The organism is Variovorax sp. UMC13 (assembly GCF_014170375.1).
GTDB lineage: Bacteria > Pseudomonadota > Gammaproteobacteria > Burkholderiales > Burkholderiaceae_C > Variovorax.
Genome location: NZ_LZZW01000019.1, coordinates 1 through 86,212, shown reverse-complemented (window position 1 = coordinate 86,212; position 86,212 = coordinate 1). Strand labels below are relative to the sequence as shown.

The following is an 86,212-nucleotide window of genomic DNA, read 5'->3' as shown; positions in this document are numbered from 1 at the left end:
GCGTGGGGGTTGGCGTCGGCGTCGGGGTGGGCGTCGGCGTCGTCGAGGTCTGCATGGCATAGCAGAGCTTGTTCAGGCCCGGGGCCGGATCACCGAAGAGCTGGTCGCCGCAGGTGTAGGTGCCGGGCGTCAGGGTCTTCTGGTTCAGGCTCGAGCCCGCGCCATAGGCCATGGTCGTGGTGGTGGTCAGCGTGAAGGTGCCGCTTTGCCCCGTCACCAGGGTCATTGGCGTCGTGGTGGCGCTGTCTTTCACGGCGCAGAGCTTGTTCTTTCCCGGCGCGGGGTCACCGAACAATTGGTCGCCGCACACATAGGTGCCGGGCGTCAGGGTTTTGGTGCTGTAGAGCCCGCTGGCGCCATACACCACCACGGTGGTGCTGGACAACGTGAACGAGCCGCTTTGACCGGTGAGAATTTGGCTTTGGGCAAAAACCGAGGTGGGAATACCGATGGCCATGGCCAGCAAGGCAACCATGGCTCCGAGTCTTGAGATGAATGCTTTCGACACTAAAAAATACCTTTTAAGGTAACGAACATTAACAAGAGGCGCAGGGCAAAGCCCAGGTCTGATGGAGACCATTCGTTGAACCGTGTGTGGGAATACCGGCGAGGAGAGAAACGAGCAGGGCCTGCAAACCTCTTCCGAGGGCGCAGTGAGGAGAGGAAGGCGCTCCCGCGATGGAGAACGTCTCCGCAGGAAGCTCGAGTCTGCACTCAAGCTCTTCTCCTACAGACCCCGCGTTTTTACGTGAGGTGAAAAGTTTGCGCAACGCTCAAAACACTAAGTTTCAAGTCGCCTCTTTTTCGGGCGCCGAATTTGTGGCTCCGTTTTGGCAAAAACCTGCAAAGCGCGCCGACGCGCAAGGGCGCAATTAGCGTCAAATTTCGTCACAAAAAAGAAATAGCGCTGACATCTTTAACATGCTGGAGATTAAAAATTCCAGAACAGTCAGCGACGAAATTGGCCTGCCCGGAGGGGATCGAACCCCCGACAACCTGCTTAGAAGGCAGGTGCTCTATCCAACTGAGCTACGGGCAGAAAAAGATGGGACGTCGGCGGGTGTGCATGCAGCGATGCACTGCGGCGTCAGCCCTGGATTCTGCCATGCGCCGAGGGGCGGATGCCCTCAGGCCGGCCTCACGCCCGCCACGCGAGACGCCGACCGTCCGCGTCGACGATCCATGCGCCCGAGGCAGCGAACTGCACCAGCTGGATCGAGGCGATGGCCTGTGCGAGGGTCGCGAATTCGCGCGGACTCCGCGCCAGCACATCGCCTTCATTCATGCGCAATTCCCAGACCCAGCGGGCCCCGGACGTTTTGAACACAAAGTACTTCATGCTGACGCATAGATTAGTACTTTAGGACACTTTATGCGACACCGGAAAGCAACACAGCGCCGGAATCCGCGACGAAAGGCACAGGCCTCAGGACCGGCGGCGGAAGGACGCCACCACCCGGGTGCGGGCCTCGGTCTGCAGCGTGAGCGCCTGCCCTGCCAGGTCCATGCCCTGCGCGGAGGCCACGGCGACCAGGCGCGCGTGCAGTTCGGGGTCGTCGAGCAACACGCTGCGGCCGCTGTGGCCGCACACCAGGCGCAGCGCGGCGCCCCCGCTCTCGCCGTCGCGCAGGCTGGGGCCATAGAAGGCCTTGCGGCCCGCGCCCCACTCCTTGCGCAGCAGGCCCACCGCCTCGAGCTGCTGCAGCGTGCGGTAGACGGTGCCGATGCTGGCGTGCGTGCCGCGCAGCATCATCCGGCGGAACACCTCCTCCGCGCACAGGCGCTCGGGTGCCGCGGCTTCGACGATCTGCAGCGCGCCGATGCGGGCCACGGTGGGCCGCAACCGCGCGACGCGCAAGCGCTGCACGATGCCGGCGGGCGCGGCGCTCACCGGGACACCTCCGCCACCTGCCAGCCACCGCCCAGGGCACGGTGCAGGGCCACGCCGGCCTGCAGCCGCGCCAGCCGGGCCTGCACCGCCTCGTCCTGCGCGGCATAGAGCGTGCGCTGCGCATCGAGCAGGGTCAGCAGCGTCTCGGCACCGGCGCGGTAGCGCGACTCGGCCAGGGCGGCGGCGCGGCCGGCCTGCAGCAGTTCCTCGGCCTGTGCCTCGGCCTGCGCCCGGCTGCCGTCGACGGCGTTGAGCGCCACCTCGACATCGCCGAAGGCCGCGACGATGGCCTGGTGGTAATTGGCCAGCAGCTCGGTGCGGCGGGCTGATGCCTGGCCCGCCTCGGCGGCGAGCCGGCCGGCGTCGAACACCGGCGCGGCCAGGCCGGCGGCCAGGCTGTAGAGCGGGTTGTCGAACAGCGTGCGCACGCGATCGCCCGCGTAGCCCAGGCTGCCGCCCAGCGTCACGCGCGGCAGCATCGCGGCGCGCGCCGCGGCCACGTCGGCATCGGCCGCGGCCAGCCGGGCTTCGGCGGCGGCGACATCGGGCCGACGCGCGAGCAGCTCGGAAGGCAGGCCGGCGCCGAGCGACGGCGGCGTCAATCCATCGAGCGAGGTGGTGCGCAGCGCGCGCGCGCCGGTCTCGCCCAGCAGCAGCGCCAGCGCGGTGCGCGCATCGACCGCCTGCTGGCGCAGCGCCGCCAGGCTGCGCGCCTGGGTGGCGACCAGGCCGCGCTGCTGCGCCAGTTCGAGCGGCGTGGCCGCGCCGGCACGGGCGCGCGCCTCGACCAGCGCCAGCACACGGGTGGCGCGCGCATGGTTGAGCGCGGCGATCTCGCTGCGCTCGGCCGCCGACACCGCCTGCAGCCAGTTCGTCGCGACCCCGGCCAGCAGCGTGAGCCGCACCGTGTCGCGGTCGAACACGCTGGCCTGCAGGCCGCGCAGCGCGCTGTCGTGGGCCGCGCGGTGGCGGCCCCAGAAGTCGATCTCGTATTGCGCGCCGAGGCTCGCGCCCAGGCTGCGGCCGGCGACGACGGCTTCGCCGCCCAGCCGGTCCTGCCGGCTCGCGTCGAGCTGCGCCGTGACCTTCGGCCGCAGCACGGCACCGGCGACGCGCGCGGCCGCATCGGCCTGCGCCACGCGCGCGGCGGCGGCCACCAGGTCGAGGTTCTGCGCCAGCGCCTGGGCCGTCAACGCATCGAGCTCGGCGCTGCCGAAGGCCTGCCAGCCGGTGCAGGCGGCGCAGTCGGCCGCGGGCGCCTGCCATTGCGTCGGCAGCGCGGGCGCGGCCCGGTCGGGTGGCTGTGGCGGCGCCGCACAGGCGGCAAGCAGCAGGCTCGCGCCGAGCGCGATGAGGCTTCTCTGCATGCGTTCTTTCATTCGCCCGCCAGCGCCACGACCGGGTCCAGCCGCGCGGCGGTCTTGGCCGGCATGTAGCCGAACACCAGGCCGGTGGCCACGGCGCACAGGAAGGCGCCGGCCATGGCCGACACCGAGAGCACCACCGGCACCGCGAGCGCGATCAGCACCGCGGCGACCAGCACGCCCAGCGCCACGCCCACGGCGCCGCCGGTGACCGTGACCAGCACGGCCTCGGTCAGGAACTGGCGCAGGATGTCGCGCTGGCGCGCGCCGGTCGCCATGCGGATGCCGATCTCGCGCGTGCGTTCGCGCACCGTCATCAGCATCACGTTCATCACGCCGATGCCGCCCACCACCAGCGACACCGCGGCGATCAGGCCCAGCATCACGGTCATGCTCTGGCGCGTGGCCGCCTCGGCCTGCAGCCGCGCGCCGGCGTTGCCGATGCCGAAATCCTCGCGGCCGTGGCGCGCCAGCAGCAGCGCCTTCATCGCGCGCTCGGCCGGCAGCACGTCGGCCGACGAGGCGGCCTCGACCACCACGTAGTCGGGCTGGGTCTGCACCTGGTAGACCCGCGCGCGGCCGGCGCGGTAGGGAATGAACACCATGTCGTCGTAGTCCTGGGCACCGGAATCGGCGCCGCGCTCGGCCATCACGCCGATCACCTCGAAGGGCGAGTGGCCGATCAGCAGCTGCTTGCCCAGCGGGTTGGGCGTGTCGGGGAAGAAGTGGCGGTGCGCCTTGTGGCCCAGCACCACCAGCGGCGCGAGGTCTTGGTCCTCGGCCTCGGTGTAGTAGCGGCCCAGCGCCACCGGCCAGTGGTGCACCAGCGGCATCTCCTCGCTGGCGGCGAAGACGTAGACCTGGCGGTCGGCGCTGCCGTAGCGCACCGTGATCGGGTCGCCGATCACAGGCAGCACGCGCCGGATCTCGGGCAGTTCGGCCAGCGCCTCGAGATCCTCCGGCGTGATCAACCCGGCCGGCCCGCCCGTGGGCGGCGGACGGCTGCCCAGGTAGAGGATGGCCGTGCCCATGGTGCCCATCTGCTGCACCACGCGCTGGCGCGCGCCCTCGCCGATGGCCAGCATCACGATCACCGAGGCCACGCCGATCACGATGCCCAGCAGCGTGAGGCCGGTGCGCGCGCGGTTCAGCCGCATGCCACGCCAGGCGGTGCGCGCGGCCTCGCGCACATCGGCGCCGAAGGAGGCGCCGCCGCCCTTGGCCGCATCGGCGATGTCCAGCGGCGGCAAGGTGTGGCCCGAGAGGACCGGCGCCGCGCCCCGCGCGCTGTCGCCCACGATCTCGCCGTCGCGGATCTCGATCACGCGGCGCGCCTGCGCCGCCACCTCGCGGTCGTGCGTGATGACGATCACCGTGTGGCCGGCGTCGGCCAGCTCGCGCAGCAATGTCATCACCTCGGCGCCGCTTTTCGAGTCGAGCGCGCCCGTGGGCTCGTCGGCCAGGATGATGCGCCCGCCGTTCATCAGCGCGCGCGCGATCGACACCCGCTGCTGCTGTCCGCCCGACAGCTGGTTGGGCCGGTTCTCGAGCTTGTCGGGCAGGCCCAGCCGGCCCAGCAGCGCGGCCGCGCGCTGCGCGCGTTCGGGCTCGGGCATGCCGGCGTAGATGGCCGGCACCTCGACGTTCTCGCGCGCCGATTCGCTCGCGATCAGGTGGTAGCCCTGGAACACGAAGCCGAAGGCCTCGCGCCGCAGCCAGGCCAGTTCGTCGGCGCCGAGCGACGCCACGTCGTGGCCGCCGAAGCGGTAGCTGCCTTCGCTCGGGCGGTCCAGGCAGCCCAGCAGGTTCATCAGCGTGGACTTGCCCGAGCCCGACGTGCCGACCACCGCGAGAAATTCTCCTTGGTGGATGTCGAGGTCGATGCCACGCAACACCTCGACCGGCGGCCGGCCGCTGCCGTTGCCGCCGTAGCGCTTGCGGATGCCGCGCAGCGCGATCAGCGGAGCACCGCTCACCACTGGATCCACCGCACGCCCTCGACCGGCTTCTCGCCGACCACCAGGCGCTCGCCCTCGGCCAGCCCCTGCTGCACCTCGGCCAGGTGGCGGCTGCGGACGCCCACGCGCAGCGTGCGCGCCACCGGCTGGCCGTCGGCGCCCAGCACGCGCGCGGTGTAGGCGCCCGGTTCGCCGTCGACGGCCGTGAGCGCGGCCAGCGGCACCGCCAGCACGCCCTGGGCCTGCGCGGTGACGAAGCCGACCTGGGCGGTCATCTGCGGCATCAGTTCGCCGTCGGCGTTGTCGACGTCGAACAGCACGGTGTAGACCACGGCCTTGGCGGCGCCGGGCACCGAACCGCCAGCGGTCTTGGCGCCGGCGGGGCCTTCAGGCACGGGCGGCGCGGGCAGCACCTGGCGCACGGTGGCGTTCCAGCGCCGCGGCGTGGCGCTGTCGAGGCCGCCCAGCGTGGTGAAGTAGACCGGCAGGCCGGCCTTCACGCGGCGCACGTCGGCCTCGCTGACCTCGGTCCAGACCGTCATGGCCGACAGGTCGGCGATGCGCAGGATGTTGGGCGTCTGGTAGGTGGCGTTGAGGGTCTGGCCGGCGCGCGCTTCCACCGACACCACCGTGCCCGCCATCGGCGCGTAGATGCGCGTGTAGCCCAGCCGCGCCTCCTCGGCGCGCTGGGTGGCCTGGGTCTGGGCGATCTGCGCGTCGAGGTGCGCGACCTTGGCGGCGGTCGAGGCCAGCGTGGCCTCGGCGGTCTGCAGATCTTCGTCGCGCGTGGCGCCCTCGGCCGCCATCTGCTTCTGGCGCGCCAACTGCTGCGCGGCCAGCCGATGCTGGGACTGCTGGTCGGTGCGCTGCGCCCGCAGGCCCGCCAGCGCCGCGCGGCCGGCATCGACCGTGGCCTGCTGCACGCTGGGGTCGATCTCGACCAGCAGCTGCCCCTTCGTCACCACGCTGCCCGGTTCTACCGGCAGGCGCTGGATCAGGCCCGACACCTGCGCACCCACGTCGACATAGCTGCGCGGCTGCAGCGTGCCGATGGCGGTGACGGTCGACGCGACCTCGCCGCGCGCCACGGCCTGGGTCTGGTACACGACCGAGGGCCGTGCCTTCCACCACCACGCCGCACCGCCGGCCACCACGGCCGCGGCCAGCACGATCGCGAGCGCGCGCCGGCCGCGCACGGGACGCGCCAGCACCGCCATCAGCGGGCCACCTCGAAGCTCAGCGTGGCGGTGTGGCGCACGTCCTCGTACTTCCTGCCGTCGACCGTGACCGCGCCGTTGACGCGGGCCGTGACCTCCAGCAGGTACAGGCCGGGGAACGGCGTGCCCAGCGTGACGGTGCCGTCCTTCGAGGGCTTGAGCACGCGGCGCCAGCCGTCGGAGGTGTCGACGTTGACCTGCGAGGCGGCCACGGTGTTGCCCTTCCAGACCAGCTTGAAGGTGTTGCCGTCGGGCTCGGTCGGCACCAGTTCCAGGTCGCTGACCGCCTTGGTCTCGGCGCGGCCGAGCTTGGCCTGGTAGTAATGCAGGACCGGCGTGGCAGCTGCGGCGTCGACACGGCTGGTGACCACGCGCAGGTCGGCGGGCGTGGCTGGCGCGGAGATGGCCAGGCGCTCGGCCTCGGCCGCGAGCGGCAGGTCCTTGCCGTCGGCCAGGAAGGCGCGCGGCGCGAGCAGGCCGGCCAGCGGCTGGCTGCCCTTGCCCAGGTCACCCATGCGCGCCTCGACCACCGGCCCTTCGCGCTGCAGCCACAGGTACTGCGCCTGCGAGGCACCGGCCAGCGAGAGGAGCGCGGCGGCCAGCGACAACGTGCGGGACAGCGGGCGAAGGCGGAACGAGGACAGGAACGTCATGGGTGAATGGACCTTGGAGGAATCGGATGAAGAAAGTTCGCGGGCGGCCTCGCAGGCCGCTCAGAAAGACAGGGAAGGCGATGCCAGCGACCAGCCCAGGCAGGCCACGCCGGCCACGGCCGACAGGGCCGCGCCCGTGGCCGCCGTGCGCGGCAGGTAGGGCAGCAGCAGCGCCACGCCCAGGGCGCCGGCACTCAGGAAACCCAGCCAGGCGACGATGCCCACGCTGCCGCCCCAGGCGATCAGGCAGGGCGCCAGCGCGAGCGCGACCAGCAGGCTGCCCAGGCCGCGCAACAGCCGGCGCTGCAGGGCCGGCGTCTCGCGGCGTCGCGTGAGCTGCTCATGGTGGCGGTCCATCGCGAAGCCCAGCGCGGCCATGCCGGCGAAGGCCAGCGCGAGCGCCAGCAGCGAGGCGGTGGTGGTGTTCATGGCGAGGCCTCGGCGGGGGTGGGGGTCGGCGTGGCATGCACGGCCTTCTTCGTCGCGTGCGCGACGCCGTGCCGCTCGCGCCGGCGCAGGAAGCGCAAGGCAGCGACGGCCGCCAGGCCGAAGGCGACCGACACGCCCTCGACGCCCGCGCTCTCCCAGTCGCCGCGCAGCCATTGGGCCAGCGGCCAGTCGCCGGTGGTGGCGAAGTTCAGCACCGGCAGCAGCAGGCACAGCGCGGCCAGCAGGCCCATCTGCTCGCGCCAGGCAGCGCCCGGCCTGCGCAGCAGCGCATGGAGCAGCGCCAGCAGCCACAGGCCGAAGAACACGCGCAGTTCCCAATCGGCGCGCTGCGTGAGGCCCAGCGGCACCAGGCGGTTGGCCCAGAGGTAGCCGATGCAGGCGATGCCCAGCCCCGCGATCGCGGCGACGTTGAGCCCTTCGATCAACCGGTAGACGCGCGCGGTGGCGCCGCCGAACTCGGTGCCGTGCTTGCCGCGGCGCTTGACGATGAACAGGATCGCGCCCGTGCCCATCATCGCGGTGCCCGCCAGGCCGCAGAGGAAGTAGAGCCACTTCACGGCCCAGCCGCCGAAGCTCGCCATGTGCAGGCCGCCCATCGCCGACTGCGCGAGCGCGGCCGTGCCGCCATCGGCCGCGCCGGGCAGCCGCACCTGCAGCACTTCGCCGGTGGCGGCCGAGAAGGAGGCCATGCCGGAGGTCGGGCTCAGCCGGTGCAGCGATTCGGCCTCGCCGTTCCAGCCATAGACGCCGATGCGCGCCGCGGCGTCGCCGGGGTGGTCGATCACCACCGCGCGCACCGGCTGCCCCATGAGCGCCTGGCCGCGCGCGGCAAAGGATTCGAGATCGGGCACGGGCATCGCGGTGCCGCTGCGCGCCGGCTTGCCGCCGTTGAGCTCGGCCATGAACTGCTGCTGCGCGGCCTTGTCGCTGCCGTCGTGCGCGAGCTTGGCCACGGGCATGAAGGTCATGCCCGAGATCACGATGCCGGTGTAGGCGATCATCAGCTGGAAGGGCAGCGTGAGCACCGCGACCGCGTTGTGCGCATCGAGCCAGCTGCGCTGCCCCTTCTTCGGCCTGAAGGTGAAGAAGTCCTTGAAGATGCGCTTGTGCGTGATCACGCCCGAGACCAGCGCCACCAGCATGGTCAGCGCGGCGATGCCCACGATCCACAGGCCGACCTGGCCTGCGTGCAGTTCGTAGTGGAAGTCGACGAAGTGGTGGCCGGCCAGGGTGCCGCGCACCGGCGTGGCGGTGTCGGCGGCCAGCGCGGCGCCGGTCGCGGGGTTCAATGCCGCGGCCACGTACTGGCCCTTGGCATCGAACCAGTACACCTTCAGTTCGCCGCCGCCCTGTGCATCGGAAGGCCAGAGCTCCCACATCTGCGCCTGGGGATGGTGCTCGGCCATGTAGGCCATGCCCCAGGCGAGGCGCTGCGCGCGTCCGACCGTCGCGACCTTCGGCGCTGCGGCGGCAGCCGCTTCCTCGGCATGGTGCTCGGGCGTCATCCAGTGCGAGATCGGCTCGTCGAACACCGCCAGCGTGCCGGTCAGGAACACCGCGAACAACAGCCACGAGAACCACAGGCCGCACCAGGTGTGCAGCCAGGCCTGCGCCTGGCGGAAGCCGCCCTCGCCGGCCCCGTTGCCTGCGGCCTTCTTGCGCAGCGCCTTGTGCGCCGCCTTGGTCTGTGAATTGCTCATCTCAGCCTCCCACGCGCGGCCACAGCCAGCCGACCAGCGCGAGCACCACGGCCGGCCCTAGCAACCCGAGCCAGACACGGGCCGGCCGCACCGGCGAGAAGGCCCAGACCACGGCGAGCGTGTGGACGACGAAGCTGAATTGCATGCCGGCGAGCACGGCGTCGGCACGCGCGGACGGCAGCACGGCCGCCAGGCACACCGCGGTGGCCGCCGCCAGCGCATAGCCGCCGAACACGGCGGCCGCGAGGCGGGACAGGACGAGCAGGCCCGCGGGCGCGGGGATGGAGGAAGAAGGCATCGGGGTGGTGGTCAGGTGGGGCGCATGAAAAAGCGCCTCTCCTGATACATGACCAACGAGATCGAAAAAGGGGTCATCGGGGAAGGCCTGTTCCCCCAAAAACCACAGTTTTTCTGCAGCGCGTGTGTCAAGCGCGGCCGGAGGCGCCGGGACTTCACCGCGCAACCAGCACGCCGCGGCCCGTCGACAACCCCGATCAGAACTTGTAGTTGAGCGTCGCCATCACGCTGCGCGGCGTGCCGAATTGCCCTTGCCCATCGATGTTGACGTAGTACTTCTTGTCCGCCAGGTTGTTCAGGTTGAGCTGCAGCGAAAGCTGCGGCGTGAACGCATAGCGCGCCATCAGGTTCAGCAGGCCGAAGGACTTCTGGCGGAACACCACGTCGGCGCTCGCGGTCGAGAAGCTCGACGAAGTGCTCGACTGCCAGGTGAAGCCGCCGCCCAGCGTGAGGGCCTGCCAGGCGCCCTGCAGCCGGTAGCTGCTGAACAGCTGCACCTGCGTGCGCGGCGCCCAGGCGTTGACGGCCGTGCCTTCGGCATCTTCGGCCACGGTGCGCGAGAGGCCGGCCGAGAGCTTCCAGTCGGGTGTGATCTCGCCCGAGACCTGCGCCTCGAAGCCGCGGCTGGTCACGCCCTTGGCACCGAAGTAGGCGAAGTCGGTGGTGCCGGGCACGACCTGGCTGCCGTCGAGCTGCGCCACGTTGTCCTGGCGGATGCGGAACACCGCCAACGAGGTGTTGAGTCGCCCGCCCAGGTGCGCGCCCTTCAGGCCCAGCTCGAAGCTCTTGCCGGTCACGGGGTCGAGGTAGGCGCCGCTGGTGTCGCGGTAGTTCTGCGGCTGGAAGATGTCGGTGTAGCTGGCGTAGGCCGAATAGGTGCGGTCGATCTCGTAGACCAGGCCGGCGTAGGGCGTGAACACGTCGTGCTTGCGCGCCTCGCTCAGGCCCTGCACCTCCCAGCTGCTCTGGCGGCCGCCGAGGATCAGCTTGAGCGGATCGGCCAACGACAGGCGCAGCGCGCCGTAGAGGCCGTCCTGACGCGTGCGGTCGAGCGAGCTGATGGTCAGCGGCCCCCAGCTCGGCTCGGCGAAGGACCCATCCCACTGGCGGAAGTCGCCGGTGCTGGCCAGTGCACCGGTGCGCGCATGGCCGGCCTTGACCTCGCGCGCGCGGCTGCTGGTGAGCCCGAGCACCGCCTCGTGCGTGCGGCCCAGCAGCGTGAAGGGGCCGGTGGCCTGCAGGTCGGCGCTGTTCTGCTGGAAGCTGTATTCCGAGTAGTTGGGCAGCGCGCGCAGGCCCTGGCCCGTCACCGGATCGGGCTGGCTGAACAGGTAGAGCAGCTTGGCGTCGTAGTCGCTCTCGCGGTGCGACAGGTTGGCCTTGAGCGACCAGCCACTGTCGAAGCGGTGTGCGAGGTTGGCGAACACGCTGCGGTTGGTGCTGTTCCAGTGGGTCCAGTTCGCGGCCGTGGTCTTGGAGGTCGGCCAGTCGGCGATCGAGCCGTCGCTGAACACCAGCGGCAGGCCACCCCAGGTCGAGCCCGTGGGCCGGTTCGACTGGTAGTCGGCGCCCACGCTGAGCGTGGTGGCGGGCGTGAGGTCGGCATCGACCACGGCGTAGAACGCGTTCTTGCGTGCGTGGTAGAGGTCGACGTGCGAGTCGCGTTCCTCGGTCATGGCGGCGAAGCGCCCGCGCACCCGGCCGTCTTCGGTGATCGGCGTCGACAGGTCGACCGCTGCGCGGTGCTGGTTCCACGAGCCGACGCCCAGCGAGGCGCTGCCGGTGAAGACCTTGCTGTCGGCGCGCTTGCGCACCAGGTTGATCGAGGCCGAAGGGTTGCCCGCGCCGGTCAGCAGGCCGGTGGCGCCGCGCACCACCTCGACCCGATCGTAGATCGTGGTGTCGCTGCCCGACTCGCCGTAGAACGAGAGGCCGAGCGAGGTCGGCACGCCGTCGTACTGGATGTTGTCGATGTAGAAGCCGCGCGAATAGAAGTCGAAGCGGTCGCTGTCGGAGCTGACCACATGGATGCCGGTGACGCTGCGCAGTGCCTCGTTGAGCGAGACCAGGTTCTGGTCCTCGATCTGCTGGCGCGTGAGCACGCTGACCGACTGCGGCGTGTCGCGCAGCGCCAGCGAGAGGCCGGTGGCCGCGGCGGTGGCGCGCGTGGTGTACGAGCCCGTGCCCTCGGTGGTGCCGCTGCGATCGGCATCGGCGCTGACCGTGACGGTGGGCAGCGACTCACCCGTCGTGGTGGCCGACGACAGCGCCGCCGCGCGCCGGCGCAGCACGTAGCTGCCGTCGTCGCGCGCCACCGCCTCGAGGCCGCTGCCGGCCAGCAGCGCGGCCATGGCCTCGCGGCCCGCATAGCGGCCCGAGAGCGCGGGCCCGGTGCGGCCGTCGGTCAGGGCCGGGTCGAAGGACAGTGCCACGCCGGCCTCGGCCGCGAAGGCCGACAGCGTGCGGCCCAGCGGGCCGGCCGGGAGGTCGTAGGCGCGCGGCGCGATCGACTCGAGCGCGACCGGACCGGCGGCGAAGGCCGAGGCGGCGCCGCCGAGCGCGAGCACCAGCAGGGCGCGATGAAGGGCCACAGGGAAAGCCGCGAAGCGGAAATGCGCCAAAGCGGCGCGGGAAGGACGGACGGACATGGGAAGCGGACCTTTGGCAAGCAGATCAAGAAAGGGGTTCACCCGCCTTGCCAGCCGAGATCGCAAAAAGTATCAGGCGCGCTGCAAAAAAAATCTTCTTCCTCAGCGCGCCACGAGCGTGACCCAGTGCCCGCGCAGGCGCGACACCGCCTCGACCTCGTAGGTCGAGACCAGCATGCGCAGCACGCGGTCGGTGTCGTCGATGGGGAAGGCGCCCGATACGCGCAGCCCGGCCACGGCCGCGTCGCAGGCCAGCAGGCCGGGCCGGTAGCGCGCCACTTCGGCGGCGAAGTCGGCCAGCCGCATGCGGTCGGCCACCAGCATGCCGCGCGTCCAGGCGCTGGCGTCGGGGTCGCGTGCGCTCGGCGTGTCGATGGCCTCGCGGCTGAACGCGGACTGCGCACCGGCCTCGACCACCACCGGCGTGGTGCCGCTGTCGGGCGTGATGCGCACCGCGCCCTCGAGCACCGCGAGCCGCGTGCGGCCCGCGTCCTGCCGCACCGTGAAGCGCGTGCCCAGCGCCTGCAGCAGGCCCTGGCGCGTGGCCACGCGCAAGGGCCGGTGCACGGCGGCGTTGTCAGGCGCGGTGGCGACGAAGATCTCGCCCGCGCGCAGCACCAGCAGGCGCTGATGGGCATCGAAGCGCACATCGAGCGCGCTCGCGGTGTTGAGCGTCACGCGCGTGCCGTCGGCCAGCGTGAGTTCGCTGCGCTCGCCGGTGGCGGTGCGGTGCGTGGCGGTCCAGCCCTGCGCGTCGGCCACCTGCCAGGCGAGCCAGCCCGCGGGCGCGGCCGCCAGCAGCGCGGCCAGCTTGACCATCGCGGCCCGTCGGCCCGCGTGCGCCGGCCGGCCCAATGCCGGCATCGCCAGCGCCGAGGGCAGCCCGCCCAGCTTGTGCATCAACAGCTCGGCCCGCGCCCAGGCCTGCGCATGCGCGGGATCGGCGCGCTGCCAGCGCTCGCAGGCCTGCCGGTCGGCGAGCGTGGCGCGGCTGTCGTGCAGGCGCATCAGCCAGTCGGCGGCCTCGTCGAGCACGCGTGCGTCGAGACCTGCGCTCATTCAAGAACCTCCGCGCTGCGCGCTGCGCGCTGCGGTGCGAGCTTGCTTGGGGCGGCCCGGCGCGGCGCTCATGCCATCAACGCCAGGCAGCCCCGGAAGCCCTGCTGCATGTAGCGCTTGACCGTGACCAACGACACGCCCAGCTCGCGCGCGATGTCCTCGTACTTCATGCCCTCGATCTGCGACAGCAGGAAGGCGCGCCGCGCCTGCGGCTTGAGCGCGTCGAGCATGGCGTCGATTTCGTGCAGTGTCTCGAGGATGACCAGCCGATGCTCGGCCGAGGGCGCCTGCGCCTCGGGCAGCACGGCCAGCGCCTCGAGATACGCCCGCTCCAGCGCCTGGCGCTGGTACCAGTTGACGAGGAGGTTCTGGGCGATGCGCGTCAGGTAGGCGCGCGGCTGGACGATGACCTCGGGCTGGCGCGCCACCAGCAGGCGCATGAAGGTGTCCTGCGCCAGGTCGGCCGCATCGCAGGCATTGCCCAGCTTCCTGCGCAGCCAGCCCTGCAGCCAGCCGTGGTGGTCGGCATAGAGCGCGGCGACTTCGCTGCGCTCGCTGCAGGGGTGGATCTCGGCGGCATGCATGGCGGCTTCCCAGGGCTTCACCGGGGCGCGGAGCCGACGGTCAATTAAGAATGGTTCTTATTTCATTGTAGCCAGCCTCCGCTCCGACATGCCCCCCTGCACCGCTCGCAGGTCCCGTCACAGCGCGACTCAGTACCTGTAGTTCACCGTGAGCAATGCGTTGCGGGGGGTGCCGAAGTGGTTGTTGTCCTGCGTGCTCCCGATGGTCTGGTAGTAGTACTTGTCCGTGACGTTGTAGAGATTCAGGCGGATGTCGAGGTGACGGTTCACCGCATAGGACGCCATCAGATCGATGAGCGTGTAGCCACCCTGACGCACGCCGAACGTGGTGCTCGTCTCGCTCCGGGTCCTCCACGCGCCCCCGACACGCCAGGCGCTCAGGACGCCCGGCAGGCGATAGCTGGTCGACAACTTCAGGAGGTGCCGCGGGGTCTGCGTGTCGTAGCGCGTACCGGCAACGCCAGCGTCCGAATCCCGAACGAACTGCGCCGAGTTGTAGGTGTAGCCAGCCATCACCTGCCAGTCGGGTGTCAGCGCTCCGGCGATCTCGAACTCCACGCCGCGGCTTCGAACTTCGCCGGCCTGCGCGTAGCAGGAAGCGGCGGCCGATTGGCATCGGTACTGCGCCAATTGAAGGGGCAGGTTCTTCTGGTCGATCTGGAACACAGCGGCACTGGCATTGATTTTTCCGCCCAGGTACTCGCCCTTGATCCCGATCTCCATGTTGGTTCCGGTCACCGGGGCCAGCACCGCGCCTTGCGGATTCTGGTTGTTCTGGGGCTGGAAGACGCTGGTCCCGCTGGCATAGATGGAATGGTTGGCACCGATGTCGTAGACGAGCCCTGCGTACGGCGTCAGCTTGTGGCTGACCTTGTAGGCACTGTCGTCGTTCCATGTGCCTGAGCTCAGATGCATCTGGTACCGATAGGCGTCCACCCGTGCGCCCAACATCAGGGTCAGCGGATCGCTGACGCTGAACCGGGCCGTGCCGTAGAGGCCCGCCTGCGTCTGGTAGCCCTTGCGCGACCAGAGATAGTCGATCACAGGCCTCGGTACCGCGCTGGCGTTCCAGTTCATCGGATCCACGGTCACGTCGTAGTCGCTCGGCCAGCCACCTGGGCCGTCGTCATCCCGGTTCTTCCGATAGCTGCCACCGAACACCAGCTCGTGCGTTCGACCGAGCCACTGGAATGGTCCCTGCGCATAGCCGTCGATGCTGTATTGGTTCTTCTTGTACGCATAGGCGCCCACGCCCTGTCCGAACAACGTGGCGTCATCGAGCGGATACAGATAGGTGCCGAGCATGTCCATCTTGGCCTGCAACGCGCGGGCCGTGACCTTGGTCTTCCAGCCACCGTCGAAACGGTGCTCCAACTCCGCGAAGACGCTGGCGTTCCTCTTGTTCCAGTAGGCCCAGTCCGGGGTCAGTCGCGTCGACCTCGCGAAGGGATAGAAACTGCCATCGCGTCGGGTCGGCAAGCCGTTCCAGTCGGCGCCGGGGTTGTCCTCCTTGTTGAAGTAGCCCCCCAGACTCAAGGTGGTGTCACGCCCCAGGTCGACCTCCAGGGTTCCGTAGAAGAGATCCCGCTGATGGCTATAGGCCTTCTTGAAGGTATCGGCACTTTGGGAAGCGATCACTGCGCGCCCGCGCAGGGTGCCCGCTTCGTTGAGCGGCCCGCCGGCATCGATCTCGCCACGGTAATTGTCCCAACTGCCGGCGCTGGCGGTCAGCGACACCTGCGGTGTCGCCGTAGGACGCTTGCGCACCAGGTTGATGGTTCCCGAAGGGTTGCCGGTTCCCGTCACGATCCCCGCCGCGCCGCGAATGATCTCGACCCGGTCGTACATGGCCAGGGTCGCAAGGCCCTGAGTGTCGTAGTCGAAGGCGAGCGGAACGCCGTCGGCGAGGAAGGAGTTCACCTCGAAGCCGCGGGAGAAGAACTGCGTGCGCTCACCGCCGCCGATCTGCCGCGTGCTGAGGCCGGTGGCGTCGAGCGCCACATCCTCCAGCGACTGGAAGCCGCGATCGTCGATCTGCTGGCGCGTCACGACACTCACCGATTGCGGCGTTTCGCACGCCGTCAGGGCCAGCCGGGTCGCCGCAGTGCTGGGCCCCGCTGCCGCATAGGAGCCCGATCCCTCCGTCACGGCGCTGCGCTCGGCCTGCGCACTGACCGTCACCGCTGGCAGCGTTGTCGCTGCGTCGGCCGGCCCTGCGGCAGACGCCGGCAGTGCGCTCAACGCATAGCCACCGCCCGCTGAACGCACCGCCCCCAGGCCCGTGCCCGCAAGCGCACGCGACAGCGCGTCCTGCACCGCCAGGCTGCCGCTGACACCGTTGCTGCGCAGCCCCTCGGTCACGGCCGAGCCGAAGCCGATCAGCACGCCCGCCTCGCGCCCCAGCCGGTTGAGCACGCCTTCGAGCGGGCCCGCGGGGATGTCGAAGCGCTGAACCACGGCCTGCTGCTGCGGTGCGCGCGCGGCCCCGGCCTGCGCCGAGGCGAGCTGCGGCGCGGCGGCGCCGGCCACGATCAGCGCCGCCAGCGCGATCGGCTGCAGGTGCATGGTGGAAGAAGCTGCGTTCGCGGCGCACACGCGCCGGCCGGTGGGTGAAAACATGGGATCGCCTTCGAGGAAATGGACAGTCGGAAAGAAGAAGAAGCAGGCCGCGTCATTCGCGCCCTCCCCTTGCTTGACAGCCATCCCCGTCGAATCAGCTCATCTTTTTTTTTCGAAGCGCGCTCAGCCCCGCGCGCGCCGCGGCTTCACGCTGATCCAGAAGCGCGTATAGGTGTGCACTTCGACCGGCAGCGCCGAGGTCAGCGCGGCCAGCACGCGGTCGGTGTCGGCCAGCGGATAGGCGCCCGAGACCTGCAGCCCGGCGATGGCCGGGTCGCAGCCCAGCCGGCCCCGGCGGTGCCGCCCGAGCTCGGCCAGGAAGTCGTCGAGGCGCATGTGCGAGACCACCAGCATGCCGTCGGCCCAGGCACTCGCATCGGCGTCGAGCGGTGTCGTGTCCCCGGTCCGTGTGCGCGTGAAGCGCCCGGCCTCGCCGGCCTGCAGCACGCGCAGCTCGGCCGTCGCATCGACGGGGCGCAGCTCGACCGCGCCCTGCAGCACACCGACATCGACGCCCGCGTCGTCGCGCAGCCGCACCGTGAAGCGGGTGCCGATCGCGCGCACCGAACCGGCGCCGGTCTGGACCAGGAAAGGCCTCTGCCGCGCGTCGGGCGCGGTCTGCACCAGGATCTCGCCGCGCACCAGCTGCAGCACGCGGCGTTCGGCATCGAAGCGCACGTTGATCGCGCTGCCGGAATTGAGCACCACGCGGCCGCCATCGGGCAGCGCCAGCGCGGGCCGCTCGCCGACGGCCGCCACATGGTCGGCGTTCCAGGCATGCCAGGCGGTCGACTGGCTCGCGACCAGTGCACCGCCGCCGCCCACCACCAGCGCCGTCAGCAGCTGCATGCCGCGGCGGCGCTGCATCGATTCCGGCGCGGCCGTCAGCGCGGCCCTGGCCAGCGGCGAGGGGATCTCCGCCAGCCGGCCGCCCACCGATTCGATGCGCTGCCAGGCCGCTTCGTGCGCGGGGTCGGCGGCGCGCCAGCGCTCCCACAGCGTTCGCCGTGCGCTGTCGAACTCGCTGGAGCGCAGCTCGATCCACCACTGCACCGCCTGGCGCGCGATGGCGGGGGCGACCGGGTCGGTGGCGCCGGGAAAATGAAGACTGCTCACGGCGCTACGCAGGGAAGAAGCAGCGCATCGCCGCCTTGGCCAGGTGGCGCTTGACCGTCGACACCGAGAGGCCCAGCGCGGCCGCGATCTCGGCCTGGCCCAGGCCCTCCAGCTGCGCGAGCAGGAAGGCCTTCTTGGCCTGCACCGGCAGGCCGCTCAGGCGGCGGTCGATCTCGACCAGCGTCTCGAGCACCATGAGCCGCTGCTCGGGCGGCGGCGCCACCGGTTCGGGCAGCAGCGCGAGCGCATCGAGGTAAGCCTGCTCGATCGCGCGCCGGCGCACATGGTTGATCAGCAGGTTGCGCGCGACCGTCGTGAGGTAGGCGCGCGGCGCGTCGACGCGCTCGAGCCCGGGCGCGCCGAGCAGGCGCACGAAGGTGTCCTGCGCCAGGTCGGCCGCATCGAAGGGGTTGTCCAGCTTGCGCCGCAGCCAGCCCTGCAGCCAGCCGTGGTGCTCGACGTAGAAGGCCTGGACGAGCGGATGGAAGGCGGGCGGGTCGGCGGACGCGGCGGACATGGGCGGTGCGCGAAGAATGAGAAAGGGGCCGGACGCCCATTACAAATAAGAATTGTTCTCATTGTAATGAAGCATGACCGGCCCCTCCTCCCGCGCCGCCGCGCCGGGCTCAGAACTTGTAGGTCGCGCTGAGCATCGCGCTGCGCCGGTCGCCGTAGACGCCGGTGCCGTAGGAGCCCAGGCCCGGCATGTAGGTCTTGTCGAACAGGTTGCTGATGTTGAGCGCCAGGCTCAGGTGCCGGTCGAACTCGTAGCGCGCCATCAGGCCCACCAGCGCATAGGCCGGCTGGGTCGCGCGCCAGCCGGTGCCGTCGGAGGTCTGGTAGTAGGTCTCGCTCTGCCACGAGAAGGAGCCGCCGATCACCAGCCGGCGCCAGTCGCCCGGCAGGCGGTAACTGGTGCTGAGCTTGACCAGGTGCTTGGGCTGGTTGGTGTTGACCGCGCTCAGGATCTCGTCGGGCTGTGGCGGGATGGTCGAGCGGCGCAGCGTGTAGCCGCCGGCGATGTTCCAGTCGGGCGTGATCTGGCCCGAGACCTCGGCCTCCAGCCCGCGGGTCGTGACGCCGTCGATGGCGCGGTAGATCTCCAGCCCGGTCACCGGGCTCGAGCCCACGTACTGGGCCGCGTTCTGCTGCTTGACCTGGAACAGCGCGAGGCTGGTGTTCAGGCGCCGGTCGAGCAGCTCGCCCTTGATGCCGATCTCCGCGCTCTTGCCGGTCAGCGGCGGCAGCGGCCTGTCGCCGCTGTCCTTGTAGTAGGTCTGCGGATTGAAGATGTCGGTGTAGCTCGCGTAGACCGAGAACTGCCGGTCGATGTCGTAGACCAGGCCCGCATAGGGGATGACCTTGCGGTTCACCGACAGGTTGTCGGCCACGCTGTAGCTGCCGTCGAGGCCGGTGGTCTCGTCGAACAGCTTGTACCAGCTCACGCGCGTGCCGAGGATCACCGACAGCGCATCCGTCGGCCGCAGCCGCACGGCCGCGAACACGCCCTTTTCGGTGATGCGGGTACTGCGGTCTTCTTGGTGGACGAAGTCCGGCCGCGGCGCATCGCCCTGCCAGTTCAGGTAGTTGGCGATGGGGTCGAAGGCGCTCGAATAGCCCGGGGCCTCGCGGCGCTGGCGCGACCAGCCCAGGCCGAGGGACAGCTCGTGCTGCCGGCCGAACAGCTCGAACGGACCCGACACCGCGGCGTTCAGCGAAGGCACGGTGGCCGTGGTCGGGATCTTGGCCGAGAGCAGGCTGATGCCCGCGCCGGTCAGCGCATCGATGGCGCCATAGCTGGCCGCGCCGACCTCCACGTCGCGCGACTGCTTGAGGTAGCTGGTCGCGAGGTCGAGCTTCCAGCCGTTGCCGAAGTCGTGCTTGAGCGTGGCGAAGGCGTTGGTGCTCTCGTTGTTCCAGTACGACCAGTTCGCGGCCGGGTTGAAGCTGCGCGGGAAGTGGGTCTGCGTGCCGTCGTTGTAGAACAGCGGGATGTGGCCGTAGCTGGCGCCCTTGGCGCGGGTCTCCATGTGGTCGACGCCCAGGCTCAGCAAGGTGCGCGGCGAGAGGTCGACCTCGACGATGCCGTAAAGGTTGCGCGTGTCGCGCCCGTAGCGGTCGACATGGGCGTTGGCGTTCTGCACCGCCGCCACCACCCGCCCGCGCACGCTGCCGCTCTCGTTCAACGGACCGGAGAAGTCGCCGACGCTGCGGTAGCGGTCGTACGAACCCACGCCCGCCGACACACTGCCGGCGAACTCGCTGGTGGGCTTCTTGCGCACCAGGTTGATCGTGGCCGAGGGGTTGCCGGCGCCGGTCAGCAGGCCGGTCGCGCCCTTGACGATCTCGACGCGGTCGTAGATCGCGCTGTCGGCCAGCGAGGTGGTGAACTGGCTGGCGCTGTCCATGGTGTTGGGCACGCCGTCGAACTGGAAGTTCTCGACCGAGAAGCCGCGCGCATAGAAGGTCGCGCGCTCGCTGTCGTTGCGGCCCACGGTCACGCCCACGGTCTTCTCGAGGATCTCGGGCAGGTTGGTCAGGCCCTGGTCGTCCATCTGCTGGCGTGTGATCACGCTGACCGACTGCGGCGTTTCGCGCAGCGACAGGCCCAGGCGCGTGGCGGTGCTGGACGGGCCCGCGACGTACGAGCCCGAACCTTCGGTGGTGCCATCGTTGATCGCGGTGGCGGTGACGCGCACTTCGCTCAGCGTGCCGCCCGCGGCCTCGGCCACCGGGGCCGCGGCCCTGCGGCGCAGCACCCAGGTGCGCGCGGCGCCGGGCACGGCCTCGAGGCCGGTGCCGGCCAGCAGCCGCGTGAGCGCCTCGGGCACGGCGAAGCTGCCGGCGAGCCCGGGCGACACCACGCCGCGCACCAGCTCGGGCGGCGCGCTCACGCTCACGCCCGCATCGGCGGCGAAGCCGGCCAGCGCCGTGGCCAGCGGGCCGGCGGGCACCTGGAAGCTGCGTGCCGCTTCGGCGCCCGGGGCCAGCGCGAGAGCGATGGGCGCGGCGGCCATCGCGGCCAGCAGGCCGGTGGCGATGCAGGTGGCGCGCAAGGCGCTTTTCAATGGAGAGGAGGAATGACCAGCGGCCGCACGGCAGCGGGGGTCGGGGCGGGAAGCCATGTTCTTGATTCCTTGGAGCACGTCCGTCGATGAGGTTGAAGAGAGCACATCGAAGAGGACACGCCGGGCCGCAGGAAGGGGCCAGCCGGATGCGAAAAAAACTTTAGCGCTGCTTTTCGGGCGCCGCGAGCGTGACCCAGTAGCGCGTGCGAAAGCGCACTTCCAACGGCAGCAGCTGCGCCACGTTCTGCAGGATCGCGTCGGTGTCGGCCAGCTGGAAGGCGCCGGTGATGCGCAGGCCGCCCACCGAAGGCTCGCAGCGCAGCAGGCCCGGGCGGTAGCGCGCCACCTCGGCGATGAAGGCATCGAGCCGCATGTCGTCGACCGCCAGGATGCCGCGCGCCCATTGGCCGGCGCCGGCATCGGCCGGCGCGACCGCGTCGATGTGCAAGGCGTCGAAGCCGGCCTGCTGCCTGGCCTGCAGCAGCTGCACCGCCCCGCCCTCGCGTGTGCGGAGCTCGACCGCGCCCTCCAGCACCGCGACATGGCTGCGCTGCGCCTGCTGCCGCACCACGAAGCGGGTGCCGATGGCGCGCGCCGTGCCCTCGGCGGTGCGCACGAGGAAGGACCGGCCGGCCGGGTCGCGCGCGGTCTCGATCAGCACCGCGCCCGCGCGCAGCAGCACCAGGCGCTGGGTGGCGTCGTAGGCGAGGTCGATGGCGCTCGCGGTGTCGAGGCGGATGTGCGTGCCGTCGGGCAGCTGCACCTCGCGCTGTTCGCCGGTGGCGGTGGCGTGCGTGGCGGTCCATTGCGGTGGCGCGTGGCGCCAGGCCAGCCAACCCGCCGGTGCCGCCGTCATGAGCAGCACCAGGGCCCGCACGGCCGCGCGCCGGCTGCGCGGGCGCTGCAGCGTCGAGGTCGCCAGCGCGGGCGGCACATGGCCCGCGCGCTGGCTCACCTGCAGGGCGCGCTGCCATGCGCGGGCGTGCTCGGGCGCGCGCGCCAGCCAGCCTTCGAAGGCCCGCCGGTCGTTCGCGGTGGCCTCGGCCGAATGCAGCAGCACGAACCACTCGGCCGCCTGCGCGGCGACTTGGCGCGACAGCGGCGGCTCGACAGCGGCGCTCATGCCGCCAGCAGGATGCATTCGGTCATCGCCTGCGCCATGTAGCGCTTGACCGAGCGCAGGCTGATCTTCATTTCCTCGGCGATCGCGGCGTAGGTCAGGCCGTCGATCTGCGACAGGATGAACACGCCGCGCACCTTGGGCGGCAGGCCGTCGAGCATGGCGTCAATCTCCTGCAGCGCCTGCAGGATCACCAGCTGCTGCTCGGGCGACGGCGCCTGGGCCTCGGGCAGCACCGCCAGCGCGTCGAGGTAGGCCTGCTCCAGCGCGCGGCGCCGCAGGTGGTTGAGCAGCAGCCGCCGCGCCACGGTCGCGAGATAGGCCCGCGGCTCGCGCAGCGCGCCCTCGGCGGGCGCCGACGGCGCACCCAGCAGCCGGACGAAGGTGTCCTGCGCCAGGTCGGCCGCCTCGAAGGCGTTGCCCAGCCTGCGGCTCAGCCAGCCCTGCAGCCAGCGATGGTGGTCGCTGTAGAGCGTGTCGATGTGGCGGTGGAGGACGGAGGGGGCGGCGGGCATGGCGGCACTCGGACGGAGAAGCGGAAGGGTCCCGCGCAACGCGCCAGGACACCGTTGATTATAAAATGAGATTAATTCTCAATTGCATTGGCATCACCGCTTTTCCATGCCCTCCGCCGACACCTCCGCCGTGCAGGCGCTCTACACCGCGCACCACGGCTGGCTCAGCACCTGGCTGCGCCGGCGCCTGGGCTGCGCGCACAGCGCGGCCGACCTGGCGCAGGACACCTTCGTGCGCGTGCTGCTGCGGCCGCAGGCGCTGCCCACGCTGCGCGAGCCGCGCGCCTACCTCACGACCCTGGCCAAGGGCGTGGTCAGCGAGCACTGGCGCCGGCAGGCGCTGGAGCGCGCCTACCTCGAGGCGCTCGCGCTCATGCCCGAGCCGCTGGCGCTGTCGCCCGAGGAGCGGCTGCAGCTGCTGCAGACGCTGGACGAGATCGACGCCATGCTCGACGGCCTGGCGCCCAAGGCGCGCGAAGCCTTCGTGCTGTCGCAGCTCGAAGGGCTGGGCTATGCGCAGATCGCCGAGCGCCTGGGCGTCAGCGAACGCACGGTCAAGCGCTACATGGCGCAGGGATTCGAACGCTGCCTGGCGGTCATGGAATGAGCGCCCTGCCCCCGCCCGCGCCCGACGCCGCCGTGCTGCGCGAGGCCGCGCAATGGCTGGTGCGGCTGCACTCGGGCCGCGCGCGCGAAGCCGATCACGCGGCTTGCGCGGCCTGGCGCGAGGCGGACCCGGCGCACGAGCGCGCCTGGCAGCGCGCAGAGCGGCTGTCGCAGAAATTCGGCGCCGTGCCCTCGGGGGTCGGCGTGCCGGTGCTGGCGCGGCAGGTGCGCGGCAACCGCCGCGCCGCGCTGCGCACGCTCGCCCTGCTCGCCACCGCCGCGCCCGCCGCCTGGCTGGGCTGGCGGCTCGCGCCCTGGGAAGCCTGGACCTCCGACCACCGCACCGCCACCGGCGAACGGCGCGAAGTGCAGCTGGCCGACGGCAGCCGCGTGCTGCTCGACACCGGCAGCGCGATCGACGTGCGCATCGACGCCGGGCAGCGCACGCTGCGGCTGCGCGCGGGCGCGATCCAGGTCCGCACCGCCGCCGACGCACGTCCCTTCGTCGTCGAGACCGCACTCGGCCGGCTGCGTGCCCTGGGCACGCGCTTCACGGTGCGCCAGGACGGTGACGAAGCGCAGCGCGAGATCCGCCTGGCCGTGACCGAAGGCGCGGTCGAAGTCACCCTGCGCGGCGCCTCGTCGCCCGCGCTGGTGGTGCCGGCCGGCCGGCAGACGCTGCTGCGCCACCAGGGTGCCTCGCCCTTGACGGCCGTGTCGCCCGAGAGCCAGGCCTGGACCCAGGGCGTGCTCTACGCCGAGAACCTGCGGCTGGCCGACTTCTGCGCCGAGCTGTCGCGCTACCGGCCCGGCCTGCTGCACTGCAGCCCGGAGGTGGCCGAGCTGCGCATCTCCGGCGCCTTCCAGCTGCGCGACACCGACTACGTGCTGTCGATGGTGGCCAGCACGCTGCCGGTGCAGGTGCTCACCCGCACGCGCTGGTGGGTGACGGTGCTGCCCATCTGAAATTCTTTCGCGTCCGCCTGTCCCTTTTCCTGCGTTCGTCGGGCAAGCCATGGAGCCGTGCTGTGAGCGCGGCAAGAACAGGACCCAGGAACCATGGCATTGCATCCCTCCCGCACCGCGCCCGCGCGGCTCACCTCCCTCTCCATGCCCACGCGCCCGAGCGCCGTGGCCCAGGGCGTGCGCACGCTGTGCCTGGCCTTCGCGCTCGGCGCCGCGGGCGCCGCGATGGCGCAGGCGGGCGCGCCGGCCGCCGCCAGCGCCAGCTCCGACATCCCCGCCGGCGCGCTGGGCCCGGCGCTCTCGCGCTTTGCCGCGCAGGCCGGTGTCACGCTGTCCTTCGAGCCGTCGCTGGCCGAAGGCCGCCAGACCGCGGGCCTGCGCGGCAGCCATGCGGTGGGCGACGGCTTCGCCCGCCTGCTCGCCGGCACGGGGCTCGACGCCGTGCCGCGCGCGGGTGGCGGCTACACGCTGCGCCCGTCGCCACCCGGCGCCAGTGCCTCCGCGCCGGGGAACGCCGTCACGAACACGCTCAGCGAAGTGCGCGTCACCGCGCAGGCCGAACGCAGCGCGACCACCGAAGGCTCGGGCTCCTACGCCAGCCGTGTCGTGACCGTCGGCAAGGGCGAGCAGGCGCTGAAAGAGATCCCGCAGTCCATCACGGTCGTCACGCGCCAGAAGATGGATGACCAGAACCTGAACACCATCGACGAGGTGCTGGCCCAGACCACGGGCATCACGATGTACGACAGCCCGATGGGCGGCCGCTACGTCTACTCGCGTGGCTTCCGCGTCGACACCTACCAGTTCGACGGCGTGAACCGTGCCTTCTACTACCCGCAGGCCAACAACTTCACCAGCAATGCCGCCACGCTGGACCGCGTCGAGGTGGTGCGCGGCGCCACCGGCCTGCTGCAGGGCGCGGGCGCGCCCAGTGCGACCATCAACATGGTGCGCAAGCGGCCGACGGCCGAGAAGCAGCTGCAACTGTCGGCCAGCGCGGGCTCGTGGAACAATCTGCGCACCGAGCTCGACGCCAGCGGCCCGATCAACGAGGCCGGCACGCTGCGCGGCCGCGTGGTGGCGAGCGCCAACGACCGCGACTACTTCTACGACACCGCCAAGAGCCGCACCGGCGTGCTGTACGGCGTGCTCGAGGCCGACATCGGCCCGCGGACCCTGCTCACCCTCGGTGCCAGCCACGAGAAGCTGAAGTCCACGCCCTTCTTCCAGGGCCTGCCGCGCTACAGCGACGGCGCCGACCTGCACCTGCGCCGATCGACCGCGCTGATGGCCGACTGGAACCGCTGGAACAGCGAGCAGCGCACGGTCTTCGCCGAACTCGCCCACCGCTTCGATGCCGACTGGTCGCTCAAGCTCACGGCCGGCTACGTGCGCGAGCAGCACGACATCAAGTACGCCTTCGCGCTCGGCGCCGTCAACCCGCGCACGCTGGCCGGCAACGTGATGTATGGCGGCCTGTTCGACTTCGAGACCGACAACAAGACGCTGGACCTCGCCGTCGACGGCAAGTTCGATGCCTTCGGCCGGCGGCATTCGCTGAGCTTCGGCGCCAACACCGGGCGCATGGTCAACCACAGCGACTTCGCGCTGATCCAGATGGTGGGCGTGGCCAACAACGTGTTCGATCCGGTCTCGGCCATCGCCGAGCCCAGCGCCGCCACCTTCGCCGCCAACAGCTACCGCGGCGGCGACACCATCACGCGCATGACGCAATCGGGCGCCTACGGCGTGGCACGCCTGAGCCTTAGCGACCCGTTGACACTGGTCGCCGGTGCGCGCGTGACCCGCTACACAGGCAGCAGCCGCGACCGCGCGACCGGCGCCGACACCAGCGAGCCCTTCCGCGAGAGCGGCGTGCTCACGCCCTACGGCGGCCTGGTCTACGCGCTGAACCCGCAGTGGTCGGCCTATGTGAGCTATGCCGACATCTTCCAGCCGCAGAACGCGATGACGGCCGGCGGCGACCTGCTGCCGCCCATCAAGGGCCGCAACTACGAAGCGGGCCTGAAAGGCGAGCTGTTCGACGGCAAGGTCAATGCCTCGCTCGCGCTGTTCCGCATCGACCAGAACAACCGCGCGCAGGAAGACCTGCTCAACGTCTGCACCCGCAGCACCTATTGCTCGGTGTCCACCGGCAAGGTGCGCAGCCAGGGCCTGGATGCGGAGATCAGCGGCGAGCTGGCGCGGGGCTGGCAGGTGTTCGGCGGCTACACGCTCAACCACTTCAAGTACCTGGACAACACCGCCAACGCCGGCATCGATTTCGCGAGCACCTACTCGCCCAAGCACATGCTGCGCGTGTGGACCGACTACCGGCTGCCGGGCGCGCTCAACGCCTGGACGCTGGGCGGCGGCGTGAACTTCCAGACCGCCAGCACGCGCACCACCGGCGCGATCACGCTGGAGCAGGCCTCGTACGCGGTCTGGGGCGCGCGCGTCGGCTACCAGATCAACCGCCACTGGTCGGCCTCGCTCAACCTGGCCAACCTGTTCGACAAGAGCTACTACCAGACCATCGGCGCGCCGGCCTGGGGCAACTTCTACGGCGAGCCGCGCAGCGTCACGGTGAGCCTGCGCGGCAGGTTCTGAGCACGATCTCGACGCCCGGGATCGGGCGTCGATGTCGACTCACAGCTTCGGCGTGTACTTCAGCGTGAACATCACGTTGCGCGGATCACCGTAGTAGTTGCTGCCGTCCGTGCCGTTGTAGGAAGGGATGTAGTAGCGCTTGTCGAACACGTTGTTCAAGTTGACCGCGACCGACACGGTCGGCGTCGCCTGGTAGGCGATGCGGGCGCCCCACACGGCGAAGCCCGGCACCTGGAAGGCGCGGTCGAAGCTCAGCGCGCGGCTCTGCAGGTTCACGCCGCCGCCGATGCTGAGCCGGCTCCAGGCGCCCGGCAGCCGGTAGTCGGCCCACACGCGCACCAGGTGCTTGGGCGTCCAGGTGCCGAAGACCTGGCCCTTGTATTCCGCGTCCTCCAGGTACCGGGTCGTGTTGAAGGTGTAGCCCGCCGCGAGCTGCAGGCCGCGCAGCACCTCGCCGCTGACTTCGGTCTCGAAGCCCTGGCTGCGCACCTTGCCCGAGGCGTTCGAGCAGTACCAGCCGTCGCAGGCGAAGCCCGAGGCGAAGTCGGTCACGGCGCGGTTCTTGTGGTCGTAGCGGAAGACGGCGAAGGAGGTGTTCACACGCCCGTCCATCAGCTCGCCTTTCAGACCCAGTTCGTAGTTGCTGCCGAGCACCGGCTTGAGCACCGCGCCGGCCGCGGTGCGCGCGGTCTGCGGCTCGAAGACGTCGGTGTAGCTGGCGTAGGCCGACCACTGCTTGTTCAACGCCTGCACCAGGCCGACATAGGGCGTGACCTTGCCCGAGGCGCTGCTGGGGCTGCGGTAGTCGTCCAGGGGCTGCGCGTACACCGAGTCGTACCAGCTCACGCGGGCGCCGACGACGGCCGTGAGCGAGTCGCTCAGGCCGGCGCGCCAGGTGCCGTAGAGGCCCTTCTGCCGCACGTCGTAGCTGCTTCGGGTGCTGGACCCGCGCGCGGCGATGCTGGCGTAGTCCTGCCATGGCCGGTCGTGGTCGATGTCGAACACGTTGACGCCCCGGGTCCAGACCCGCGCATAGGCATCGTCGGTGGTGTACTTCGAGTAGTTGGCGCCGATCACGACTTCGTGCGGCATGGCCAGCGCCTCGAAGCGGCCGCGCAGGTAGACGTCCAGCCCGCGCTGCCGGCCGCGCAGGTCGGTGGCGAAATCGCCGTAGTTGGGGCCGCTGCCGTCGGCGTTGACGACGCCCGCGATGCGCTGGTGCACCGAACTGTTCGTCTCGTTCATGCCGAGCGCGGAGGCCTTGAACACCCAGCGGTCGTTGAAGCGGTGCTCGAGGTCCGCATAGACGCTGGTCTGGTCGTTGTAGGCCCGGTTCCAGTTCGCGCCGGTGAAGGTCGAACGTGGCAGTCCGATGTCGCGGGTGTCGCGGTAGCGCGGCAGGCCGATGAAGGTGGGGCGCGAACGGCTGTGCTTGTTGCTCACGCCCAGGCCGACCGTGGTGTCGGCATCGATGTCGTAGTCGAGTGCCGCGTAGCTGGAGCGGGTGCGGCTCCACACGCTGTCGATGAAGGAATGGCCGCGGTCCTCGTCGAGCACCAGCCGGCCGCGCAGCGTGCCTTCGGCATTGAGCGGGCCGCCGGCATCGAGCTGCACGCCGTAGCGGTCCCAGGAGCCGGCCTTGCCGGTCAGGCTCACGGTGCGTTCGGCCTGGCCGCGCTTGCGCACGAAGTTGATCGTACCGCCGGGGCTGCCTGCGCCCTGCAGCAGGCCGGCCGCGCCACGCAGCACCTCCACGCGGTCGTAGAACACCAGCGACTCGCTGCCCCAGTTGCCCAGCGAGTAGGTGTTGCGCGGCACGGCCACGCCGTCGTACTGCATGGTGTCGAGCAGGAAGCCGCGCGCGGTCACCGCGATGCCCGTACCCATGCCCTGCGTGGCGACCAGGCCGGTGGTGTTGCTCACCACGTCGCTGAGGCTCAGCAGGTTCTGGTCGTCCATGCGCTGGCGCGTGACCACGCTGACCGATTGCGGGATGTCCTTGAGCGCCTGCTCGGTCTTGCCGATGGTCGTGGCGCGGGTCGCGTAGGAGCGCGTGCCTTCGGTGGTCGCCGCGCGCTCGGCCTGCGCGGTGACGGTGACCGAGGCCAGGGTGCTGCCGCTAGCCTCGGTGTCGCCGGCCACGGCACGGCGCAGCGCGAAGGCACCGCCCGCGCCCCCGGTCACCTCGAGGCCCGAGCCGGCCAGCAGGCGCGCGAAGCCGTCGCGCACGGTGAAGCCGCCCTCGAGGCCGCGCGTGCTCTTGCCCTGCACCAGGGCCGGCGGCACGGTGATGCTCACGCCGGCCGCGGCCGCGAAGCCGCCCAGGGCCTCGTCGAGCGGGCCGGCGGCGATGCGGTACACCTTCTGCGTCTCGGCCGCTGCCGTGGCGGCGGCGGCCGGCTGTGCCGAGGCACCGGCGGCGGCCAGGCCCATGGCCAGCACGGCGGCATGGACGGCCAGCGAGAGCACGCGGTGCGAAGGGGTGTGGCGAACGAAAGCGGAAGGTCGGCGGCGGGCCATGGATTTCTCTCTCCGGAAAGGTGTGAAGTGGTTGTTCCTCAAGGCTTCACACGCGAGAGAAGGAAAAGGGACACGGCGCGACAGTTTTTTTCTAAATGCCCCGCGACGCATCGAGGCACGTCGGGCTCAGCCGCCCGGTGCGACGACCGTCACCCAGTAGCGTGTGCGGTAGCGCACGTCCACCGGCAGTGCCTGCGGCAGGCTGTCGAGCACCGGGCCGGTGTCGCGCAGTTGGAACACGCCGGAGATGCGCAACTCGGCCACGGCCGGGTCGCAGCGCAGCACGCCGGGCCGGTAGCGGCCCAGCTCGGCCACGAAGTCCTGCAGCCGCATGTCGCGCGCGCGCAGGATGCCGCGCGACCAGTCGTCGACCTGCGGCCCCGCGGGCGTCACCGCGTCCACCGCGTGCGAGGAGAAACCGGCCTGCTCGCCCGCCTGCACCACCACCGGCCGGTCGGCGGCGCGCTCCGGCCGCACCTCGACCGCGCCTTCGAGCACCGCGACGTGGCTGCGGCCCTCGTCGAACTGCCGTGCGACGAAGCGCGTGCCCAGCGCGCGCAGCCGGCCCTGCGCGGTCTCGACCACCAGCGGCCGGTAGGCGGGGTGATCGGGCGGCACCGCATCGGGCGCGGTCTCGACCAGGATCTCGCCCGCGCGCAGGCGCAGCAGGCGCAGATGGTCGTCGTAGGCCACGTCGAGCGCGGTGGCGGTGTTGAGCACCAGGCGCGTGCCGTCGGGCAGCCGCAGTTCGCGCCGTTCGCCGGTCGCGGTGCGGTGCGCGGCCAGCCATTCGCGCGCGGGCACGGCGCGCCAGGCCAGCCAGCCCGCGGGCACGGCCGCGACCAGCAGCGCCAGCGCCTTCACCGCCGCGCGCCGGTCGGCACGCATCGCGCGGCCGAGCACCGGCGCGGCCAGCATGCGGGGCAGCAGGTCGAACTTCAGGCTCACGCGCTCGGCGCGCTGCCAGGCGAGGTCGTGCGTCGGGTCGGCCGCGCGCCAGTGCGCCCAGCGCCGGCGGTCGGCGGCCGTGGCCTCGCCGGAATTCAACAGGAAGAACCATTGCGCGGCCTGCAGGGCCACGTCCTCGCGGATGGCGCTCATTCGCTGGCCAGCAGGATGCAGCGCGCCATCGCCTCGGCCATGTAGCGCTTGACGGTGCGCTCGCTCACCGCGAGCTTTGCCGCGATCTCCGCATAGCCCAGGCCTTCGAGCTGCGCCAGCAGGAAGGCCTGGCGCACGGCGGGCGCCAGGCCGTCGAGCATGGCGTCGATCTCCTGCAGCGTCTCGAGGATGATGGCCTGCTGCTCGGGCGAGGGCGCCATCGGCTCGGGCAGCGCGCCCAGCGCCTCGAGGTAGGCCTGCTCGAGCGAACGCCGGCGGTAGAGGTTGGCCATCAGCCGCTTGGCGATCAGCGTCAGGTAGGCCCGCGGTTCGTGCAGCTGCCAGTCGCCCTGCTTCTCAGGCGTGTCGTCGGGGGCCGAGAGCAGGCGGACGAAAGTGTCTTGCGCCAGGTCGGCCGCATCGAAGGCATTGCCCAGTTTCTTGCGCAGCCAGCCCTGCAGCCAGCCGTGGTGCGCGCTGTAGAGCGTACGGATGTGCGGGTGCAGGGCAGGTTCGGCGGCGGACATGGCAGCGATGCGCGACGGCACACGCCGCCTTCAAACAAGAATGGTTCTCATTCTAGACTGAGCACCCACGCTGCCGGCCAGAAGGTGACGCGGAAGGTCACCGGTCCAGCCGCCGTCGCCCATCTCTGTCGAAACCGCCGCCGCTGAAGCTCGACTGAAAATTGTCGAAAGACGGCCGTCACACCCCTTCGTACAGGGTGCCCAGCGGATCGAAAACCAGCGCGCGCGGCGCATTGCCGCGCACCGCATGGATGGCCTTGAAGACCTGCTCCCGATCCTTGAATCCCATGGCGCTGCGGCACACCGCATCGCCATCGATGTTCCGAAGCTCCCACACCCAACGCCCACCCACTTCCTGAATCACCACGAACTTCATGTCGGCCTCCTCACAGAGTCGTCAAGCTCCCCGTTTTTAATTTTCAGCGAATGACGAGGTTGCGCCGTCGGACGGCACCGCCAATCGGCAGCATGGTCGGTCCTACGGTTTTCGGCCTATGTCCGCTCCTGCCTCAGAGTTCGGCGAAACCGGTCCGTCCGCTGTGGTCGCGGCGGCTCCAGTCGGCAATGAAATCGCGTGCCCGCGTCTCGAGCACCTCGGTGGCCGAGGCGGGATCATGGCGCTGCCCGACCAGCATGAGCCGGCAGCGGGGCAGGCCGGCCTGCGAGACGTCGGCATGGCCGGCGAGGAAGCCGTCGGGACCGGTGCCGGTGAGGTGGATGCGCACCGTCCAACCGTCGTCGTCGAAACGCCGGACCTCGGTTTCGTTGCGATCGTCTGGAGCTGGCAAGGCGCATCCTTTGGCATCAGGGGCCACCACGTGGCACGAAGCCTGAAGCTTAGCGTGTTGTTACAAAACGCGCATGCCTGCGCGGTCCTGCGCGCCGGCTGCGTGTTGGCCCACAGGGGCCCGGGCTGCAGCGGGCCAGAGTAGGTACTTTGATGTTTCAGGAGTCCTCCCCATGCCCACTCTTCTGCGATTGCTGACCAACGGAACGGTCCAGGACATCCAGCTCGATGCCGCGAGCGCCGTGCCGCGCCTCGGCGAGATCATCGAAACCGGCCTCGAGGAGGCGGCGCTGCAGCGCATGGAAGTGACCGAGGTGCGCTATGTGCTCGCCAACGGCACGCTGAACGCGGTGATCGAGTGCCGCCTGCCCACCGTGGGCCTCGCCAACCAGGGCCCCGAAACCACGCGCTGAGCCCGGCCGCGGGCGCGGCATCATCGGGGGATGCCAGCCTGCCCTTCCCTGCCCCCTTCTTGCGCGGCGATGCCATGAACTTCGACCGCCGCGTCTTCCTCCAATCCGGTGCCGCTGCGCTGGTCGCCCTGCTCGCCGAATCCGCCGTGGGTGCGCCGCGCCCGGCCTCGCCCGCGATGCTGGGCTTCAGCCCGGTGCCCGTGACGCTGCACGACGGCCTCACCCTGCCGGCCGAGTACGCGGCCGAGATCCTCTACCCGTGGGGCGCGCCCACCGGCATCATCGGCGCCATGCCGGCCTTCGCGCCCGACGGCAGCAACAGCGCGGCCGACCAGGCGCTGCAGGCCGGCATGCACCACGACGGCATGCACTTCTTCCCGCTCGGCACCGACGGCCGGCGCGGGCTGCTGGTGATGAACCACGAGTACACCGACGAGCGCTGGCTGCACACCGACGGCGTGGACCGCTGGACCGCGGCGAAGGTGCGCAAGTCGCTGCATGCGATGGGCGTGTCGGTGATCGAGATCGAGCGCGCGGCCGATGGCTGGCGCCAGGTGCTGCCCTCGCGCTTTGCCCGCCGCATCCACGGCGCGACGCCGATGCGCATCGCCGGCCCGGTCGCCGGCACGCCCTGGCTGCGCACCGCGGCCGACCCCGAGGGCACGCGCGTGCTGGGCACCTTCGCCAACTGCGCGATGGGCGTCACGCCCTGGGGCACTTACCTCAGCTGCGAAGAAAACTTCCACGGCTACTTCGGCGGCCCGAAGCAGGCCGCGGCCCAGGCCACGCCGGCCCAGAGGCGCTACGGCACCGTGGCCGGCACGCAATGGGTCGAGTACTGGCGCTTCGACGAGCGCTTCGACCTGTCGAAGCATCCCAACGAGCCGAACCGCTTCGGCTGGGTGGTCGAGATCGACCCCTTCGACCCCCGGTCCACGCCCGTCAAGCGCACCGCGCTGGGCCGCAAGCGCCAGGAGAGCGCGACCTGCCGGCTGGCCCGCGACGGCCGGGTGGCGGTCTACATGGGCGACGACGCGGCCTTCGAGTACATCTACAAGTTCGTGAGCCGCGACACCGTGCGCCCGGGCCAGGATGCGGCGGCGCGCGCGGCCAACCGCACGCTGCTCGACCACGGCACGCTCTACGTCGCGCGCTACGACGCCGACGGCCGCGGCCGCTGGCTCGAGCTCACGCACGGCCGCGGCGGCATCGACGCCGCCAACGGCTTCGCCGACCAGGCCCAGGTGCTGCTGCATGCGCGGCTCGCGGCCGACGTGGTCGGCGGCACGAAGATGGACCGGCCCGAATGGATCGCGGTGCATCCGCAGACCGGCGAGGTCTACGTCACGCTGACCAACAACATCCTGCGCGGCGAACCCGGCCAGCCCGCGGCCGACGCGGCCAACCCGCGCGAGCGCAACGTCTCGGGCGGCATCCTGCGCTGGCGCGAGGACGAGGGCGACGCCGCGAGCCTGGGCTTCGCCTGGGACCACTTCGTGCTCGCCGGCGACCCCGCGCAGCCCGGCGCGGGCGCGCGCTACCCGCAGGCCGATGCCGACGCCTTCGGCTCGCCCGATGGGCTGCACTTCGACAGCGGCGGCCTGCTCTGGGTGCAGACCGACATGGGCAGCACCCAGCGCAACGGCAGCGACACCCAGGCGCCGATGGGCAACAACCAGCTGCTGTGCGCCGACCCCGCGAGCGGCCGCATCCGCCGCTTCCTGGTCGGCCCCAACGGCTGCGAGATCACCGGCTGCGTGCTCACGCCCGACCGTCGCACGCTGTTCGTCAACGTGCAGCATCCCGCCGAACGCGTCGATGCGGCCACGGGCGCCCTGCTGCCCGCCTGGCCCGACGGCGCCACGCCCGTCAGCACCCGGCCGCGCTCGGCCACGGTGGTGGTGCGGCGGCGCGATGGTGGCATCGTCGGCAGCTGAGCACGATCATTCGAAGAAGACAAAGGAGACCGCCATGCCCGTTCACATCGTCCGCCTCGGCAGCCCGCGCGGGCCCGGCGAAGGCCTGCGCATCGGCACCGTGCGGCGCCCGCCGCGCGGCGTGCCCAAGACCGAGTTCGCCAGCCAGGACTGGTACGACGTCTGGTACCCCAACCTCGCGCCCTCGGCCGAGACCATGAAGCTGGGCCAGCATGCCGAGACGCCCGCGCAATGGGCCGTCTTCACCCGCCACTACCAGCGCGAGATGGCCGAGCCCGACGCGAGCCGCAGCCTCGACCTGCTGGCCGCGCTGTCGCAGCAGACGTCGTTCGCGGTCGGCTGCTACTGCGAGGACGAGGCGCGCTGCCACCGCTCGCTGCTGCGCGGGCTGCTGGCGGCGCGCGGGGCGGAGATCGCGGGCTGAGCCGGTCTTTGCTCAGCGCGAGGCCGGGTCTGCGCCGCTGAGCATGCGGCAGAAGGCGTCGATGGTGGCGTCCCCGCAGGTTCTCTCGGGCACGGTGTGGCGGTACATGATGTAGCCGTCCATGGCCATCACCACCATGTGCGGGAGGTCGGTGCCGCGCACCAGTGCATGGCGCTCGGCGGGCAAGGCGTCCAGCAGCATGCGTTCGATCTCCTGCTCCATCCAGCCGATGAGCCCGGTGCGGTATTCGTCCGAGGGCGTCGCGGTCGAGATCGCCTGGATCACGTTGTTCGCGAAGCCCTCCTCGTGCGCCGGCAGCTCGCGCCAGAGCACCTCGAAGATGCGGCGCAGCCGGCGCGCGGGCGAGCGGCGGCCGCGCAGTTCCTGGTCGAGCGCTGCGAAGCGCTCGCGCATCCAGGGGTCGTGGATGGCGTAGAGGATCTGCAGCTTCGACGAGAAGTACGAATACACGTTGGGCGGCGAGATGCCGGCGCCGCGCGCGATCATCGGCACGGTGGTGCTGCTGTAGCCGTTCGCCTTGAACAGCTTGAATGCCGAAGCCAGGATCGCGCTGTGGATCTCTTCCTTCTTGACCTGGGACATGGCTCAACCCGCCGCGGGCCGGAAGGCGACGGCCTCGACCTCGATCTTCCAGGCCACGTCCAGCAGGCCCGCCACCAGCACCAGCGTGGAGGCCGGCCGGTGCTCCCCCAGGTGGCGCAGGCGGATCGGCCGCATCGCCGCCGCGTCGGCGCGGTCGACCAGGTAGGTGGTGGTCTTCACCACATGTTCCATGCCCATGCCGGCGCCGCGCAGCGCATGCAGCACGTTGCCCCAGGCCAGTTGGGCCTGCGCTTCGAAGTCGGCCGGCGCGACACCCCGCGCGTCGATGCCGACCTGGCCGGCGACGTGCACCCAGGCACCGGGCCCCTCGACGAGCGTGGCTTGGGAATAGGGACCCGCGGGCTGCGGGAGTTCGGTGGGATTCAGGTAGCGCATGGCAGAGAGGGAGAAAGAGGTTGGGAGAGCAGGTGATCGAGGGCGAGCGCGCTGACTTCGGCGCTGCGCTCCAGCATCGGGTTGTGGCCACAGCGGCCGAGCAGCATGAGCCGGCAGTCCGGCAGATGGTCCAGCAGGTGCAGCGCACTGTCGCGGTAGGGCACGGGCCGGTCGTCGCGTCCATGCACCAGCAGCACGCTGGCCTGCACCTGCGCAAGCAGTTCCGGTGCCAGCCATGCGCTGCGCAGATTGAGTTCCTTGCCCGGCGCCATCATCGCGTCGAAGTGGGCGCCGAGCCCATCGCGCGAAAGCAGGTCGAAGCGCGCATCGACCTGCGCATCGCTCAGCGCGGCGGCGTCGTGCACCGCGCCCGTCATCGCGAGGCGCAGCGCTTCCCTCGAGGCGGGCGCCTGCCAGAAACGGTCGAGCGCCGCATTGAGCGTGCGCGCCCCGCCGCCGGCACCGGTGCCCACGATCTTCCGCACCGCGGGTGAGCCGGCCGCGGCGCCCAGCGCCACGGCCGCACCCAGCGACTGGCCCCAGAGGTCGACGCGCGGCGCGCCGATGCGCGCGATCGCCGCCCTCGCCTGCCGTACCCAGAGCGCGAAGTCGAAGAACGGCGGTGCGGCCTTGCGCGGCGATGCACCAAAGCCGACCAGGTCGATCCCGTAAAGGGTGCGATGCGCAGCCAGCGCGGGCACGACGGCGCCGAAGTTGGCCGCGAAGGAGGTGCCGGGGCCGATGCCGTGGATCAGCAGCAGCGGCGGGCCGCTGCCCTCGGTGTGAACGGCGAAAGAGCCGCCTTCGAAGTCCCAGTTCTCGGTTTTCATGGATATGTGGCGTGTGCGTGGCACGCGGGTTGCTTTACCGAATGCTAGTCGGTTTTGACTGTGCATGGAAGCACGAGGCCCCGAAGCCTCTTCGGCCATGGAACCTATGGACACCCCACGACGATGACAGCAAGAACCTTGATCGCCTGCGGCGAACTCTTCGACGGCATCTCCGGCCGCGCCGTGCCCGACCAGACCCTGGTGCTCTACGGCGACACCATCGACTGGGTCGGCCCCACCGCGCAGGCACCCACCGCGCAGCCGGGCGACACGCGCATTGACCATTCGACCCGTTTCGTGATGCCCGGCATGGTCGACTGCCATGCCCACATCTCCTACGGCAACGCGCTCACGCAGGAGGACATCGACCTCTACGCGACGATGGAATTCCGCACCCTGCGCTCGATGGTCGCGGCGCAGGCGATCCTCAAGTCGGGCTTCACCTCGATCATGGACCCGGCCTGCTCCGGCCTGATCGCACCGGCGGTGCGCGATGCGATCAACGTCGGCCTGGTGCAGGGCCCGCGCATCACGGCCTCGGGCCGCGCGCTCACCACGCAGCAAGGCCTCTACGACTGGTACCCGTCGTGGGTGGGCGTGCCGGAACCCTCGACCGGCGTGCTGACCGGCTCGATGGACGAAGCCATCCGCATCATCCGGCAGCAGGCCAAGGACGGCGTCGACGCGATCAAGCTGACGATGGACGGCATCCATGCGCGCCGCAACGGCGGCGGCCTGATCGCGGCCTACACCCAGGCCGAGACCCACGCCATGGTCGACGAGATCCATCGCCTAGGCAAGCTCGCGGTGGTGCACGCGCGCGGCCGAGAAGGCGCGCTGTACGCGGCACGGGCCGGCGTCGACGTGATCTTCCACGCCTCGAACATCTGCGACGACGGCATCCAGGCCGCGCTCGACCACGGCACGTACCTCTGCCCTTCGCTCGCGCTGCTGGTCAACAACATCGAGTTCCACGAGCCCACCGACGCGTCGGCGCCCTGGTGGCCCGACATCCAGCGCCGCGAGCTCGAGGCCGCATCGCGCAACCTGCAGCGAGCGCGTGCCGCGGGCGTCCGCTTCCTCTCGGGCTCGGAGTCGGGCTTCGCCGTCACGCCGCACGGCGAGTGGGGCGCGAAGGAGCTCGAGGCCCATGTGCGCCATGTCGGTTTCACGCCGGCCGAGGCGATCTGCTGCGCCACCGTGGAAAGCACGAAGCTGCTGCGCGAGCGCGACAAGCTGGGCGGCCTGGTGAAGGGCAAGCTGGCCGACATGGTGGTGGTCGACGGCGATCCGCTGGCCGACATCACGGTGCTGCAGCGGCGCGAGGCGATCCACGCGGTGCTGCTGGGCGGCAAGCCGGTGGACCTGACGCCCGCGCCCACCCATGCGCGCCATTTCTCCGAGTTCTCGCAAGCCATGTGGAGCCGCGTCTACGACCGCGCCTACGTGGCCTCCCATCTTTCCTCCAAGGCCGCCGACGCCGCGCGCCGTCAACCCGCCTGAGCCTCACCATGATGCAGTTCCCCCTCACCATCGCCGGCGTCACGACGCGCGTGCTCCAGGCCGGCCACACAGGCCCGGCCGTGCTCTTCGTCCACGGCCTCTCGACCCGCGCCGACCGCTGGCGTGCCGTGCTGGAACACACGGCCACGCTGGGCTTTCGCGCCATCGCCTTCGACCTGCCCGGTCATGGCCTGGCCGACAAGCCGGCCGACTTCGACTACAGCGCTTCCGGCCTCGCGCGCTTCACCCTGGGCGTGCTCGATGCGCTGGAGATTCCCCACGCGCACCTCGTCGGCACCTCGCTCGGTGGCCACATCGCCGCGCTGGCGGCCCTGGCCGCGCCGCAACGTTGCCAGAGCCTCTACCTGGTGGCGCCGCTGGGCCTGGCGCCGATGACGCCCGAGACCGGCGAGGCGATCCGCCGCGGCGTGCGCAACGTGTCGATCGAAGGCGTGCGCGCCAAGCTGGCCAACGTCTTCATCGACAGCTCCTTCGCGACCGAGGACCTGATCGTCGAGGAGTCGCGCATCAACGGCTCCGTCGGCGCGCTCGAGGCGCTGAGCGCGCTGGGCGACTACATCGTCGAGCGCCTCAACAGCGAACTCGTGAGCGATGCGCTGGTCGGCCTCGCCCGCACCCTGCCGGTCGGCCTGCTGTGGGGCGCGCACGACCGCATGGTGCCGCTGTCGATCGGCCATGCCACCGCCAACGCGCTGGGCCTGGGCGAACTGCCGGTGATGGCCGACGTGGGCCATGCGCCCTACGTCGAGCAGCCGGAGCTCTTCGTCGAACGCTGGAGCGCCTTCGCCGGCGCCGCGAAGGCGCACGCATGAAGCTCGCCGACATCCCGCTGCGCGTCGAAGCCGCGGCCGACCCGCTCGACCAGTTCCGCTGGCCCAACGCCGACTACACGCGCACGCCCTACCGGGTGTTCACCGACGAGGCCATCTACCAGCGCGAGATGGCTCGCGTCTTCCGCGGCCCGACCTGGAACTACCTCGCGCTCGAGGCCGAGGTGCCCGAGACGGGCTCGTTCAAGACGGTGCAGATCGGCAACGTGCCGGTGGTGGTCTCGCGCAATGCCGAGGGCAAGGTCACGGCCTTCGTCAACCGCTGCGCGCACCGCGGCGCCACCGTGGTGCGCCAGGAGTTCGGCAAGGCCGACGGCCATGCCTGCATCTACCACCAGTGGAACTACGACAGCAGCGGCGAGCTCTGCGGCGTGCCCTACCGCCGCGGGCTGAACGGCTGCGGCGGCTATCCCAAGGACTTCAAGCCGGCCGAGCATGGACTGGAGAAGCTGAGGGTCGCGCTCTACAAGGGCCTCGTCTTCGGCAGCTTCTCCGACGACGCACCGCCGCTGCTCGACTACCTGGGCGTGCACATCGTGACCCACATCGACCGCATCTTCGTCAAGCCGCTGAAGGTGCTGGGCTACCACCGCCAGCGCATCTCGGCCAACTGGAAGCTCTACTTCGAGAACATCAAGGACCCTTACCACGCAGGCCTGCTTCACACCTTCATGGCGACCTTCGGCGTCTACCGGTCGACGCAGAAGGGCCACACGCTGGTGAGCCCCGGCGGCGGCCATGCGGTCGTCTACTCGATCACCAACACCGACAGCAAGGAGAGCGTGCTCGAGGCGTACAAGGGAACAGACAACAAGTACCAGGCCGACTTCGCGCTCAAGGCGCCCGGGCTGCTGCAATGGGCGCCCGACTTCCACGACGGCATCGGCAACCTGATCGTCTCGGTGTTCCCGAACATGGTGATCCACCAGATCCTCAACACCTTCGCCACGCGCCAGGTGCGGCCGCTGGGGCCCGACGCGATGGAGCTCTACTGGACCTACTTCGGCTTCGAGGACGATGCCGCCGAGCGCACCGCCGCGCGCCTGCAGCAGCTCAACCTGGTCGGGCCCGCGGGCTACATCTCGATGGAGGACGGCGAGGCGATCCGGCTGGTGCAGCAATCCATCCGCGGCGAGAAGCCCGACGCGGCCTCCTTCATCGAGATGGGCGGCCGCGGCCCGATCGTCGATGCCGACCATGTGGTGACGGAAGTCTGCACCCGCGGCCTGTGGCAGCAGTACGCGCACACCATGGGCTTCGCGCCGGAGGTGTCGGCATGAACACCCACGACCGCGTGCTGGCGCTCCAGCTGCGCTACGCCCATGCCATCGACGACGATGCGCTCGAGCTGTGGCCCACCTTCTTCGTGCCCGATGGCCGCTACCGCGTGATCCCGCGCGAGAACCATGCGCGCGGCCTGCCCGCCTGCCTGATCGACTGCATCGGCACCGCGATGATGGAAGACCGTGTGGTGTCGCTGCGCACCGCCAACATCTACAACATCCATTTCGACCGGCACCTGATGTCGCCGCCGCTGGTCGAGCCACCGGCGGACGACGGCACGCTGCGCGCGCGCACGCAGTTCCTGGTGATGCAGTCGGACCAGTCGGGCGTGAGCAAGCCCTTCGCCACCGGCGTCTACCTCGACTGGATCGAACTGGCCGGCGAGAGCGCGCTGTTCCGCGAGCGCACCGTCATCCTCGACAGCTACGGCATCCCCGAGCTGCTCGCCACCCCGATCTGAGGCCCGGCATGACTCCATGGCATGACGTCGGCGAGCCCGACGATTTTCCCGACGGCGCCTCGTGGCCCGTGCGCGTCGCCGACCGCGAGGTGGTGGTGTTCCGCCTCGGCGACGAACTGCACGCGCTGGCCGACCGCTGCACGCACGGCAACGCGCTGCTCTCGGAGGGCTACATCGAGGACGGCTGCGTCGAGTGCCCGCTGCACCAGGGAACCTTCGACATCCGCACCGGCGCGGCGCGCTGCGCACCCGCGACCGAGGCCGTGCAGACCTTCCCGGTGCGCGTGGTGGCCGGCCGCGTGGAGGTGCAGGCATGAGCCCGCGCTTCCGGCAGGCAAGCGCCGACGCACGCTGGACCGCGGCCTCCGCGGCCACGCTGCTCGCGCTCTGGTCGCTGGGCTCGTTCGCGCTGCCTGCGGCCGTGCTGCCCTCGCCCCTGCGCGTGCTGGCCGCGATGGGCGCGCTGGTGCAGACGAAGGCGCTGTGGACCGACACGGCGGTCACGCTGGGCCGCATCCTCATGGCCTTCGCGATCGGCATGAGCGCGGCACTCGCGCTCGGCACGGCCATGGCGCTGTCGCGCCGCGCCGGTGCCTTCTTCCGCGTCTGGATCGTGTGCGGCATCACGGTGCCGGCGATCGTCACGCTGCTCACGGTCTATATGGTGGTCGGCATGAACGAGCGCGGCGCGGTGCTGGGGGCGGCATTGACCGTGGTGCCCTTCCTCGCCATCAACATCCGCGAAGGGCTCAAGAGCATCGACCCGCGGCTGCTCAAGATGGCGCAGGTGTTCCGCGCCAGCCGCGCGCAGATCGCGCGCGCGGTCGTCGGGCCGCAGATCGCGCCCATGCTGCTGGCCTCGGCCCGCTTCGGGCTCGGGCTGGTCTGGAAGATGGTGCTGTTCGTCGAGCTGCTGGGGCGCGGCGACGGCGTGGGCTTTCGCATCGAGTACTACTTCCAGCTCTTCGACATGACGAACGTGCTGGCCTATGCGCTGTGCTTCGTGCTCGTGATGCTGGTGATCGAGGTCGGCGTGTTCGGCGTGCTCGAGCGCCGCATCTTCAGATGGCGGCGCGGTTGACGCCCGCCGCAAGGAACCCCATGGAACAGATCCAGATCTCCGGCCTGAGCAAGTCCTTCGATTCGGGCGGCGTGCGCCGCACGGTGCTGTCCGACGTCGACCTGCGCATCGCCGTGGGCGAGGTGGTGGGCCTGGTCGGGCCCTCGGGCTGCGGCAAGTCGACCCTGCTCAACATCGTGGCCGGGCTCGACCTTGCCCATACCGGCAGCGTGACGATCCAGGGCCGCCCGATCGGCGAGCAGCTGGGCGCGGGCTTCCGCGTGGCCTATGTGTTCCAGGAGCCGCGGCTGCTGCCCTGGTTCACCCTCACGCAGAACCTCGCCTTCGTGCTCGAGGCCGGCGGCTTCGCACGCAGCGAGTGGGCGGGCCGCATCGCGACCGTGCTCGAGGCGGTGAACCTGGCCGAGTTCCGCGACTTCTACCCGGCGCAGCTGTCTGGCGGCATGCAGCAGCGCGCCGCGATCGCGCGCGCCTTCTGCATCGACCCCGACATCCTGCTGCTGGACGAGCCCTTCAGCGCGCTCGACGAGCTCACCGCGCGCACGCTGCGCCAGAGCCTGCTGGCGCTGTGGGAACGCTTCCGCACCACCGTCGTCTTCGTGAGCCACAACGCCTACGAGGCGGCCTTCCTGGCCGACCGCATCCTGGTCATGGGACGCGGCGCCATCACGCAGGAGATCGACCTGCGCGGCACGCCCCGGCCCCGGTCCTACGACGACACGGCCGTGTTCGAGGCCAGCAAGCAGGTCATCCATTGCCTCGAGCGGCAAGCCGGCAAGGACGCGGCCGCGACCTCCCCTTCCCCCACCCCGAGAAAACCATGAACCGAAGCACCCTTCTCCGACTCTTTGCCGGTGGCCTGGCCGCCGCCCTGCTGGCCACCGCCGGCGCCCCTGCGCAAGCGCAGCCCACGGGCGACGGCGGCACCGTGAGGATCATGATCAACCCGGCCGGCACGATGGGCATCGGCCCGGCCGTGATCCAGAAATACGGCTTCGACAAGAAGCACGGCATCCACCTCGAAGTGGTGCCCTACTCCGACCAGAAATCGGCCACCGCGGCCATCCAGAGCGGCAGCGCCGAGATGGTGGTGTTCGACTGGCTGGCCACGGCCCGCCTGCGCGCCGCCGGCACGCCGGTGGTCAGCATCGCGCCCTTCCTCACCTATGTGAACAGCGTGGTGGTGGCCAAGGACTCGCCGCTCAAGACCCTGGCCGACCTCAAGGGCAAGCGCGTCGGCGTGGCTCACAAGACCGGCTTCGACTGGATCATCATGCAGGCCGCCGCGCAGAAGCTCTACAAGATGGACCTGGGCAAGGACGTCGAGGTGCGCGAAGGCGCGGTGCCGCTGCTGCGCGGCCTGATCGAGAAGGGCGACCTCGACGCGACGCAGATGTGGAACTCGCTCACGCCGGAGATGCTGGCGAGCGGCAGGTACCGCAGCATGGTCAGCATCCGCGAGCTCACGCAGCAGATGGGACTGCCCACCGTGCCCTTCCTGCTGTTCAGCATGCGCGAGGACTACGCCAGGCAGCACCCCGGCAATGCGCGCGCCTTCGTCGCCGCCTACCAGGACGCGGTGCAGGTGCTGATGAAGGACGAGGAGGTCTGGGTCGAGCACGGCGCGCGCCTCAAGCTCTCGCCCGAGTCGCTCGCCTTCTTCAAGACCCAGGTGCGTCGCGACCTGCTCAAGCAGTTCGCGCCCGACATGACCCCGGGGCTGGAAGCCACGCTGGAAGCCGTCTACGCCGTCGCGCCGGAAGTGGTGGTGCTGAAGACCCTGCCGCCGGGGCTGCTGAGCACGGCGTACCAGTGATGCGCTAGCGGTGGATCGCGCTCTGCGGCGGTTCACTGCCGCGCGCATGGGCCCGGTACATGCCCTCGGTGTTGAACGGCATGCTGAGCCGGCCCGTGGCATCGAGGGCGATCAGGCCGCCGCTGCCGCCCAGGCCGGTGAGGCTCTGCCGCACCACCGTCTCGGCCGCTTCGGCCAGGCCCACGCCCGCATAGCGCATGCGCGCGCTGACGTCGTAGGCCGCGGCGAGGCGGATGAAGGCCTCGCCGGTGCCGGTGCAGGACACCGCCGCGCCGCGGTCGTCGGCATAGGTGCCGGCGCCGATCAGCGGCGAATCGCCGATGCGGCCCACGCGCTTGTTGGTCATGCCGCCCGTGGAGGTCGCCGCCGCCAGGTGGCCGTGCACATCGAGCGCCACCGCGCCGACCGTGCCCAGCTTGCGGTCTTCGTCGAGCGGCGCGCCGTCGTGATCCAGCACCACGCGCTGGGCCGAGCGGGCGCGCTCCAGCTGTTCGCGCCGGAAGGCGGTCGAGAAGTAGGACGGGTCGACCGCTTCCATACCCCGCGCCAGCGCGAAGGCCTCGGCACCGGCGCCGGCCATCAGCACATGCTGGCCGTCGTCGCGTACCGCACGGGCCGCGCGCACCGGGTTGCGCAGCCGGCTCACGCCGGCCACCGCACCGGCCGACAGGTCGGCGCCGTCCATGACGGCCGCATCGAGTTCGTGCGTGGCGTCGGCAGTGAACACCGCGCCATGGCCGGCATTGAACAGCGGGCAGTCTTCGAGCAGGGCCACGGCGAGGCAGACCGCGTCGAGCGCGCTCGCGCCCTCGTGCAGCAGCGTCTGCGCGGCGCGCACGATGCCCTGCAGCGCGTCGTGGTAGCCGGCCGCGGCCGCCGCATCGAGAGCGGAGGCCTGCACGGTGCCGGCGCCGCCGTGGATGGCGATCACGGGTGTCGAGGACATGTTCATCGTTTTTTTCAAGGCGCGGTGGCCAGTTCCAGCTCGGTGAGCCAGATCATCGCCTGGCCGCGCGAATCGCCGCACATCTCGCGCGAGGGCTGCAGGCCGCCGCAGCAGGCGGGCCGCTCGGGCTGGCCGAAGATCGCACAGCGCTGGTCGGCCATCAGCTGCACGCAGCGCACGCCGGCGGGTTTGCCGTTCGGCATGCCGGGGATCGCGCTGCTGATCGAGGGGGCGGTGCAGCAGGCACCGCAGTCGGCCCGGCACTCCAGCGCGCTCAACCGGCTTCTTCCTGCAGGGCCTTGGCGTTGGCCACCTCGGTCTCGCGTGGCAGCGTGACCGCGTTCTTGACCGCGAGGATCTCGGCCATCACGCTGACCGCGATCTCGGGCGGGGTCTTGCTGCCGATGTAGATGCCGATCGGTCCGCGCAGGCGCGCCAGCGAGGCCGCGGTCTGGCCGAAATGTTCGACCATGCGCTCACGCCGCGCCTCGGCATTGCGGCGCGAGCCGATGGCGCCGACGTAGAAAGCCTCGCTGGCCAGCGCCTCGAGCAGCGCCAGGTCGTCGAGCTTGGGATCGTGGGTGAGCGCCACCACGCAGCTGCGGCGGTCGGGCCGGAAGGCCAGCACCGCGTCGTCGGGCATCTCGGTGGTGATCGCCACGCCGGGCACCGACCAGGCGCTGCGGTATTCGACGCGCGGGTCGCACAGCGTGACCGCGAAGCCGCTGAACTTGGCCATGGTCGACAGGTACTCGGCCAGCTGGCCCGCGCCGATCAGCAGCATGCGGTACTCGGGGCCGAAGGTGTTGGTGAGGGCCCGCTCGTCCACCTGCAGGGCGTCGGGCGCGGCCGATTCGGCCAGCCGCACGCTGCCGTCGGCCAGCGACACGCTGCGCTGCATCAGCTGGCCGCGTTCGAGCGCGGCCACCAGGGTGTCGAGCGAGGCGGCGTCGGGGTCGTACTCGAGCAGCAGCTCCAGCGTGCCGCCGCAGGGCAGGCCGAAGCGATGCGCCTCGTCGGCAGTGATGCCGTACTTGACCAGCGCAGGCGCACCTGCGGGCGGCATCGGCTCGGCCGCGCCGTGCAGCCGGCTGTAGCGCGCGATCAGGTCGTCCTCGATGCAGCCGCCCGAGACCGAGCCGACCACCGCGCCGTCCTCGGCCAGCGCCATGATCGAGCCCACCGGCCGTGGCGACGAGCCCCAGGTGCGCACCACGGTCGTGAGCAGCGCGCGCCGGCCGGCGCGGCGCCAGTCGCGCAGCGTGCGCAGCACCATGACGTCGAGGTTTTCCATGGCGGTCTCAGCTCGCGTCGGCGTCCTTCTTGCCGCCCAGCCCGATCTTCTGCATGAAGCCGGCCACCGCGCCCTTCTTCTCCTCGACCGCCGCGTCCGCTTCGGCCGGCGCCGGGCCGTAGCGGCGCTGCATCTCGGCGTCGAAGCGCTTAAAGAAGTCGTCGGCGGTGGACTTGGCGGCGCCGTCGATCAGGCGCTGGCCGAGCTGGGCGATCTTGCCGCCCACCTGGGCCTGCACCGTGTAGTCGAGCTCGCAGGCGCCGGCATCGTCGGCCACCGGCTTGAGCGTGACGCTCGAGGCGCCCTTGGCGAAACCGGCCACGCCACCCTGCCCTTCGAAGCTGAGCTTGTAGCCGTCGGGCGGCGCGATGTCGGTCAGCGTGACCTTGCCGGAGAACTTGGCCGACACCGGGCCGACCTTGACCGCGGCCGTGACGCTGTACTGGTCGTCGCCGGTCAGCTCGAACTTGTCGCAGCCGGGGATGCACTTCTTCAGCGTCTCCGGGTCGTTGAGCGCTTCCCACGCCTGTTGCTGCGTGACGCCGAGACGGCGGTTGCCGAGCATTTCCATGGTGTTCTTCCTTCTGTCGTGGGGCGATGCGCCGCTACCGGCCGGCGCGCATCAGCGTCGCCAGGCTCGTGGCCAGCTGACCGAGCGCGTTGAGATTGTGGACCGCCAGCATCGCGTCTGCATGGCGGTGCAGGATGGCCGCACCGCGCGCAAGGGGGGCATAGCCCTCGAAGCGCAGCAGGGGGTTGAGCCACAGCACGCGCCGGGCGTGCCGCTTGAGCCACAGCAGCTCGCTCTCCAGCACGGCCGGCTCGCCGGTGTCGAGCCCGTCGCTGATCACCAGCACCAGGGTGCGGCGCCCGGTGAGCCGCCGCGCGTGCCTGCGGCGCAGTTCGTGCAGCGAATCGCCCAGGCGCGTGCCGCCGGCGAAATCATCGATGGCGGCGCTGGCCGCGGCCAGCATCGCGTCGGCATCGGCGATGGCGAAGGCCGGCGTCAGGTCGGTCAGGCGGGTGCCGAAGGCGAACACGTCGCGCCGGCCCGCGCGGCGCGTGGCCGCGTGCAGGAAGGCCAGCAGCAGCCGCGCATAGCGTTCCATCGAGCCCGAGACGTCGATCAGCACCAGCAGTGGCAAGGGCTGCGCGCGGCGCGCCAGCCGCGGCAGGCGCAGCATCTCGCCGCCGGTGCGCGCCGCCTCGTGCAGCACGCCGGGCCAGTGCATGCACGCATGCGTACCGCCGCCGGCCACCACGCGCAGGCGGCGCGAGGGCAAGGTGGGCACGGGCAAGGCGATGTCGCGCGCCAGCCGTTCGACCAGCCGGTACTCGGCCGCGCCCAGCGCATTGAAATCGGCATGCTGCAGGCGCTGCAGGTCGCTGGCCGTCATGGCCGCGTCGAAGTCGACCTCGCGCTCGCTCTGCGCGGGTCGGTCGGCCTCGCGCGGCGCGGCCAGGGCCTCGCGCACCCGGGGGCGGCGCTTCGACGGCTCCATCTTGCCCTCGGCGCTGGGCAGCATCTGGGCCAGCATCTTGTTCGCCAGCTCAGGGTCGCGGAACCAGGCATCGAACAGTTCACGGAACACGCCGCGGTCCTGCTCGCGGCTGACCATCACGGCCTCCATCGCGGCGCAGAGGTCGTCGCGCGCATCGACGCCGACCAGTACCGCCGCCTGGGTGGCGAGCGCGATGCGCGACGCGTCGGTGGGCACGCCGGCCCGGCGCAGCGCGCGGCCGAAGCCGGCGATGTTGCCGGCCATCTTGCCGCGGCGCGCGTCGCCTAGCTGCTCCATCGCACGCTCCTGAACTTGGCCGGACGCAGAGGACGCAAAGGTTTCGCAGAAGACGCGAAAGAACAGCCAGAATTTTGGGTCCTCACTTCTGCGTTCTCTGCGGAATCTTTGCGCTTTCTGCGTCCGGTCTTCATGCCCCCGCCTCCTCGGGCCTCAGCAACTCGGCCGCCAGCGCCTGCGTCACCGCGGCCACGTCGTCGCGCTGCTTGAACAGGATGCCCGCGGTGTCGACCACCACTTCGGGGTCGAGCACCAGCGCATCGAGCGCGACCAGCGCGCGCGCCCACTCCACGCTCTCGGCGATGCCGGGTGCGCGCTGGAAGGCGTTGGCGAAAGGCGCGCTGCGCACCCGCCCGATGAAGTCCGCCACCTGGCGCGACAGCGCCTCGCCGGCCTCGGGCACCTGGGCGCGCACGATCGCGAGCTCGCGTTCGCGCTCGGGGTAGTCGAGCCAGTGGTAGAGGCAGCGGCGCTTGACCGCGTCGTTGAGCTCGCGCGTGCGGTTGCTGGTGAGGATGGTGACCGGCGGCACCACGGCCGCCACGGTGCCGAGCTCCGGAATGCTCACCTGGTACTCGCCCAGGTACTCGAGCAGGAAGGCCTCGAAGGGCTCGTCGGCGCGGTCGACCTCGTCGATCAGCAGCACCGCGCCGGGGGCAGGCGTCTGCAGCGCCTGCAGCAGGGGGCGGCGGATCAGGTAGCGCGGCTGGTAGACCTCGGATTCGATGTCGCTCGACGCGCCGTGGGCCTCGGCCGCGCGCATGTGCAGCAGCTGCGCCGCATAGTTCCATTCGTAGAGCGCCTCGCGCTGCTCCAGGCCGTCGTAGCACTGCAGGCGCAGCAGCTCGCGCTGCAGCGCGATCGACAGCGCCTTGGCCAGCTCGGTCTTGCCCACGCCCGGCTCGCCTTCCAGCAGCAGCGGGCGCTGCAGCTTGAGCGCGAGGAACACGGCCGTGGCAAGCCGGCGGTCGGCGAAATAGCCCGCGCCCTGGAGCGCGAGGGCGACGGCATCGATGCTGGAGAAGGTCATGGCCAAGGGTAGCGGATGCGGCGGGCTGACTTCCGGACGCAGAAATCGCAAAGAATCCGCAAAGGGCGCAGAAGCAACAACCCAAAAATGTCTTTGCGTCTTCTGCGAAACCTCGGCGCCCTCTGCGTCCGGCGATCCGTCTTCGAGTCCTCAGCCCAGCGCCTTCGCCACCGCCCGCTGCGTCAGCACCGTGATCAGGTTCGCCCGGTACGCCGCCGAGGCATGCAGGTCGCTGTTGAGGTCGCTCGCGTCGATCTTCACCGCGGCCACCGCCTCGGGCGTGAAGCGCTGGTTCAACGCATCCTCCAGCCCGGTGTGGCGGAACACGCCGTTGCCCGCGCCCGTGATGGCCACGCGCACGCCCGCGTCGTACTGCGCAAGGAACACGCCGACCAGCGGGAAATGCGAGGCCTTCTGGCGCAGCTTCTCGTAGTGCGCGCGCTTCGGGATCGGGAAGCGGATCGCGGTGATCAGTTCGCCCTCGGCCAGCGCGGTGGTGAACAGGCCCTGAAAGAAGTCGTCGGCCGCGATCTCGCGCTGGTCGGTGACGATGGTCGCGCCCGAGGCCAGCACGGCGCTGGGGTAGCAGGCCGCCGGGTCGTTGTTGGCGACCGAGCCGCCGATGGTGCCCATGGCGCGCACCTGGCGGTCGCCGATGCGCGAGGCCAGGTCGGCCAGCGCCGGGTAGGCGGCCTGGATCTCGGCGTGGTTCGCCACGTCGAGGTGGCGCGCCATGGCGCCGATCACGAAGGCGTCGCCTTCCTTCTTGATGGTCGCGAGTTCGGTGATGCCGCCGAGGTCGACCAGCTGTTCGGGCGCGGAGAGGCGCAGCTTCATGGAAGCCAGCAGGGTCTGGCCGCCGGCCAGCGGCTTGCCGCCGGCGGCTGCGAGCTTGGCGGCATCGGCCACGCTGGCCGGACGTTCGAGGGTGAAGGGGTACATGGAGGTCGCTCCTGGTTCAGACGGGCGGACGGCCCTGGGTGCTCGCGGCGAGCGACGGGGTCTGCGGCTGCTGGGTCGGCGTGGTGGCGCCCTTCTGCATCGCCTCCCACACGCGGTGGGGCGAGGCGGGCATGTCGAAGTCCTTGACGCCCAGCGGCGCCAGCGCGTCGAGCACCGCATTGATCACGGCCGGCGGCGAGCCGATGGCGCCGGCCTCGCCGCAGCCCTTGGAGCCGATCGGGTTGTGGGTGCAGGGCGTGCTCAGCGTGTCGAGCTTGAAGTTGGGGAAGTCCTGGGCCCGCGGCATCGCGTAGTCCATGAAGCTGCCGGTGAGCAGCTGCCCGGTCTCGTTGTCGTAGACGCAGTTTTCCATCAGCGCCTGGCCGATGCCCTGCACGATGCCGCCATGCACCTGGCCCTCGACGATCATCGGGTTGATGATGGTGCCGAAGTCGTCGACCGCGGTGAAGCGGTCGATGGTCACCTCGCCCGTGCCCTTGTCGATCTCGACCTCGCAGATGTAGGTGCCGGCCGGGTAGGTGAAGTTGGTCGGGTCGTAGAAGGCGGTCTCGTTGAGGCCGGGCTCAAGCTTGTCGAGCGGGTAGTTGTGCGGCACGTAGGCCGTGAGCGCCACCTGGCCGAAGGGGATTTTCTTGTCGGTGCCCTTGACCGTGAACTCGCCGTTGGCGAACTCGATGTCGGCGTCGCTGGCCTCCATCAAATGCGCCGCGATCTTCTTGGCCTTGGTCTCGATCTTGTCCAGCGCCTTCATGATCGCCGTGCCGCCCACCGACAGCGAACGCGAGCCGTAGGTGCCCATGCCGAAGGGCACGCGGCCGGTGTCGCCGTGCACGATGTCGACGTTCTCCACCGGGATGCCCAGGCGCGCCGCCACCAGCTGCGCGAAGGTGGTCTCGTGGCCCTGGCCGTGGCTGTGCGAGCCGGTGAACACCGTCACGCTGCCGGTCGGGTGCACGCGCACCTCGCCGGCTTCAAACAGGCCGGCGCGCGCGCCGAGCGCCCCCGCCACGTTCGACGGCGCCAGGCCGCAGGCCTCGATGTAGCTGGAATAGCCGACCCCGCGCAGCTTGCCCTTCTTTTCGCTCTCGGCCCGGCGCGCGGCCAGGCCCGAGACCTCGGCCAGTTCGTTCGCGCGGTTGAGCAAGGCCGGGAAATCGCCCGTGTCGTACTGCAGCGCGACCGGCGTCTGGTAGGGGAAGCTGCTGATGAAGTTGCGGCGCCGGATCTCGTCCTGCGCCAGGTTCATCTCCCAGGCGCAGCGCGACACCAGCCGCTCGAGCAGGTAGGTGGCCTCGGGCCGGCCCGCGCCGCGGTAGGCATCGACCGGCGCGGTGTTGGTGAACCAGGCGTCGACCTCGACATGGATCTGCGGCGTGGCGTACTGGCCGGCCAGCAGCGTGGCGTAGAGGATGGTCGGGATCGCGGTCGAGAAGGTCGACAGGTAAGCGCCCAGGTTGGCGTCGGTGTGCACCCGCATCGCGAGGAACTTGCCGTCCTTGTCCATCGCCATCTCGGCATGGCTCACGTGGTCGCGGCCGTGGGCGTCGGACAGGAAGCACTCCGAGCGCTCGCCGGTCCACTTGATGCTGCGGTTGAGCTGCTTGGCGGCCCAGGTCAGGCACACGTCCTCGGCGTAGAGGTAGATCTTGGAGCCGAAGCCGCCGCCCACGTCGGGCGCGATCACCCGCACCTTGTGCTCGGGCAGGCCCAGCACGAAGGCGGTCATGAGCAGGCGCTCGACGTGCGGGTTCTGGTTCGACACGTACAGCACGTACTCCTCGGTCGCCCGGCTGTAGTTGCCGATGGCCACGCGCGGCTCGATCGGGTTGGGGATCAGCCGGTTGTTGACCAGGTCGAGCTTGGTCACGTGCGCCGCGTTGGCGAAGGCCGCGTCGACGCCGGCCTTGTCGCCCAGCGTCCACTTGTAGCACTGGTTGTCGGGCGCCTCGTCGTGGATGGTCACGCCGCTCTGCTTCTTCGCCGCGTCGGCCACGCTCACCAGCGCGGTGTGCACGTCGTAGTCGACCACCACGGCCTCGGCCGCGTTCTTGGCCTGCTCGACCGTCTCGGCCACCACCATCGCGACGTGGTCGCCCACGTAGCGCACCTTCTTGATCGCGAGGATCGGATGCAGCGGCTCCTTCATCGGCGTGCCGTCGGGGTTGTTGATCAGCCAGCCGCAGGGCAGCCCGCCCATCTTGCCCTCGATGTCCTTGCCGCTGAAGATGCCGATCACGCCGGGCATCTTGAGCGCCTCGGCGGTGTCGACCGAGCGGATGGTGGCGTGCGCGTGCGGCGAGCGCACGAAGATCGCATGGCTCTGCGCGGCCATGGTCACGTCGTCGGTGTAGTTGCCGGCGCCGGTCAGGAAGCGATAGTCCTCCTTGCGGCGGACCGCCTCGCCGATGTGCGGCAGGTTGGCGAAATCGGATGCACCCATGGCCGGCTCCTCAGGCCGTGACGGGCTTGGCAGCCGCCGCGGTCATGTTCTTGCCGCCCAACTGCACGGCCTTGACGATGTTCTGGTAGCCGGTACAGCGGCACAGGTTGCCGTCGAGCAGCGCGCGGACCTCGGTCTCGCTCGCGTTCGGGTGGTAGGTGCACAGGTCGATGGCGCTCATCACCATGCCCGGGGTGCAGAAGCCGCACTGCAGGCCGTGGCACTCCTTGAAGGCCGCCTGCATCGGGTGCATGGTGCCGTCGGCCTCGGCCACGCCCTCGATGGTGGTGATCTCGGCGCCGGCCACCTGGGCCACCAGCACGTTGCAGGACTTGATCGCGCGGCCGTTCACGTGCACGGTGCAGGCGCCGCACTGGGCGGTGTCGCAGCCCACATGGGTGCCGGTCAGGTGCAGGTGCTCGCGGATCGCGTGCACGAGGAAGGTGTTGGGCGGGGCGTCGACCGTGGCCGCGCGGCCGTTGACGGTGAAAGATACCTGCATGTGGCTGTCTCCGTGGAAGGAATGGCTGGTTCGGCGAATGGCATCTTGGGCGCCGGAGGTGGCCACCATCCTAGGCAAAACCCTTGCCGCTTGCAGGTCGACCGCGAAATTCTCAAAATGGAACAGCGGGCCCCGGTCCGTCCTCCCACGCCACCGTTCCGCCTCACCCCAAGATGCTCACCACCCCCGCCCATTCCCCCCGCGACGGCAGCCGACTCCAGGCCATCGCCCAGGCGCGGCGGCAGTGCATCCATGGCGAGGATGTGGCCCTGGCCACGCCGGTCGAACCCTGGCTGCTGCGCTCCTGGCGGCGCTGCCTGGCGGCCGGCCACCGGCCGCAGCAGCGGCTGAGCTTCGAGCCGGTCGCGCGCACCGCCCAACGCGACGCCGACGAGCGCCACCAGGCGCTGCTGGGCGCGGCGCGCCCGGTGCTGGAGCGGCTTTCGCGCGCCATCGCCGACACGCGCTACTTCGCGCTGCTGACCGATGCCGACGGCCTGGTGATCGAGGTCGGCGCGCTGCCGGGCGGCAGCGACGACGCCGCAGGCCGCGCGCGCGACATCGGCCGCGTGGGCGTCGACCTGTCGGAGCGCGCCATCGGCACCTCGGCCATCGGCGCCGCGCTGGCCGAGCAGGTGCCGGTGTGGCTGCACCGCGCCGAACACTTCTTCGACGACACCGGCATCTACAGCTGCGCGGGCGCGCCGCTGTTCGGGCCGCAGGGCGACTGCATCGGCATGCTCGACCTGACCGGCGTGCACGCGGCCGAACGGCCCGAGCTCCGGCACCTGGCGGCCGGCTCGGCGCGCAGCATCGAGAACGCGCTGGTGCGCGCCCAGCCGCACGCGCTGCTGCTGCGCCTGAACTGGCCCGGCTGCGCCAGCGGCGACGACTCCGAAGGGCTGCTGGCGCTCGACGCCGATGCGCGCGTGCTGGCGGCCAACGCGGCGGCGCGGCAGATGCTGAACGCGCCGCTGCGCGCCGGCGCGGCACCGAGCGCCGACACGCTGTTCGCGCTGCCACCGGGGTTGCTGTGGGACGCCGCCCGGCGCGACGGCACGCTCGAGGTCCCGCTGTGGTCCGGCCTGCGCCTGCAAGCCTGGCCCGAACTGCCGACGCGCGGCGCGGCGCCCGCTCCCGCCCGCCCGCGGCTGCGCGACGTGGAAACGGCGCTGATCCGCAAGGCGGTCGAGGACGCCCGCGGCAACGTGGCCGAGGCCGCGCGCGCGCTGGGCATCAGCCGGGCGACGGTCTACCGCAAGCTGGCGGCGCGCGGGCGCTGAGCCGCGTCGTTCAGGCGTTCAAGCCCTTCATGCCCTCTTCGGTATAGCGCCCGCCGGCCGCCACGCCGATCGGCAGCGCCGCGCCGATGCGGGCCAGTTCCTCGGCCGACAGCGCCACCTTCAGCGCGCCCAGGTTGTCGTCGAGGTAGCGGATGCGCTTGGTGCCGGGAATCGGGATCACGTCCTCGCCCTGCGCCAGCAGCCAGGCCAGCGCCAGCTGGGCCGGCGTGCAGCCCTTCTCGGCCGCCAGCGCCTTGACCGTCTCGACGATGCGCAGGTTGCCCTGCAGGTTCTCCTCGGCGAAGCGCGGGTTGGAGCGGCGGAAGTCCTTGGCGTCGAGCGAATCACTGGTGACCTGGCCGGTGAGGAAGCCGCGGCCCAGCGGGCTGTAGGCACAGAAGGCCGCGCCCACCTCGCGGCAAGCCTGCAGCACGCCCTGCTCGGGGTCGCGCGTCCACAGCGAGTATTCGCTCTGGACCGCGGCGATCGGGTGCAGGGCCGCCGCGCGCCGCAGCGTGGCGGGCGAGACCTCCGACAACCCGATGGCGCGCACCTTGCCGGCCTTCACCAGCTCGGCCAGCGCGCCGATCGAGTCCTCCAGCGGCGTCTCGAGGTTGAGCCGGTGGATGTAGTAGAGGTCGATGGTCTCCACGCCCATCCGGCGCAGCGAGGCCTCGCAGGCCGAGCGGATGTAGGCCGGCGAGTTGTCGACGCGGCGCTCGTAACTGCCGGGCTTGCGCACCAGGCCGAACTTGGTGGCCAGCGTGACACGCTCGCGCTTGCCCCGGAGGAAGCGGCCCAGCAGTTCCTCGTTGGCGCCGAAGCCGTAGGCGTCGGCGGTGTCGAACAGGGTCACGCCCGCGTCGAGCGCGTGTTCGAGCGTGGCCAGCGACTGGGCGTCGTCGGTCTCGCCATAGAACTCCGACATGCCCATGCAGCCGAGGCCAAGCGCCCCGACCTGGAGGCCGCTCTGGCCGATGGAACGTTGCTTCATACTGCTTTTTCCTTTTGCGATGAAAGAGGGCCGCGCTCGATGGCGCGGTAGTGCGTGATCTTGTCGGCCAGGATGCCGGCCGCGCGCTGCATCTCGGCGATGGACGCCTGCACCTCGGCCAGGTGCGCCTCGAGCATCTGGCGCCGTTGCGCGGCCGTGGCATCGCCCTGGCTGCGCAGGGTGGCGAATTCCTGCATCCGGGCGACCGGCATGCGGGTCTCGCGCAGGCGCAGCAGGAAAGCGATCCAGTCGAGGTCCGCGGCCGCGTAGCGGCGCTGGCCGCCGGCGGCGCGCGTCACGGGGGCGATGAGCCCGATGCGTTCGTAGTAGCGCAGCGTGTGCGCCGTGAGGCCGGTGCGGCGCGAGACCTCGTCGATGCTGAGGGGAGAGTCCATGGCGTGCATTCTCGAAGTTCGAGCGCACTCCAAGTCAAGAAGAATCGCGCTTCCTCTATTGCAGCCCGAAGGTGAAGACCGCGCCGCGACCCTCGCGCGGCTCCAGCCGGATGTCGCTGCCGTGCAGCTGCAGGATGCGCCAGACGATCATCAGGCCCAGCCCGCCCTCGCGCTGGCGCCCCGCAGCGAAGGCCGGCCGGGTGAAGATCACCGGCTCCAGTTCGCGCGGCACGCCCGGCCCGGTGTCGCTGACCTCGACGCGGATGCCCGCGCCCTCGCCCCACAGGCGCACCCGGACCTCGCCGCCCTCGGGCGTGTGGCGGATCGCGTTGTCCAGCAGGTTGGTGAGTACGCGCTCGATCATGCCCAGGTCGGCATGGACCGCGGGCAGGCCCTGGGCGATGTCGGCCACCAGGTGCTGGCGCCGCGCCTCGGCCGCGAGCTCGAACTTCTGGAACACGTCCTGCACCAGGTCGGCCAGCGCGAAGCGCTCCTTCTCGGGCTTGACCACGCCGTACTCCAGCCGCGCCAGCTCGAACAGCTCCTGCGCCAGCCGGCCGACCTTGCGGCTCTGGCCCAGCGCGATCTCCAGGTAGCGCCGGCGCTCGGCGGGCGCCAGCGTGTCGGCCTTCATCTGCAGCGTCTCGAGGTAGCCGTGCAGCGAGGTCAGCGGCGTGCGCAGGTCGTGCGAGATGTTGGCGAAGAGCTCGCGCCTCTGCTGGTCCTGCGCCGTGAGTTCGCGCCACTGCTCGGCGATGCGCTGCGCCATCTTCTGGAAGGCCTGGCCCAGCATGCCGATCTCGCCGCCCGTGCGCGCCACGCGGTCGAGCGCGGGCGTGGCCTGCTCCAGTGCGGCCACGCCCTCGCGCTCGAAGCGCTCCACCGCCCCGGTCAGTTCGCGCAGCGGCCGCGTGATGAGCCGGAATGCAAAAAGCCCCGCCACCAGGCCCAGCAGCGCGACCAGCGCCATCGACCACAGCGTGGTGCGCATCACGCTGCCGGCCGCGACGTTGGCGGCCACGGCCTCGCGGTCTTCGCCCGACAGCACCACGTAGACATAGCCCGTGTCGCGCCCGTCGGCCTGCAGCGGCGCGGCGCTGAAGACCTTGCGCCCACCCTCGCCGCGCGGATCGTCGCCGAACACCGGCAGCGCCGCGCCGCCCAGCAGGCGGCGGATGGGCCCCAGGTCGACCAGGTCGCGCTTGAGGTGGCCCGGCGGCGCGGCCTGCGCGACGATGCGGCCGTCGGCGGCCAGCAGGTAGACCTCGACGCTGGGGTTGACCGCCATCAATTGGTCGAACAATGCATGCACGGCCGTGTCGTCGAGGCCGTTGGCGCGCATCAGCGCGGCATTGCCCGCGATGTGGGCCGCCAGGCCCATCGACAGGCGCTGCGTCACCTCCTGCTCGTGCCGCCCGCCGGCCGACCACTGCAGCCAGGCCGAAGCCCCGCAGCAGGCCAGCAGCAGCACCGCGAACACCGCCGACAAGCGACGCGAGAGGCTGGCCGAGGCGAAGCCCGTCGTCATGCCGCGGCCTCCGGCGCGTCGGTGGGCGCCAGCTTGTAGCCACGCCCCCAGACCGTGAGGATGCGGCGCGGCTCGGCCGGGTCGGCCTCGATCTTCATGCGCAGCCGGTTGATGTGCGTGTTGACCGTGTGCTCGTAGCCGTCGTGCTGGTAGCCCCAGACCTGGTTGAGCAGGTCGAGCCGCGAGAACACCCGGCCCGGATGGCGCGCGAAGAAGTACAGCAGGTCGAACTCGCGCGGCGTGAGCTCGATCGGCTTGCGGTCGACCCACACCTCGCGCGCCACCGGGTCGATGTCCAGGTTGCCGAGCGCGAGCCGGCCCGATTCCATGCGCGCGTTGCGCGCCATCGCCTCGGTGCGCCGCAGCAGCGCGCGCACCCGCGCCACCAGCTCCAGCACCGAGAAGGGCTTGGCCAGGTAGTCGTCGGCACCCAGCTCCAGCCCGAGGATGCGATGCACCTCGCTCGAGCGCGCGCTGGTGATGATGATCGGCGTGTAGCGGGTCATGGCGCGGGCGCGGCGGCAGATCTCGAGGCCGTCGATGCCGGGCAGCATCAGGTCGAGGATCAGCGCGTCCCAGCTGCCGCGCTCGAGTTCGCGCGCCCCGGCATCGCCGTCGGCCGCATGCGTCACGGCATAGCCCTCGTCGTGCAGGTGCAGGCGCAGCAGTTCGGCGATGTGGGCATCGTCCTCGACGATCAGCACGCGTTTGGCGGTTTCCATGTCGGCCCATTTTGCGGCGATCGGGCCGCGGGAGTTATCACGAATTATTGAACTCTTCGTGAGGATTCGGCCAGCAGGTGCGCCCAACAATCCGCCCCATGCAAGACCGACACCCCACCCCCGATCGCACACCGATCCACCCGGTGTGGATGCGCATCGCCCACTGGCTCAATGCGCTGGCGGTGCTGGTGCTGGTGACCAGCGGCTGGCGCATCTACAACGCCGCGCCCTTCTTCCCCTTCGAGATCCCCAAGGGCCTCACGCTGGGCGGCTGGCTGGGCGGCGCGCTGCAGTGGCATTTCGCGGCGATGTGGCTGCTGGCGGCCAACGGCCTGGTCTACCTGGCGCTCAACATCGCCAGCCGTCGGCTGTTCCGCAAGTTCTTCCCGCTGTCGATCCGGGGCATCTGGCAGGACCTGCTCGCGGCCCTGCACGGCCGGCTCTCGCATGCCGACCCGCGCCACTACAACAGCGTGCAGCGCGCGGCCTACCTGTTCGTAATGCTCGACATCGCGCTGCTGGTGCTGTCGGGCCTGGTGCTGTGGAAGTCGGTGCAGTTCGCGTTCCTGCGCGACCTGTTGGGCGGCTATGAATTCGCGCGCCGCATCCATTTCTTCGCGATGGCCGCGCTGGTCGGCTTCGTCGCGCTGCACCTGGTGATGGTGGCGCTGGTGCCCCGCACCCTGCTCACGATGCTCAGCGGCCGCGCCGGCCTGCCCAAAGGAAAGACGTCATGAAGATCCTCCGCCGCCTGCCGCTGATCGGCGTCGACAGCGAGGCCGCGCTGGCCGAAGCCCGGCAGCTGATCCAGCGCAAGGTCGAACACCCCGCGCGCCGCGCCTTCCTCACGCGCTCGTTGACGATGGGCGGCCTGTCGCTGCTCACCGGCTGCAGCATCAGCGACAACGCCGGCGTCGAGGCCGCGCTCAACACCATCTCGCGCTTCAACGACAAGGTGCAGGGGATGATCTTCGACCCGACGCAGCTTGCGCCCACGTATCCCGAATCGATGATCACGCGGCCCTTCCCCTTCAACGCCTTCTACGGCGAGAGCGAGGTGCGCGAGGTCGACGAGGACAGCTACCGGCTCGAAGTGACCGGCCTGGTGGCCGACAGGCGCCAATGGACGCTGGCCGAACTGCGCGCCATGCCGCAGCAGGACCAGGTCACGCGCCACATCTGCGTGGAAGGCTGGAGCGCCATCGGCAAATGGGGCGGCGTGCGCTTCGCCGACTTCCTGCGCCGCGTGGGCGCCGACACCAGCGCGAAGTTCATCGGCTTCAAGTGCGCCGACGACTACTACACCAGCATCGACATGCCGACCGCGCTGCATCCGCAGACCCTGCTCACGCTGAGCTACGACGGCGAGCCGCTGCCACCGAAGTACGGCTTCCCGATGAAGCTGCGCATGCCGACCAAGCTGGGCTACAAGAACCCGAAGCACATCAAGGCGATCTTCGTCACCAACACCAACCCTGGCGGCTACTGGGAAGACCAGGGCTACAACTGGTTCGGCGGGAGCTGAGCGACCCGAAGCTCAGCACTGCCGCAACGCGCGGCCGGCGGCCTGTCGAACCCGGCCATTTTTCTCTCTCTCGACAAACGCTCTCATCACATCAAGGAAACCCAAATGAACAAGCTCAGCACCACCCTCCTCGCCGCCTTCATCGCCGTCGGCTCGGTCTCGGCCTTCGCCGCCGACGAGATGGCCAAGGACAGCATGGCCAAGGATTCGATGTCGAAGGACAGCATGTCCAAGGACGGCATGAAGAAGGACGCGATGAAGAAGGATTCGATGGCCAAGGACGGCATGGCCAAGGACGCGATGGCTAAGGACGGCATGGCCAAGGACGGCATGAAGAAGGATGCCATGGGCAAGGACGCCATGGGCAAGGATGCGATGTCGAAGGACGCGATGTCCAAGGACGGCATGAAGAAGTAAGGCCGCCAAAGCGCCGCAACACACCCGCGGCGGTTCAGCGCCTTGTCAGAGGAACATGAAGGCGGCCGCGGCCACCGCCGTGGGCCCCAGCGCGCCGAGCAGCAGCCCGCCCGCGCCGACCGTCTCGTCCGCAAAGCCCCGCTTGAGCAGGGCGATGCCGGCGGGATTGGGCGCGTTGGCGATCACCGTCAGGCCACCGCCCGCGACCGCGCCGGCCACCAGCATGTATTTCGACTCGTCCGAGATGCCGACAATCAGCGAACCGAGGTAGGTCAGAGCGGCGTTGTCGGTGATGGCGGTCAGGCCCAGCGCGCCGAGGAACAGCGCCACCGGCGTCAGGCCCGAGACGATGGGCTGCAGCCACCACTGCTGCATGCCGCCCAGCACCACCAGGCCGGCCAGGAAGAAGCCCACCAGCAGCGCCTCCTTGATGATCAGCGGGCTCTGGTGCCGCTCATAGGCCTGCGTGAAGCCGAGGAACATCAGGAACAGCCCGAGGAACACCACCGGGTGATGCGCGAACAGCACCACGCCCGCGAGCAGCCCCACGTGCACGGCCACCACCGTCGGCGGCACGCGCGTTTCGGCCGCTGCGCCGTCCAGGGCCGCGGGCGCGGGGCGCAGATGGTGGCGCAGCACGAAGGCGGCGACGCTGGCGTTCACCAGCACCGCCAGCGCGGCCTTCCAGCCGAAGGTGGCGAACATGAAGGCGCTGTCCCATTGCCAGGTGGTCGCGACCATCAGCACCGGCGGTGCCGCATAGGAGGTGAGCGTGCCGCCGATCGAGACGTTCACGAACAGCACGCCCAGGGCCAGGTACTTGACGCGCTCGGGCACCTCCGGCCGGAAGATCTGCGGCGCCAGCATGAGCGCGGCGATGGTCATCGCGGCCGGCTCGGTGATCAGCGAGCCGAACAGCGGCACCGCGGCCAGGCCCAGCCAGGCGGTGGCCAGCGGCGTCGGCACCGGCAGCACCCGCGCCAGCGTGTCGACGCTCGCCATCACCGTGCGCAGCACCGGCCGCGACGCGGCGATCACCATCACCACGAAGACGAACAGGGGCTCGGTGTAGTTGCGCGATTCCGCATAGTCCAGCGCCTGCGTGCCGCCGCTGACGAAGGCCATCGCCAGCACCAGCACGATCGCCCAGAAGCCGAAGACGACCTCGACCTCGCCCAGCAGGTGGAACAGGCCGGCATGGGCGGGATGGCGATGGGAGAGTCGCTCGAACTGCTTGGCGGCGAAGGTGTGGAGCAGGGCGACAGCGAAGATGGCTGCCGCGATCCATTGGATCGGGGTGTCGGTCATGTTTTTCGATCGTGACGAAACTGCGAGGCGGCCCGACCTTCGCAATGACCTGACAGGCCCTGATTGGCCTGCCACCCTCCCCGGATTTTAGCCGCAGCCCGTCGCTCAGCGGGTCGCGGGCGTCTGGACCAGGTCGAAGTGGTCGGCCTGGTACTGGAACAGCAGGCAGTTCGTGCCTGGCTCGCAGCCGCTGAAGTGCGGCAGCTTGCCCGGGATGTAGTAATAGGAGCCGGCCGGGTACTGCACCTTCTTGCCGTCCTCGAAGATCGCATAGAACACGCCGCTCAGCACCACCGTGGGCAAGGCCTGGGTGTGGAAGTGGTGCGGGTTGACATAACCGGCCGGGAATTCCACGAAGGCCTCGTACGGGCCCTGGCCCAGAATCTCGCCGCGCACGTTCGCCGCGCGGATGCCGCCGGTGCCGGGCACGTCGCGCCATTGGAGGTCCTTGGCCGGCAGCGAGACCAGGGCTTCGGACGGGGCCGGGCCCCCTCCTCCGCCACCGCCGCAGCCGGCCAATGCCGCCAGCGCGACGAGGCCCACCGCGCCGAGGCGGTACTTGAACGTGTTCTTCATGGTTTTTTCCTTTGGGTGTGTGACAGCAAAAAAAGACGACGCCGCGACGCCACCGGGTGCGAGACAGGCTCGCCCCGGAGGGATGCGGTCTGGAATTCGGGGAGGATCCGCGCGCGCGTGGCCGGATCGGATCGCTAGGCGACGGCGGGATCGGGGCTCTGGCGGATGCCGGGGTGCTTCTTCATGCGCGGGTGCCTTTCATGGCCGATGCGGTGTGACGGCCCGAATGGTAGAAGCGCGCGCCGCGGCGCGCCAGCCGTGCCGCCGCACAAGATTTGTGCGCATCCTGCGGGCCGGCCCGCCTCAGGCCGGCAATGCCACCACCACCGCGGCCTCGTCGAGCACGGCCGCCACGCGCTGCCGGGTGCGCAGCGCGACATCGCGCGGCGCGAAGCCGACCAGCTGCAGGCCGGCGCCGATCGCCACCGCGACCTCGTCGCCGCCCGCGCCGCGCAGCACGCCCGTCACGGCACCGTCGAGCCGGTTGCCGCGCGCGCTGGCCGGGGCGGCATCGGCGCGCAGCACGCGCACCGCGGTGGCCTTGCACAGCGCGAGTACCGGCAGGCCTTCGTGCAGGCCCAGCAGCTCGGCGCTCTCCTGGGTGATGCGCGCGGCGATGCGGCCGCCTTCGGCCCCATCGCCGAGCCGCATCAGGGCACGCACCGTGCGCCCGGTCGACGCCATCGACTCGATCACGGCCGGCAGCTGGTTGCGCATGCTGGTGCGCACCGCCAGCCGCGCGATCGTGGTATCGGCCCGCGGCGCGGCCTCGGCGCCGCCGGCGGCCCAGCGCGCATGCACGGCGCGGCGCGCGGTGTCGAGCGCCTCGGCCAGCTCGAGCAGGTGGCCGCCGTGCGCCGTGAGCACCGCGCCGCCGCCGCCCGCGCCGCCCACCGCCCGCTCGACCAGCGGTACGCCCGCCAGGTTGGTCAGGGTGTCGATGGCCTGCCAGGCGGCCTTGTAGCTCACGCCCGCGTCGCGCGCGGCCTGGGAGATGCTGCCGCTGCGGGCGATGCCACGCAGCAGGTCGATGCGCTTGTCGCTCGGGCCGTGGCCGAGCGCGTCGATGAGTCGGGGGCTTGCCATGCGGCGCATTGTGCAATGCGCACACGACATCGCCGCTTGCGTTATCCTTTTTTGGAATAGCGCGGCGCACGGCCCCTCGGCCAGCCGCGGCCCGTACTGAAAGGACCCCCACCGTGAGTGCCGATGCCCTTGCCTCCGAAGCGGCCGCCCCGCGCCATTCCCTCGCGCGGCTGGGCCGCCACCTGCATGCCTCGGTGCTGCGCACCTGCCTGCCGGTCGAGGCGCTGCGCGACGTGCTGCCGCGCGGCGCCGTCGCCCAGCGCGAACTCGACGAGGCGGTGCTCGCGGCGGCGGTGGCCAGCGCGGCCGCGGCCGGTGCCGAGGCCGAGGCGCTGAATGCGGCGCTCGACCGCCACCATGCGCCGGCGCTGGCGCGCTTCGCCCGTGCGCGCAGCGGCGTCGACCTGCTGCGCGAATGGAGCACCGCGGCCGGCTCGCCGGCCATGCCGGGTGCCTACTGGGCGCTGCTCACGCACCCGCTGGCCGACCGCGCGCTGCGCCACCTGGCCTTCGGCGACGTGGAGATGCTGGGCCACAAGGCGCCGGCCAACGCCTCGCTGCCGATGCTGCTGGCGCGACGCTCGGTGTCGCCGCGCCGGCTGAGCGGGCCGGCCCCCACGCCCGAGGCGCTCGACCTGATGCTGCAGGCCGCGCTCGCGGCCCCCGACCATGGCCGCCTGCATCCCTGGCGCGTGATCGAGTTCCGCGCCGAGGCGCGCGAGGCGCTGGCCGACATCTTCGAGCGCGAGAAACGCGGCCGCGACCCGATGGCGGCGGCCAACGACCTGCGGCGCGCGCGCGAGCACGCCACCCGTCCGCCCTGCCTGCTGGCCTTCGTGGTGTCGCTGCGCCAGCGCAAGCGCGTGCCGCTGCGCGAGCAATGGCTGGCCGCCGGGGCCGCGCTGGGCAACCTGCTCAACGCCGCGCATGCGCAGGGCTACGGCGCGATCATGCTCAGCGGCGACCGCTGCTTCGACGCCGAGGTCTGCGCCGACCTGGGCCTGGGGCCGCACGAATTCCTCGCCGGCTTCGTCAGCATCGGCACCATCACCGAGCCCGCGCCGGCGGTCGACCGGCCGCTGTCGCAAACCGTCTGGTCCTGCTGGTCGTCGCCGGCACAGGGCCCGCGCAGCGGCGCGCGGCCCGCGGTCTGGACCTTCACGGCCAGCGACAAGGCCATCGGATGAACGACGTCGTCGTCTGCCGGCCGGTCGCACGGGTGCACAGCCGCTTCACCGAGGTGACGGGCATGCCGATCCAGTCGGCCGGCGTGCCGCAGGAACTGGCACGGGTCGAGGTCTTCGCCGAGTTCGCGGCCGGCCTGCGCGACATCGAGGGCTTCGAGTACCTGCTCCTGTTCACGCACTTCCATCGCTGCGCCAGCGAGAAGCTGGAAGTCATGCCCTTCCTCGACGACCGCACGCACGGCGTGTTCGCCACCCGTGCGCCGGCCCGGCCGAACCGGCTGGGGCTGTCGATCGTGCAGTTGCTCAGGGTCGAGGGCACGACGCTGCACATCGCCGGCAACGACATGCTCGACGGCACGCCGGTGCTGGACATCAAGCCCTACGTGCCGCGCTTCGACGTGCGCGCCACCGAGCGCATCGGCTGGTTCGCCGACCGCCTCGATGCGCTGCCCACCCTCCGCGCCGACGACCGCATGGCCTGATGCGGCTTTCCCCAGGGTCCGCGCGTGCCTGCGTTGTTATGATTTCGCTATTCCCGATTTGAATAGCGAACCGAAGGACGCGAGATGAACACGACTCCCCGCTGGCTGCAAAAAGCCACCCTGCTGGCCGTTTTTTCGCTGGGCAGCGTCGCGCTGCATGCGCAGGAGCTGGTGGTGTCCGCCGCGGCCAGCCTGACCAATGCCTTCCAGGCCGTCGGGCAGGCCTACGAGAAGGCGCACCCGGGCGCCAAGGTGACCTTCAACTTCGCCGCCTCGGGCCCGCTGCTCGCGCAGATCCAGCAGGGCGCGCCGGTCGACGTCTTCGCCTCGGCCGACCAGGAAACCATGGACCGCGCCGCCAAGGCGAATCTGCTGGCCGAAGGCACGCGGGACGACTTCGCGCGCAACACGCTGGTGCTGATCGTGCCGGCCAGCGCCGCGGCCTCGCCCGCCAAGCTGTCCGACCTCTCCGATGCCGCGTACAAGCGCATCTCGACCGGCACGCCGTCGTCGGTGCCCGTGGGCCGCTACACCATGGCCTCGGTGCAGGAAGCCGGCCTCACGGCCGCGCTGGAACCCAAGTGGATCTATGGCGAGAGCGTGCGCCAGGTGCTCAACTACGTCGCGCGCGCCGAGGTCGATGCCGGCTTCGTCTACCGCACCGACGCGCTGATCGAACGCGACAAGACCCGCATCGCGCTGACCGTGCCCACCACCACGCCCGTGAGCTACCCGATCGCGCAGATCGCCAGCAGCAAGAACGCGGCCGTCGGCAAGGACTTCATCGCCTTCGTGCGCAGCACCGCGGGCCAGCAGATCCTCGACGGCTTCGGCTTCTCCAAGCCCTGATCCTTGCTCGCTCCCCTCTGGCTCACGCTCAAGATCGCCCTGCTGGCCACGCTGCTGGCAGGCGCGATGGGCATCGCCCTGGGCTGGTGGATGGCGCGGCGCCAGTTCGCGGGCAAGAGCTTCGTCGACGCGCTGCTGATGCTGCCGATGGTGCTGCCGCCCACGGTGCTGGGCTACTACCTGATCGTGGTGATCGGCCGCAACGGCGTGCTGGGCCAGTACCTCGACCGCTGGTTCGGCATCAACCTGATGTTCACCTGGCAGGGCGCGGTGATCGCGGCCTCGCTGGTCTCGCTGCCGCTGATCTACAAGGCCGCGCGCGCCGCCTTCGAGGACGTCGACAGCCGCTTCCTGCATGCCGCGCGCACGCTGGGCGCGGGTGAGTTCGAGATCTTCGCGCGCGTGGCGCTACCGCTGGCGGTGCGCGGCATCACGGCCGGCCTGATGCTGGCCTTCGCGCGCGCCATGGGCGAGTTCGGCGCCACGCTGATGATCGCCGGCAACCTGCCCGGCAAGACGCAGACGCTGTCGATCGCCATCTACGACGCGGTGCAGGCCGGCAACGACGCGCAGGCGCTGTGGCTCACGCTGGTGATCTCGGTGGTCTGCGTGGTGGTGCTGGTGGTGTCGGGCCGCATGCTGCAGGCCAAGCATTGACGACCATGACGCCGGTGCTCGACATCCACGTGCAGACCCTGCTGGAATCGCCCGGGCGGCGTTTCGAGCTCGACGCGCGCTTCACGTCCACCACGCTGCGCACCGCGCTGATCGGCGCCTCGGGCTCGGGCAAGTCGACCGTGCTGATGGCGATCGCGGGCCTGGCGCCGCCTGCGCGCGGCCATGTGCGGGTGGCGGGCGAGGCGCTGCTCGACAGCGCGCACGGCATCGACCTGCCGGCCCGCGCGCGCGGCGTGGGCCTGGTGTTCCAGGACTATGCGCTGTTCCCCCACATGACGGTCGAGCAGAACCTGGCCTTCGGCCTCTGCCGCCTGGGCCAGCGCCCCGACGAGGCCCAGCGCGCGCGCATCGATGCGCTGGTGCATCAGTTCGACCTGGGCAGCTTGCGCACGGCCTGGCCGCGCCACCTGTCGGGCGGCCAGCGCCAGCGCGTGGCCCTGGCCCGGGCGCTGGCACCGCAGCCGCGCGTGCTGCTGCTCGACGAGCCGCTGTCGGCGCTCGACACGGTGCTGCGGGTCCGGCTGCGCGCCGAGCTGGCCGAGATGCTCGAGCGCGTGCAGGTGCCCACGCTGCTGGTCACGCACGACCCGAGCGACGTCGAGGCGCTGGCGCAGTCGGTGGTGACGCTCGACGAAGGCCGCGTCGGGCCGGCGCGCTAGCCTTCTCAGGCCCCGGCCGGCACCTTGTCCAGGAAGCCGGTCACGGCGCGCAGCTTGCCGCCGTCGAGTTGCGCGAAATCCGAGCCCTCGATCAGGTCCTCGGCGCCCGCGGGCCCCAGCGTCCAGCCGAAGCGCAGGTGATCGCCATGCGCGTCGGCCCGGCCCTTGAGGTGGAAGCGGAAGCCCGGGTAGCGCTGCTGCACCGCGCCGACCAGCGCATCGATGGCGTCGAGCCCGCGCGCCTGCGCCATCGGGTCGGCATAGCTGGCATCGGGCTGCCAGCCGGCTTCGAGCAGGCGACGGCGGCGCAGCGGATCGGTCTCGTTCCAGACGGCGAGGTAGGCGTGGGCGATGCCGGCGGCATCGGGGGTGGCGGTATTCATCATGACGATTCCTTTGGCGTTGACGGCCCGCAACGGCGCGGGGTGCATGAAGGATCGCGCCGGGCACGCGCGGCGTCGATGACCTCGCGGGTCATGCCTCAGATGCTGCAGCTGCGGAAGCCGAAGAAGCCGTCGTCGCGCGCCGGCGGCGCGAAGCCGCGCCAATGCATGGAGCGCATGCGCGCCCGGGTCGCGAAGGACGAACCCCGCAGCACGCGCGCCGTGCCGAAGGCGGGCACGGGATCAAATTCGGTGCCGCTGCTCCACGGGTCGGCGCGCCAACCGGGCCAGGCCTGCAGCGTGCCCGCCATCCACTCGTGCACCCCGCCCCAGCCGAAGCCGCGGTGGGCGCCGGCATGGGCCGCGATCTCCCATTCGACCTCGGTGGCGATGCGGCGGCCGGCCCAGCGCGCCCAGGCATCGGCCTCCCACCAGCACAGGTGCACCGCGGCATGGTGGTTGCCGGCCTGCACCATGCGGCCGAAGCGGCGCTGCAGCACCGCGCCGCCCGCGCCGCGCGGGCCGGCGCCGATCTGCTCCACATGGCGCGGCGCGCGGCGACCCTCGCTTTGCGCCGCCAGCCATTGCCAGCCGCCCGCATGCCAGAGGTCCTGACGGTCGTAGCCGCCGTCGTCCACGAACTCGGCGAACTGCTGCCAGCTCACGGGCTGGGCGTCGATCTCGAACTCGGGCACCGCGATGCGCACCGTGCCGGTCTCCTGCGACAGCGCCAGGCCGGGGGCGTCGGCGGGCCGGCCCAGGGTCCAATGGGTGGCGGGCATCAGCAGCGGCGCGCGCGGCGCGGCCGCGGGCGACAGTTCGATGTCCAGCGGCAGGCCCAGGCTCTGGGCCATCACGATCAGCTGCTCGCCGCGCAGGTCCTCGTGCAGCAGCGCCAGTCGGTAGAAGTAGAGGCCGGCATCGGTCTCGGCGGCGCGCGCCAGCAGGTCGAGCGTGCACTCCAGCGTCTCGAGCAGGTAGGCGCGCGTGGCCTCGGCATCGGGCAGTCCGGTGACGGCCGCAGCGGGCGGCAGGCTCCACCAGTCGTCGGCGCGCGGCTCGATCGACGCCAGCCGCGTCGGGCGCGCGGGGCAGTCCAGGCCGAAGGCGCGCTGCGTGTTGCGGGCGATCCACCATTCGGAGAACCAGGCGACGTGGCCGCCCAGCCAGAACGGCGGGACCACGCCCTGCTGGGGCGGCATCGGCGCGGTGCCCCGCTCTTGCGCCTGTTCCCACAGCGACAGCAGGTGCAGCGTGTGGTTGCGCGCGTCGATCAGCGCCAGCGACAGCAGTTCGCGGCCGGCGCGCCGCATGTCGGGCGAGTCGATCGATTGCGGTGTCGCATGCGCGGGCCGTGACGCAGGACCAGGGAGGGCAGGCATCGACGGATTATCGCGGTGCAATTTCCCGGGCCCGACTACGGGCAAACGCCGCATTGGGATCCCGCGATGCACCGATAAAATCCGCCCCACTGCACCCGACCCGCCTGCGCACAACGCCGGTGTGTCGGGTGTGTTCGTATCAAGCACGTCCAAAACATGGAGCGACTATGCAAGGCCTGATGAAGTTGTCGAGAGCCATCGACTGGCTCAATGCCCAAGTGGGAAAGTACGCGATCTGGATCATTCTGGCGTCTACCGCCATCAGCACGCTGAACGCGATCGTCCGCAAGGTGTTCAACACGAGTTCGAACGCCTACCTCGAAGTCCAGTGGTACCTGTTCGCCTGGTCCTTCCTGATCGCGGCAGGGTTCACCCTGCTCCATCGCGAGCATGTGCGCATCGACGTGCTCAACAGCCGGCTGTCGAAACGCACGCAGATGTGGATCGACATCCTCGGCTTCGCGCTGTTCCTCACGCCGCTGTGCCTGGTGGTGCTGTACTACACGGTGCCCATGCTGATCTCGCAGTACCAGTCGGGCGAGATGTCCGGCAATTCCGGTGGCCTGATCCGCTGGCCGGTGTGGCTCGCACTGCCGGTGGGCTTCACGCTGCTGCTGCTGCAGGGCTGGTCGGAACTGATCAAGCGCGTCGCGTTCCTGCGCGGCGACGGACCGGACCCAACGCTCAAGGCGGGTGAAAAATCGGCCGAGGAAGAACTGGCCGAAGTGCTGCGCGAACGCGCCGGCATCCAGCCCGGAACGCCCGAGACGGCACCCCAGGCCCGCTGAACGAAGCGCAACGCACACACACCATGGAATTCATCACTGCCAACTTCGCCCCGATCATGTTCGCGGGGCTGATCATCTTCCTGCTGCTGGGCTTCCCGGTGGCCTTCAGCCTCGGCGCCTGCGGGTTGTTCTTCGGTTTCATCGGCATCGAGCTGGGCGTGTTCCAGTCCTCCGTCATGGCCTGGTTGCCGCAGCGGCTCATCGGCATCATGGCCAACGACACCCTGCTGGCCGTTCCGTTCTTCACCCTGATGGGGCTGATACTGGAGCGAAGCGGCATGGCCGAGGACCTGCTCGACACCGTCGGCCAGGTCTTCGGCCCGATGCGCGGCGGCCTGGCGCTCGCCGTGATCTTCGTGGGCGCGCTGCTGGCCGCCACCACCGGCGTGGTCGCCGCCTCGGTGATCTCGATGGGCCTGATCTCGCTGCCCATCATGCTGCGCTACGGCTACGACCGGCGCATGGCCTCGGGCGTGATCGCCGCCTCGGGCACGCTGGCGCAGATCATCCCGCCCTCGCTGGTGCTGATCATCATGGCCGACCAACTGGGCAAGAGCGTCGGCGACATGTACAAGGGCGCCTTCGTTCCGGCCTTCATGCTGGTCGGCCTCTATGTGCTCTACGTCGCCTTCCTGGCCATCTTCAAGCCCGAGCGCGTGCCCGCACTGCCGCCCGAGGCCCGCATCTACCGTGAGCCCAACGGCGGCGGTGGCTACATGTCGCTGGTCGTGCTGATGACCATCTCGGCCATCGCCGCGATCCTGCTGGCGCAGAACATGACCGCGCTGCACAGCTGGTGGCAGGGCGAGGAAGTCACTTTCGTCGCCACCGACGAGAAGGTCGTGGTCGCCATGTGCGGCGGCACCTTCGTGGCCTTCGTGATCGCGGTCTTCAACAAGCTCACCGGCCTGAAGCTGCTGTCGCGCCTGGCCGAACGCGTGACCTTCGTGCTGATCCCGCCGCTGCTGCTGATCTTCCTGGTGCTGGGCACCATCTTCCTGGGCGTGGCCACGCCGACCGAAGGCGGCGCCATGGGCGCGATCGGCGCACTGGTGATGGGCGTGGTGCGCAAGCGCCTCGACATGAACCTGCTCAAGCAGGCGCTGACGGTGACCACCAAGCTGGGCAGCTTCGTGATGTTCATCCTGATCGGCGCCACCGTCTTCGGCCTGGTCTTCCAGGCGGCCGACGGCCCGATCTGGGTCGAGCACCTGCTGACCGGCCTGCCGGGTGGACAGGTGGGCTTCCTGATCGTGGTGAACCTGCTGATCTTCATCCTGGCCTTCTTCCTCGACTACTTCGAGCTGTCCTTCATCGTGGTGCCGCTGCTGGCGCCGGTCGCGCACAAGCTGGGCATCGACCTGATCTGGTTCGGCGTGCTGCTGGCGGTCAACATGCAGACCTCGTTCATGCATCCGCCCTTCGGCTTCGCGCTGTTCTTCCTGCGCTCGGTGGCGCCCGAAAAGCCCTACGTCGACCGCGTGACGCAGAAGATCATGCAGCCGGTCACGACAATGCAGATCTACCGCGGTGCGGTGCCCTTCGTGCTGATCCAGCTGGTGATGGTGGGTGTGCTGATCGCGTTCCCGGGCCTGGTCACCGGCAGCCTGGACAAGGTTCAGAACTACGACCTCGACAAGGTGGGCGAACAGATGCGCGAGCAGCTGCAGCCCGAGAGCAACGACACCGACGGCGGCTATGGCGCGAACGAGGAACCGAGCCCCGAACCCGCGGCACCGGCCGAAGGCGGCGCGATGCCCGAGCCCGGCGCAGAGCCTTCGTCGACGGCGCCCGAGTCGACCGCCGACGATCCGCTGAAGGCGCTGCAGGACTCGCTCAAGCCCAAGAGTCCCTGAACCCACCGGGGCGCTCCGGCGCCCCGGCCCACCGCCTGGATGCAGGCGAAAAAAAACCGCGCACTGCGCGGTTTTTTCTTTGAGGGGCCGGCCACCAGGGCCGGGAGCGGCCTCAGACCTTCACGCCGTTCATGTACTGGTTGAACGGGAACTCGGAGAAGCGGTTCCACAGGATCTGGTCGCGCTGGAAGGTGCGCATGTCCTGGTGGATCTTCTTGAACTCCGGCGACTTGGCTTCGTGCTCGGCGAAGACTTCCATGGCGGTCTTGAAGCCCGCGTCCATCACGGCCTTCGGGAAGGCCTTGAGCTGGGTCTTGTCGGCCACCAGCTTCTTCAGCGCCACCGGGTTGTAGGCGTCGTACTTGGCGGTCATGTCGCGTGCGGCAACCTTCATGGCCGCATCGAGGATGGCCTTGTTCTCGTCCGACAGCTTGGCGAAGGCCTTGTTGTTGACGAAGAACTCGAGGTCGGCGCCGCCTTCCCACCAGCCGGGGTAGTAGTAGAAGGGCGCGACCTTGTTGAAGCCCAGCTTCAGGTCGTCGTAGGGGCCGACGAACTCGGCCGCATCCAGCGTGCCCTTTTCGAGCGCCTGGTACACATCGCCCGCGGGCATGTTCTGCGAGATCACGCCCAGCTTGGCCATCGATTCGCCGAACACGCCGCCGCCCATGCGCATCTTCAGGCCCTTGAGGTCGGCCACGGTCTTGATTTCCTTGCGATACCAGCCGCCCATCTGCGTGCCGGTGTTGCCGGCGCTGGCGGTGCGGAAGTTGTACTGCGCGAAGAAGGCATCCAGCAGCTTGCGGCCGTTGCCGTATTCCTTCCAGGAATCGTTCTGGCGAGCGGTCAGGCCGAAGGGCACGGCGCAGCTGAAGGCGAAGATCGGGTCCTTGCCGGTGAAGTAGTAGGCGGCGCTCTGCGCCATCTCGATGGTGTCGCCCTGCAGCGCATCGACCACGCCGAAGGCGGGCATCAGTTCGCCGGCCGGGTGCGCGGTGATCTCGAACTTGCCGCCCGACAGCGCCTTCACGGTCTTCGAGAGCATTTCGGCGCTGCCGAAGATGGTGTCCAGGGACCGGGGGAAGCTCGAAGCGAGACGCCAACGCACAGCGGCCTGGGCATGCACCGCAGGCGCGATGCCTGCAGCCAGGACGCCCGCGATGCCAGCGTTTTTGATGAGGGAACGACGATCCATGGACAACTCCGGGTTCTTTTGAAAATAACGGCACGCGGCTCATGACCGCATCGGCGACTGGGGTGTCAGCCCGGGCGATTGTAAAAACGCACTTACAGTGTTCGGCGGGGGGTTTACCCTGCGGCACCGCAGCTCGGGCGCCGCACCTGCGCAGCGGCCCGCGGGCGAGAGGCATAAAATGTGAGACCGCCCTTATACCTCCCTGACAACGGCCCTCTCATGAGAAACCTCTTTTCCTTCAAGCCTGCTTTGTTCGCGCTCGCCGCAGCCACCGCCTTCGGCGCCCAGGCCGCCGAGATCAAGATCGGCGTGGCCGCTGCCCTGTCGGGCGGTGCCGCGCAGTACGGCTCGGCCATCCGCAACGGCTTCCAGCTGGCGGCCGACGAGATCAATGCCGCCGGCGGCATCAATGGCGACAAGATCGTGCTGGCCATCGAGGACGAGCAAGGCAAGAAGGAAGACGCGATCAACGTCTTCAAGAAGCTGATCTTCCAGGACAAGGTCCTGATGACCTTCGGCCCCACGCTGTCGAACTCGGCCCAGGCGGCCGACCCGATCGCCCAGGCCTCGAAGACCGTGGCCTTCGGCACCTCGAACACGGCCGACGGCATCACCTCGATCGGCGACTACATCTTCCGCAACTCGGTGACCGAGGCCGACGTGCTGCCCGAGACGCTGCGCGTGGCGATCAAGCATGCCAACGTGAAGAAGGTCGCGGTGCTCTACGGCAACGACGACGTGTTCACCAAGAGCGGCTACGACAACTTCAAGAAGGCCCTCGAAGACCTGAAGCTGCCCGTGACCACCACCGAGACCTTCGCCAAGGGCGACGTGGACTTCAAGGCCCAGCTGACCAAGATCAAGGCCACCAATCCCGACGCGATCGTGCTGTCGGCCCTGCTCGCTGAAGGCGCGCCGGTGATGGTGCAGGCCCGCCAGCTCGGCCTGAACGTGCCGATCATCGGCGGCAACGGCATGAACTCGACCAAGATCTTCGAACTGGCCAAGGGCAGCTCGGACAACCTGTACGTCGGCAGCCCCTGGTCGGCCAGCAACGCCACGGCCGAGAACACCAGGTTCCAGAAGGCCTACAACGACAAGTTCAAGGCCGCGCCCGACCAGTTCGCGGCCCAGGCCTACGACGGCCTGTACGTGGTGGCCCAGGCGCTCAAGGGCGTGAAGCTCTCGGGCAACCTCGCGGCCGACCGCACCGCCCTGCGCGATGCGCTGCCGAACGTGAAGTGGACCGGTGCCACCGGCCCCTTCGCCTTCGCACGCGCCACCGACAAGGCCGGCAAGCCCGCCGGCTACGACGCGCAGCAGAAGGCCATCGTGAGCGTGTCGCGCGGCACGCAGTTCGTGATCGAGAAGTAACTCTCTCGTTGGCGGGCCACGCGGCCCGCCCTGTTTCCCGCAATGGCGCAGACCTCTGCGCCGTTTTCTTTTTTTGATTTGCCGCAACACGCTCGCGTGGCGGCCTGACGGAAGCCCATCGTGCTCGATCAGCAGCTTGTCAACGCCTTGTCGCTGGGGTGCGTCTACGCACTCTTCGCGCTCGGCTTCACACTCATCTTCGGCGTGCTCGGCGTCATCAACCTCTCGCACGGCGCGGTGTTCATGGTCGGCGCCTATGCCGCGGCCGAATTCATGCGCGTCTCGGGCATGCCCCTGTGGGTCGGCCTGCCCTTCGCCTTCGCCTTCTGCGGCGTGATCGGCTTCGTGATCGACGTGCTGGTGCTCAAGCCGCTGCGCAAGCGCAACGCGCCCCACCTGATCCCGATGATCGCCACCATCGGCGTGGCCATCATCCTGAACAACGGCATCCAGGGCATCTTCGGCGCCGAGAACCTGCGCTTCCCGCCCGGCACCATCCCCGACGACGCACTGGTCATCGGCAGCATCCACGTGACCGTGCTCGAACTGGGCATCGTGCTCTCGTCCTTCGTGCTGATGGGCGTGCTGATGCTGTCGCTGCAGCGCACGCAACTCGGCCGCGCGCTGCGCGCGATCGCCGAATCGCCCAAGGCGGCCTACCTGGTCGGCGTGAACGTCGAAGGCCTGTTCTACCTGACCTCCTTCGTGGCCGCGGGCCTGGGTGGCGTGGCCGGCGTGCTGATCGGCCTGTACTCCAACGCCCTGTTCCCGCTGATGGGCCAGCCGATGCTCGAGAAGGGCATCGCGGTGATCATCCTGGGCGGCATGGGCGACATCCGCGGCGCGCTGCTGGGCGGCCTGTTCCTCGGTTTCGCCGAGGTGCTGTCGGTGGCCTACGTGGGCTCCAACATGCGTGACGCGGTGGCCTTCGGCCTGCTGTTCCTGGTGCTGCTGGTGCGCCCCAAGGGCCTGTTCGGCTCGCTCAAGGAGCGCAAGGTCTGACCATGGAAGCTCTCGACAATTTCTGGTCGGTCTACAGCAACCTGGTGCTCTCGCTGGGCATCAACGGCCTGCTGGCACTCTCGATCTGGCTCACGCTGGCCTGCGGCATGCTGGCCCTGGCCAACGCGGCCTTCATGGGCATCGGCGCCTACACCGCCTCGATCCTCACGCTCAACTACGGCGTGCCCTTCCCGGTGGCCATCGCCGCCGGCATGGCCGCGCCGGCGCTGGTCGCCTTCATCATCGGCAAGCCCACGCTGCGGCTGTCGGGCGTCTACCTCGCGATGGCCACGCTGGCCTTCGGCGAGGTGGTGCGCATCACCATCCTCAACGTCGAATCGCTCACGGGCGGCGCGCTGGGGCTGAACGGCATCCCGCAATCGACGCAGTGGTGGCACGTGGCGCTGGCGCTGGTGCTCACGGTGCTGGTGCTGTGGCGCATCCGCCGCTCCAAGGTCGGCCGCGCCTTCGAGGCGATCAAGGAAGACGAGACCGCGGCGGGCCTGATGGGCATCGACGTGGCGGGCCACAAGATGCTGGCCTTCGTGCTGGGCGGCGCCATCGCCGGCCTGGCGGGCACGCTCAACGCGCACCTGACCTTCTTCATCGGCCCGGCCGAGTACGGCTTCAACCGCGCGGTCGACATCCTCACGATGGCGATCCTGGGCGGCATCGGCAGCCTCACGGGCCCGGTGCTGGGCGGCACCATCCTCACGCTGCTGCCGGAAACGCTGCGCGGCCTGGGTGCCTTCCGCCTGGTGGTCAATGGCTTCATCCTGGTGCTGATCGTGCTGTTCCTGCCCAAGGGCATCTGGGACCCGGCACGCATCCGCCAGTGGTTCGGCCGCAAGGGGAGCGCAGCATGAGCGACCAGACACTTTTGACATTGAAGAACGTGTCGCGGCACTTCGGCGGACTCAAGGTCCTGCAGGACGTGAACCTCGACATTCCCAAGGGCGGCATCTTCGGCCTGATCGGCCCCAACGGCGCCGGCAAGACCACGGTGTTCAACCTGATCACCGGCCTGCTGCCGACCACCAGCGGCACGATCCACTTCGAAGGCCAGGACCTGGCGGGCCGCAAGCCCTTCCAGATCACCCGCGGCGGCATCGCGCGCACCTTCCAGAACATCCGCATCTTCAAGGAGATGTCGCTGCTGGAGAACGTGACGGTGGGCATGGACGCCAAGCTGCGCTACGGCCCGCTGGGCCTGCTGGCCGGCTCGGGCCTGTTCCGCAGCGAGGAGAAGCGTGCCCGTGAGCGTGCGCGCGAACTGCTGAGCTGGGTAAAGCTCGACCACAAGGCGCACGACGTGGCCGACAACCTCTCGTACGGCGACCAGCGCAAGCTGGAACTCGCGCGCGCGCTGGCCACCGAGCCCACGCTGCTGCTGCTCGACGAGCCGGTGGCCGGCATGAACAGCACCGAGAAGAGCGAGTTGATGGTCGAGATCGAGAACATCGCGGCGCGCGGCTTCACGGTCTTCATGATCGAGCACGACATGCGCTTCGTGATGGGCCTGTGCCAGCAGATCGCGGTGCTGAACTTCGGCCGCATCATCGCGCGCGGCGGCCCCGAGCAGATCCGCAACGACCCGCAGGTGATCGAGGCCTACCTCGGCCGCGAAGACGACGAAGCCACGAACGACCAGGAGACCGCGGCATGAGCGTCGCCACGAACACCCCCTTGCTGCAGGTCCAGGGCCTGAAGGTGTCCTTCGGCCACGTCGAGGCCGTGAAGGGCATCGACCTCGAACTGCACGAAGGCCAGATCACCACGCTGGTCGGCGCCAACGGCGCCGGCAAGTCGACCACGCTGCTGGCGCTGTCGGGCCTGGTGAAGAAGACCGCCGGACGCGTGCTGTTCGCGGGCCAGGACATCACGGCGCTGTCGCCGCACAAGATCGTGGCCGGCGGCCTGGTGCAGGTGGCCGAAGGCCGCGCCACGCTGACCACGCTGACGGTGCGCGAGAACCTCGAGCTCGGCGCCTACACGCGGCGCGACGGCGCGGCCGCGCGCGCAGCCGACCTGGAGCGCATCTACACGCTGTTCCCGGTCCTCAAGGACCGGGCCGACGGCCTGGCGGGCAACCTCTCGGGCGGCGAACAGCAGATGCTGGCCATCGGCCGCGCGCTGATGGCCAAGCCGCGCGTGCTGCTGCTGGACGAGCCCTCGATGGGCCTGGCGCCGATCATCGTGCAGGACATCTTCCGCACGCTGCGCGAGATCAACAAGCAGGGGCTGACGATCTTCCTGGTGGAGCAGAACGTGCGCCAGGCGCTGAAGATCGCCGACCGGGCCTATGTGATCGAGACCGGGTCGATCGTGCTCGCGGGCAGCGGACGGGAGCTGCTGGGCAATCCGAAGGTGCAGGACGCATACCTGGGGACTTGAGGTCTCTGGGTGTTTCTCCCTCCCCCGCCGGGGGAGGGTTGGGGTGGGGGCCGGCGGCCTTCGAAACGCCACAGCGTCGGTGGCGATGCGAGCCCCCATCCCAGCCATCCCCCGGAGGGGGAAGGAGCAAGACGGATCAGGCGCGGCCGAAGCGCTCCACGATCGACTGCTCGATGCCCGCCGCATCCAGCCCCACGCCCGCCAGCAGCTTGGCCGGATCGCCATGCTCGATGAACACATCGGGCAGGCCCAATTGCAGCACCGGCTTCTGCACCTTCGCGGCCTGCAGCGCCTCGAGCACCGCGCTGCCGGCGCCGCCCATGATGGCGCCCTCTTCCAAGGTGACGAAGGCGTCGTGCGTGGCCGCCACCTGCAGCAGCAGCTCGACGTCCAGTGGCTTGGCCCAGCGCATGTTGAGCACCGTCGCGTCGAGCGACTCGGCGGCCTTCAAGGCCGGATACAGCAGCGAGCCGAAGGCCAGGATCGCGATGCGCCGGCCTTCGCGACGGATCTCGCCCTTGCCGAAGGGCAGCGCCTCGAGCGTGAGATGCGGCGTGACGCCGGCGCCCGCGCCGCGCGGGTAGCGCACCGTCACCGGATGGTTCTGCGCATAGGCGGTGCTCAGCAGCTGCCGGCACTCGCGCTCGTCGGCCGGGCAGGCGATGCTCATGTTGGGGATGCAGCGCACGAAGGGGATGTCGTAAGCGCCCGCATGCGTGGCACCATCGGCGCCCACCAGGCCCGCGCGGTCGAGCGCGAAGACCACCGGCAGGTTCTGGATCGCCACGTCGTGGATCAGCTGGTCGTAGGCGCGCTGCAGGAAGGTCGAGTAGATCGCGACCACCGGCTTGAGGCCTTCGCAGGCCAGGCCGGCGGCGAAGGTCACGGCATGCTGCTCGGCGATGCCGACGTCGTGGTAGCGGGCCGGGAATTTTTGTTCGAACTCCACCATGCCCGAGCCTTCGCGCATCGCGGGCGTGATGCCGACTAGGCGACCGTCCTGGGCCGCCATGTCGCACAGCCACTGGCCGAAGACCTGGGTGAAGGTCTGCTTGGCGACCGTGGTCGACTTCACCAGTCCCACCTGCGGATCGAACTTGCCCGGGCCGTGGTAGGCCACCGGATCGGCCTCGGCCAGCTTGTAGCCCTGGCCCTTCTTGGTCACCACGTGCAGGAACTGCGGGCCGCTGAGCTGCTTGAGGTTCTCCAGCGTGGGCACCAGCGAATCGATGTCGTGGCCGTCGATCGGGCCGACGTAGTTGAAGCCGAACTGCTCGAACAGCGTGGCCGGCACCACCATGCCCTTGGCATGCTGTTCGAAGCGCTTGGCCAGCTCGAACAGCGGCGGCGCGGCGCGCAGCACGCTCTTGCCCACGTTCTTCGCGGCCGCGTAGAAGTTGCCGCTCATGAGTTGCGCGAGGTAGCGGTTGAGCGCACCCACGGGCGGGCTGATCGACATGTCGTTGTCGTTCAGGATCACCAGCAGCTTGCAGTCCGACACGCCCGCGTTGTTGAGCGCCTCGAAGGCCATGCCAGCGGTCATTGCGCCGTCGCCGATGATGGCCACCGCATGCCGGTCCTCGCCCTTCTGCTTGGCCGCCATCGCCATGCCGAGCGCGGCCGAGATGCTGGTCGAGGAATGGGCGGTGCCGAAGGTGTCGTACTCGCTCTCGGCGCGCTGCGGGAAGCCCGAGATGCCGCCCTGCTGGCGCAGCGTGGGCATGCGCTCGCGCCGGCCGGTCAGGATCTTGTGCGGGTAGGTCTGGTGGCCCACGTCCCACACCAGCCGGTCGTGCGGCGTGTTGAACACGTGGTGCAGCGCGACGGTGAGCTCCACGGTGCCGAGGTTCGAGCTCAGGTGGCCGCCGGTGCGCGACACGTTGTCCAGCACGCAGGCGCGCACCTCGTCGGACAGCTGCTTGAGCTGGGCACGGTCGTACTGGCGCAGGACCGAAGGATCGTGGATGGTGGGGAGCAGCTCGGCCATGGGATGGGTTGTTGTTATCGGTCGCGGTCCACGACCATGTGTGCCAGCGCACGCAGCGCATTCGTGTCGGGCAGGCCGCTGCGTTCGAGCGCGGCCAGGGCCTCGCCCAGCAGCTGGGTCGCCTGCGCGCGCGCGCCGTCCAGGCCCAGCAGCGACACGTAGGTCGGCTTGTCGGCCGCGGCATCCTTGCCGGCGGTCTTGCCCAGGGTCTGCGAATCGGCGACGACGTCGAGGATGTCGTCCACCACCTGGAAGGCCAGGCCCAGCGCCGCGCCGTAGGCGCTCAGCGCGGCCAGCGCCTGGGGCGCCACCTGCTGCGCACAGGCCGCGCCCATGTCCACGCTGCCCTGCAGCAGCGCGCCGGTCTTCAGGCGGTGCATCTCGCGCAGCTGCGCTTCGTTCAAGGCCAGGCCCACGCTGGCCAGGTCGATCGCCTGGCCGCCGGCCATGCCCTGGCTGCCCGCCGCGCGCGCCAGCAGCCGGCACAGCGCGGCCTGCACCGCGGGCGCGACACTGCCGTCGTCGGGCGTGAGCAGTTCGAAGGCCAGCGCCTGCAGCGCGTCGCCCGCGAGCAGCGCATCGGCCTCGCCGAACTGCACGTGCACCGTGGGCTTGCCCCGGCGCAGCACGTCGTTGTCCATGCAGGGCAGGTCGTCGTGCACCAGCGAGTAGGCGTGGATCAGTTCGGTGGCGCAGGCCGCGCGCAGGGCCGCGGCCGGGACGCCGCCCACGGCCTCGCTGGCGGCCAGCACCAGCAGCGGGCGCAGGCGCTTGCCGCCGTCGAGCACCGCATAGCGCATTGCATCGCCCAGCTGCACCGGCGCGTCGACGCCGACCCAGGCCGAGAGCGCCGCTTCGACGCTGGAAAGATGCGGCCCGCTCCAGGCCGCCAGGCGCTGCGCGTCCCAGCCCGCTGCCGTCAGGACGGCGGTCATTCGGCCGACCACGCCTTGAGGTGGCCCGCGTCGAGCACCTTGATCTGGTCTTCCACCGCCTGCAGCCGGTCGCGGCAGAAGCCGAGCAGGGCCGCGCCGCGCTGGTAGCTGCCCAGCAACTGGTCGAGCGGCAATTGCCCGGACTCGAGTTCGTTCACCAGCCGTTCGAGTTCCTGCAGCCCGGCTTCGTAGCTGGCCGGCAGGGGCCCGGTGTCGGGACCGGTCTGGGAAAGAGGGGGAAGCGCCTTGGGCATGCGGGAGATCGTGGATGAAACGTCGTATTTTAGTTTCCACAGCGCCGCGTGCCGTCGCGCACACCAGAAACCGGCCCCGCCGGCGGTCCCGGCGCGGGAAAATGCCATGCGCGCTTCTGGGGACGCTGGTGCTTCGGGATGCAGGAAAAGGTCGGCCGGGTACAATCGCCCCTCCTCCACGCCGGCGCCCGCCGGCGATGTTCTTTTCGGGCCGTCGCATCCGCCAGACGGCGCCTCTTTTCCTTTTTCCTCCCTGTGGGGAGCTTGGTCAGGTCACCCATGTCTGATTTAAGTCTTCAACTGCAGCCGGCTCAGAGCCAACTTCCGGTTTCCGCGTACTTCGACGAAGCCCTTTTCGCTCGCGAGCTGCAGACGCTGTTCGCCAATGGACCGCGCTACGTCGGCCACCGGCTGTCCGTGCCGGAACTGGGCAACTTCCATACCCTGCCGCAGGAGCACGACGGCCGTGCGCTGGTGCACACGCCCAAGGGCGTGGAGCTGATCTCCAACGTCTGCCGCCACCGCCAGGCGCTGATCCTGCAGGGTCGGGGCCAGCTCGACAACAAGACCGGCGGCAACATCGTCTGCCCGCTGCACCGCTGGACCTACGCCGCGGCCGACCCGCGCGCCACCGGCACGCTGATCGGCGCCCCGCACTTCGCGCAGGACCCCTGCCTGAACCTGCACAACTACCCGATCGAGGAGTGGAATGGCCTGCTGTTCGAGAAGAACGCCGACGGCAGCGGCCGCAATGTGGCGGCCGACCTGGCCGGGCTGGGCCCGCGCGCCGACCTCGACTTCAGCGGCTATGCGCTCGACCGCGTCGAGCTGCACGAGTGCAACTACAACTGGAAGACCTTCATCGAGGTCTACCTCGAGGACTACCACGTCGGCCCCTTCCACCCCGGCCTGGGCAGCTTCGTGACCTGCGACGACTTGCGCTGGGAATTCGGCCGCGAGTTCTCGGTGCAGACCGTGGGCGTGGCCAACCGGCTCGGCCGCGCGGGCAGCCCGGTCTACCAGAAGTGGCAGGAGCAGCTGCTCCAGTACCGCAACGGCAAGCCGCCCAAGTACGGCGCGATCTGGCTCACCTACTACCCGCACGTGATGATCGAGTGGTACCCGCACGTGCTGACCGTGTCGACGCTGCACCCGGTGAGCCCGACCAAGACGCTCAACATGGTCGAGTTCTTCTACCCCGAGGAAATCGTCGCCTTCGAGCGCGAGTTCGTCGAGGCCCAGCAGGCCGCCTACATGGAGACCTGCGTGGAAGACGACGAGATCGCCGAGCGCATGGACGCCGGCCGCCGCGCGCTGATGCTGCGCGGCGACAACGAGACCGGCCCCTACCAGAGCCCGATGGAAGACGGCATGCAGCAATTCCACGAGTGGTATCGCGACAAGCTCGCCCCCGCGGCCTGAGGACACGGAACGTCGCCACGCCCACACCCCTGACCCGGCGACGTCGGTCCCGCGGTGCTTCATGACTGATACCGAACCGCTGTCGGCGCACGAAGACTGAAAATGCAAGCTCTCTGGATGGTGCTGGGCGCACTCTTCTTCGCGACCATGGGCCTCTGCGTCAAGATCGCCTCCGCCTGGTTCACCAGCGCCGAACTGGTGTTCTACCGCGGGCTGATCGGCATCGTCTTCCTCTGGCTGCTGGCGCGCAACCGCGGCGTAACGCTGGGCACGCGCTACCCGGGCATGCATGCCTGGCGCAGCCTGATCGGCGTGGTCTCGCTGGGCGCCTGGTTCTATGCGATCGCGCACCTGCCGCTGGCCACCGCGGTCACGCTCAACTACATGAGCAGCGTCTGGATCGCGGCCTTCCTGGTCGGCGGCGCGCTGCTGGCCTGGATGCCGGTGCCCGGGCGCGACGGCAGGATTCCGCGGCCGCCGTTCCAGGGCACGATGGCGCTCACGGTGCTGGTCGGCTTCGCGGGCGTGGTGCTGATGCTCAAGCCCAGCGTCGACGGCAGCCAGGGCTTTGCCAGCCTGATGGGCCTGTTCTCGGGCATGACCGCCGCCTTCGCCTACATGCAGGTGGTGGCGCTCTCGCGCGCCGGCGAACCCGAGGCCCGCACCGTCTTCTACTTCGCGGTCGGCTCGGCCGTGGCGGGCGGGCTGGTCACGGTGATCGACGGCTTCACGCCCTGGGCCCAGTGGTCCTGGTCCCATGCCGCCTGGCTGCTGCCCGTGGGCGTGCTCGCCGCACTGGGCCAGCTGTGCATGACGCGCGCCTACGCCACCGCCAAGTCCGAAAGCGGCACGCTGCTGGTCGCCAACCTGCAGTACTCGGGCATCATCTTCGCGGCCCTCTACGGCGTCTTTTTGTTCGACGACCGGCTGGACCTGAGCGGCTGGGCCGGCATGGGCCTGATCATCGCGAGCGGCATCGCCGCCACCTTCCTGCGCCAGCGCTCGCTGCCCAAGGCGCCGGCCGAAGAACACTGACCTTTCTCCCCCGTTCCCGCAAGGAGTTCCCATGGCCACCTCCCGCTACGACACCCTGATCTCCGCCGAGCAGCTGCAGGCCCTGCAGGCCGCCGGCACGCCGCTGATGGTCTTCGACTGCAGCTTCGACCTGATGAAGCCTGCGGCCGGCGCCGCCCAGTTCCTCGAGCTGCACATCGCCGGCGCGGTGTATGCCAGCCTCGACGAAGCGCTCAGCGCGCCCCACGGTCTGCCCGGCAAGGACGGCGCGGTGGTGGTGGCGCACGACGACGGCGTGCCCGCCTCGGGCGGCCGCCACCCGCTGCCCAGCCGCGAGAAGTTCGCGACCTGGCTCTCGAGCGTGGGCTTCACCAACGGCATGCAGGCCGTGGTCTACGACCGCAACGGCGCCAACTACTGCGGCCGGCTCTGGTGGATGCTGCAGTGGATGGGCCACGAGGCCGTCGCGGTGCTCGACGGCGGCCTGCAGGCCTGGCAGGCCGCGGGCGGCGCGGTGGCGCAGGGCGAGGAGCCGGCGCACTTCCAGTCGAACTTCGTGCCTTCGGCACCGCGCGTGGCGCTGGTCGGCACGCAGCAGGTCGCGGCCGGCCTGGGCGATGCACGCCAGACGCTGATCGACGCCCGCGCCGGCGCACGATATCGCGGCGAAGTGGAACCTCTGGACCCGATCGCCGGTCACATCCCCGGGGCGCTCAACCGCCCCTTCGCCGAGAACATCGGTCCGGACGGCAAGTTCAAGCCCGCCGCGCAGCTGCGCGCCGAATTCGACACCCTGCTGGCCGGACGCGATCCCTCGACGGTCGTCCACCAGTGCGGCAGCGGCGTGAGCGCCCTGCCCAACCTGCTCGCGATGCGCATAGCGGGCCTGGGGCCGACCGCGCTCTATGCCGGCAGCTGGAGCGAATGGAGCAACACGCCGGGGCTGCCGACCCGGCAAGGCGCCGAACCATGAACCGAGGACTCTCCCGTCTTCTTCTCCTTCTCTCCGCTGCGTTGTGTACGCTGCCCTTCGCGGCGCAGGCGCAGCAGGCCGCGCATGTGCATGGCCAGATCAAGCTCGACGTCGCGGTCGAGGGCCCGACCGTGGTGGTGACGATGGAAGCACCGCTGGACAACTTCCTGGGCTTCGAGCGCGCGCCGCGCAACGATGCCGAGAAGAAGACCGTGGACGAGGCCGTGGCCAAGCTGCGCGCCGCCGACACCCTTTTCGCCATCGACCCGGCCGGCAACTGCAAGCTGGGCCCGGTCGAGCTGCGGGCGCCGGTGCTGGGCCTGGGCAAGGCCGATGCCGCGGCGCCGGCCGCCGGCGCCCATGCCGACATCGACGCCACCTTCGCCTTCAACTGCGCCACCGCCTCGGCCGTGAAGTTCATCGACGTGGCGCTGTTCACCGCCTTCAAGGGCCCGCGCCAGATCGAGGCCCAGATCGTCTCGCCCCAGGGCCAGTTCAAGCGCACGCTCAAGCGGCCCAACGCGCGGCTCGCGTGGGGCAAGTGACGCGGGCATGAAGCGGCCATGAGCACGGTGCTCGCCATCGAAGCGCTGCGCTTCGGCTGGCCGGGCGCCGCGGCGCCGTGCATCGACATCGAGCGGCTCGAGGTGCAGGCCGGCGACACGCTGTTCCTGCATGGCCCCAGCGGCTGCGGCAAGAGCACGCTGCTGTCGCTGATGGCCGGCGTGCTGGTGGCCGACAGCGGCCGCGCCACGCTGCTGGGCCACGACTGGGCCGCGCTCTCGGGCGCGGCGCGCGACCGCTGCCGCGTGGCGCACGTGGGCTACATCTTCCAGCAGTTCAACCTGCTGCCCTACCTGAGCGTGCTCGACAACGTGCTGCTGCCCTGCCGCTTCTCCGATCGCCGCCGCGCCCGCGCCGCGCAGCAACATGGCACGCCGCGCGCCCAGGCCGAGGAGCTGCTGGCGGGCATGGGCCTGGCGCGCGAGCTGTGGCGCCGCCCGGCGCTGCAGCTGTCGGTGGGCCAGCAGCAGCGCGTGGCCGCGGCGCGCGCGCTGATCGGCCAGCCCGAACTGGTGATCGCCGACGAGCCGACCTCGGCGCTCGACGAGGGCCACCGCGAGGCCTTCCTCGAGGTGCTGCTGGCGGCCTGCCAGGCACACCACAGCGCGCTGGTGTTCGTGAGCCACGACCAGCGCATCGCCCCGCGCTTCGCCCATGTGCTGCGGCTGCCGGACCTCAACCGCGCCACCGCCCGATGAGCACGCTGTTCTCCATCGCCTGGCGAAGCGCCTGGAACCGGCGCTTCACGCTGCTGCTGACGGTGCTGTCGATCGCGCTGTCGACGCTGCTGCTGCTGGGCGTGGAACGCATCCGCACGCAGCTGCGCGACAGCTTCTCGTCGGCCGTCTCGGGCACCGACCTGATCGTGGGCGCGCGCACCGGCTCGACCGAGCTGTTGCTCTATTCGGTGTTCCGCATCGGCGCGGCCACCAACAACATCGCCTGGACCAGCGTGCAGGCGCTGTCGGCGCACCCGGGCGTCGACTGGGTCGTGCCGCTGTCGCTGGGCGATTCGCACCGCGGCTTCGCGGTGCTCGCGACCACGCCCGCCTATTTCACGCATTTCCACTACGGCGACCGCCAGCCGCTGGCGCTGCAGGAAGGCCGGCCCTTCGAGGGCCTGTTCGACGCGGTCGTGGGCGCCGAAGTGGCCGAGCGCCTGGGCTACCGGGTCGGCCAGCGCATCACGCTGGCGCACGGCACGGGCGAACTGATCGTGGCCGAGCATGCCGACAAGCCCTTCACCGTGGTCGGCATCCTCGCGCGCACCGGCACGCCGGTCGACCGCACGGTGCACATCGGGCTCGAGGCGATGGAGGCCATCCATGCCGACTGGCGCGGCGGCGCGCCGCTGCCCGGCCTGCGGCTGTCGGCCGAGCAGGTGCGCCAGCTCGACCTCACGCCCAAGAACGTGACGGCCGCGCTGGTCGGCCTGAAGAACCGCGCGGCGGTGTTCGGCGTGCAGCGCTGGGTCTCGACCTACGGCGGCGAGCCGCTGATGGCGGTGCTGCCCGGCGTGGCGCTGGACGCGCTGTGGGACATGGTCGGCGTCGGCGAGAACGCGCTGCTGCTGATGTCGGCGCTGGTCGCGCTGGTGAGCCTCGCGGGCCTGGTGTCGGTGGTGCTGGCCGGCCTCGACCAGCGCCGGCGCGAACTCGCGGTGCTGCGCGCGGCCGGCGCGGGCCTGCGCCATGTGCTGGCGCTGCTGGCGATCGAGGGCGCGCTGGTCACGCTGGCCGGCGTGCTCGTCGGCACGGCGGCGGCGGTGCTGGGCATCGCGGCGCTGTCGCCCTGGCTGCAGTCACACTTCGGGCTCACACTGGCGCTGTCAGCCCCGACCGCCAACGAGGCGCTGCTGCTGGCCGCGCTGCTGGGCGCGGGCTGGCTCGCCAGCCTGCTGCCCGCGCTGCGCGCCTACCGGCTCTCGCTGGCCGACGGGCTGTCGCCGCGCCTTTGATGAAATCGCATACTTCGCCCTTGGACCCAGGACACTTGCCATGAAGCCCCTCCACCTGCTGCGCGCCCTCGTCCTCAGCGCGGGTACCCTTGCCCTGCTGCCCGCGCCCGCGGCCGAGCCCGCGGCACCGGCCAAGGCTCGACCGGGCGCGGTGCGCGAGATCGTCTGGGACGAGCTGGTGCCCAAGGACTGGGACCCGATGAAGGACTTCAGCGCCACCGACGTCGGCCGGCTGCAGGATGGCGACCCGCGCGCCACCGCGCTGATGAAGAAGATGCAGCAGGCCTTCGACAACGCGCCGGTCAATGCGTCGCTCGACGGCGCGCAGGTCAAGATCCCCGGCTACATCGTGCCGCTGGAGCAGAAGAAGGCCGGCGAGATCACCGAGTTCCTGCTGGTGCCCTACTTCGGCGCCTGCATCCACACGCCGCCGCCGCCGGCCAACCAGATCCTGCACGTGCACCCGTCCAAGGCCGCGAAATTCCGCGCCATGGACGCGGTCTGGGTGGTCGGCACGCTCAAGACCGCGCGCAGCGACTCGGGCATGGGCGTGGCCGGCTACCGGCTGGATGCGCAGAGCGTCACGGCCTACGGCGGCGGCGCGAAGAACTGAACGGCCGCCCGCCGCGGCCCCGGCGCTGACACGCGGGTCCGAAACGCACTGACACACATGGCGTCGGCCCCGGGGCCAGGGTGAACGTTGAGAGGAAGGCGGCACACGCAGGCAGACGATGCGCGCCCGCCGACCCTGTTCGACCTCACCAGGAAGCGAGACCATGGCTCCACTCCAACGATCCGCGCCGCGCGCCGGCCTGATGCTCGCCGCCATCGGCGCGGCCGTGCTGGCCCTCGCGGGCTGCGACAACAAACCGGCCGAAGCTCCGGTCGCCGCGCCGGCCGCGGCCCCCGCGGTGGCCGCAGCCCCCACACTCAGGCCGGCGCGCGGCGCGGATCGTTGGAGTGGAGCCATGGTCTCGCTTCCTGGTGAGGTCGAACAGGGTCGGCGGGCGCGCATCGTCTGCCTGCGTGTGCCGCCTTCCTCTCAACGTTCACCCTGGCCCCGGGGCCGACGCCATGTGTGTCAGTGCGTTTCGG

The 86,212-nt window shown here is 70.3% G+C and carries 85 protein-coding genes, 1 tRNA gene and 2 pseudogenes; 38 read left to right on the top strand and 50 right to left on the bottom strand.

Annotation, left to right across the window (positions count from 1 at the left end; genetic code table 11):
- The 20 genes and pseudogenes from A9977_RS17270 to A9977_RS17175 form a co-directional block, all read right to left on the bottom strand.
- Nucleotides 1–475 (bottom strand): annotated as a pseudogene (locus A9977_RS17270) (hypothetical protein); the annotation flags it as partial.
- A gap of 487 nt (nt 476–962) precedes the next feature.
- Nucleotides 963–1,039 (bottom strand) — tRNA-Arg (locus A9977_RS17265).
- A gap of 99 nt (nt 1,040–1,138) precedes the next feature.
- Complete coding sequence (locus A9977_RS17260) at nt 1,139–1,339, bottom strand: hypothetical protein (protein WP_183026100.1); 201 nt, start codon at nt 1,337–1,339, stop codon at nt 1,139–1,141.
- 87 nt (nt 1,340–1,426) lie between these two features.
- Nucleotides 1,427–1,891, bottom strand: coding sequence for a transcriptional repressor (locus tag A9977_RS17255; protein ID WP_183026099.1), 465 nt, complete (start codon nt 1,889–1,891; stop codon nt 1,427–1,429).
- Nucleotides 1,888–3,258: an efflux transporter outer membrane subunit gene (locus A9977_RS17250; RefSeq protein WP_183026098.1), complete on the bottom strand. Its 1,371-nt coding sequence runs from the start codon at nt 3,256–3,258 to the stop codon at nt 1,888–1,890. The genes A9977_RS17255 and A9977_RS17250 overlap by 4 nt, the downstream gene beginning before the upstream one ends.
- A gap of 8 nt (nt 3,259–3,266) precedes the next feature.
- Nucleotides 3,267–5,231 (bottom strand): ABC transporter permease, encoded by a 1,965-nt coding sequence (locus tag A9977_RS17245; protein WP_183026097.1) that lies wholly within the window; start codon nt 5,229–5,231, stop codon nt 3,267–3,269.
- Complete coding sequence (locus A9977_RS17240) at nt 5,228–6,430, bottom strand: efflux RND transporter periplasmic adaptor subunit (RefSeq protein ID WP_183026096.1); 1,203 nt, start codon at nt 6,428–6,430, stop codon at nt 5,228–5,230. The genes A9977_RS17245 and A9977_RS17240 overlap by 4 nt, the downstream gene beginning before the upstream one ends.
- Nucleotides 6,430–7,083: a hypothetical protein gene (locus tag A9977_RS17235; RefSeq protein WP_183026095.1), complete on the bottom strand. Its 654-nt coding sequence runs from the start codon at nt 7,081–7,083 to the stop codon at nt 6,430–6,432. Before A9977_RS17235 ends, A9977_RS17240 begins: the two co-directional genes overlap by 1 nt.
- A 60-nt stretch (nt 7,084–7,143) precedes the next feature.
- Nucleotides 7,144–7,512 (bottom strand): DUF3325 domain-containing protein, encoded by a 369-nt coding sequence (locus tag A9977_RS17230; RefSeq protein WP_183026094.1) that lies wholly within the window; start codon nt 7,510–7,512, stop codon nt 7,144–7,146.
- Nucleotides 7,509–9,233 carry a PepSY domain-containing protein gene (locus A9977_RS17225; RefSeq protein WP_183026093.1) on the bottom strand — a complete coding sequence of 575 codons (1,725 nt, stop codon included), beginning with the start codon at nt 9,231–9,233 and terminating at the stop codon, nt 7,509–7,511. The genes A9977_RS17230 and A9977_RS17225 overlap by 4 nt, the downstream gene beginning before the upstream one ends.
- A 1-nt stretch (nt 9,234) precedes the next feature.
- Entirely contained in the window at nt 9,235–9,531 is a 297-nt protein-coding gene (locus A9977_RS17220; RefSeq protein ID WP_183026092.1) for a DUF3649 domain-containing protein, read from the bottom strand.
- Nucleotides 9,532–9,727: 196 nt separating this feature from the next.
- Nucleotides 9,728–12,178 (bottom strand): ferric-rhodotorulic acid/ferric-coprogen receptor FhuE, encoded by a 2,451-nt coding sequence (gene fhuE / locus A9977_RS17215; protein WP_183026091.1) that lies wholly within the window; start codon nt 12,176–12,178, stop codon nt 9,728–9,730.
- Nucleotides 12,179–12,280: 102 nt separating this feature from the next.
- Complete coding sequence (locus A9977_RS17210; protein ID WP_183026090.1) at nt 12,281–13,237, bottom strand: FecR domain-containing protein; 957 nt, start codon at nt 13,235–13,237, stop codon at nt 12,281–12,283.
- A gap of 68 nt (nt 13,238–13,305) precedes the next feature.
- Nucleotides 13,306–13,821, bottom strand: a complete 516-nt coding sequence (locus tag A9977_RS17205; RefSeq protein ID WP_183026089.1) for a sigma-70 family RNA polymerase sigma factor — start codon at nt 13,819–13,821, stop codon at nt 13,306–13,308.
- Nucleotides 13,822–13,950: 129 nt separating this feature from the next.
- Nucleotides 13,951–16,524, bottom strand: coding sequence for a TonB-dependent siderophore receptor (locus tag A9977_RS17200; RefSeq protein ID WP_259652016.1), 2,574 nt, complete (start codon nt 16,522–16,524; stop codon nt 13,951–13,953).
- A 39-nt stretch (nt 16,525–16,563) separates the two neighbouring features.
- A complete protein-coding gene (locus A9977_RS17195; RefSeq protein WP_310936153.1) occupies nt 16,564–17,556 on the bottom strand; it encodes a FecR domain-containing protein in 993 nt (330 codons plus the stop codon).
- 4 nt (nt 17,557–17,560) lie between these two features.
- Entirely contained in the window at nt 17,561–18,073 is a 513-nt protein-coding gene (locus A9977_RS17190) for a sigma-70 family RNA polymerase sigma factor (protein WP_183026088.1), read from the bottom strand.
- Nucleotides 18,074–18,182: 109 nt separating this feature from the next.
- A complete protein-coding gene (locus tag A9977_RS17185) occupies nt 18,183–20,681 on the bottom strand; it encodes a TonB-dependent siderophore receptor (protein WP_259652015.1) in 2,499 nt (832 codons plus the stop codon).
- A 103-nt stretch (nt 20,682–20,784) separates the two neighbouring features.
- Nucleotides 20,785–21,747 carry a FecR domain-containing protein gene (locus tag A9977_RS17180; RefSeq protein ID WP_183026087.1) on the bottom strand — a complete coding sequence of 321 codons (963 nt, stop codon included), beginning with the start codon at nt 21,745–21,747 and terminating at the stop codon, nt 20,785–20,787.
- Complete coding sequence (locus A9977_RS17175; protein WP_183026086.1) at nt 21,744–22,259, bottom strand: sigma-70 family RNA polymerase sigma factor; 516 nt, start codon at nt 22,257–22,259, stop codon at nt 21,744–21,746. The genes A9977_RS17180 and A9977_RS17175 overlap by 4 nt, the downstream gene beginning before the upstream one ends.
- A 106-nt stretch (nt 22,260–22,365) precedes the next feature.
- Here A9977_RS17175 and A9977_RS17170 point away from each other — a divergent pair, with 106 nt between their 5' ends.
- From A9977_RS17170 to A9977_RS17160, 3 genes are all read left to right on the top strand, one after another.
- Complete coding sequence (locus A9977_RS17170) at nt 22,366–22,866, top strand: sigma-70 family RNA polymerase sigma factor (protein ID WP_183026085.1); 501 nt, start codon at nt 22,366–22,368, stop codon at nt 22,864–22,866.
- On the top strand, nt 22,863–23,831 hold the full coding sequence (locus tag A9977_RS17165; RefSeq protein WP_183026084.1) for a FecR domain-containing protein: 969 nt from the start codon (nt 22,863–22,865) through the stop codon (nt 23,829–23,831). Before A9977_RS17170 ends, A9977_RS17165 begins: the two co-directional genes overlap by 4 nt.
- Nucleotides 23,832–23,924: 93 nt before the next feature.
- Nucleotides 23,925–26,441, top strand: coding sequence for a TonB-dependent receptor (locus tag A9977_RS17160; RefSeq protein WP_259652014.1), 2,517 nt, complete (start codon nt 23,925–23,927; stop codon nt 26,439–26,441).
- 39 nt (nt 26,442–26,480) lie between these two features.
- Here A9977_RS17160 and A9977_RS17155 read toward each other — a convergent pair whose 3' ends face one another.
- The 5 genes from A9977_RS17155 to A9977_RS17135 form a co-directional block, all read right to left on the bottom strand.
- The gene (locus tag A9977_RS17155) at nt 26,481–28,961 is read right to left on the bottom strand and encodes a TonB-dependent siderophore receptor (RefSeq protein ID WP_183026083.1); all 2,481 of its coding nucleotides are present in this window, start codon (nt 28,959–28,961) and stop codon (nt 26,481–26,483) included.
- A 126-nt stretch (nt 28,962–29,087) separates the two neighbouring features.
- A complete protein-coding gene (locus A9977_RS17150) occupies nt 29,088–30,062 on the bottom strand; it encodes a FecR domain-containing protein (protein WP_183026082.1) in 975 nt (324 codons plus the stop codon).
- Entirely contained in the window at nt 30,059–30,589 is a 531-nt protein-coding gene (locus tag A9977_RS17145) for a sigma-70 family RNA polymerase sigma factor (protein ID WP_183026081.1), read from the bottom strand. Before A9977_RS17145 ends, A9977_RS17150 begins: the two co-directional genes overlap by 4 nt.
- A gap of 178 nt (nt 30,590–30,767) precedes the next feature.
- Nucleotides 30,768–30,965: a DUF1508 domain-containing protein gene (locus A9977_RS17140; protein ID WP_183026080.1), complete on the bottom strand. Its 198-nt coding sequence runs from the start codon at nt 30,963–30,965 to the stop codon at nt 30,768–30,770.
- A gap of 133 nt (nt 30,966–31,098) precedes the next feature.
- Nucleotides 31,099–31,377, bottom strand: coding sequence for a hypothetical protein (locus tag A9977_RS17135; protein WP_183026079.1), 279 nt, complete (start codon nt 31,375–31,377; stop codon nt 31,099–31,101).
- A gap of 172 nt (nt 31,378–31,549) precedes the next feature.
- Here A9977_RS17135 and A9977_RS17130 point away from each other — a divergent pair, with 172 nt between their 5' ends.
- The 3 genes from A9977_RS17130 to A9977_RS17120 all read left to right on the top strand — a co-directional run bounded on the left by A9977_RS17130 (nt 31,550) and on the right by A9977_RS17120 (nt 34,150).
- The gene (locus A9977_RS17130; protein ID WP_183026078.1) at nt 31,550–31,789 is read left to right on the top strand and encodes a hypothetical protein; all 240 of its coding nucleotides are present in this window, start codon (nt 31,550–31,552) and stop codon (nt 31,787–31,789) included.
- A gap of 74 nt (nt 31,790–31,863) precedes the next feature.
- On the top strand, nt 31,864–33,726 hold the full coding sequence (locus A9977_RS17125; protein WP_183026077.1) for a PhoX family phosphatase: 1,863 nt from the start codon (nt 31,864–31,866) through the stop codon (nt 33,724–33,726).
- A 34-nt stretch (nt 33,727–33,760) separates the two neighbouring features.
- Nucleotides 33,761–34,150 carry a DUF488 domain-containing protein gene (locus tag A9977_RS17120; RefSeq protein ID WP_183026076.1) on the top strand — a complete coding sequence of 130 codons (390 nt, stop codon included), beginning with the start codon at nt 33,761–33,763 and terminating at the stop codon, nt 34,148–34,150.
- A gap of 12 nt (nt 34,151–34,162) precedes the next feature.
- On the opposite strand, the gene A9977_RS17115 is transcribed toward A9977_RS17120, so the two are convergent.
- From A9977_RS17115 to A9977_RS17105, 3 genes are read right to left on the bottom strand one after another with little or no spacing between them, the layout of a single operon-like run.
- Entirely contained in the window at nt 34,163–34,753 is a 591-nt protein-coding gene (locus tag A9977_RS17115; RefSeq protein WP_183026075.1) for a TetR/AcrR family transcriptional regulator, read from the bottom strand.
- A 3-nt stretch (nt 34,754–34,756) separates the two neighbouring features.
- Nucleotides 34,757–35,149 carry a RidA family protein gene (locus tag A9977_RS17110; RefSeq protein ID WP_183026074.1) on the bottom strand — a complete coding sequence of 131 codons (393 nt, stop codon included), beginning with the start codon at nt 35,147–35,149 and terminating at the stop codon, nt 34,757–34,759.
- Nucleotides 35,137–35,979: an alpha/beta fold hydrolase gene (locus A9977_RS17105; RefSeq protein WP_183026073.1), complete on the bottom strand. Its 843-nt coding sequence runs from the start codon at nt 35,977–35,979 to the stop codon at nt 35,137–35,139. The genes A9977_RS17110 and A9977_RS17105 overlap by 13 nt, the downstream gene beginning before the upstream one ends.
- A gap of 123 nt (nt 35,980–36,102) precedes the next feature.
- On the opposite strand from A9977_RS17105, the gene A9977_RS17100 reads away from it, so the two are divergent.
- The 8 genes from A9977_RS17100 to A9977_RS17065 are packed head-to-tail and all read left to right on the top strand — an operon-like array spanning nt 36,103 to nt 42,974.
- Nucleotides 36,103–37,482 (top strand): amidohydrolase family protein, encoded by a 1,380-nt coding sequence (locus A9977_RS17100; protein ID WP_183026072.1) that lies wholly within the window; start codon nt 36,103–36,105, stop codon nt 37,480–37,482.
- 8 nt (nt 37,483–37,490) lie between these two features.
- Nucleotides 37,491–38,315 carry an alpha/beta fold hydrolase gene (locus tag A9977_RS17095; protein ID WP_183026071.1) on the top strand — a complete coding sequence of 275 codons (825 nt, stop codon included), beginning with the start codon at nt 37,491–37,493 and terminating at the stop codon, nt 38,313–38,315.
- Nucleotides 38,312–39,613 (top strand): Rieske 2Fe-2S domain-containing protein, encoded by a 1,302-nt coding sequence (locus A9977_RS17090; protein WP_183026070.1) that lies wholly within the window; start codon nt 38,312–38,314, stop codon nt 39,611–39,613. Before A9977_RS17095 ends, A9977_RS17090 begins: the two co-directional genes overlap by 4 nt.
- Nucleotides 39,610–40,077, top strand: coding sequence for a nuclear transport factor 2 family protein (locus A9977_RS17085; RefSeq protein WP_183026069.1), 468 nt, complete (start codon nt 39,610–39,612; stop codon nt 40,075–40,077). Before A9977_RS17090 ends, A9977_RS17085 begins: the two co-directional genes overlap by 4 nt.
- An 8-nt stretch (nt 40,078–40,085) precedes the next feature.
- The gene (locus A9977_RS17080; RefSeq protein ID WP_183026068.1) at nt 40,086–40,394 is read left to right on the top strand and encodes a non-heme iron oxygenase ferredoxin subunit; all 309 of its coding nucleotides are present in this window, start codon (nt 40,086–40,088) and stop codon (nt 40,392–40,394) included.
- Nucleotides 40,391–41,158 carry an ABC transporter permease gene (locus tag A9977_RS17075; RefSeq protein ID WP_183026067.1) on the top strand — a complete coding sequence of 256 codons (768 nt, stop codon included), beginning with the start codon at nt 40,391–40,393 and terminating at the stop codon, nt 41,156–41,158. Before A9977_RS17080 ends, A9977_RS17075 begins: the two co-directional genes overlap by 4 nt.
- Nucleotides 41,159–41,178: 20 nt before the next feature.
- On the top strand, nt 41,179–41,982 hold the full coding sequence (locus A9977_RS17070; RefSeq protein ID WP_183026066.1) for an ABC transporter ATP-binding protein: 804 nt from the start codon (nt 41,179–41,181) through the stop codon (nt 41,980–41,982).
- Nucleotides 41,979–42,974, top strand: a complete 996-nt coding sequence (locus A9977_RS17065) for an ABC transporter substrate-binding protein (RefSeq protein WP_183026065.1) — start codon at nt 41,979–41,981, stop codon at nt 42,972–42,974. The genes A9977_RS17070 and A9977_RS17065 overlap by 4 nt, the downstream gene beginning before the upstream one ends.
- Nucleotides 42,975–42,978: 4 nt before the next feature.
- Here A9977_RS17065 and A9977_RS17060 read toward each other — a convergent pair whose 3' ends face one another.
- From A9977_RS17060 to A9977_RS17020, 9 genes are all read right to left on the bottom strand, one after another.
- A complete protein-coding gene (locus A9977_RS17060; RefSeq protein WP_259652013.1) occupies nt 42,979–43,920 on the bottom strand; it encodes an isoaspartyl peptidase/L-asparaginase family protein in 942 nt (313 codons plus the stop codon).
- Nucleotides 43,921–43,934: 14 nt separating this feature from the next.
- Nucleotides 43,935–44,198, bottom strand: a complete 264-nt coding sequence (locus A9977_RS17055) for a YkgJ family cysteine cluster protein (protein ID WP_183026063.1) — start codon at nt 44,196–44,198, stop codon at nt 43,935–43,937.
- Nucleotides 44,195–45,214 (bottom strand): XdhC family protein, encoded by a 1,020-nt coding sequence (locus A9977_RS17050; RefSeq protein WP_183026062.1) that lies wholly within the window; start codon nt 45,212–45,214, stop codon nt 44,195–44,197. The genes A9977_RS17055 and A9977_RS17050 overlap by 4 nt, the downstream gene beginning before the upstream one ends.
- A gap of 7 nt (nt 45,215–45,221) precedes the next feature.
- Nucleotides 45,222–45,785: a CoxG family protein gene (locus A9977_RS17045; protein WP_183026061.1), complete on the bottom strand. Its 564-nt coding sequence runs from the start codon at nt 45,783–45,785 to the stop codon at nt 45,222–45,224.
- Between the two features lie 34 nt (nt 45,786–45,819).
- The gene (locus tag A9977_RS17040) at nt 45,820–47,013 is read right to left on the bottom strand and encodes a VWA domain-containing protein (protein WP_183026060.1); all 1,194 of its coding nucleotides are present in this window, start codon (nt 47,011–47,013) and stop codon (nt 45,820–45,822) included.
- 130 nt (nt 47,014–47,143) lie between these two features.
- A complete protein-coding gene (locus tag A9977_RS17035; protein ID WP_183026059.1) occupies nt 47,144–48,043 on the bottom strand; it encodes a MoxR family ATPase in 900 nt (299 codons plus the stop codon).
- A 150-nt stretch (nt 48,044–48,193) separates the two neighbouring features.
- Nucleotides 48,194–48,985: a xanthine dehydrogenase family protein subunit M gene (locus A9977_RS17030; protein ID WP_183026058.1), complete on the bottom strand. Its 792-nt coding sequence runs from the start codon at nt 48,983–48,985 to the stop codon at nt 48,194–48,196.
- Between the two features lie 16 nt (nt 48,986–49,001).
- A complete protein-coding gene (locus A9977_RS17025; protein WP_183026057.1) occupies nt 49,002–51,446 on the bottom strand; it encodes a xanthine dehydrogenase family protein molybdopterin-binding subunit in 2,445 nt (814 codons plus the stop codon).
- Nucleotides 51,447–51,456: 10 nt separating this feature from the next.
- Complete coding sequence (locus tag A9977_RS17020) at nt 51,457–51,948, bottom strand: (2Fe-2S)-binding protein (protein WP_183026056.1); 492 nt, start codon at nt 51,946–51,948, stop codon at nt 51,457–51,459.
- A 173-nt stretch (nt 51,949–52,121) separates the two neighbouring features.
- Here A9977_RS17020 and A9977_RS17015 point away from each other — a divergent pair, with 173 nt between their 5' ends.
- Complete coding sequence (locus A9977_RS17015) at nt 52,122–53,231, top strand: helix-turn-helix domain-containing protein (RefSeq protein WP_183026055.1); 1,110 nt, start codon at nt 52,122–52,124, stop codon at nt 53,229–53,231.
- A 10-nt stretch (nt 53,232–53,241) separates the two neighbouring features.
- Here A9977_RS17015 and A9977_RS17010 read toward each other — a convergent pair whose 3' ends face one another.
- Genes A9977_RS17010 through A9977_RS16995 form a run of 4 tightly spaced genes read right to left on the bottom strand, consistent with a single transcriptional unit; the run spans nt 53,242 to nt 56,870 of the window.
- Entirely contained in the window at nt 53,242–54,225 is a 984-nt protein-coding gene (locus A9977_RS17010; RefSeq protein ID WP_183026054.1) for an aldo/keto reductase, read from the bottom strand.
- Nucleotides 54,222–54,620, bottom strand: a complete 399-nt coding sequence (locus A9977_RS17005) for a MerR family transcriptional regulator (protein ID WP_183026053.1) — start codon at nt 54,618–54,620, stop codon at nt 54,222–54,224. Before A9977_RS17005 ends, A9977_RS17010 begins: the two co-directional genes overlap by 4 nt.
- 55 nt (nt 54,621–54,675) lie before the next feature.
- Nucleotides 54,676–56,148, bottom strand: a complete 1,473-nt coding sequence (locus A9977_RS17000; protein ID WP_183026052.1) for an ATP-binding protein — start codon at nt 56,146–56,148, stop codon at nt 54,676–54,678.
- A complete protein-coding gene (locus A9977_RS16995) occupies nt 56,145–56,870 on the bottom strand; it encodes a response regulator transcription factor (RefSeq protein ID WP_183026051.1) in 726 nt (241 codons plus the stop codon). Before A9977_RS16995 ends, A9977_RS17000 begins: the two co-directional genes overlap by 4 nt.
- A 98-nt stretch (nt 56,871–56,968) precedes the next feature.
- On the opposite strand from A9977_RS16995, the gene A9977_RS16990 reads away from it, so the two are divergent.
- The 3 genes from A9977_RS16990 to A9977_RS16980 all read left to right on the top strand — a co-directional run bounded on the left by A9977_RS16990 (nt 56,969) and on the right by A9977_RS16980 (nt 58,812).
- Nucleotides 56,969–57,607, top strand: coding sequence for a cytochrome b/b6 domain-containing protein (locus A9977_RS16990; RefSeq protein WP_183026050.1), 639 nt, complete (start codon nt 56,969–56,971; stop codon nt 57,605–57,607).
- Nucleotides 57,604–58,395: a molybdopterin-binding protein gene (locus A9977_RS16985; RefSeq protein ID WP_183026049.1), complete on the top strand. Its 792-nt coding sequence runs from the start codon at nt 57,604–57,606 to the stop codon at nt 58,393–58,395. The genes A9977_RS16990 and A9977_RS16985 overlap by 4 nt, the downstream gene beginning before the upstream one ends.
- Nucleotides 58,396–58,500: 105 nt before the next feature.
- The gene (locus A9977_RS16980; RefSeq protein ID WP_183026048.1) at nt 58,501–58,812 is read left to right on the top strand and encodes a pentapeptide MXKDX repeat protein; all 312 of its coding nucleotides are present in this window, start codon (nt 58,501–58,503) and stop codon (nt 58,810–58,812) included.
- 45 nt (nt 58,813–58,857) lie between these two features.
- Here A9977_RS16980 and A9977_RS16975 read toward each other — a convergent pair whose 3' ends face one another.
- The 3 genes from A9977_RS16975 to A9977_RS16965 all read right to left on the bottom strand — a co-directional run bounded on the left by A9977_RS16975 (nt 58,858) and on the right by A9977_RS16965 (nt 61,782).
- The gene (locus A9977_RS16975; RefSeq protein ID WP_183026047.1) at nt 58,858–60,120 is read right to left on the bottom strand and encodes a putative Na+/H+ antiporter; all 1,263 of its coding nucleotides are present in this window, start codon (nt 60,118–60,120) and stop codon (nt 58,858–58,860) included.
- 105 nt (nt 60,121–60,225) lie between these two features.
- Entirely contained in the window at nt 60,226–60,696 is a 471-nt protein-coding gene (locus A9977_RS16970) for a cupin domain-containing protein (protein ID WP_183026046.1), read from the bottom strand.
- Between the two features lie 303 nt (nt 60,697–60,999).
- Complete coding sequence (locus tag A9977_RS16965; protein ID WP_259652012.1) at nt 61,000–61,782, bottom strand: TOBE domain-containing protein; 783 nt, start codon at nt 61,780–61,782, stop codon at nt 61,000–61,002.
- Nucleotides 61,783–61,895: 113 nt separating this feature from the next.
- Here A9977_RS16965 and A9977_RS16960 point away from each other — a divergent pair, with 113 nt between their 5' ends.
- The 5 genes from A9977_RS16960 (at nt 61,896) to A9977_RS16940 (ending at nt 65,637) form a co-directional block, all read left to right on the top strand.
- Entirely contained in the window at nt 61,896–62,969 is a 1,074-nt protein-coding gene (locus tag A9977_RS16960) for a nitroreductase (protein WP_310936152.1), read from the top strand.
- Nucleotides 62,966–63,451 (top strand): tRNA (N6-threonylcarbamoyladenosine(37)-N6)-methyltransferase TrmO, encoded by a 486-nt coding sequence (tsaA, locus tag A9977_RS16955; protein WP_183026044.1) that lies wholly within the window; start codon nt 62,966–62,968, stop codon nt 63,449–63,451. The genes A9977_RS16960 and tsaA overlap by 4 nt, the downstream gene beginning before the upstream one ends.
- An 84-nt stretch (nt 63,452–63,535) precedes the next feature.
- A complete protein-coding gene (gene modA, locus A9977_RS16950) occupies nt 63,536–64,300 on the top strand; it encodes a molybdate ABC transporter substrate-binding protein (RefSeq protein ID WP_183026043.1) in 765 nt (254 codons plus the stop codon).
- 3 nt (nt 64,301–64,303) lie between these two features.
- Nucleotides 64,304–64,957: a molybdate ABC transporter permease subunit gene (modB, locus tag A9977_RS16945; protein WP_183026042.1), complete on the top strand. Its 654-nt coding sequence runs from the start codon at nt 64,304–64,306 to the stop codon at nt 64,955–64,957.
- Between the two features lie 5 nt (nt 64,958–64,962).
- Nucleotides 64,963–65,637 (top strand): ABC transporter ATP-binding protein, encoded by a 675-nt coding sequence (locus A9977_RS16940; RefSeq protein WP_183026041.1) that lies wholly within the window; start codon nt 64,963–64,965, stop codon nt 65,635–65,637.
- Between the two features lie 5 nt (nt 65,638–65,642).
- Here A9977_RS16940 and A9977_RS16935 read toward each other — a convergent pair whose 3' ends face one another.
- Both A9977_RS16935 and A9977_RS16930 read right to left on the bottom strand, forming a co-directional pair.
- Nucleotides 65,643–66,020 carry a nuclear transport factor 2 family protein gene (locus A9977_RS16935; RefSeq protein ID WP_183026040.1) on the bottom strand — a complete coding sequence of 126 codons (378 nt, stop codon included), beginning with the start codon at nt 66,018–66,020 and terminating at the stop codon, nt 65,643–65,645.
- 98 nt (nt 66,021–66,118) lie between these two features.
- Nucleotides 66,119–67,402, bottom strand: coding sequence for an SUMF1/EgtB/PvdO family nonheme iron enzyme (locus tag A9977_RS16930; protein WP_259652011.1), 1,284 nt, complete (start codon nt 67,400–67,402; stop codon nt 66,119–66,121).
- Between the two features lie 167 nt (nt 67,403–67,569).
- Here A9977_RS16930 and A9977_RS16925 point away from each other — a divergent pair, with 167 nt between their 5' ends.
- Both A9977_RS16925 and A9977_RS16920 read left to right on the top strand, forming a co-directional pair.
- On the top strand, nt 67,570–68,190 hold the full coding sequence (locus A9977_RS16925) for a TRAP transporter small permease subunit (RefSeq protein WP_183026039.1): 621 nt from the start codon (nt 67,570–67,572) through the stop codon (nt 68,188–68,190).
- 23 nt (nt 68,191–68,213) lie between these two features.
- Entirely contained in the window at nt 68,214–70,046 is a 1,833-nt protein-coding gene (locus A9977_RS16920) for a TRAP transporter large permease subunit (protein WP_183026038.1), read from the top strand.
- Between the two features lie 112 nt (nt 70,047–70,158).
- On the opposite strand, the gene A9977_RS16915 is transcribed toward A9977_RS16920, so the two are convergent.
- The gene (locus tag A9977_RS16915; protein ID WP_183026037.1) at nt 70,159–71,241 is read right to left on the bottom strand and encodes a TRAP transporter substrate-binding protein; all 1,083 of its coding nucleotides are present in this window, start codon (nt 71,239–71,241) and stop codon (nt 70,159–70,161) included.
- 219 nt (nt 71,242–71,460) lie between these two features.
- Here A9977_RS16915 and A9977_RS16910 point away from each other — a divergent pair, with 219 nt between their 5' ends.
- The 5 genes from A9977_RS16910 (at nt 71,461) to A9977_RS16890 (ending at nt 76,011) form a co-directional block, all read left to right on the top strand.
- A complete protein-coding gene (locus A9977_RS16910) occupies nt 71,461–72,615 on the top strand; it encodes an ABC transporter substrate-binding protein (RefSeq protein WP_183026036.1) in 1,155 nt (384 codons plus the stop codon).
- 120 nt (nt 72,616–72,735) lie between these two features.
- Nucleotides 72,736–73,617: a branched-chain amino acid ABC transporter permease gene (locus A9977_RS16905; protein WP_183026035.1), complete on the top strand. Its 882-nt coding sequence runs from the start codon at nt 72,736–72,738 to the stop codon at nt 73,615–73,617.
- Nucleotides 73,618–73,619: 2 nt separating this feature from the next.
- On the top strand, nt 73,620–74,483 hold the full coding sequence (locus tag A9977_RS16900) for a branched-chain amino acid ABC transporter permease (RefSeq protein ID WP_183026034.1): 864 nt from the start codon (nt 73,620–73,622) through the stop codon (nt 74,481–74,483).
- Complete coding sequence (locus tag A9977_RS16895; RefSeq protein ID WP_183026033.1) at nt 74,480–75,283, top strand: ABC transporter ATP-binding protein; 804 nt, start codon at nt 74,480–74,482, stop codon at nt 75,281–75,283. Before A9977_RS16900 ends, A9977_RS16895 begins: the two co-directional genes overlap by 4 nt.
- Nucleotides 75,280–76,011, top strand: a complete 732-nt coding sequence (locus A9977_RS16890; RefSeq protein WP_183026032.1) for an ABC transporter ATP-binding protein — start codon at nt 75,280–75,282, stop codon at nt 76,009–76,011. The genes A9977_RS16895 and A9977_RS16890 overlap by 4 nt, the downstream gene beginning before the upstream one ends.
- A gap of 136 nt (nt 76,012–76,147) precedes the next feature.
- On the opposite strand, the gene dxs is transcribed toward A9977_RS16890, so the two are convergent.
- From dxs to xseB, 3 genes are read right to left on the bottom strand one after another with little or no spacing between them, the layout of a single operon-like run.
- The gene (dxs, locus tag A9977_RS16885; protein WP_183026031.1) at nt 76,148–77,998 is read right to left on the bottom strand and encodes a 1-deoxy-D-xylulose-5-phosphate synthase; all 1,851 of its coding nucleotides are present in this window, start codon (nt 77,996–77,998) and stop codon (nt 76,148–76,150) included.
- Between the two features lie 14 nt (nt 77,999–78,012).
- Nucleotides 78,013–78,933 (bottom strand): polyprenyl synthetase family protein, encoded by a 921-nt coding sequence (locus A9977_RS16880; protein WP_183026030.1) that lies wholly within the window; start codon nt 78,931–78,933, stop codon nt 78,013–78,015.
- Nucleotides 78,930–79,187, bottom strand: a complete 258-nt coding sequence (gene xseB, locus A9977_RS16875) for an exodeoxyribonuclease VII small subunit (protein WP_183026029.1) — start codon at nt 79,185–79,187, stop codon at nt 78,930–78,932. The genes A9977_RS16880 and xseB overlap by 4 nt, the downstream gene beginning before the upstream one ends.
- 279 nt (nt 79,188–79,466) lie before the next feature.
- Between xseB and A9977_RS16870 the strand changes: the two genes are divergently transcribed.
- From A9977_RS16870 to A9977_RS34090, 8 genes and pseudogenes are all read left to right on the top strand, one after another.
- On the top strand, nt 79,467–80,609 hold the full coding sequence (locus tag A9977_RS16870) for an aromatic ring-hydroxylating dioxygenase subunit alpha (protein ID WP_183026028.1): 1,143 nt from the start codon (nt 79,467–79,469) through the stop codon (nt 80,607–80,609).
- A 102-nt stretch (nt 80,610–80,711) separates the two neighbouring features.
- Nucleotides 80,712–81,644, top strand: coding sequence for a DMT family transporter (locus A9977_RS16865; protein WP_183026027.1), 933 nt, complete (start codon nt 80,712–80,714; stop codon nt 81,642–81,644).
- 31 nt (nt 81,645–81,675) lie between these two features.
- Nucleotides 81,676–82,596 carry a sulfurtransferase gene (locus tag A9977_RS16860; protein ID WP_183026026.1) on the top strand — a complete coding sequence of 307 codons (921 nt, stop codon included), beginning with the start codon at nt 81,676–81,678 and terminating at the stop codon, nt 82,594–82,596.
- Nucleotides 82,593–83,141: a DUF2796 domain-containing protein gene (locus A9977_RS16855; protein WP_183026025.1), complete on the top strand. Its 549-nt coding sequence runs from the start codon at nt 82,593–82,595 to the stop codon at nt 83,139–83,141. Before A9977_RS16860 ends, A9977_RS16855 begins: the two co-directional genes overlap by 4 nt.
- Nucleotides 83,142–83,159: 18 nt before the next feature.
- On the top strand, nt 83,160–83,858 hold the full coding sequence (locus A9977_RS16850) for an ABC transporter ATP-binding protein (RefSeq protein WP_183026024.1): 699 nt from the start codon (nt 83,160–83,162) through the stop codon (nt 83,856–83,858).
- On the top strand, nt 83,855–85,117 hold the full coding sequence (locus A9977_RS16845; protein ID WP_183026023.1) for an FtsX-like permease family protein: 1,263 nt from the start codon (nt 83,855–83,857) through the stop codon (nt 85,115–85,117). Before A9977_RS16850 ends, A9977_RS16845 begins: the two co-directional genes overlap by 4 nt.
- Before the next feature lie 40 nt (nt 85,118–85,157).
- Nucleotides 85,158–85,730, top strand: coding sequence for a DUF3299 domain-containing protein (locus A9977_RS16840; protein ID WP_183026022.1), 573 nt, complete (start codon nt 85,158–85,160; stop codon nt 85,728–85,730).
- Between the two features lie 163 nt (nt 85,731–85,893).
- Nucleotides 85,894–86,212, top strand: a pseudogene (locus tag A9977_RS34090) (hypothetical protein); the annotation flags it as partial.

What these genes read in the sequence shown, in the direction of transcription:
- A9977_RS17080 (WP_183026068.1), top strand. Translation starts at nt 40,086, where the DNA reads ATGACTCCATGGCATGACGTCGGCGAGCCCGACGATTTTCCCGACGGC.
- A9977_RS17200 (WP_259652016.1), bottom strand. Translation starts at nt 16,524, where the DNA reads ATGGCTGTCAAGCAAGGGGAGGGCGCGAATGACGCGGCCTGCTTCTTC.
- A9977_RS16895 (WP_183026033.1), top strand. Translation starts at nt 74,480, where the DNA reads ATGAGCGACCAGACACTTTTGACATTGAAGAACGTGTCGCGGCACTTC.
- A9977_RS17095 (WP_183026071.1), top strand. Translation starts at nt 37,491, where the DNA reads ATGATGCAGTTCCCCCTCACCATCGCCGGCGTCACGACGCGCGTGCTC.
- A9977_RS17115 (WP_183026075.1), bottom strand. Translation starts at nt 34,753, where the DNA reads ATGTCCCAGGTCAAGAAGGAAGAGATCCACAGCGCGATCCTGGCTTCG.
- A9977_RS17010 (WP_183026054.1), bottom strand. Translation starts at nt 54,225, where the DNA reads ATGAAGCAACGTTCCATCGGCCAGAGCGGCCTCCAGGTCGGGGCGCTT.
- A9977_RS17060 (WP_259652013.1), bottom strand. Translation starts at nt 43,920, where the DNA reads ATGTCCTCGACACCCGTGATCGCCATCCACGGCGGCGCCGGCACCGTG.
- A9977_RS17065 (WP_183026065.1), top strand. Translation starts at nt 41,979, where the DNA reads ATGAACCGAAGCACCCTTCTCCGACTCTTTGCCGGTGGCCTGGCCGCC.
- A9977_RS17035 (WP_183026059.1), bottom strand. Translation starts at nt 48,043, where the DNA reads ATGACCTTCTCCAGCATCGATGCCGTCGCCCTCGCGCTCCAGGGCGCG.
- A9977_RS16855 (WP_183026025.1), top strand. Translation starts at nt 82,593, where the DNA reads ATGAACCGAGGACTCTCCCGTCTTCTTCTCCTTCTCTCCGCTGCGTTG.
- A9977_RS17120 (WP_183026076.1), top strand. Translation starts at nt 33,761, where the DNA reads ATGCCCGTTCACATCGTCCGCCTCGGCAGCCCGCGCGGGCCCGGCGAA.
- A9977_RS16925 (WP_183026039.1), top strand. Translation starts at nt 67,570, where the DNA reads ATGCAAGGCCTGATGAAGTTGTCGAGAGCCATCGACTGGCTCAATGCC.
- A9977_RS17165 (WP_183026084.1), top strand. Translation starts at nt 22,863, where the DNA reads ATGAGCGCCCTGCCCCCGCCCGCGCCCGACGCCGCCGTGCTGCGCGAG.
- A9977_RS16845 (WP_183026023.1), top strand. Translation starts at nt 83,855, where the DNA reads ATGAGCACGCTGTTCTCCATCGCCTGGCGAAGCGCCTGGAACCGGCGC.
- A9977_RS16970 (WP_183026046.1), bottom strand. Translation starts at nt 60,696, where the DNA reads ATGAAGAACACGTTCAAGTACCGCCTCGGCGCGGTGGGCCTCGTCGCG.
- A9977_RS17085 (WP_183026069.1), top strand. Translation starts at nt 39,610, where the DNA reads ATGAACACCCACGACCGCGTGCTGGCGCTCCAGCTGCGCTACGCCCAT.
- A9977_RS17240 (WP_183026096.1), bottom strand. Translation starts at nt 6,430, where the DNA reads ATGGCGGTGCTGGCGCGTCCCGTGCGCGGCCGGCGCGCGCTCGCGATC.
- A9977_RS17145 (WP_183026081.1), bottom strand. Translation starts at nt 30,589, where the DNA reads ATGTCCGCCGCCGAACCTGCCCTGCACCCGCACATCCGTACGCTCTAC.
- A9977_RS16860 (WP_183026026.1), top strand. Translation starts at nt 81,676, where the DNA reads ATGGCCACCTCCCGCTACGACACCCTGATCTCCGCCGAGCAGCTGCAG.
- A9977_RS17050 (WP_183026062.1), bottom strand. Translation starts at nt 45,214, where the DNA reads ATGGAAAACCTCGACGTCATGGTGCTGCGCACGCTGCGCGACTGGCGC.
- dxs (WP_183026031.1), bottom strand. Translation starts at nt 77,998, where the DNA reads ATGGCCGAGCTGCTCCCCACCATCCACGATCCTTCGGTCCTGCGCCAG.
- A9977_RS17105 (WP_183026073.1), bottom strand. Translation starts at nt 35,979, where the DNA reads ATGAAAACCGAGAACTGGGACTTCGAAGGCGGCTCTTTCGCCGTTCAC.
- A9977_RS17205 (WP_183026089.1), bottom strand. Translation starts at nt 13,821, where the DNA reads ATGCATGCCGCCGAGATCCACCCCTGCAGCGAGCGCAGCGAAGTCGCC.
- A9977_RS17045 (WP_183026061.1), bottom strand. Translation starts at nt 45,785, where the DNA reads ATGGAAATGCTCGGCAACCGCCGTCTCGGCGTCACGCAGCAACAGGCG.
- A9977_RS17005 (WP_183026053.1), bottom strand. Translation starts at nt 54,620, where the DNA reads ATGGACTCTCCCCTCAGCATCGACGAGGTCTCGCGCCGCACCGGCCTC.
- A9977_RS16915 (WP_183026037.1), bottom strand. Translation starts at nt 71,241, where the DNA reads ATGGATCGTCGTTCCCTCATCAAAAACGCTGGCATCGCGGGCGTCCTG.
- A9977_RS17020 (WP_183026056.1), bottom strand. Translation starts at nt 51,948, where the DNA reads ATGCAGGTATCTTTCACCGTCAACGGCCGCGCGGCCACGGTCGACGCC.
- A9977_RS17130 (WP_183026078.1), top strand. Translation starts at nt 31,550, where the DNA reads ATGCCCACTCTTCTGCGATTGCTGACCAACGGAACGGTCCAGGACATC.
- A9977_RS17125 (WP_183026077.1), top strand. Translation starts at nt 31,864, where the DNA reads ATGAACTTCGACCGCCGCGTCTTCCTCCAATCCGGTGCCGCTGCGCTG.
- A9977_RS17090 (WP_183026070.1), top strand. Translation starts at nt 38,312, where the DNA reads ATGAAGCTCGCCGACATCCCGCTGCGCGTCGAAGCCGCGGCCGACCCG.
- A9977_RS17025 (WP_183026057.1), bottom strand. Translation starts at nt 51,446, where the DNA reads ATGGGTGCATCCGATTTCGCCAACCTGCCGCACATCGGCGAGGCGGTC.
- A9977_RS17225 (WP_183026093.1), bottom strand. Translation starts at nt 9,233, where the DNA reads ATGAGCAATTCACAGACCAAGGCGGCGCACAAGGCGCTGCGCAAGAAG.
- A9977_RS17075 (WP_183026067.1), top strand. Translation starts at nt 40,391, where the DNA reads ATGAGCCCGCGCTTCCGGCAGGCAAGCGCCGACGCACGCTGGACCGCG.
- A9977_RS17220 (WP_183026092.1), bottom strand. Translation starts at nt 9,531, where the DNA reads ATGCCTTCTTCCTCCATCCCCGCGCCCGCGGGCCTGCTCGTCCTGTCC.
- A9977_RS16985 (WP_183026049.1), top strand. Translation starts at nt 57,604, where the DNA reads ATGAAGATCCTCCGCCGCCTGCCGCTGATCGGCGTCGACAGCGAGGCC.
- A9977_RS17110 (WP_183026074.1), bottom strand. Translation starts at nt 35,149, where the DNA reads ATGCGCTACCTGAATCCCACCGAACTCCCGCAGCCCGCGGGTCCCTAT.
- A9977_RS16870 (WP_183026028.1), top strand. Translation starts at nt 79,467, where the DNA reads ATGTCTGATTTAAGTCTTCAACTGCAGCCGGCTCAGAGCCAACTTCCG.
- A9977_RS17040 (WP_183026060.1), bottom strand. Translation starts at nt 47,013, where the DNA reads ATGGAGCAGCTAGGCGACGCGCGCCGCGGCAAGATGGCCGGCAACATC.
- A9977_RS16940 (WP_183026041.1), top strand. Translation starts at nt 64,963, where the DNA reads ATGACGCCGGTGCTCGACATCCACGTGCAGACCCTGCTGGAATCGCCC.
- A9977_RS16935 (WP_183026040.1), bottom strand. Translation starts at nt 66,020, where the DNA reads ATGAATACCGCCACCCCCGATGCCGCCGGCATCGCCCACGCCTACCTC.
- A9977_RS17000 (WP_183026052.1), bottom strand. Translation starts at nt 56,148, where the DNA reads ATGACGACGGGCTTCGCCTCGGCCAGCCTCTCGCGTCGCTTGTCGGCG.
- A9977_RS16965 (WP_259652012.1), bottom strand. Translation starts at nt 61,782, where the DNA reads ATGGCAAGCCCCCGACTCATCGACGCGCTCGGCCACGGCCCGAGCGAC.
- A9977_RS16975 (WP_183026047.1), bottom strand. Translation starts at nt 60,120, where the DNA reads ATGACCGACACCCCGATCCAATGGATCGCGGCAGCCATCTTCGCTGTC.
- A9977_RS17250 (WP_183026098.1), bottom strand. Translation starts at nt 3,258, where the DNA reads ATGCAGAGAAGCCTCATCGCGCTCGGCGCGAGCCTGCTGCTTGCCGCC.
- A9977_RS17190 (WP_183026088.1), bottom strand. Translation starts at nt 18,073, where the DNA reads ATGTCCGCCGCGTCCGCCGACCCGCCCGCCTTCCATCCGCTCGTCCAG.
- A9977_RS16910 (WP_183026036.1), top strand. Translation starts at nt 71,461, where the DNA reads ATGAGAAACCTCTTTTCCTTCAAGCCTGCTTTGTTCGCGCTCGCCGCA.
- tsaA (WP_183026044.1), top strand. Translation starts at nt 62,966, where the DNA reads ATGAACGACGTCGTCGTCTGCCGGCCGGTCGCACGGGTGCACAGCCGC.
- A9977_RS17175 (WP_183026086.1), bottom strand. Translation starts at nt 22,259, where the DNA reads ATGCCCGCCGCCCCCTCCGTCCTCCACCGCCACATCGACACGCTCTAC.
- A9977_RS17235 (WP_183026095.1), bottom strand. Translation starts at nt 7,083, where the DNA reads ATGACGTTCCTGTCCTCGTTCCGCCTTCGCCCGCTGTCCCGCACGTTG.
- A9977_RS17100 (WP_183026072.1), top strand. Translation starts at nt 36,103, where the DNA reads ATGACAGCAAGAACCTTGATCGCCTGCGGCGAACTCTTCGACGGCATC.
- A9977_RS17030 (WP_183026058.1), bottom strand. Translation starts at nt 48,985, where the DNA reads ATGTACCCCTTCACCCTCGAACGTCCGGCCAGCGTGGCCGATGCCGCC.
- A9977_RS17210 (WP_183026090.1), bottom strand. Translation starts at nt 13,237, where the DNA reads ATGAGCGCAGGTCTCGACGCACGCGTGCTCGACGAGGCCGCCGACTGG.
- A9977_RS17170 (WP_183026085.1), top strand. Translation starts at nt 22,366, where the DNA reads ATGCCCTCCGCCGACACCTCCGCCGTGCAGGCGCTCTACACCGCGCAC.
- A9977_RS17015 (WP_183026055.1), top strand. Translation starts at nt 52,122, where the DNA reads ATGCTCACCACCCCCGCCCATTCCCCCCGCGACGGCAGCCGACTCCAG.
- A9977_RS17260 (WP_183026100.1), bottom strand. Translation starts at nt 1,339, where the DNA reads ATGAAGTACTTTGTGTTCAAAACGTCCGGGGCCCGCTGGGTCTGGGAA.
- A9977_RS17160 (WP_259652014.1), top strand. Translation starts at nt 23,925, where the DNA reads ATGGCATTGCATCCCTCCCGCACCGCGCCCGCGCGGCTCACCTCCCTC.
- A9977_RS16990 (WP_183026050.1), top strand. Translation starts at nt 56,969, where the DNA reads ATGCAAGACCGACACCCCACCCCCGATCGCACACCGATCCACCCGGTG.
- A9977_RS17230 (WP_183026094.1), bottom strand. Translation starts at nt 7,512, where the DNA reads ATGAACACCACCACCGCCTCGCTGCTGGCGCTCGCGCTGGCCTTCGCC.
- A9977_RS16840 (WP_183026022.1), top strand. Translation starts at nt 85,158, where the DNA reads ATGAAGCCCCTCCACCTGCTGCGCGCCCTCGTCCTCAGCGCGGGTACC.
- fhuE (WP_183026091.1), bottom strand. Translation starts at nt 12,178, where the DNA reads ATGTCCGTCCGTCCTTCCCGCGCCGCTTTGGCGCATTTCCGCTTCGCG.
- A9977_RS17140 (WP_183026080.1), bottom strand. Translation starts at nt 30,965, where the DNA reads ATGAAGTTCGTGGTGATTCAGGAAGTGGGTGGGCGTTGGGTGTGGGAG.
- A9977_RS16850 (WP_183026024.1), top strand. Translation starts at nt 83,160, where the DNA reads ATGAGCACGGTGCTCGCCATCGAAGCGCTGCGCTTCGGCTGGCCGGGC.
- A9977_RS17155 (WP_183026083.1), bottom strand. Translation starts at nt 28,961, where the DNA reads ATGGCCCGCCGCCGACCTTCCGCTTTCGTTCGCCACACCCCTTCGCAC.
- A9977_RS16920 (WP_183026038.1), top strand. Translation starts at nt 68,214, where the DNA reads ATGGAATTCATCACTGCCAACTTCGCCCCGATCATGTTCGCGGGGCTG.
- A9977_RS17180 (WP_183026087.1), bottom strand. Translation starts at nt 21,747, where the DNA reads ATGAGCGCCGCTGTCGAGCCGCCGCTGTCGCGCCAAGTCGCCGCGCAG.
- A9977_RS16980 (WP_183026048.1), top strand. Translation starts at nt 58,501, where the DNA reads ATGAACAAGCTCAGCACCACCCTCCTCGCCGCCTTCATCGCCGTCGGC.
- A9977_RS17185 (WP_259652015.1), bottom strand. Translation starts at nt 20,681, where the DNA reads ATGGCTTCCCGCCCCGACCCCCGCTGCCGTGCGGCCGCTGGTCATTCC.
- A9977_RS16995 (WP_183026051.1), bottom strand. Translation starts at nt 56,870, where the DNA reads ATGGAAACCGCCAAACGCGTGCTGATCGTCGAGGACGATGCCCACATC.
- xseB (WP_183026029.1), bottom strand. Translation starts at nt 79,187, where the DNA reads ATGCCCAAGGCGCTTCCCCCTCTTTCCCAGACCGGTCCCGACACCGGG.
- A9977_RS16900 (WP_183026034.1), top strand. Translation starts at nt 73,620, where the DNA reads ATGGAAGCTCTCGACAATTTCTGGTCGGTCTACAGCAACCTGGTGCTC.
- A9977_RS16890 (WP_183026032.1), top strand. Translation starts at nt 75,280, where the DNA reads ATGAGCGTCGCCACGAACACCCCCTTGCTGCAGGTCCAGGGCCTGAAG.
- A9977_RS16930 (WP_259652011.1), bottom strand. Translation starts at nt 67,402, where the DNA reads ATGCCTGCCCTCCCTGGTCCTGCGTCACGGCCCGCGCATGCGACACCG.
- A9977_RS17150 (WP_183026082.1), bottom strand. Translation starts at nt 30,062, where the DNA reads ATGAGCGCCATCCGCGAGGACGTGGCCCTGCAGGCCGCGCAATGGTTC.
- A9977_RS17070 (WP_183026066.1), top strand. Translation starts at nt 41,179, where the DNA reads ATGGAACAGATCCAGATCTCCGGCCTGAGCAAGTCCTTCGATTCGGGC.
- A9977_RS16880 (WP_183026030.1), bottom strand. Translation starts at nt 78,933, where the DNA reads ATGACCGCCGTCCTGACGGCAGCGGGCTGGGACGCGCAGCGCCTGGCG.
- A9977_RS16865 (WP_183026027.1), top strand. Translation starts at nt 80,712, where the DNA reads ATGCAAGCTCTCTGGATGGTGCTGGGCGCACTCTTCTTCGCGACCATG.
- modA (WP_183026043.1), top strand. Translation starts at nt 63,536, where the DNA reads ATGAACACGACTCCCCGCTGGCTGCAAAAAGCCACCCTGCTGGCCGTT.